At 34.6% G+C, this 115,343-nt stretch carries 107 protein-coding genes, 2 pseudogenes and 4 other annotated features (2 of these 113 cut by a window edge); of the genes and pseudogenes, 34 read left to right on the plus strand and 75 right to left on the minus strand.

What is annotated here, in order from left to right; translation table 11 throughout:
- The 5 genes from AC1Q8M_RS10885 to AC1Q8M_RS10905 form a co-directional block, all read right to left on the minus strand.
- Positions 1-221: the 5' portion of a nucleotidyltransferase domain-containing protein gene (locus tag AC1Q8M_RS10885; protein ID WP_075720276.1), read on the minus strand. Its footprint begins 481 nt before the window's first position; 221 of the gene's 702 nt are visible here — the first part of the coding sequence; it begins with the start codon at positions 219-221; its stop codon lies off the left edge, out of view.
- A gap of 21 nt (positions 222-242) precedes the next feature.
- Positions 243-920, minus strand: coding sequence for a DNA alkylation repair protein (locus AC1Q8M_RS10890; RefSeq protein ID WP_075720274.1), 678 nt, complete (start codon positions 918-920; stop codon positions 243-245).
- A 228-nt stretch (positions 921-1,148) separates the two neighbouring features.
- Entirely contained in the window at positions 1,149-2,105 is a 957-nt protein-coding gene (locus AC1Q8M_RS10895) for a pyridoxal-phosphate dependent enzyme (protein ID WP_098361024.1), read from the minus strand.
- 175 nt (positions 2,106-2,280) lie between these two features.
- The gene (locus tag AC1Q8M_RS10900; RefSeq protein ID WP_000800663.1) at positions 2,281-2,670 is read right to left on the minus strand and encodes a VOC family protein; all 390 of its coding nucleotides are present in this window, start codon (positions 2,668-2,670) and stop codon (positions 2,281-2,283) included.
- A 188-nt stretch (positions 2,671-2,858) separates the two neighbouring features.
- On the minus strand, positions 2,859-3,680 hold the full coding sequence (locus AC1Q8M_RS10905) for an MBL fold metallo-hydrolase (protein ID WP_000371021.1): 822 nt from the start codon (positions 3,678-3,680) through the stop codon (positions 2,859-2,861).
- A 417-nt stretch (positions 3,681-4,097) separates the two neighbouring features.
- On the opposite strand from AC1Q8M_RS10905, the gene AC1Q8M_RS10910 reads away from it, so the two are divergent.
- The 4 genes from AC1Q8M_RS10910 to AC1Q8M_RS10925 all read left to right on the plus strand — a co-directional run bounded on the left by AC1Q8M_RS10910 (position 4,098) and on the right by AC1Q8M_RS10925 (position 7,324).
- Positions 4,098-4,745 (plus strand): DJ-1/PfpI family protein, encoded by a 648-nt coding sequence (locus AC1Q8M_RS10910; RefSeq protein ID WP_000407025.1) that lies wholly within the window; start codon positions 4,098-4,100, stop codon positions 4,743-4,745.
- Between the two features lie 150 nt (positions 4,746-4,895).
- Complete coding sequence (locus AC1Q8M_RS10915; protein ID WP_000551446.1) at positions 4,896-5,723, plus strand: peptidoglycan-N-acetylglucosamine deacetylase; 828 nt, start codon at positions 4,896-4,898, stop codon at positions 5,721-5,723.
- Between the two features lie 157 nt (positions 5,724-5,880).
- A complete protein-coding gene (locus tag AC1Q8M_RS10920) occupies positions 5,881-6,543 on the plus strand; it encodes a DUF3841 domain-containing protein (protein WP_000637719.1) in 663 nt (220 codons plus the stop codon).
- 109 nt (positions 6,544-6,652) lie between these two features.
- Complete coding sequence (locus AC1Q8M_RS10925; RefSeq protein WP_000395169.1) at positions 6,653-7,324, plus strand: TerC family protein; 672 nt, start codon at positions 6,653-6,655, stop codon at positions 7,322-7,324.
- 59 nt (positions 7,325-7,383) lie between these two features.
- Here AC1Q8M_RS10925 and ltaS read toward each other — a convergent pair whose 3' ends face one another.
- The 11 genes from ltaS to AC1Q8M_RS10980 all read right to left on the minus strand — a co-directional run bounded on the left by ltaS (position 7,384) and on the right by AC1Q8M_RS10980 (position 27,620).
- Positions 7,384-9,357, minus strand: a complete 1,974-nt coding sequence (gene ltaS, locus AC1Q8M_RS10930; protein WP_098366110.1) for a lipoteichoic acid synthase — start codon at positions 9,355-9,357, stop codon at positions 7,384-7,386.
- Positions 9,358-9,874: 517 nt separating this feature from the next.
- Complete coding sequence (locus AC1Q8M_RS10935; protein WP_000633860.1) at positions 9,875-11,500, minus strand: ABC-F family ATP-binding cassette domain-containing protein; 1,626 nt, start codon at positions 11,498-11,500, stop codon at positions 9,875-9,877.
- Positions 11,501-11,808: 308 nt separating this feature from the next.
- Entirely contained in the window at positions 11,809-14,925 is a 3,117-nt protein-coding gene (locus tag AC1Q8M_RS10940) for an MMPL family transporter (protein ID WP_000040248.1), read from the minus strand.
- Between the two features lie 252 nt (positions 14,926-15,177).
- Complete coding sequence (locus tag AC1Q8M_RS10945) at positions 15,178-15,744, minus strand: TetR/AcrR family transcriptional regulator (protein WP_001107300.1); 567 nt, start codon at positions 15,742-15,744, stop codon at positions 15,178-15,180.
- A gap of 229 nt (positions 15,745-15,973) precedes the next feature.
- On the minus strand, positions 15,974-17,134 hold the full coding sequence (locus AC1Q8M_RS10950) for a GNAT family N-acetyltransferase (protein ID WP_141505315.1): 1,161 nt from the start codon (positions 17,132-17,134) through the stop codon (positions 15,974-15,976).
- 125 nt (positions 17,135-17,259) lie between these two features.
- A complete protein-coding gene (gene aroA / locus AC1Q8M_RS10955) occupies positions 17,260-18,549 on the minus strand; it encodes a 3-phosphoshikimate 1-carboxyvinyltransferase (RefSeq protein ID WP_098366109.1) in 1,290 nt (429 codons plus the stop codon).
- 17 nt (positions 18,550-18,566) lie between these two features.
- On the minus strand, positions 18,567-19,667 hold the full coding sequence (tyrA, locus tag AC1Q8M_RS10960) for a prephenate dehydrogenase (protein WP_001228148.1): 1,101 nt from the start codon (positions 19,665-19,667) through the stop codon (positions 18,567-18,569).
- Positions 19,660-20,760: a histidinol-phosphate transaminase gene (gene hisC, locus AC1Q8M_RS10965; protein ID WP_001197264.1), complete on the minus strand. Its 1,101-nt coding sequence runs from the start codon at positions 20,758-20,760 to the stop codon at positions 19,660-19,662. The genes tyrA and hisC overlap by 8 nt, the downstream gene beginning before the upstream one ends.
- Before the next feature lie 18 nt (positions 20,761-20,778).
- Positions 20,779-21,951, minus strand: a complete 1,173-nt coding sequence (aroC, locus tag AC1Q8M_RS10970) for a chorismate synthase (protein WP_001269431.1) — start codon at positions 21,949-21,951, stop codon at positions 20,779-20,781.
- 53 nt (positions 21,952-22,004) lie between these two features.
- Positions 22,005-22,224: a binding site (T-box leader), on the minus strand.
- Between the two features lie 9 nt (positions 22,225-22,233).
- Positions 22,234-23,310: a bifunctional 3-deoxy-7-phosphoheptulonate synthase/chorismate mutase gene (locus AC1Q8M_RS10975; RefSeq protein ID WP_001273575.1), complete on the minus strand. Its 1,077-nt coding sequence runs from the start codon at positions 23,308-23,310 to the stop codon at positions 22,234-22,236.
- A gap of 194 nt (positions 23,311-23,504) precedes the next feature.
- Positions 23,505-23,740, minus strand: a binding site (T-box leader).
- 54 nt (positions 23,741-23,794) lie between these two features.
- Positions 23,795-24,030 (minus strand) — a binding site (T-box leader).
- Positions 24,031-24,137: 107 nt separating this feature from the next.
- Positions 24,138-27,620 carry a DUF4020 domain-containing protein gene (locus AC1Q8M_RS10980; RefSeq protein ID WP_000265170.1) on the minus strand — a complete coding sequence of 1,161 codons (3,483 nt, stop codon included), beginning with the start codon at positions 27,618-27,620 and terminating at the stop codon, positions 24,138-24,140.
- A 181-nt stretch (positions 27,621-27,801) separates the two neighbouring features.
- Here AC1Q8M_RS10980 and AC1Q8M_RS10985 point away from each other — a divergent pair, with 181 nt between their 5' ends.
- Complete coding sequence (locus tag AC1Q8M_RS10985) at positions 27,802-28,239, plus strand: YndM family protein (RefSeq protein ID WP_000997702.1); 438 nt, start codon at positions 27,802-27,804, stop codon at positions 28,237-28,239.
- 150 nt (positions 28,240-28,389) lie between these two features.
- Here the strand turns inward: AC1Q8M_RS10985 and AC1Q8M_RS10990 are convergent, their stop codons facing one another.
- From AC1Q8M_RS10990 to AC1Q8M_RS11000, 3 genes are read right to left on the minus strand one after another with little or no spacing between them, the layout of a single operon-like run.
- Entirely contained in the window at positions 28,390-28,920 is a 531-nt protein-coding gene (locus AC1Q8M_RS10990; protein ID WP_000709530.1) for a cysteine hydrolase family protein, read from the minus strand.
- Positions 28,921-28,962: 42 nt separating this feature from the next.
- Positions 28,963-29,502 (minus strand): GNAT family N-acetyltransferase, encoded by a 540-nt coding sequence (locus tag AC1Q8M_RS10995; RefSeq protein ID WP_098587727.1) that lies wholly within the window; start codon positions 29,500-29,502, stop codon positions 28,963-28,965.
- A gap of 12 nt (positions 29,503-29,514) precedes the next feature.
- Complete coding sequence (locus tag AC1Q8M_RS11000; protein WP_000502337.1) at positions 29,515-29,820, minus strand: YfzA family protein; 306 nt, start codon at positions 29,818-29,820, stop codon at positions 29,515-29,517.
- A gap of 99 nt (positions 29,821-29,919) precedes the next feature.
- Here AC1Q8M_RS11000 and AC1Q8M_RS11005 point away from each other — a divergent pair, with 99 nt between their 5' ends.
- Complete coding sequence (locus tag AC1Q8M_RS11005) at positions 29,920-30,444, plus strand: kinase (RefSeq protein ID WP_000042586.1); 525 nt, start codon at positions 29,920-29,922, stop codon at positions 30,442-30,444.
- Positions 30,445-30,800: 356 nt separating this feature from the next.
- Here the strand turns inward: AC1Q8M_RS11005 and entB are convergent, their stop codons facing one another.
- Both entB and AC1Q8M_RS11015 read right to left on the minus strand, forming a co-directional pair.
- On the minus strand, positions 30,801-32,246 hold the full coding sequence (entB, locus tag AC1Q8M_RS11010) for a cell wall-binding protein EntB (RefSeq protein ID WP_492334144.1): 1,446 nt from the start codon (positions 32,244-32,246) through the stop codon (positions 30,801-30,803).
- A 213-nt stretch (positions 32,247-32,459) separates the two neighbouring features.
- On the minus strand, positions 32,460-32,951 hold the full coding sequence (locus AC1Q8M_RS11015; protein ID WP_001071236.1) for a hypothetical protein: 492 nt from the start codon (positions 32,949-32,951) through the stop codon (positions 32,460-32,462).
- A 97-nt stretch (positions 32,952-33,048) separates the two neighbouring features.
- On the opposite strand from AC1Q8M_RS11015, the pseudogene AC1Q8M_RS11020 reads away from it, so the two are divergent.
- Positions 33,049-33,201: pseudogene (locus AC1Q8M_RS11020) on the plus strand (GNAT family N-acetyltransferase); the annotation flags it as partial.
- Positions 33,202-33,356: 155 nt separating this feature from the next.
- Positions 33,357-34,694 carry an FAD-binding oxidoreductase gene (locus tag AC1Q8M_RS11025; protein WP_025117868.1) on the plus strand — a complete coding sequence of 446 codons (1,338 nt, stop codon included), beginning with the start codon at positions 33,357-33,359 and terminating at the stop codon, positions 34,692-34,694.
- Positions 34,695-34,804: 110 nt separating this feature from the next.
- Here AC1Q8M_RS11025 and AC1Q8M_RS11030 read toward each other — a convergent pair whose 3' ends face one another.
- Both AC1Q8M_RS11030 and AC1Q8M_RS11035 read right to left on the minus strand, forming a co-directional pair.
- Entirely contained in the window at positions 34,805-35,803 is a 999-nt protein-coding gene (locus AC1Q8M_RS11030) for a hypothetical protein (protein WP_000345239.1), read from the minus strand.
- Positions 35,793-36,371 carry a sigma-70 family RNA polymerase sigma factor gene (locus tag AC1Q8M_RS11035; RefSeq protein ID WP_098400293.1) on the minus strand — a complete coding sequence of 193 codons (579 nt, stop codon included), beginning with the start codon at positions 36,369-36,371 and terminating at the stop codon, positions 35,793-35,795. The genes AC1Q8M_RS11030 and AC1Q8M_RS11035 overlap by 11 nt, the downstream gene beginning before the upstream one ends.
- A 131-nt stretch (positions 36,372-36,502) precedes the next feature.
- Between AC1Q8M_RS11035 and AC1Q8M_RS11040 the strand changes: the two genes are divergently transcribed.
- Together AC1Q8M_RS11040 and AC1Q8M_RS11045 are read left to right on the plus strand one after the other, a co-directional pair.
- Positions 36,503-36,985 carry a hypothetical protein gene (locus AC1Q8M_RS11040; protein ID WP_141549496.1) on the plus strand — a complete coding sequence of 161 codons (483 nt, stop codon included), beginning with the start codon at positions 36,503-36,505 and terminating at the stop codon, positions 36,983-36,985.
- A 121-nt stretch (positions 36,986-37,106) separates the two neighbouring features.
- A complete protein-coding gene (locus AC1Q8M_RS11045; RefSeq protein WP_002094063.1) occupies positions 37,107-37,457 on the plus strand; it encodes a hypothetical protein in 351 nt (116 codons plus the stop codon).
- Between the two features lie 133 nt (positions 37,458-37,590).
- Here the strand turns inward: AC1Q8M_RS11045 and AC1Q8M_RS11050 are convergent, their stop codons facing one another.
- On the minus strand, positions 37,591-38,637 hold the full coding sequence (locus AC1Q8M_RS11050; protein ID WP_000337433.1) for a DUF2332 domain-containing protein: 1,047 nt from the start codon (positions 38,635-38,637) through the stop codon (positions 37,591-37,593).
- 380 nt (positions 38,638-39,017) lie between these two features.
- Between AC1Q8M_RS11050 and AC1Q8M_RS11055 the strand changes: the two genes are divergently transcribed.
- On the plus strand, positions 39,018-40,520 hold the full coding sequence (locus AC1Q8M_RS11055) for a malate:quinone oxidoreductase (RefSeq protein ID WP_000069145.1): 1,503 nt from the start codon (positions 39,018-39,020) through the stop codon (positions 40,518-40,520).
- Between the two features lie 47 nt (positions 40,521-40,567).
- Here the strand turns inward: AC1Q8M_RS11055 and lsrB are convergent, their stop codons facing one another.
- Genes lsrB through AC1Q8M_RS11075 form a run of 4 tightly spaced genes read right to left on the minus strand, consistent with a single transcriptional unit; the run spans position 40,568 to position 45,025 of the window.
- Positions 40,568-41,611, minus strand: a complete 1,044-nt coding sequence (gene lsrB, locus AC1Q8M_RS11060) for an autoinducer 2 ABC transporter substrate-binding protein LsrB (RefSeq protein ID WP_000823651.1) — start codon at positions 41,609-41,611, stop codon at positions 40,568-40,570.
- Positions 41,608-42,597, minus strand: coding sequence for an ABC transporter permease (locus AC1Q8M_RS11065; protein WP_000878499.1), 990 nt, complete (start codon positions 42,595-42,597; stop codon positions 41,608-41,610). The genes lsrB and AC1Q8M_RS11065 overlap by 4 nt, the downstream gene beginning before the upstream one ends.
- Positions 42,594-43,547: an ABC transporter permease subunit gene (locus AC1Q8M_RS11070; RefSeq protein ID WP_098366105.1), complete on the minus strand. Its 954-nt coding sequence runs from the start codon at positions 43,545-43,547 to the stop codon at positions 42,594-42,596. Before AC1Q8M_RS11070 ends, AC1Q8M_RS11065 begins: the two co-directional genes overlap by 4 nt.
- Positions 43,544-45,025 (minus strand): sugar ABC transporter ATP-binding protein, encoded by a 1,482-nt coding sequence (locus tag AC1Q8M_RS11075; protein WP_000432626.1) that lies wholly within the window; start codon positions 45,023-45,025, stop codon positions 43,544-43,546. Before AC1Q8M_RS11075 ends, AC1Q8M_RS11070 begins: the two co-directional genes overlap by 4 nt.
- Positions 45,026-45,204: 179 nt before the next feature.
- Between AC1Q8M_RS11075 and AC1Q8M_RS11080 the strand changes: the two genes are divergently transcribed.
- The 5 genes from AC1Q8M_RS11080 to AC1Q8M_RS11100 all read left to right on the plus strand — a co-directional run bounded on the left by AC1Q8M_RS11080 (position 45,205) and on the right by AC1Q8M_RS11100 (position 49,566).
- Entirely contained in the window at positions 45,205-46,155 is a 951-nt protein-coding gene (locus tag AC1Q8M_RS11080; protein ID WP_140337052.1) for a sugar-binding transcriptional regulator, read from the plus strand.
- Complete coding sequence (gene lsrK, locus AC1Q8M_RS11085; RefSeq protein ID WP_000105703.1) at positions 46,155-47,717, plus strand: autoinducer-2 kinase; 1,563 nt, start codon at positions 46,155-46,157, stop codon at positions 47,715-47,717. Before AC1Q8M_RS11080 ends, lsrK begins: the two co-directional genes overlap by 1 nt.
- Positions 47,718-47,743: 26 nt before the next feature.
- Positions 47,744-48,106: a cupin domain-containing protein gene (locus AC1Q8M_RS11090; RefSeq protein ID WP_000909986.1), complete on the plus strand. Its 363-nt coding sequence runs from the start codon at positions 47,744-47,746 to the stop codon at positions 48,104-48,106.
- Between the two features lie 6 nt (positions 48,107-48,112).
- On the plus strand, positions 48,113-48,895 hold the full coding sequence (lsrF, locus tag AC1Q8M_RS11095; protein WP_086387457.1) for a 3-hydroxy-5-phosphonooxypentane-2,4-dione thiolase: 783 nt from the start codon (positions 48,113-48,115) through the stop codon (positions 48,893-48,895).
- Positions 48,896-48,960: 65 nt separating this feature from the next.
- Positions 48,961-49,566 carry a hypothetical protein gene (locus AC1Q8M_RS11100; RefSeq protein WP_001253822.1) on the plus strand — a complete coding sequence of 202 codons (606 nt, stop codon included), beginning with the start codon at positions 48,961-48,963 and terminating at the stop codon, positions 49,564-49,566.
- A gap of 104 nt (positions 49,567-49,670) precedes the next feature.
- On the opposite strand, the gene AC1Q8M_RS11105 is transcribed toward AC1Q8M_RS11100, so the two are convergent.
- The 4 genes from AC1Q8M_RS11105 to AC1Q8M_RS11120 form a co-directional block, all read right to left on the minus strand.
- A complete protein-coding gene (locus AC1Q8M_RS11105) occupies positions 49,671-50,090 on the minus strand; it encodes a VOC family protein (RefSeq protein WP_000773089.1) in 420 nt (139 codons plus the stop codon).
- A gap of 234 nt (positions 50,091-50,324) precedes the next feature.
- The gene (gene hmoA / locus AC1Q8M_RS11110) at positions 50,325-50,651 is read right to left on the minus strand and encodes a heme-degrading monooxygenase HmoA (RefSeq protein WP_000469498.1); all 327 of its coding nucleotides are present in this window, start codon (positions 50,649-50,651) and stop codon (positions 50,325-50,327) included.
- A gap of 96 nt (positions 50,652-50,747) precedes the next feature.
- A complete protein-coding gene (locus AC1Q8M_RS11115) occupies positions 50,748-51,962 on the minus strand; it encodes an MFS transporter (protein WP_098855442.1) in 1,215 nt (404 codons plus the stop codon).
- 57 nt (positions 51,963-52,019) lie between these two features.
- The gene (locus AC1Q8M_RS11120; RefSeq protein WP_492334145.1) at positions 52,020-53,063 is read right to left on the minus strand and encodes an ArsR/SmtB family transcription factor; all 1,044 of its coding nucleotides are present in this window, start codon (positions 53,061-53,063) and stop codon (positions 52,020-52,022) included.
- Positions 53,064-53,228: 165 nt separating this feature from the next.
- Here AC1Q8M_RS11120 and AC1Q8M_RS11125 point away from each other — a divergent pair, with 165 nt between their 5' ends.
- Positions 53,229-54,422, plus strand: a complete 1,194-nt coding sequence (locus tag AC1Q8M_RS11125) for a NupC/NupG family nucleoside CNT transporter (protein ID WP_000545481.1) — start codon at positions 53,229-53,231, stop codon at positions 54,420-54,422.
- 49 nt (positions 54,423-54,471) lie between these two features.
- On the opposite strand, the gene proA is transcribed toward AC1Q8M_RS11125, so the two are convergent.
- Entirely contained in the window at positions 54,472-55,719 is a 1,248-nt protein-coding gene (gene proA / locus AC1Q8M_RS11130; protein WP_001006625.1) for a gamma-glutamyl phosphate reductase, read from the minus strand.
- Between the two features lie 16 nt (positions 55,720-55,735).
- A complete protein-coding gene (proB, locus tag AC1Q8M_RS11135) occupies positions 55,736-56,839 on the minus strand; it encodes a glutamate 5-kinase (RefSeq protein ID WP_000744798.1) in 1,104 nt (367 codons plus the stop codon).
- Positions 56,840-56,978: 139 nt separating this feature from the next.
- Positions 56,979-57,189, minus strand: a binding site (T-box leader).
- Between the two features lie 340 nt (positions 57,190-57,529).
- Here proB and proC point away from each other — a divergent pair.
- Positions 57,530-58,348, plus strand: coding sequence for a pyrroline-5-carboxylate reductase (proC, locus tag AC1Q8M_RS11140; protein WP_000360722.1), 819 nt, complete (start codon positions 57,530-57,532; stop codon positions 58,346-58,348).
- Positions 58,349-58,527: 179 nt separating this feature from the next.
- On the opposite strand, the gene AC1Q8M_RS11145 is transcribed toward proC, so the two are convergent.
- Together AC1Q8M_RS11145 and AC1Q8M_RS11150 are read right to left on the minus strand one after the other, a co-directional pair.
- The gene (locus AC1Q8M_RS11145; protein WP_115609908.1) at positions 58,528-60,192 is read right to left on the minus strand and encodes a M20/M25/M40 family metallo-hydrolase; all 1,665 of its coding nucleotides are present in this window, start codon (positions 60,190-60,192) and stop codon (positions 58,528-58,530) included.
- 52 nt (positions 60,193-60,244) lie between these two features.
- Positions 60,245-60,994 (minus strand): IclR family transcriptional regulator, encoded by a 750-nt coding sequence (locus tag AC1Q8M_RS11150; protein ID WP_000250751.1) that lies wholly within the window; start codon positions 60,992-60,994, stop codon positions 60,245-60,247.
- Between the two features lie 267 nt (positions 60,995-61,261).
- On the opposite strand from AC1Q8M_RS11150, the gene AC1Q8M_RS11155 reads away from it, so the two are divergent.
- The 3 genes from AC1Q8M_RS11155 (at position 61,262) to AC1Q8M_RS11165 (ending at position 64,280) form a co-directional block, all read left to right on the plus strand.
- Entirely contained in the window at positions 61,262-62,686 is a 1,425-nt protein-coding gene (locus AC1Q8M_RS11155; protein WP_000079995.1) for an amino acid permease, read from the plus strand.
- A 338-nt stretch (positions 62,687-63,024) separates the two neighbouring features.
- Entirely contained in the window at positions 63,025-63,372 is a 348-nt protein-coding gene (locus tag AC1Q8M_RS11160; RefSeq protein ID WP_000589590.1) for a VOC family protein, read from the plus strand.
- Positions 63,373-63,821: 449 nt separating this feature from the next.
- Positions 63,822-64,280 carry a VOC family protein gene (locus AC1Q8M_RS11165; protein WP_025117857.1) on the plus strand — a complete coding sequence of 153 codons (459 nt, stop codon included), beginning with the start codon at positions 63,822-63,824 and terminating at the stop codon, positions 64,278-64,280.
- Between the two features lie 247 nt (positions 64,281-64,527).
- Here the strand turns inward: AC1Q8M_RS11165 and desA are convergent, their stop codons facing one another.
- The 4 genes from desA to AC1Q8M_RS11185 form a co-directional block, all read right to left on the minus strand.
- Positions 64,528-65,559, minus strand: coding sequence for a Delta(5) desaturase DesA (desA, locus tag AC1Q8M_RS11170; protein WP_000171496.1), 1,032 nt, complete (start codon positions 65,557-65,559; stop codon positions 64,528-64,530).
- Between the two features lie 307 nt (positions 65,560-65,866).
- The gene (locus tag AC1Q8M_RS11175) at positions 65,867-68,254 is read right to left on the minus strand and encodes an immune inhibitor A domain-containing protein (RefSeq protein WP_098361017.1); all 2,388 of its coding nucleotides are present in this window, start codon (positions 68,252-68,254) and stop codon (positions 65,867-65,869) included.
- Positions 68,255-68,543: 289 nt separating this feature from the next.
- A complete protein-coding gene (locus tag AC1Q8M_RS11180) occupies positions 68,544-69,374 on the minus strand; it encodes a VanW family protein (protein ID WP_098855443.1) in 831 nt (276 codons plus the stop codon).
- 611 nt (positions 69,375-69,985) lie between these two features.
- Positions 69,986-71,659, minus strand: a complete 1,674-nt coding sequence (locus tag AC1Q8M_RS11185) for an alkaline phosphatase (RefSeq protein WP_000248720.1) — start codon at positions 71,657-71,659, stop codon at positions 69,986-69,988.
- 297 nt (positions 71,660-71,956) lie between these two features.
- Between AC1Q8M_RS11185 and AC1Q8M_RS11190 the strand changes: the two genes are divergently transcribed.
- Together AC1Q8M_RS11190 and AC1Q8M_RS11195 are read left to right on the plus strand one after the other, a co-directional pair.
- Positions 71,957-72,439, plus strand: coding sequence for a DUF2975 domain-containing protein (locus AC1Q8M_RS11190; protein ID WP_000809125.1), 483 nt, complete (start codon positions 71,957-71,959; stop codon positions 72,437-72,439).
- Between the two features lie 10 nt (positions 72,440-72,449).
- Positions 72,450-72,665, plus strand: a complete 216-nt coding sequence (locus AC1Q8M_RS11195; RefSeq protein ID WP_000974623.1) for a helix-turn-helix domain-containing protein — start codon at positions 72,450-72,452, stop codon at positions 72,663-72,665.
- Between the two features lie 146 nt (positions 72,666-72,811).
- Here the strand turns inward: AC1Q8M_RS11195 and AC1Q8M_RS11200 are convergent, their stop codons facing one another.
- The 6 genes from AC1Q8M_RS11200 to AC1Q8M_RS11225 all read right to left on the minus strand — a co-directional run bounded on the left by AC1Q8M_RS11200 (position 72,812) and on the right by AC1Q8M_RS11225 (position 76,716).
- Complete coding sequence (locus AC1Q8M_RS11200) at positions 72,812-73,660, minus strand: P-loop NTPase family protein (protein WP_001093199.1); 849 nt, start codon at positions 73,658-73,660, stop codon at positions 72,812-72,814.
- 364 nt (positions 73,661-74,024) lie between these two features.
- Positions 74,025-74,336 carry a hypothetical protein gene (locus AC1Q8M_RS11205; RefSeq protein ID WP_000845548.1) on the minus strand — a complete coding sequence of 104 codons (312 nt, stop codon included), beginning with the start codon at positions 74,334-74,336 and terminating at the stop codon, positions 74,025-74,027.
- Positions 74,337-74,592: 256 nt separating this feature from the next.
- Positions 74,593-75,171, minus strand: a complete 579-nt coding sequence (locus tag AC1Q8M_RS11210) for an HAD-IA family hydrolase (RefSeq protein ID WP_016512647.1) — start codon at positions 75,169-75,171, stop codon at positions 74,593-74,595.
- A gap of 23 nt (positions 75,172-75,194) precedes the next feature.
- The gene (locus AC1Q8M_RS11215; RefSeq protein WP_000106123.1) at positions 75,195-75,776 is read right to left on the minus strand and encodes a kinase; all 582 of its coding nucleotides are present in this window, start codon (positions 75,774-75,776) and stop codon (positions 75,195-75,197) included.
- A complete protein-coding gene (locus AC1Q8M_RS11220; protein WP_098284495.1) occupies positions 75,776-76,318 on the minus strand; it encodes a GNAT family N-acetyltransferase in 543 nt (180 codons plus the stop codon). The genes AC1Q8M_RS11215 and AC1Q8M_RS11220 overlap by 1 nt, the downstream gene beginning before the upstream one ends.
- Positions 76,319-76,332: 14 nt before the next feature.
- The gene (locus tag AC1Q8M_RS11225) at positions 76,333-76,716 is read right to left on the minus strand and encodes a VOC family protein (protein WP_000364497.1); all 384 of its coding nucleotides are present in this window, start codon (positions 76,714-76,716) and stop codon (positions 76,333-76,335) included.
- Positions 76,717-76,997: 281 nt separating this feature from the next.
- On the opposite strand from AC1Q8M_RS11225, the gene AC1Q8M_RS11230 reads away from it, so the two are divergent.
- Together AC1Q8M_RS11230 and AC1Q8M_RS11235 are read left to right on the plus strand one after the other, a co-directional pair.
- Complete coding sequence (locus AC1Q8M_RS11230) at positions 76,998-77,243, plus strand: hypothetical protein (protein WP_000433609.1); 246 nt, start codon at positions 76,998-77,000, stop codon at positions 77,241-77,243.
- A gap of 145 nt (positions 77,244-77,388) precedes the next feature.
- A complete protein-coding gene (locus tag AC1Q8M_RS11235; RefSeq protein ID WP_097914123.1) occupies positions 77,389-77,685 on the plus strand; it encodes a hypothetical protein in 297 nt (98 codons plus the stop codon).
- A 113-nt stretch (positions 77,686-77,798) separates the two neighbouring features.
- On the opposite strand, the gene AC1Q8M_RS11240 is transcribed toward AC1Q8M_RS11235, so the two are convergent.
- Together AC1Q8M_RS11240 and AC1Q8M_RS11245 are read right to left on the minus strand one after the other, a co-directional pair.
- On the minus strand, positions 77,799-78,335 hold the full coding sequence (locus AC1Q8M_RS11240) for a DUF2812 domain-containing protein (RefSeq protein WP_075719993.1): 537 nt from the start codon (positions 78,333-78,335) through the stop codon (positions 77,799-77,801).
- A gap of 7 nt (positions 78,336-78,342) precedes the next feature.
- Positions 78,343-78,660, minus strand: a complete 318-nt coding sequence (locus tag AC1Q8M_RS11245) for a PadR family transcriptional regulator (protein WP_000991893.1) — start codon at positions 78,658-78,660, stop codon at positions 78,343-78,345.
- A gap of 206 nt (positions 78,661-78,866) precedes the next feature.
- On the opposite strand from AC1Q8M_RS11245, the gene AC1Q8M_RS11250 reads away from it, so the two are divergent.
- Genes AC1Q8M_RS11250 through AC1Q8M_RS11260 form a run of 3 tightly spaced genes read left to right on the plus strand, consistent with a single transcriptional unit; the run spans position 78,867 to position 82,043 of the window.
- On the plus strand, positions 78,867-79,796 hold the full coding sequence (locus AC1Q8M_RS11250; RefSeq protein ID WP_098256230.1) for an AAA family ATPase: 930 nt from the start codon (positions 78,867-78,869) through the stop codon (positions 79,794-79,796).
- Entirely contained in the window at positions 79,793-80,956 is a 1,164-nt protein-coding gene (locus tag AC1Q8M_RS11255; protein WP_098366162.1) for a DUF58 domain-containing protein, read from the plus strand. Before AC1Q8M_RS11250 ends, AC1Q8M_RS11255 begins: the two co-directional genes overlap by 4 nt.
- Complete coding sequence (locus AC1Q8M_RS11260) at positions 80,931-82,043, plus strand: DUF4018 domain-containing protein (protein ID WP_023522311.1); 1,113 nt, start codon at positions 80,931-80,933, stop codon at positions 82,041-82,043. The genes AC1Q8M_RS11255 and AC1Q8M_RS11260 overlap by 26 nt, the downstream gene beginning before the upstream one ends.
- Before the next feature lie 56 nt (positions 82,044-82,099).
- Here AC1Q8M_RS11260 and AC1Q8M_RS11265 read toward each other — a convergent pair whose 3' ends face one another.
- Positions 82,100-83,557, minus strand: coding sequence for an MFS transporter (locus AC1Q8M_RS11265; RefSeq protein ID WP_098855445.1), 1,458 nt, complete (start codon positions 83,555-83,557; stop codon positions 82,100-82,102).
- 238 nt (positions 83,558-83,795) lie between these two features.
- The gene (locus AC1Q8M_RS11270) at positions 83,796-85,013 is read right to left on the minus strand and encodes an aspartate aminotransferase family protein (RefSeq protein WP_001286460.1); all 1,218 of its coding nucleotides are present in this window, start codon (positions 85,011-85,013) and stop codon (positions 83,796-83,798) included.
- Positions 85,014-85,314: 301 nt separating this feature from the next.
- Here AC1Q8M_RS11270 and AC1Q8M_RS11275 point away from each other — a divergent pair, with 301 nt between their 5' ends.
- Positions 85,315-86,694: a catalase gene (locus AC1Q8M_RS11275; protein WP_016512645.1), complete on the plus strand. Its 1,380-nt coding sequence runs from the start codon at positions 85,315-85,317 to the stop codon at positions 86,692-86,694.
- Positions 86,695-86,912: 218 nt separating this feature from the next.
- Here AC1Q8M_RS11275 and colA read toward each other — a convergent pair whose 3' ends face one another.
- From colA to AC1Q8M_RS11330, 11 genes are all read right to left on the minus strand, one after another.
- The gene (gene colA / locus AC1Q8M_RS11280) at positions 86,913-89,549 is read right to left on the minus strand and encodes a collagenase ColA (RefSeq protein WP_071714180.1); all 2,637 of its coding nucleotides are present in this window, start codon (positions 89,547-89,549) and stop codon (positions 86,913-86,915) included.
- Positions 89,550-90,053: 504 nt separating this feature from the next.
- The gene (locus tag AC1Q8M_RS11285; RefSeq protein WP_000719367.1) at positions 90,054-90,566 is read right to left on the minus strand and encodes a hypothetical protein; all 513 of its coding nucleotides are present in this window, start codon (positions 90,564-90,566) and stop codon (positions 90,054-90,056) included.
- A 112-nt stretch (positions 90,567-90,678) separates the two neighbouring features.
- A complete protein-coding gene (locus AC1Q8M_RS11290; protein ID WP_025117852.1) occupies positions 90,679-92,433 on the minus strand; it encodes an adenine deaminase C-terminal domain-containing protein in 1,755 nt (584 codons plus the stop codon).
- A gap of 286 nt (positions 92,434-92,719) precedes the next feature.
- Positions 92,720-93,886: a serine hydrolase domain-containing protein gene (locus tag AC1Q8M_RS11295; protein ID WP_000710680.1), complete on the minus strand. Its 1,167-nt coding sequence runs from the start codon at positions 93,884-93,886 to the stop codon at positions 92,720-92,722.
- A 232-nt stretch (positions 93,887-94,118) separates the two neighbouring features.
- Positions 94,119-94,625 (minus strand): DUF3902 family protein, encoded by a 507-nt coding sequence (locus AC1Q8M_RS11300; protein ID WP_000805743.1) that lies wholly within the window; start codon positions 94,623-94,625, stop codon positions 94,119-94,121.
- 258 nt (positions 94,626-94,883) lie between these two features.
- Entirely contained in the window at positions 94,884-95,612 is a 729-nt protein-coding gene (locus AC1Q8M_RS11305) for a hypothetical protein (RefSeq protein ID WP_001284442.1), read from the minus strand.
- A gap of 15 nt (positions 95,613-95,627) precedes the next feature.
- A complete protein-coding gene (locus tag AC1Q8M_RS11310) occupies positions 95,628-96,737 on the minus strand; it encodes a DUF58 domain-containing protein (protein WP_098855669.1) in 1,110 nt (369 codons plus the stop codon).
- Complete coding sequence (locus AC1Q8M_RS11315; protein ID WP_000105647.1) at positions 96,734-97,666, minus strand: AAA family ATPase; 933 nt, start codon at positions 97,664-97,666, stop codon at positions 96,734-96,736. The genes AC1Q8M_RS11310 and AC1Q8M_RS11315 overlap by 4 nt, the downstream gene beginning before the upstream one ends.
- Before the next feature lie 145 nt (positions 97,667-97,811).
- Positions 97,812-98,105 carry a putative quinol monooxygenase gene (locus tag AC1Q8M_RS11320; RefSeq protein WP_000583827.1) on the minus strand — a complete coding sequence of 98 codons (294 nt, stop codon included), beginning with the start codon at positions 98,103-98,105 and terminating at the stop codon, positions 97,812-97,814.
- Positions 98,106-98,149: 44 nt separating this feature from the next.
- Entirely contained in the window at positions 98,150-98,788 is a 639-nt protein-coding gene (locus AC1Q8M_RS11325; protein WP_000185403.1) for a nitroreductase family protein, read from the minus strand.
- Positions 98,789-98,805: 17 nt separating this feature from the next.
- The gene (locus tag AC1Q8M_RS11330; RefSeq protein WP_000204169.1) at positions 98,806-99,234 is read right to left on the minus strand and encodes a MarR family winged helix-turn-helix transcriptional regulator; all 429 of its coding nucleotides are present in this window, start codon (positions 99,232-99,234) and stop codon (positions 98,806-98,808) included.
- A gap of 264 nt (positions 99,235-99,498) precedes the next feature.
- Here AC1Q8M_RS11330 and AC1Q8M_RS11335 point away from each other — a divergent pair, with 264 nt between their 5' ends.
- The gene (locus AC1Q8M_RS11335; protein WP_097914093.1) at positions 99,499-101,442 is read left to right on the plus strand and encodes an elongation factor G; all 1,944 of its coding nucleotides are present in this window, start codon (positions 99,499-99,501) and stop codon (positions 101,440-101,442) included.
- Between the two features lie 47 nt (positions 101,443-101,489).
- On the opposite strand, the gene AC1Q8M_RS11340 is transcribed toward AC1Q8M_RS11335, so the two are convergent.
- A complete protein-coding gene (locus AC1Q8M_RS11340; RefSeq protein ID WP_141505655.1) occupies positions 101,490-102,155 on the minus strand; it encodes an alpha/beta hydrolase in 666 nt (221 codons plus the stop codon).
- Positions 102,156-102,623, minus strand: coding sequence for an NUDIX hydrolase (locus AC1Q8M_RS11345; protein ID WP_029442679.1), 468 nt, complete (start codon positions 102,621-102,623; stop codon positions 102,156-102,158). It lies immediately after the preceding gene.
- 193 nt (positions 102,624-102,816) lie between these two features.
- Here AC1Q8M_RS11345 and AC1Q8M_RS11350 point away from each other — a divergent pair, with 193 nt between their 5' ends.
- Positions 102,817-103,608: a DUF4240 domain-containing protein gene (locus AC1Q8M_RS11350; protein ID WP_098855668.1), complete on the plus strand. Its 792-nt coding sequence runs from the start codon at positions 102,817-102,819 to the stop codon at positions 103,606-103,608.
- 59 nt (positions 103,609-103,667) lie between these two features.
- Here AC1Q8M_RS11350 and AC1Q8M_RS11355 read toward each other — a convergent pair whose 3' ends face one another.
- The 5 genes from AC1Q8M_RS11355 to AC1Q8M_RS11375 all read right to left on the minus strand — a co-directional run bounded on the left by AC1Q8M_RS11355 (position 103,668) and on the right by AC1Q8M_RS11375 (position 107,600).
- Positions 103,668-104,705 carry an SDR family oxidoreductase gene (locus AC1Q8M_RS11355; RefSeq protein ID WP_098360734.1) on the minus strand — a complete coding sequence of 346 codons (1,038 nt, stop codon included), beginning with the start codon at positions 104,703-104,705 and terminating at the stop codon, positions 103,668-103,670.
- Between the two features lie 100 nt (positions 104,706-104,805).
- Positions 104,806-105,741: a serine hydrolase domain-containing protein gene (locus AC1Q8M_RS11360; RefSeq protein WP_098360733.1), complete on the minus strand. Its 936-nt coding sequence runs from the start codon at positions 105,739-105,741 to the stop codon at positions 104,806-104,808.
- A gap of 24 nt (positions 105,742-105,765) precedes the next feature.
- Positions 105,766-106,656, minus strand: coding sequence for an AraC family transcriptional regulator (locus tag AC1Q8M_RS11365; protein WP_098855667.1), 891 nt, complete (start codon positions 106,654-106,656; stop codon positions 105,766-105,768).
- 48 nt (positions 106,657-106,704) lie between these two features.
- On the minus strand, positions 106,705-107,175 hold the full coding sequence (locus AC1Q8M_RS11370) for a GNAT family N-acetyltransferase (protein WP_098855666.1): 471 nt from the start codon (positions 107,173-107,175) through the stop codon (positions 106,705-106,707).
- A 17-nt stretch (positions 107,176-107,192) separates the two neighbouring features.
- Complete coding sequence (locus AC1Q8M_RS11375) at positions 107,193-107,600, minus strand: DUF3980 domain-containing protein (RefSeq protein ID WP_000610492.1); 408 nt, start codon at positions 107,598-107,600, stop codon at positions 107,193-107,195.
- A gap of 96 nt (positions 107,601-107,696) precedes the next feature.
- On the opposite strand from AC1Q8M_RS11375, the pseudogene AC1Q8M_RS11380 reads away from it, so the two are divergent.
- Positions 107,697-108,163 (plus strand): annotated as a pseudogene (locus tag AC1Q8M_RS11380) (NUDIX hydrolase).
- Positions 108,164-108,181: 18 nt separating this feature from the next.
- Here the strand turns inward: AC1Q8M_RS11380 and AC1Q8M_RS11385 are convergent.
- Complete coding sequence (locus AC1Q8M_RS11385) at positions 108,182-109,093, minus strand: DMT family transporter (protein WP_000832981.1); 912 nt, start codon at positions 109,091-109,093, stop codon at positions 108,182-108,184.
- A 126-nt stretch (positions 109,094-109,219) separates the two neighbouring features.
- Between AC1Q8M_RS11385 and pdxR the strand changes: the two genes are divergently transcribed.
- Together pdxR and AC1Q8M_RS11395 are read left to right on the plus strand one after the other, a co-directional pair.
- A complete protein-coding gene (pdxR, locus tag AC1Q8M_RS11390) occupies positions 109,220-110,671 on the plus strand; it encodes a MocR-like pyridoxine biosynthesis transcription factor PdxR (protein ID WP_000454932.1) in 1,452 nt (483 codons plus the stop codon).
- A 70-nt stretch (positions 110,672-110,741) separates the two neighbouring features.
- Complete coding sequence (locus AC1Q8M_RS11395; protein ID WP_000708772.1) at positions 110,742-111,182, plus strand: YaiI/YqxD family protein; 441 nt, start codon at positions 110,742-110,744, stop codon at positions 111,180-111,182.
- A gap of 86 nt (positions 111,183-111,268) precedes the next feature.
- Here the strand turns inward: AC1Q8M_RS11395 and AC1Q8M_RS11400 are convergent, their stop codons facing one another.
- The 6 genes from AC1Q8M_RS11400 to AC1Q8M_RS11425 form a co-directional block, all read right to left on the minus strand.
- Positions 111,269-111,583: a DUF3892 domain-containing protein gene (locus tag AC1Q8M_RS11400; protein WP_000358159.1), complete on the minus strand. Its 315-nt coding sequence runs from the start codon at positions 111,581-111,583 to the stop codon at positions 111,269-111,271.
- An 80-nt stretch (positions 111,584-111,663) separates the two neighbouring features.
- Positions 111,664-112,488 carry a DUF2785 domain-containing protein gene (locus AC1Q8M_RS11405; RefSeq protein ID WP_061660003.1) on the minus strand — a complete coding sequence of 275 codons (825 nt, stop codon included), beginning with the start codon at positions 112,486-112,488 and terminating at the stop codon, positions 111,664-111,666.
- A 117-nt stretch (positions 112,489-112,605) separates the two neighbouring features.
- Positions 112,606-113,277 (minus strand): nucleoside/nucleotide kinase family protein, encoded by a 672-nt coding sequence (locus AC1Q8M_RS11410; protein WP_001079968.1) that lies wholly within the window; start codon positions 113,275-113,277, stop codon positions 112,606-112,608.
- Between the two features lie 150 nt (positions 113,278-113,427).
- The gene (locus tag AC1Q8M_RS11415) at positions 113,428-114,171 is read right to left on the minus strand and encodes a metallophosphoesterase family protein (protein WP_000357655.1); all 744 of its coding nucleotides are present in this window, start codon (positions 114,169-114,171) and stop codon (positions 113,428-113,430) included.
- Between the two features lie 13 nt (positions 114,172-114,184).
- A complete protein-coding gene (locus AC1Q8M_RS11420) occupies positions 114,185-115,105 on the minus strand; it encodes an aminoglycoside phosphotransferase family protein (RefSeq protein WP_098855665.1) in 921 nt (306 codons plus the stop codon).
- A gap of 14 nt (positions 115,106-115,119) precedes the next feature.
- Positions 115,120-115,343, minus strand: partial view of a VOC family protein gene (locus AC1Q8M_RS11425; RefSeq protein ID WP_061660000.1) — the 3' end only. 574 nt of this gene lie beyond the right edge of the window; 224 of the gene's 798 nt are visible here — the last part of the coding sequence; its start codon lies off the right edge, out of view; its stop codon occupies positions 115,120-115,122.

The raw sequence follows: 115,343 nt of genomic DNA on the forward strand, positions 1-115,343 counted from the left end.
GTTTTATATGTTGTAAAATTATGAACAAACACCTCAACAGGCCATCCATTACTATAGAAAGATTCTCTATAACAAGAAGTTAAACTTTGGTCAACTATTACAATATCAAGGTCAGATGTTTTCGTCGCTTCTCCTCGTGCAACGCTTCCGCCGAGTAAAGCTACATCACAATTCGGAAATTGTGATGTAATTATGCCTTGTGCTGCTTCAATGGGTTTCATAGCCGTTCCTCTTTTCTTATTTCATTTTCTTTTTTCAGCTCTTTCTCTCGCTTTTTTTATATAGCTTTCTGCATCTGGTGTTTTACATGATGTTGTACCGTGATCAACCTCTACTTTTCCAATTTCACGTGCGATTTCAATCGCTTGTCGCTCTAAGTCTTCATTACGAATTCCTATTGCGATTAAAGCACTATTCATCGCTTCTTTTTTTCTATTTTTTTCATTATGTATATTTTCTTTAATCTCTTCTAAGTATGGAGAGAAGAAATCATCATGTAACGCTTTATTTTTAATCGATATATTTGCTAATAAAGACCAGCCAGCTCTTCCAATCCATTCATCATTAGACTTTGTCCACTCTTCCATTCTTTCTATTGCAATTGGCGAAGTACATATAGATGTCATAAAAACATCCATTAAACAGTAATAATCAACATCCTGAACCCAACTATTAAGCTGTTCTGCTGTTATATTCTTCGGGTCTAAAATATAAGTTGCTAATGTCATCGCGTCCATATTTTTTGTTTCCCACAGTTCAACTGCTAAATCGTGATCTTTTTTTATTTTCTTTTTTAACAATTTTAGATTCGCAAAACTAACTCCGAATAATGGCTCTTTCGCTCCGTGGTTTTTATACGTTTTTCGATTTTGTTCTGTTCCATATTCCTCTAGTTGCTGCATTACTTCCTCAAGTAACATATACCCACCTCTTTATCTTTTATGTTGACTGTATATATGTATGTACGATATATTCTACATTACTTTTTGTTTTTCCTATATTTATTTTTAAAATACGGTATGTGAAATTTCTAAACATTGCACAGCTATACCATTAAAAAACTGTACATGTTAAACATACAGTTTTTTGATGGTATCAATTTTGCGTAGAATAAGATATAAACTACGAAAGAACTTTTAATGGTCCTCTCAATCACCTATTTTTTCAACTAAATTTTTTACATCTGACCACTCTTCTATTGACCCTGCGTCCGGAAAAACTGTAACTACATTAAAATTCGCACCTTTTTCTTTCCCAATTTGTTTAGCTGCTAATAAATTCGCTGCCGCAGAAGTTCCTATTTTTATACCAGTATCTTTGTAAAAACGTGCCATTTCATACAGGGTATCTTCATATGAATAAGTCCATTGTTTTTCTATCAAATTTTCTTCCTGTTCTATGAAATGTTGTTTCCTTCCTAAGCCGAACCCACCTGATCCAGCATATTTCTTTAAATCATTTGGTGGTTGTTCCGAACCATAAGGCAATTCAGCAGGCATTACTAAATGTAGTTCAACATTTTTTGTATAATTCTTTATTGCTGTATAGACTCCCATTAGAGTCCCACCAGTACCAGCAGATGCTACCCATGCATGTATTGGTTTTCCATTCATTTGTGCAATAATTTCTCGCCCTGTACCTTCTATATGACTTACTAGATTTGCATTATTATAATGTTGGAATAAAAAGTATAATTCTGTCTTTTGTTTGCTAATCTCTATTGTTTTCTCAATTACTGCGTAGAACCCTTTACATTTATCAACTAAGATTACGTTAGCACCATAACGATCAAGTTCATTTAATAGAGATTTACCGGTTCCAGAACTTAAAACTAACGTGCATTGAATCCCTAAATAATTACAAATACACCCAATTGACCTCGCTAAGCTTCCACCACTATACTCTAAAATATTTTGTTTTTTGTCCGCTTCTTGTAAATATTTATTAATCATTCCAAGTGCTGCCCTATCCTTAATTGACCCTGTAGGGTTATGCCATTCACATTTAGCATAGATAGAAAGATCCTTCGTTTCTTCGCATTTTAATTTCATGAGAAGTGTATTTCCAACATGTTTAGAAAACTCTTCAAAATGGTTTACTATCATACTTTTATACCTCCTTCATAAATTATGTTTATTACATTTGTTCTTAGCCAAAATACTTTCTACATTTTAATAACTCTCTCAATAAGATCTTCTTATATAAAAATCCCTACAAACACTGTAGGGATTTATGTCTAAATCATTTTGTTACACTCTATTTCATATGAAAATAGTTTCTTTATTCAGATGCATTCATAAGCACAATTCTCCAACCATCTGGATCCTCTATTGTGGTTCCTTTCTCTATCCAATACGGGTTTTCTGGTTCCACCTCATGATAGCCCATATTACTTAATCGATTCACTATCTTTTCAATTTCATCTTTATTAGGCATATAAAAAACTAGTAAATTATCTTTTGTCGGTGCCGGACATGGACTTCCATTAACATGTGTAGTAAACTCCAAATGATACTCTTCATCTGGTAAGCCAAACATAACCCCATCATATCCTTCATGATTGTGAAATTCCCCTATACGTTTTAAACCTAATCCTGTTTCATAAAAATTTATCACTTCTTCAAATTTATCTGTTGGTCTTGCAATTCTAAATTGAACCCAATTCTTCATGCAAATCTCCTCCTTTTCATTTTCCAAAGCTTTATAGTAATTAGTATAGGTTACATATATTCCCTTTAACATCCCTCATTAGTGTGAACTTCCTAAGTTGAAAGACCTATTAGTTAATAAACAATAGGACTTTAGTATAAAATTCATATAAAGTTAGTTATATAAATGTAGAGATGAATTACAAGCTATTACGTATGAAATAGTTCTCCTTGCAGGGCCTTTATATACCGATCAGCAGATCTTTGTACAGCTTTATTCGCATCTTCCACCACACCATGAAATGCATTATATAGTCGACTAAATTGGATATCTTTTACCTTCTCTGCCATATCTCTAACTTTATTCGCTGGTAATGGAATGAGATTGGGATAACTATACATAAAACTTACCCATTTTCGATCCGAAACTACTTGTATAATATCACCTGATAACAAAATGCCTTTCCCTTCATTACCGTCTTTCCAATGTATAACAGTTCCCCCCTTAAAATGGCCTCCTAAGCGATGCAATGTAAGTTCTTCCGATAATATCAGATGCTCCCCAGACCAAAATTTAATTTGCTTACTCGGACGAACCACCCACTCTTTATCATCTTCATGAATATAAATAGGTACATTGAATGTTTCCGCCCATTTAACTTGTGTAGAGTAATAATGTGGATGAGAAAGTGCTATTGCTTGAATACCACCTAAATCATATATACGTTGTATCGTTTTATCATCTAAATAACTAATGCAATCCCACATAACATTTAGAGTTTTACTTTGTATTAAAAATGCTGTTTGTCCAATCGCAAATTTAGGTTTAGTAGTAATGCTATACAAACCGCTTTCTTCTTTTATTATTTCGTTTTTGTATAAATTGCTATTTTGCATCGTTTCTAATGTTGTCCATGACTGCCCAATTGGATTAACATATTGTCTTTCCTCATTACAAATTTTACAGCGAGAAGGTGCTTCTTCATTTTCGGGATACTGTACTCCACATGTAGTGCAAATATAATTATCCATATTCCCACTCCTTTTTTCATGTAATTGTTTCTTTACCAATATTTTAATAAAAAACAAAAATATTCGAATCAATAATTGGAACGAAAATGAAATGATACGAAAGTATGATTAGTCTCCTTTCGTTTTAAGACTTTAGCCTAAGTACTATATTTTTCATTTCTTCTTTCTGTGAAAGTTGCATATCGTTTTTAATAGAAATTCCAAGTAAATTAAACTTTTACCCATTAAATAAGTGAATACATCTTTTCAAAATAAATGAACCTATTCATAGATTTCGTCACACCTTTGACACAGTTGCACTAAGCGATACACATTAGGGGTATAGTATATTTAAAGTAACGATAAAAGAATATTCAATAATTTTATCTTCCTTATCGTTACTAGATTCAATTCGTAACAAATAAAGGAGAGGTTTTAATGGAAATCGTTATTATGCTCTATGATGGAATTACTGCATTAGATGCTATTGGTCCATACGAAGTATTTGCTGCAGAAAGCAACAACAACATAAAATTTGTTGCTAAAACGAAGGGATTAATAAAATTAGATTCGAAAATGGGCTATTTACATGCTGATTACAATTTTAATGAAATTACTTCAGCAGATATTCTTATTATTCCCGGATGTCGTCCACCAAACTTTACACAACTTATGAAGGATGAAGAAACTCTTAATTGGATTCTCCAAATACATAAAACGACAAAGTGGACTACAACTGTATGTACGGGCTCCTTAATCTTAGGTGCTACTGGTCTACTAAATGGTGTTAATGCTACTAGTCATTGGAGCTGTTTTAACTTACTTCGTTCTCTCGGAGCTATTCCAACTGAAGAGAGATTCGTGCGCCATGAAAAAATTATAACAGCTGCTGGTGTATCTGCAGGTATTGATATGGCCCTTCAGTTAATAGCTTGGGAATTTGGAGATGAAAAAAGCAAAGCAGTTCAACTCATGTTAGAATACGACCCTCAGCCTCCCTTTGATACAGGTTCTCCTAAAAAAGCGCATGCATCCTTATTAGAAGATTTAAATTTGATGATTGAAAGTTTAAATAATAAAGTTTAAATTCATCCTATTTTTCAAAACTGCAATTGATATAAAATCTTGCATACTTTTGAATAAACTTTTTTACACTTGTAAAAAAGTTTTTTTGCATTTCCCTACCTATAATTGCTAATATAGTAGAGTAGAACTTTTATAGAGAGAAGGAAAATTATGCACAATGGAATTCGAATGACAACTTTAGTAAAAAGGGCTATGTTAGTTTGTGCGGGGGTATTATTCACATACGAAGCGGCTTTGGGATCAATACATACTGCTCTAGCTAGTACAGAGGATGAAGCAAAATCTGTTCAACTTGTAAGTGAGATTCAAACATCTCTTGCTCCGAAAGAAGCTCCTAAACATTATAACGGGCAAGTTAGAAAAGTCGCTTATTTAACATTTGATGATGGTCCTGGAAAATACACAGCTGAGCTTTTAGATATGTTAAAGAAAGAAAATGCAAAAGCAACATTCTTCCTAATTGGTTCAAACGTAAAAGCTTTCCCTGATCTTGTAAAACGCGAAGATGCTGAAGGCCACTACGTTGGGATGCACAGTATGACTCATAACTACAAGAAACTTTACACAGAAGGTCATTACGTAGATGAAATGAAGGAAGACCAAGGCTTAATCGCTGGTGTTTTAGGTAAATCACCAGTATTAACTCGTCCATCTTACGGCTCTATGCCAGGATTAAACGAAGCTCTTCGCAACAAAGTTGTAGAAAATGGCTTAAAAGTTTGGGATTGGACAATTGATTCTTTAGACTGGAAATACAACAAAATGCAAGTTGATGCTGCATCTGCTAAAATTGTAGAGAACGTGTTACATGGTGCTACAAATCCAACAGAAGTTATCCTTATGCATGATATTCATCCACAATCAGTAAAAGCAGTACCTGGAATTATTAAAGGACTGAAAGAAAAAGGATATGAATTAGAAGCATATAATGAGAACGAACATTTCCCATTAAACTTCTGGCATGATAATCGTATGTAATGAAAAGACTTGATTCCCTTTAGCTGGGAATCAAGTCTTTTTGTCGTTTTGGGAATTACTCCTCGTATATTCGACTCAAATTCCCCCTTCTCTAATATCAATAAAAATTCAAAATCACATGTTATACTAAAATTTAGTTTAAATAAGTAGGTGCCATATGATCGTATATACAGTACAAACTGAAGAAGCTTGGAAACAATTTAAGAAACTTGGTTATTTAGAAAGTAATAAAGAATTCATCGATCCAGACGATTTATATTCATATGACTGGATGGTGCGCGTTGCTAAAACAAGATTGCCTCATTACGAAGGTAACTATCCTATTTGGGTCTGGGAAGCAAATAATTACCCAAATCGAAATCATAAAGCTTGGGGTAGAACAAATTCAAAAATGGTAATTTTAACACTAGATGTACCGAAAGAATGGGTACTATGGAGCTATTTTGACTATTGGTGCTGCGCTATGACTGATGGATCAATATATTTACATACAAAAAATAAGTGTACTTTAGATGAATGGTATACATATATGGATAAAAAATACGAGATAATATTTGATTTCGATTATTTATTATCTCATCCTGATTGGTGTCTAGGTAAAGAGGATTCGTTAGAAAAACAAGGTGTTATCGGCAACATCCCCCTTTCCTTCGTAAAAAAAGTAAGGCGTTTTCGCGCTAAGGAAGATACATCTATTAATGAAATCAGAAGTGATAACTGGGATAGTAGAAAAGAAAACCGTATTAAAAAGATGAATCGAAAATTAAGAAAAAGAATCGAAAAACAAAAAAGATTGCAAAAGCGACTTATACGAAATTAAAACAGATTTATCAAAATATAGTAAGAAATTATGGATTGAATATAAAATTTCAACCCTTTTTATATTATCAACACTTTAGCACATATTAACCATAAGGAGTGATATGTATATGGAGTTTCTCTCATCTGAATATTTGTCTGCCTTGCTTGCCATCATTGTAATCGATTTAGTGTTAGCCGGAGATAATGCCATCGTAATTGGATTAGCAGCAAGAAGATTACCGAAAGACCAACAAAAAAAAGTTATTATATGGGGTACTGTCGGGGCAATCGCTATTAGAGCCCTCGCTACCTTAGTTGTCGTTTGGTTATTAAAAATACCTGGTTTACTCCTAATTGGCGGTATACTTCTTATATGGATCGCTTACAAGTTGATTGCTGAGGGCAAAAATCATGATATTAAAGCCGAAGAAGGATTTTGGTCTGCTATTAAAACCATTATTATCGCTGATGCGTTAATGGGCATTGATAATGTACTCGCTGTTGCAGGAGCTGCCCATGGTAACTTTTCTTTAGTAATCATTGGTCTATTAGTTTCTATTCCTGTAGTCGTATGGGGCAGTACATTGATTTTAAAATGGGTGGATCGTTTTCCTGTCATCATTACGATTGGAGCAGCCGTTTTAGCTTATACTGCTGCAAAAATGATTGTAGATGAGAAATGGTTTGCTGGATTTTTCGAAAGTAACCCTTTCATTAAATGGGCATTTATCATTATTATCATCGTCGGTGTAGTTTTCTTCGGAAAGGCAAAACAAAAAGCAACAGCTAGTTCTGTCTAATAATGATGGTATATTTACAAATAAAAAGCGCTATTCATATGAATAACGCTTTTTATTATTTATTTAGCTTCCCCTTCCGGAGTCGTTTTTACCTTCGTTTTGTTTTTATCACGATTGTTATAGTTATACTTCGAACGATCTACTGGAGTGAATCCTTCCGGTGTGTAGAATCGTAATAAGTCACCATTTACGACTTGGTCAGAGTATTTTAGTGAGTTTTGAACCATTTGTTCATTTTTCTTTATTTCATCTGTAAATTCTACAGGTTTTCCAGTTGTTGTATCATAGTATTTGCCGTTCAGTGCAGTAACAGTTGGGCTTACGTAGTTACCGTTACGGAACGCAACGACTTGTTTATGCTCTGGTGATAATAAATCTGAACCGAATTGAACATAGTTTTTCGTATCTGTACCTAGTAAGTGTAATAACGTAGGAAGAACGTCAATTTCACCGCCATATTGATGTTGTACGCCACCGTTCACTCCTGGTACACGAACGATTAAAGGCACACGTTGTAACTGTGCATTTTCAAATGAGTTCATTTCTTTACCCATTACTTTTGACATTGCTGCGTTATGATTATCTGAAATACCGTAATGGTCTCCGTACATAACGATAATTGAGTTATCATATAAACCAGATTGTTTCAAGTAATCGATGAAACCTTTTACAGATTCATCTAAATAGCGTGCTGTTTGGAAGTACGTATCTACTGATGAATCGCCTGTTGTCGCTGGTTCAATCGTTGCTTCTGCCTTATCGATTGGATAAGGGAAATGGTTCGATAACGTAATAAACTTCGTATAGAACGGTTGTTTCAACGTTTGTAATAACGGAATAGATTCATTAAAGAACGGTTTATCTTTTAATCCGTAGTTTACTACATCTTTTTCATTCATATCATAGTATGACGCATCAAAGAATTTATTAAAACCAAATGATTTATAAATATCGTCACGGTTCCAGAATGTTTTGTAGTTACCGTGGAATACTGCTGATGTGTATCCTTGTTGTCCTAAAATAGCTGGTGCTGATTGATACGTATTATGAGATTTCGTTGTAAAGACAGAACCTTGCGGTAAACCAAACATTGAATTCTCTAACATAAACTCCGCATCAGATGTTTTCCCTTGTCCTGTTTGATGGAAGAAGTTATCAAAGTATAGTGTATTCGCATCTTTTGTAAATGAGTTTAAGAACGGTGTAACTTCTTGACCATTTAATTTGTAATCGATTAAGAAGTTTTGGAATGACTCTAAATGAATATAAATTACGTTCATTCCCTTTCCTTTACCGAAATACTCAGGATTTGGACTTGCATAAGTTGATGTTAAATAATTTCTTACTTCTGTCATATTATCCCCATCAGCTAATGCTCGTTCTGTTGATGCTTTCGCACTTTGAATACCATCGTAAATTGTATAGTTGTATGCCCCTAAATATTTCACAATATAATTTCTATCGAATGTTCTTGTTAATAATTCAGGACGGTCGGATTCTGCAAGACCTAAGTTAACACTGAATAATAAAATACCTGCTACAAATACTAGAGATAATTTATGCTTCGCAACACGAATTGGTTTTGGATTTACGAATTTTGTTGCGACTAACACAATTAATATAATCGTGTCTAAGAAGTATAGTGGATCATAAAGATGTAGCAACGCAAGAATACTACCACCTAAATCTCCAAAGTTATTCGTTTGTGTTAATGTCGGGAACGTAATAAAGTCACTGAAAAAGCGATAGTAAACTACGTTTGCGTATAAAAGAATCGACAATAACAAGTTGATAACGATTAACCAAATATAAGATCGTTTCCCTTTTGCAAATAATGCAAGTCCTAAAAATAGAACTGCTGAACTAAGCGGGTTGAAAAACAGCAAGAATTTTTGGATTGTGTTTGAAATTCCTAAATTAAATTCCGTTACATAGGCTGCATACGTTTTGAGCCACAATAAAATAACGGCAAACAGAAAGAATCCAAAATGATTGCTTAACACACTTTTGCTCTTTAATAAGAACTGTTTCATTTCTCCACCTCTTTTAATCATCCAAGGCTTATTTTTTATAAGTCTGTCTCTCTATTCAAATTTTCTTCTTCAAATAGATTATCTTTATTTAACTATATGAAGAATATTAGTAATTATAATTTGAAGCTAGTATTTATTCAACTATTTCTTTTTAAACATTTTGACCTTGGTTTCTATTTAACAAAATAAATTTGTAACATTTCCTGTTTTCTCCCAAGATTCATCCACTAATTATGACATCCCATACTATATACCTTTATAAACTCATTCGCAAACTATTCTATCTCCAATTTTGGTACATATTTCACATGACAAAATAATGTTATTTAATTATATTGCTCACCTTACATTCCCCTGCTTCAACTAAATCTTAAAGTCATTACATCTCTTCCGTACATGAAAAATCCTCATGTTCATTAATATTATATTTGAATAATTATTCATTTGCCCCACCAGTGGTGTTATGTTTTCTCGACAAAAAAACTCGCTCTAAAAAGAGCGAGTTTTTCATGATATATTATTGACCTTTGTACATTGCATCTACTTGTTTTTGAAGCTCTTCATTTTCTAAGTACTCATCGTAAGTTGCCTCTTTATCGATTACACCGTTTGGTGTTACTTCGATAATGCGGTTTGCAATTGTTTGTACGAACTGATGGTCATGAGATGTGAATAACATTGTACCTTTGAAAGCAATTAAACCGTTGTTTAATGCAGTGATAGACTCAAGGTCTAAGTGGTTCGTTGGATCGTCAAGTGTGATTACGTTCGCACCACTTAACATCATTTTAGATAACATACAACGAACTTTTTCGCCTCCAGATAATACAGAAACGTTCTTCTTAACTTCTTCACCTGAGAATAACATACGGCCTAAGAAACCACGTAAGAAGCTTTCTGACTCATCTTGTGGAGAGAATTGGCGTAACCAATCAACTAAGTTATAGTCACTGTTCTCAAAGTATTTAGAGTTATCTCTTGGGAAGTAAGATTGAGATGTTGTAACACCCCATTTGAATGAACCGCTATCTGGCTCCATTTCACCCATAAGGATTTTAAATAATGTTGTCATCGCGATATCGTTACGACCGATAAATGCAACTTTATCACCTTTATTTAAAGTGAAGTACACATTATCTAACACTTTTTCGCCATCAATTGTTTTAGAAAGGCCTTCAACAGTTAATAAGTCATTTCCTATTTCACGCTCAGGTGTGAAGCCAACGAATGGGTAACGACGTGATGATGGTCTAATATCATCTAATGTAATTTTATCTAATAATTTTTTACGAGAAGTTGCTTGTTTCGCTTTAGATGCGTTTGAGCTAAAGCGTGCAATGAAGTTTTGTAACTCTTTTACTTTCTCTTCTTTTTTCTTATTAGCATCTTGTGTTAATTTTAAAGCTAATTGGCTTGACTCATACCAGAAGTCATAGTTACCAACATAAAGTTGAATTTTACCGAAATCAAGATCAGCCATGTGCGTACATACTTTATTTAAGAAGTGACGGTCATGGGATACAACGATTACTGTATTTTCAAAGTTCATTAAGAAGTTTTCTAACCATTGAATCGCTTTTAAGTCCAAGTGGTTGGTAGGCTCATCTAGTAATAGAATATCAGGTTTACCGAATAATGCTTGAGCAAGTAATACTTTTACTTTCTCTGCACCAGTCAATTCTGATAATTTTTTGTCATGAAGATCTTCACCAATACCAAGACCTTTTAGAAGGATTGCAGCTTCTGACTCAGCTTCCCAACCGTTAAGCTCAGCGAACTCACCTTCAAGTTCTGCAGCACGCATTCCATCTTCATCACTAAAGTCTTCTTTCATGTAAATAGCATTTTTCTCTTGCATTACTTTGTAAAGTTGCGTGTGACCCATAATTACTGTTTCTAATACTGGGAACTCTTCATATTCGAAGTGGTTCTGTTTTAATACTGCTAGACGCTCACCTGGCGTAATATGTATATCACCTGTTGATGGTTCAATTTCTCCAGATAAAATCTTTAGAAATGTTGATTTACCAGCACCGTTTGCTCCGATTAAACCGTAGCAGTTACCTGGCGTGAATTTTATGTTAACATCTTCAAATAATTTGCGATCCGCGAAACGCAAACTAACGTTACTTACTGTAATCATTTGTGTCCTCCTACTAATACCGCTTATTTCAGCGTTTTCTCACCGATTGTCTTAAAAAATCGCATATTACGACTCAATTATTGTAGACTATAGCTATTATATAGTAGAAGCTGGATGAATAGCAACGGTTGATTACTATTCATCCCTTTTCTATCTTGAATAAAATGTACGTTTTTAACGAAATAATATTATATAGAAGCATATTTCATAATGAACAGAGATATGAAAGATGAAAAATTCGCAAAATATAAAGATGTGATGGACAAATTTATTAAATAAGAAGAATCCCCTTTTAAAAGGGGATTCTTTTACTTTCTTTTACTTAATTTTTTCGTATAATTCTTCATTTTATTCGTTAACCCTATTAACGCAGGTATCAATATTGGCATCACAATAATAGCTAATAATAACAGTGCAACACCAACAACAGATGCTACTTGTATAAGCGTCAATACACCTGAAGGGATTAATGCAGCAAATGTACCACCTAAAATAAGTGCCGCTGATAATACGACTCCTCCTATGTGACGAGATGCATTTACAATTTTCGTTGCTGGGTCCCCCTCTAGCTCATTGTATCTCATCATTACGAAAATGCTATAATCCACACCTAAAGCGACTATCATTATAAAACTAAAGAATGGTACATTCCAGCTCAATGACTCTACGTTTAGTATGTGTGTACTAATTTGTTCACTTATACCAAGTGATGCAAAATAAGCTAATATTAAAGATCCAATAATGAAGATTGTATTTAAAAATGACCGTGTAATAACGAGTAATACAACCGCAATTCCAATTAACATAATTGTAGCTGTACGTAAGAAATCTTGGCCCGTTACTTCTTTTAAATCAACGTTTCTTGCTGTTGTACCGCCGATCGCTTTTTTTGTTGATTTTAATTCTGTACCATTTAATGTACCGTCTATCGTTTTATTAATTTCTTCAATGATTGGCATCGCTTCTTTTGAATACGGATTTACGTCTAAAATGATTGTCATTTTAGCAGTCTTTCTATCATGTGACATGTACGTATTCAATGCTTTTTGGAAATCTTCTCCCTCTAAAACTTCTTTTGGAATATAAAATTTCTCAGAGCTTTTTGATTCATTCAATTCTCCTAAATATTTCTGAGCATCCCCTAGTCCGTTACTTACCTTTTCGAGCCCTTCTGTACTTTTAGATAATCCTGATTGTAATTGCCCCATCTGTTCTTGCAAGTCTTTCAGCCCGGTTAATAACTGGCCTTGCCCATCATTTATTTTTGTTAATCCGGTTTGTAACTCAGATGACTTGTTCGCAATTTGTTTAGAACCTGAAGCACCTTCATCTAATCCATTTTTAAGATCAGCTGCTCCTTTTTGTAATTTAGTAACTCCATTGTTCATTTCTTTTAAACCGTTATCCACTTTCAATAACGATTGATTCGCTTCTTTAAATGAGCCCATCGCCGCTTTATGATGCGTTGCTAATTGATTTAATTCATTTGAAAGCACACCTAATTGCTTCTGAGCCTCTTTAGCAATTCCTATCGTTTGTAGTATGTTCGGATCATTTGCTAATTCTGGTTTCGTTTGAATAAAATTGGTCATTAACACTTCAATTTGTTCATAACCTTTTTTCGCACCATCAATTGCTTGAGAAATACTTCCGAAGTATTGATCGTAAGAGCTTAAACCTTTTTCTAACTGTGCATAACCAGCATGAAGTTGTGAAGTTGCATTAGATAAAACATTTATATTTTCATTTACTGAAGTTAATCCACCCTCAATTTGTTGCGCACCTTGTGCTCCGTCATTTATACCACTTGATAGTTGATGTAAAGCTGTTCCTAATGCCGTTACACCGTTTTTCGCTTCGTTTGTTCCATCAATTAACTTTTGAACGTTTGCAAGACTATTTGAGTCTTTACTACCCATTTTATCTTTCGCAGCAGTTAACCCATCATTAATGTCCTTTATACCACCATTGGCATCTCCTAACCCCGTATTTAGTTCTCCAGCTTGTTTATTTATATATAGTTCTTTTATCCTTTCCCCAGTTGGACGCGTCGGTGAATATACTTCTGACACACCTTTCACTTTCAAAATCTTATCAGTTAGTTCATCTAAAGTTTGAAGAGAACTCGCCTCGTCTAACTTGTTATCCGATTGAATGACTAACGTACTTGGTGAAGAAAAACCAGGTGGAAAATGTTCTTCTATTACGTTAATCCCCTTTTTCGATTCATATTTATTATCTACTTCAAATAAATCATTGTAATTTAGTGTGTTAGAATATTTCATTAGGAAAGGAATCGATATCACAAATACAATGATTAAAGCTGCGAATGGTCTTACTACTGAGTTTTTCGCAAGAAATCCCCATAAACGACTATCCTCATGACCTTTAAATGTTTTTACTGGATAAAACATTCCTTTTCCTAAAAGCACCATAAAAAATGGATTTAACGTAGTTAATACGAGTAATAATACTGCGACACCAATTGCTACGGCTGAAGTAGACTGATATAATTTAAAACTCGCTAAAGCAAGAGATGCAAAACCAATTAGTACTGCTATCCCACTATATAAAACGGTTTTCCCTGCCGATTTAAACGTTTCTTTCGTAGCTAAAAATGCATTTTCTTGTTTACTTAATTCTTCCTTAAACCTTGTATATAATAAAATGTTATAGTCTGTTCCAACCCCAAACAGGACAACAACTACAAACACTTGTGTAAAGTTAGAAAACGGAAAATTAAATTGATCTACTAGATGGGCAATAATCCCCATTGAAACTAAATATGATACACCCACTGTAAGCAGAGAAACGATTGGAACAATTGGTGAACGAAATACAATGATTAATACAACTAAAATGAAAATGATAGAAATAACTTCTGTCTTTTTCACTCCCTCTTGAGAGGATGTAAGAAAATCACCCGCTATTAAATCACTTCCTGTTAAGTACGTTTTAACTCCCTTCGGTTTAATTTTATTATGAAGCCCATTCGCAATTTTTGATATTTCACCATGTTTTTTATCTACAGAAATTTGCGTTAAAATGGTCGTATTGTCTTTAGATATCAATTGTTTTTCCAAGTCTTTATTATCTAAATGTGAAACAACTTCCTTAATTCCTAATTGCTCTTTTTCATTTTGTAAAGCGTTGATTGTTTTTATTATTTCATCTTTTTGCTCAGTTGTTAAAGCTGCTTTACTTCCACTATTAAAAACAGCTATAACATCATATTTTTCTGTCCCGTCTTTATCCATCTCTCTTATCATTTTGTCAGCGATACTACTTTGCTCTGTATTCGGAATCGTAATATGCCCTTTTTCTTTCACTAATTTATCCATATTAGGCATCGTTACGATCATTGTAATAGTAATAACTATCCATAATAGAAAAGATAAACTTCTCCAATTTTTTAGCTTACTCATTTTAATCATCTCCCGTTTTGAAAGTATAATGTTAGTTCCGGAATGAATATTCATTCCTATTATTTTGAAACTATTTTTAGGAATGAACGTTCATTCCTATCATTCTATTGATTTATTCTATAGACCCTATTAAACTAATCTTTTCCGGAATGAATGTTCATTCCTTTGGTTGCACAAATACCCTCTCCTACTTTCATTTTTTAAATCTATTTAGGAATGAATATTCATTCCTGTCCTTATAAAGCTATAGAATCAAATGATTCTAATAGCATTCCAAGAGCTTTCTTCCAATTCTTTTACTAACTCTTTCGAGTATTCTAATTGCCCTGTTGCAATTACTTTCGTTAATGCTTCTAGCGGCTGATATACAATAATAATTAAAGCAACTGGAGGCAATGGACGAAGAAAACCTTTTGCGATTCCATCTTCAATAATATTCATAAAGAAGCCTATAAAATCGTCAAATATTTTCTTACTTTGTTCATCAAGAAAATAACTGTCACAGTGAGAATTTGTAAATAAAAAAGCGTCCACATTGTTTCTCGCAAATTCAAATAAACGGTTGTACGTATGACTAAACTGTTCACGAATATTTGCTTCAACAGGAAAATCTGTTTTTATCATTTCAGAAAGCTCTAACATACTTTTTGAAAATAATGAGTTAACTAGTGCCTCTTTATTTTCAAAATAGCGATAAATAGTACCCGCACCGACTTTTGCCTTTTCAGCGATCATTGGAATTGTCGTACCATCGTAACCACGCTCTGCAAAAAGTTGCATCGCAGCATCAAAAATATCCTCTTGTTTGTTTTTAGCCATTTTTTCCACCTCTATTTTTAGGAATGAAAATTCATTCCGTTTTTAATTATAAATTACAAGGACTAAAAGTCAAGTGCGTAACTACGTATAGTTGCAATTTTAATCCCTTGTTTGTGAATCAATTTATATCAGCGGTTTTTAGAATACATCGACTTACCGACAAAAACGAGAACCAAAGAGAAAACCGTCCCAAATTTTGTTTGGGACAGCCCCATTTCCTATTTAAAGCTTAAAAGAAATCATAAATAAAAGCTTTACGTACTGGAACTATATTCTCAAATGCTTGTATTTCCTCTTCGCTTCCGCTAATGAATTCTAGTTCATTAAGTTCTAACGGACGCTTGTAGCCAAACATTATTGTAGATAATGCGTTAATATCCAGCTTAATTCCTTTATCTATTGTTTCCTCTTTCATAATTGTTATTTCATGATTCGCAAGCCTCACTGATACGTTGTTCCACGGAGCAAATGCGTCTGTAATGTGTAGAATCACTTCTTGCTGTACATTGTTCCAGCTCAACTCATATTGTTTTAAGAATTGCTCTACATCTACAATTCTTCCCATAAAATATGGTTTTATTTCTGTCTTCACGCGTGGCTCTTGCAATGAATATAGCAACGGTTCGTTTTCACTTACTGTCATTTCAAGTTCTTTAATCATAGAATCATGCTGGCAAATAAAGTTCCACAGACCATTTCGTGCTTCATTATGCAGTGGTACAAATTCTTCTACTGTCATTTTATAGTTTTCTATTTTGTATAACATGTAACCGGCTGCCTTTTTATTTTCATCATAGTAAATCGCTAATGTTAAATCATCATAAACCGCTTGAAACCACCAGTTCTTCTCTCGAACTAACATACCTGAAAAACGTTCTGCAAATGCTTCATAGAGCTTCTCGACTTCTTCTGGATGATTTTCTTTATTGAAACGTTTCACAGTGCCATTAACTTGTTTTTTCATCACTAAATCGCTCTTAGTCATATGACATGTGACTAAATTCGCACAAAGTTCCCATCCGTATTTACGGTAAAATGAAACCGCAAATGGATGTAACATAGAGACTGTATAGCCATCTTTTTTCATCGTTTGAAGTGAATATCGAAGTAGCTCTTTTACATACCCACTTCTTCTATACTCAGGATACGTCGCTACCCCTGCAACGCCACCCATTTTAAATTTTTCTTTACCTATGTAAATATGAAACGGAATAAGATGTAGTTTTGCTGCTAAGTCTTCCCCTTCCATAATGCCGTATATTTCATGACTTTCCTTCATCTTTGTAAGTTGCTGCTGTAATCGTTCCTCATCTACTTTATATTGAAAAGCGTATTCTGATAAACATAATGCTTCTCTGAACTTATCTTCTTTTAATTGTATGACATTCATATAATTCTCCTCCATTCCCTGTTTGAATTGTATCACAATTCTTTCTATTGTAGTTCGGTAAGTGAAATTAGAAAGACGTTTTAACAAAAAAAGCAGATACATCACGTATCTGCTTTCCATCCTTATTATTTAGCTAACTTTTGAAGTTCATCAAAGAATGTAGGATATGATACACCTACTGCTTCTGCATCTTCAATAATTGTTTTTCCTTCTGCCAGGCAGCCAGCAATCGCAAGCATCATTCCGATGCGATGATCACCATAACTATTTACTGTATTGCCTTTTAGAGCTGATTTTCCGTAAATGATCATGCCGTCATCAGTTGCTTCTATGCGAGCTCCTAGTTTCGTTAACTCAGCAACGACTGTATCAATACGATTTGTTTCTTTTACTTTTAATTCGTGTGCATCTTTAATTACTGTAATTCCTTCCGCTTGCGTTGCCGCTAATGCGATTACAGGAATCTCATCGATTAATCTAGGGATAATATCTCCGCCAATTTCAATTCCTTTTAATGAAGATGTTTCAATTGTAATATTTGCAGCTGGTTCTGATGCCCCTTCGTTAATTAGATCTACAGTGAACGTAGCACCCATTTTCTCTAAAACATCAATAATACCTGTACGAGTTGGATTCATTCCTACATTTTGTAATACTAGTTTACTATTTGGGATGATTGCACCTGCTACTAAGAAAAATGCTGCTGATGATACGTCACCTGGCACTTGAATGTCTGCTGCTGTTAATTTTTGTCCACCTGATAACTTCACTGTTTTCCCTTCGCGAGTTACTTTAACACCAAATGCTTCAAGCATTCTTTCCGTATGGTCGCGTGAAATATGTGGTTCTGTAACAGCTGTTACACCTTCTGCACGAAGACCTGCAAGTAAAATAGCTGACTTTACTTGTGCACTTGCAACAGGAGAAATATATTCAATTGCTTTTAAATCTCCGCCACGTATTGTTAGCGGTGTAAATGTTCCTTCTTCTCTGCCGTCAATGTTTGCACCCATTTGTTTTAATGGGTTTGTTACACGCTTCATCGGTCTTTTTGCGATAGACTCATCACCTTGTACGCAAGAGAAAAATGGTGTGTTAGCTAATATACCTGACATTAATCGAATTGTTGTACCAGAATTACCAACATCTAATACAGCTTTCGGTTCTTGTAAACCTTCTAATCCTTTACCAACTACAATAACTTCATCACCGTTTTGCGTAATTTCTACTCCCATTTCTTTAAAACATGAAATAGTACTTAAACAGTCTGCACCGGGCAAGAAACCTTTAATTGTTGTTTTCCCTTCTGCAATCGAACCGAACATAACAGCACGGTGTGAAATGGATTTATCACCTGGGATTGTAATATTGCCATTCAATCCGTTATTAACAGGTTGTATTGTTCTTTCTTTCACGTTTTTCACCTTCTCATTTAAATTGTTTCATAAGTTTGGTATTCTTCTTCTCCAAGCGCTAGCTTTGCTTTCATACGATCTTCTTCCCTTTGGAAACTAATACGTAATACCCCAAGCAGTCCTTCACGCGCTTCTAATATTTGCAAGTTCGTAATACTAATTTCCTCGCGCGCTAAAATACTCGTAATATGAGCCAATGCCCCCACCTTATCTAATACATCAACGTATAAGTCGTGATAGGCAGGAATTGCACCACTCTTTCTTACTGGTAAAGAATCACGGTATTCTTTCGCATCTGCAAAATAGTTTTGAATCTCGCCTGCATCTCCGGTAGAAACTGTCTTATATAAACCTTCCATTTCAGAGATCCACTCTTTTAATAATACCATTAAATGCTCTCGATTTTGCTTTACAATATCACTCCACATTTTAGGACTACTAGATGCGATACGTGTAATGTCTTTGAAACCTCCAGCAGCGAGTTGATGAATGAGCGGATTATCTCCTGCATGTTTCTCAACTTGCTTTACTAAACCTGCTGCGATAAGATGCGGGAAATGACTAACAATCCCTGTTACATAATCATGTTCTTCTGTATTTAAAACAAGAAAATGAGATCCTGTTCCTTTTAACCATACTTTAAGGTCTTCCACTTGTTCATTTGGTATATGATTCATCGGTGTTAAAATGTAAAATGCATTTTCAAATAAATGCGCCTTTGCGCTTTCAACTCCCGTTTTATGAGAACCCGCCATCGGATGTCCCCCAATGAAAGAAACTTCCTTTGAAAATAAAGCTTCCGCTTCGTTCATAATAGACCCTTTTGTACTACCAACATCAGTCACTATAACATCTTCTCGTAAACGGAATGACGCAAGTTTATGTAATAGCTTCTTCGTTTCTTCAACTGGAGAAGCAAAAATAATTAAATGTGCCTCTTCACATGCATGCTGTAAATCAACTGCTACTTCATCTACTACGTGTAATTCTTTTGCACGCTCTACTTGCTCTTTAAATATATCGTAACCTGTTAGCGTTACATCGTGCTCTTTCTTAATCGCTAATGCGAGAGAGCCTCCGATTAAACCAGTTCCAATTAAAACTACCTTTTTACGCATTTGCCTCATCTCGAGACTTTCTTTTTTTATTTTCAAAGTGTTGTTTTAACACTGAAATCACTCCTTCATTTTGCTCCCTTGTTCCGACTGTAATACGGACACCATTCGGGAACGGACGAATAATAAATCCTGCATGTGCACAAGCTTCATAAATCTCTCCTGCATTCTCAACTGGCAAGAAGATGAAATTTGTTTGTGATGGATAAAATGGAATTTCATTTTCCTTACAAAAGCTTTCGTATTGTTGTAATCCCTCTGTATTCACACGAACTATTTCCTCAATAAACTCATCGTCACCAAAAGCAATCGTCGCTGCTTTTTGCGCTAATGAAGATACGTTAAATGGCAAACGTACGACATTTAATTTCTCAATTAGCTCTTCCTGTCCGATCGCATATCCAACGCGGAAAGAAGCTAATCCGTATGCTTTAGAAAACGTTCTAAGTACAAGAATGTTTTTATGTTTTTCTAAAAGCGGTAATGTCTCAGGGAAATCTTTTGCTGTTACGTATTCATAGTACGCTTCATCAATGACAATTAACGTATTTTCACTAATGCCTTCAATAAATTGAGTTAATTTTTGCTCATTCACATATGTGCCCGTCGGGTTGTTCGGATTACAAATCCATACGATTTTCGTATTATTATTTACCGCTGACGAAATTTCGTCTAAATCGTATACACCGTTATTTAAAGGAATTTCTTTCACTTCACTGCCTTCAATAATTGCATGATGACGGTACTGCGGGAATGTTGCACCAGCCGTTACGATATTATCTCCTGCTTTAAGTACTGCACGGCTTATCATTTGAATGACTTCATCTAAACCACTACCACAAAGTACTTGTTCCATTTGCACATGCAACTTATCCGCGATTGTTTGACGGAGCGTCGTAGCACCTCCGTCAGGATATAAAGCATGTTCCAACCAAGATTTTTGCAACTCTTCTAAAACTCTCGGTGAACAACCGAATGGATTTTCATTCGATGCTAATTTCACAAACGAATGATCTCCGTACACTTCTTTCATTTGTTCTGGTGATTTACCTGGTTTATATGGTTGTAATGATGATAGTTGATCTTTTACTTGCACGTTAAACCCACCTTTTTATTAAAATTCTTTTGCGTAGTTATTGTGTTGCATAATGTTTTGTTTTAATAATTCCATACGATCTTTTCCGAATTGTTCGACTAGTGCATCTGCAAGTTCCCATGCTACAACAGATTCAGCTACTACACCCGCCGCTGGTACTGCGCAACTATCAGATCTTTCAATACTCGCTTGGAATGCTTCCTTCGTATCAATATCAACGCTTGCTAACGGTTTGTATAATGTAGGAATTGGCTTCATAACGCCTCTTACGACAATTGGCATACCTGTTGTCATACCGCCTTCTAAACCGCCGGCATTATTCGTTTTTCTCGTGTATCCTTTTTCTTCATCCCACAGAATTTCATCATGCACTTTACTTCCTGGTTGTCTTGCCGCTTCAAAACCTACGCCAATTTCAGCACCTTTAAATGCATTTATACTCATAATTGCACCAGCAAGTTTTGCATCTAATTTACGATCGTAATGAACGTAACTACCAACGCCAATTGGCATACCTTCTGCAATAACTTCCACAATACCACCGATTGAATCTCCGCTACTTTTTGCGTTGTCAATCGCATCCATCATTTCTTGCTCTACTTCTTTATCTAAACATCGAACTGGTGAGTTTTCAGTTATCGTTTGAATTTCTTCAATCGGTAAGTTTGAAATATGTTTTGCTTTTACTCCACCAATTTCAAGAACATGTCCTGCAATTTTTACGCCTAATTCGCTTAAAATTTGTTTTGCAACTGCACCAGCAGCTACACGAACTGTCGTTTCTCTTGCAGATGAGCGCTCTAATACGTTTCTTATATCACGATGACCATATTTAATTGCTCCATTTAAATCCGCATGTCCTGGACGTGGTTTTGTAATTGTACGTTTCATGTCTTTACTTTCTTTTTCAGAAATTGGCTCAGCACCCATTACTTTCGTCCAATGTTTGAAATCATCATTTTTTACGATTAACGTAATCGGTGATCCAAGTGTCATCCCGTGACGAACACCACTTACAATTTCAACTGTATCTGTTTCAATTTGCATGCGTCTTCCGCGTCCATGACCTTTTTGTCTTCTTAATAATTCTTTATTAATATGTTCCGCCGTAAGTGTCAAACCTGCTGGTACACCTTCTAAAATAACTGTTAACTGCGGTCCATGTGATTCTCCAGCTGTAATGTATCTCATTTCTCTTGCCCCTTTACTATTTTTTTGTACAAAAAAGTCCCTACTGAGCGCTCAGTAGGGACGATGTTTATCGCGGTACCACCCTAGTTGTAGACAACTGTCGTCTACCTCTCTTCTTCTTTAACGATCGTTTGACCGTCTTCCCCTCCATAAGTTGTCGAGAAAGATGCTCCAAGGCTGTAATTCATGCTTACCTTTGTACTGATTCACACCAGCCATCAGCTCTCTTTAACAGTGAGATAAGCACTACTGTTTCCTCTTCAACGCATATATGATATGGAATTAAGATAATTTATTTTTGAAACCTTTTAACTCATCCATGAATCTATGGAATTCTGGAATGTCCATTTGTTGTGCAGAATCTGACAATGCAACTGCTGGATCTGGATGAACTTCAGCCATTACTGCATCTGCGCCAATTGCAAGTGCCGCTTTCGCTGTTGGTAATAATAAATCTCTGCGTCCAGTTGAATGTGTTACATCAACGATAACTGGTAAATGTGTTTCTTTCTTTAAAATTGGTACTGCAGAAATGTCTAATGTGTTACGTGTTGCTCTTTCGTATGTGCGGATACCGCGCTCACAAAGAATAATTTGATCGTTACCTTGCGCAATGATGTATTCCGCTGCGTTAATGAACTCATCAATTGTTGCTGCTAATCCACGTTTTAATAATACTGGTTTGTTAACTTTACCTACAGCTCGTAATAAATCGAAGTTTTGCATGTTACGTGCGCCAACTTGAATTACATCAACGTAGTCTAATGCCATTTCAACATCGTTTGGATTTAAAATTTCACTAATAATTGCTAAGTCGAACTCGTCTGCTACTTGACGTAAAATTTGAAGTCCTTCTACTCCTAAACCTTGGAAATCGTATGGAGATGTTCTCGGTTTGAATGCACCACCGCGCATTAATTTTAAGCCTTGGTCTTTCATCGCTTGCCCTACTTGACGAACTTGCTCTAAGCTTTCTACTGCACAAGGTCCCATGATGAACGTTTGTGTTCCGTTTCCAATCAATTCACCTTTTACATCAACGATTGTATTTTCTTGTTTCTTTTTACGTGATACTAGTAACGCTTTACGGTTATCATCTTCTTGTAACTCTAAGCTTGCTTTGAAAATCGTTTTGAAAATATGTTGAACTGTTGATGTTTCGAATGGTCCTTCGTTATGCTCTGCAATCATATCAAGTACTTCACGCTCACGTACTGGATCAAAGCGTTTCGTGCCTTGTACTTGCTTTTGCTCTCCAATTTTTTGAACAATTTCACCACGTTTGTTTAAAAGGTGTAATAGTTGTAAGTTAATTTCATCTACCTGTTTACGTAATTGATCTAATTCATGATTTGCCATTTGGAAATCCTCCTCTAATGTTTTAAAAGTATAGTAAGAGAATAAAAAATTCTCTATTTTCTGAACTGACTAATTATACAAATTTATAGTGGAATCGATACCTCTTCTTATTTTAAACTAATAATTTGTACAAAGACATGAACTACTAGTTAAAAACCCACTTTTTTGTACAAAAAAGCCCTACTGATTCAATCAGTAGGGACGATATTTATCGCGGTACCACCCTAGTTGTAGACTTCTTTCGTCTACCTCTCTTCATTGTTAACGATCATCTGACCGTCTTTCCCTTCATAAAGACAATACTATCTTTACTACGAAAAAGATGCTCCAGGACTGTAATTCGCTCTTGTTTTTGTACTGGTTCGCACCAACCACCAGCTCTCTGTTACAGGGAAACAACAACTACTGCTTTTCCTTTCAATGCATGACTATTTTATTTTCAAGTTGGACCACTAAAATACAAAAAGTCCCTACTGAATAAATCAGTAGGGACGATATTTATCGCGGTACCACCCTAGTTGTAGACTAACTTTCCGTCTACCTCTCTTCACTGTTAACGATCAATTGACCGCTTTTTCCTCATAAAGACAAACTATCTTTATTACGAAAAAGATGCTCCAAGACTGTAATTCATGATTATCCCTGTACTGGTTCACACCAACCACCAGCTCTCTGTTACAGTAAGACTAACCACTACTGTGATCTCTTCATTGCACTTTGTTTATTCAAATGTTTTTGAAATTGAATAAGTATGATTCGTATTATAGAACGCTTTTCAAAACACTGTCAACAACTTTTTATATATTTTTTAATTTTCCACTTTCGTCCTATAGTTCTTCTTGTAAATCACCCATTACAATTCCTATGCGAATTATTTCGTTTTCTAGTAAATGTAAAACACATTCCTCTACTTCATACTGAACTAATAATTCTTTTATTTGTATGATTTCTTTTTCAAATAAAACGGCTTCTTGACATGTTTGTAGTAAAATAAAAAACACATTTGCAAACATTTCTTTATGCGCTTTCATACTTTCTTTTTTATGAAGCATTTCAATCAATAACTGCTTCATTTCCTCACCTGTACATTTACCATTTACACTTGAAAATGCACGAGACATAATATATAATCCTTTTTCTAATATTTCATCCATGTATAAAATAATACGTAAAAGCATTACATATTCTCTCGCTGTTATCTCACCCATTTTTGGTCGTTCTCGCAAAAATACACTGAGCCAAGCTGTCCAAAATTTTTGTTGTTCTTTTACACTTAATGTTTTGACGTAATAGCATAAAAACTGCATAAATTTAATTTTATTTTCTTCATTTTCTAGTATGAGTAAAGGGTATAACCAATCTGTTTTTTGCTCCCAATATAGTACACATTTAATAAATACAAAGCTAAGCCACTTCAAGAAAGCTTCCCTCGTATGCGGATGTAATACTTCCAAATGTTCTATCGCATACTTAATAAAACGCTTCATTTCTGTAAATAAAGGTAAATTTATTTGCGTGTAACATAAACCAGCCCATGCATATTCCGTAATTTCATTTTGTTTTTTTAAATCTAAGTATGGTAACAAATATTTTCGGCACCATTGCTTTTCAATATGATATAGAAATGTAATATCTGCTATTAAACGAGCAAACATAAAGTTTGTTCGTACTGAATTAACTCTTACTTGTTCTTCAAATAAAAATAAATATTCATATACATTACGATCGTATAAATGATCATATGATAACAACTTTAATAATACAGCCGTCATTTTTCCAACAGGATGCTGAATTGATTCATTGTAAAAATCTTGTTTTCCAAGCTTAAAATCCGTATCACTCTTCATAACTTGAGGAAACACTGAAAAAGCAAAGCGTTTTACAACACGTATACTATTCTCTTCTAACTCTTCTAGTCGATTACTAATTTCATATAGAAAACTACTAATTAACCAATGAAAAGCAGTATTTCTAACAAATTTCTGCAATAACGGAATAATTTTTTGGATTTGATCATTTGTCAATCCTCTGTTATTTCTCCATTCTCTAATACAAACAAACCATACTTCATTACTTATTTCTTGCACTCCTACTAATTGATATGCGAATGAAATACTCCACTCTGTATTCAATTTACATGCTTTTGATAACATCTCTAAAAAATGGCGTTGTTCAAAAACACCATCTTGCGAAAATTGCCGAACTTGCTTCATAATTTCAACATCTTTCAGCTGCAATAATCCGTCAGCTGTTACATTACAAGTAATACTTTGCGCTGCATCCTCTTTCTTTTGTACACTGTATCGTTCAGAATGAAAATGAGGATGCTTTTGCTTCATTAACTCATACCCATTTGCCGTAGATGGGCTATTTGAATCACACTTGAATAATAAGTCTAATACGAGACATGCATCAAATACCCTCTCTTCTGTAAGACGCTTTATTACAGTTCGAGTGACTTCTTCTTTTGTTTTTTCTAAACAATGTGAATAATGACTTTTTAAAAGTTGGAAAACTTCATGTTTATAAGTGAAATCTAAAAGAAGTCCTTCCTGTAACAACCATTTCATTTTGTCATCTACACGAACAAAAATATTTTTATTCATCGCATCAATTGCAATTCGCTTTTGAAGTACACTATTTGCTTCTATCATTTCTGTAATATAATAATCCGCTTTTTTCTCATTGTTTTCACATAAATAAGTTAGACACTCTTTTACAATTTGTATTAAAAATGCAAGATCATTTTGATGAAATTCTTTTTCTACATCTTCTTTATTTCTTTTTTTCAGTGCCGTTTGTCTTAACGACAACATTCTCAATTTTTCTAATCCAATCATCATAATTGGAACAGCATAATAGGCGATATATGGCCTCATCTTTTCATTCCAAATTTGCTCCACATGAGAAAATGTTGATACTGGTAAGCGACTCGATTCCTCGAGTTCTATTGCTTCTTGCGTATCATTTCCCCATTTTCTTACACGTTTCAACTTCAGCTTTCCGTCTAAAATAAAAGTTAGTAACAATAACGCAATTTCCTTATGCTCAGGAAAAGAACATTTTTGCAGTAACTTAGAAATCTTTTCTATAGAGCTACTATCTTTTTCAGCAGTTTCTAATAAAAGGAGTGTCCACCTGGCAAACAACAATGGGTCCATCTTACTCTTCGTTTCGTTTAAGTAGTTACAAATTGTTTTCCACAATAACGGTGATATTTTAGAATAGTTTTTATAAATTAATTGAAATAATTCTATCTGATGACTAAAAAGAAATTGTTCCACTAACCATTCTGCAAGTAATTCATCTACTTCATTATAGTTTGGCGTAAGCATAAACAAATTTTGTAATTTACCTTCTGCTTCTAACCATTCGACCCATTCATAATCGTGAGCAAATTCCACAAAGTAACGAACTGTTTCAATTTTTTTAATTGATTGCTTTATGTATGATAATTGTTCCTGTTCTACTGACGGGGGAACCGTTACAATATCCCGAATACGCATTCTTTTCGTAATATAATTATCACCCATTAATTCCGCCCAGCGTTTTACCGCTTTTACGAGAGATTGATGATTATTCACTTTATTCGGATACACAATCGGTCTTATCCCTAAATGTTCCCAGTGGTACGTATTTTCTCCTTGTGCGACAAAAGCAAATCGTCTTGTACTTGGTGGTAAACCAGTTGCTAAATATTTCATTACTGGGTCATTATGACTATATCCAACGAATAAAACGGTGTAATTTGAGAATAGATCGACTAAAAATCTTCTCGCCCAACCTTCTGTTAAATAAGCCCTTCCAAAATCACCGTCTGTTAAAATTAAAGCCTCTTTCTCCTGTTCTACATTACCATGTATATAAGCAAGACCTTTAAAAGCTCTCCCAGTCGGTAAAGCTGGAGCGTAATAAACATTGATATCTCTATTTATTTCTTTAATTGCAGTTGTAAAATGTTGATCAAAATTTGTTGTTACAATGCGGATATCTGTATCTAAAGGAAATAACCTTGGAATTGCATAATGCAATGGATTCGGTTTTGATTTCTCTATATGAACAAGATCTCTTGCGACTTGATGTACATCTTTTGTTTTCGCAATTTTACCAAGATAATAATCATGTGGTTCTGTTATTTCACGCTTTTCGACATATAACGTTTTTGCAATTTCATCAACTAAATCATCAAAATTCGGTAAGTTTGATTTCCCTTTCATAGAAACTCCCGCTCCAACAAATAACACTAATTTTCCTTGCTCAATGTGATCAATTAACTCATCTGGAATTTCTACTTCTGAAGTAATCCACATCCTGGATTCCCCCTTACCTAAAAATGTCATACACTCTCATTTTACTATAACATTTTTTCATTATTTTTATAATATTTAGACTAAATTCTAAACATGAAAAAGTTTTATGTAAATAAATCCGTTACAATGTATGAACTACAGAATTTATTGAAAAACTATGTATAAATCGGAGGTGTAAATTTTGAATGATTTCACAGTAGTGCTTATCAAGTTTATATCGTGCATTATCGCATTTAGCATTGGGCTTGCTTTATTTTTCCCTGCAACGTTTGTTCAAATTATTTCATTCAGTCTCTTTGTTACAATCGTATCCTACATGTTCGTTGATAAAATTATTTTAAATCGAATTGGCAATACTGGTGCCATTATGTCGGATTTCTTATTAACATATTTAAGCGTATGGATTTTCGGTAATATTTTATTAGACAACTATATGCAAATTGCATGGGGGAGTATCCTTTCTGCCATCGTCTTCACTTTATCTGAAGTAATCGTTCATCGCTTCTCTAACTCTCATACAAGGCACAACAATGATAACATTCGTATTAATCGCCGCTTTGCATATGGTACGGAGTTTGCTGAAGAACAAAATATATTGGATAAAGACAAGAAGAAGTAACATTTTAATGCAGGAGCGCCCTTTTTAATTATGTGGTGCTCCTTTATTGTATATTTTTATTATGGTACGTGAAATTATATAAACGATTATTTCAAAATATCGACTTACCAACAATATTTGACGCTATTTTTCTAATAAAAAAACTGCCTCTTATTTAGAGGCAGCCACTTTCAAGTCTTTTAATGCAACAACATCCGCAAACGCTCCCAATACTGCGTTATGATGTTTCACAATATCTTCAGCACGTAACACTTCTGCATCAAATGTACTATGCGCATCACTAACTAACGTTACTTTATATCCTTCACTACATGCTCTGCGCGTTGTCGTATCTACACAATACTCTGTTTGCATTCCCGAAAGAATAACGTGTTCAATTCCTTTCTCTTGTAACACTTCGCTTAAGTTTGTCTTATGGAATGAATCTGGCGTCGTCTTTTCAACAATATCATCCCCTTCTTGCGGAGCGATGGTCGGATGGATTCGCCATCCATCCGTACCTTTTTCTAACGGATTGTCTTTAGGACCATTATGTTGGACATAAATAACTGGAATATCATTTGAACGACATTCCCCAATAAGCTCTTGCAATGTTTGTAAAAATTTTTCCCCATTATGTACTGGCATTCCAGCTGTATACATACCCGCTTGTACATCAATTACGATTAATGCTTTTTTCATTTTCCACAGCTACCTTCGTTTATATAAGCCATTTCATATTCATTATAATTGTTTATATTCCATCATCCAACAATCTTCTAGTTTCCCCTCATGCAGCTCATGTTCCTTTAAAATCTTTACTTTTTTAAATCCGCATTTTTCATAACACTTTATCGCTCGTTCATTATTTACTTTCGGATCCATTGCGATTGCTTCTGCTCCCATTTCACCCATAATGTATGTAATTGCTGCCTGAACGAGTTTTTGTCCAATTCCTTTTCCCCAATAGGCTGGTTCACCGATAAATTGATCCATTCCCCATACATTTTGTGATTCTTTATAGCCATATATCGCTTTCCACTCTGAATCAACTGGGTACATTTGTATGTAACCAATCGGAACGGTATCAAATTCTATTAAACATCTTTTTTCATTATTGTTTGGATTATGTATAAAATGATCAAGCACCTTTTCTACAGATTGCGGATTATCTCGTCCTTCGTAATACTGCGGGACTTCTGGGTCCGTTAACCATTTAGAAATAATAGATACATCATCTTCCATTACGTATCTAATCAATAACCCTTCTTTTTGAAATAGCATATTATACCTCTATTATTCTTTTATATTTTTTCTTGATATTATATCTTTCATTGCACCTACTAATGCATATGGTAGTAATGTAATCGCAAAAAATGCTGTAAATACGTTAAATTGCGGGATTGTATAGAGTGTGAACCATTCAGTGAAAAATTGAGAATTTAATATTCTATTAAAAAACTCTCCGCCTGGCCTAAAGTTTGGTGCCCACGCAGTTATTTCACACAAAATAAACAGTAACTGAACAATAAAAAATGCCCCTAGATAACGAAACCAAGTCCGTTTCCATATAGGTTGTGCATTTTTTAATATATCCCCCATCTAATCCCCTCCTTAAATATCCATCATATTAATTATACACTTTCCTCACTTTATTTGTTAAAATTTTCTATATAATTAATACCGTTGGGGGAATACATTATGTCTAAACCTATACTTACATCCACTTTAATCATTCTTAGAGGAAACTCCGCAAGTGGTAAAACAACGATTGCAAAGCAACTACAAGAACATTTCGGACAAGGTACACTTTTAGTATCACAGGATGTTGTGCGTAGAGATATGCTTAGAGTACACGACACAATGGGTAATTTATCACATGATTTACTATTTGAAATTACAAAGTACGGAAAAGGAAAATGTGAATTTATTATTTTAGAAGGTATATTGGACAGTCGTAGGTATGGTGAGATGTTAAAAGAATTAATTCGTTATTTTGATGAAAATGCATTTACATATTATTTTGATTTATCATTAGAGGAAACTATTAGACGACATAACACAAGGGACAAACGATATGAATTTGGTGAAGATTCCCTCCAAAAATGGTATAATCCGCACGATACAATTGAGGTTTCCAGAGAAACTATTTTTACAGATAACTTTACGCAAAAAGATATATTTGATGCGATTCTTAATGATGTTGCGATACAAAAACAAGACTAATATAATATGTTAGTCTTGTTATGTACTTTGTGTTTCCGTTTTTATAATTGAACAATCTTTACATAAATAATAGTATATATTCATTTCCCCAAACTGGAAATCAACTACTGAAATAAGTCCGCGTTCCTCGATATCTTGTGTAATTGTAGCAACATACTATTCTTCTCTACTTCTCAATAACCTTCTGTTCTACTTCCTTACCTCATTCTTAATAGTTTTTCTAAACATGAGACAATTTTTATGTTTTATTACAGGTTTATTAATAAGTCATTTAAAAATCCTATTATACTTCCACTAAAAAAATAAAAGCCAGCCTCAATAAAGAGAACTGACTTCTATTTAGATCATTATAGTTACTATAAAATTTTTACTTTAACAGTTTTTCTTCCCCAATTCATAGCTTTACTTTTTGACCCCATTAATACATCAATACGATTACCTTTAATTGCGCTTCCAGTATCACCAGCGATAGCTTCTCCATAACCTTCTACCCATACTTTAGATCCTAATGGGATTACTTTCGGGTCAACTGCGATAATTCTCATATTCGGATTTGCCGTTAAATCATGCCCCATCGCAGTTAAAACGCGTCCACCATATGTACCATTTTCACTTGGATCAGCAGTATACGCTGTCGCTACTACCGTTAATTCACGTTTAGCAGACTGTATATTGTTTTTTGATACTTCTTTCGCTCTCTCTTCTTCTTTTGCTTTTGCTATTTCTCTTGCTCTCTCTTCTTCTTTTGCTTTTGCTATTTCTTTTGCTTTCTCTTCTTCTTTAGCTCTTGCTATTTCTCTTGCTTTCTCTTCTTCTTTAGCTCTTGCTATTTCTCTTGCTTTCTCTTCTTCTTTTGCTTTTGCTATTTCTCTTGCTCTCTCTTCTTCTTTTGCTTTTGCTATTTCTCTTGCTTTCTCTTCTTCTTTAGCTTTTGCTATTTCTTGTGCTTTTTCTTCTTTAGCTTTTGCTATTTCTTGCACTTTTTCTTCTTCTTTAGCTTTTACTTCTTCTTTAACTTTTGCCTCTTCTTTAGGCTTTACTATTTCTTGCGCTTTCGGTTCTTCTTTAACTTTTACTTCTTCTTTAACTTTTGCCTCTTCTTTAGGCTTTACCATTTCTTGCGCTTTCGGTTCTTCTTTAACTTTTACTTCTTCTTTGACTTTTGCCTCTTCTTTAGGCTTTACTATTTCTTGCGCTTTCGGTTCTTCTTTAACTTTTACTTCTTCTTTAGGCTTTACTATTTCTTGTGCTTTCGTTGTTTCTTTCACTTTTGCTACTTTCTGCGTCTTTACTTCTTTCTTTTCTTTAACTGATTTTTGTACTTTCGTTACTTGCTTTGCTTTCTCTTCAGTTTTCTTTTCAGTTGGTGCTGTACTTGATAGGAAAGAAACGTTGGCATAAGCAGTTTTTCCTTTATACTCAAATTGCAGCCATCCGTCTTTTACTTGATGCGTTGATTCAATTACATCATCTTTTTTTAGTCTGCCAAGAATTTCTGAATCTGTGTTTGCTTCGGTACGTACATTTAACAAATTCGCAGTTACATGATACACATCTTTTGTAAACTCCGAACTTACAAACACTTCTTTACCGTTCAATTCAATTTTTGACCAGCCATCTTCGGTATTTATGACTTTTAACTCTTGCCCATTCTTTACTTTTTCGACCACTTTTGATTCTGTAGTCGGTTTTTCACGTACGTTAAGTACATCTGCTGTTACGATTGTTTCTGCGGTAGCGGTTGTGGTAAACGCCCCCAATCCAAAAATAGTTGCTGTTGCTGCGCCAATTACTTTTTTCATATTAGCCTCCATTATATTTTTTTGAATTTTATCAAATGTCTCTGTAAAATTGTATAATTTTACATAATATCAAAACATTTGCAACAGTATATTAATACGGCTTAATATACTGTTATTAAAACTCCTCACTTCAATACTAACAAATTCTTATTTCTAATTCTATATATTATAAATCTCCTTATCTTTTATAAAAGCCTCATGCCCTTCTTCACACTAAATAGTTGTTGCAATTCCCGCCAAAAATAAACTTACGATTGCTAAAATTTGAGTAGCGACTATAGCCCCTCTTAAATGAAACTTATAATCTTTATATCCTTTCATACCTGCCGTACTAGGAATCACAACAAACCTTGGAGTAATCCAGCAAAAAATTAGCCAATCAATTATAAGTAAATCTACTAAATTGAAAATCATTAAAATACCAAAAGTGTGTAAATAAGCATCCATATACATTAATTTTTCATGCTTATGTAATATATATGTAGAAACGAAAGGACAACCGAAAAGAATAGCATTGTATACAATATTAAAGTAAATGGTTTGCTTTTTTTCATGAATCGATTTTGGAAAAACTACTTTTTGAATATCTTTCGGATAATCAGTTAATGAAAGTCGAGGATTATAATATAAGGACCCTAAAATCATTACGGATAGTACAATAGACATGATGACACCAACGTACATCATTTGCTCAAATTGATTCATATGCTTCATTCACCCTTTTCTGTAATTACTATGTTAATCATTCACTTAATTACACATTGTATGTACGTACATAATCAAAAATTAACATCTAGCTTTAATAGTGAAGCAAACAGATGTAAACCTACTAAAAGCAATGATCGATCCAAATAATATCCCTTCTCGCAAAATTTTACTAAGCGTAGGTTTTACATCGGAGAAAGTTTGTGAGATTGATGGATTACCTGGGGAAATTTTGAGCACATACATATAATTACAAAAAGGCAGTGCTACTTAAGTAGCACTGCCTTTTTCTTTATTGGAATAATCCTTTTCCTTTATTCATTTACTTATAAAGTATTGTCAGTTCTTCTTTATGTTCTGTATTTCCACATTATAAATATTTCACGTCAAGGAGAGATGACTGAAATGAATAATCAAAAAATTGAACTTACTGGTCGTATCGTTACACCTAATGATCCTGATTATAATTCAGCGCGTGAAGAATTCAATACATTCTTCAACAAATTTCCGTTAATCATTATTTTTGCTCAAAATACGCAGGATGTAGTAAACGCTGTTCGCTGGTCAAGGCTACATAACGTTCCTATACGCATGCGCTCTGGACGTCATAATTATGAGGCATTATCCGTCAGTAATGCTGGTCTTGTAATTGATGTAAGTGAAATGAAGCAATTAGAAATAGATCACAATAATGGAACTGTAACTATCGGGACTGGATGGAGAAATATTTCTTTAATTGAAACACTTGCAGCTGAAGGATTAGTTGTGCCGAGTGGTGTTTGTCCTACTCCCGGGATTGCAGGTGTTACTTTAGGTGGCGGACATAGTATTCTCTCTCGTCCGTTTGGATTAACTCTCGATCATTTACTTGAATTAGAAATGGTAGACGCGAATGGTTGTATAATACGCGCTAACGCCAAGTGTAACTCCGATCTCTATTGGGCTTCGCGCGGTGCTGGTGGTGGTAACTTTGGAATATGTACTTCGTTTAAGTTTCGAACACATAAAATTAATACGGTAGGATTTGCAGAAATAAGCTGGGGGATATCAGATTTAAAACCTGTATTAACCTCTTGGCAAGAATATACGCTACCTTGCGCTAATAAACGACTTACAACTACTCTTTTTATGTCTGCAGGATTAGAACCATCATTATTAATGCAAGGTGTATTTCTCGGTTCTGTACAAGAATTGCAGTCGCTACTACAGCCATTACTAGAAGCCGGTTCACCACTGCAAGTAACTATCGAAGAAATACCATGGGCAGAAGCAGCAGCGAAAATAGCTGAGAAGCAACCTGCAACACCTTTACCATTTAAAAGTGTTGGTCCATATGTATATGAACTATTACCAGAAGAAGGACTATCCATTATCGATCACTTTATTAATAATGCACCTCCCTTTTCCACCACCTCCGTATTTTTCCACGGATTAGGCGGTGCTGTTGCTGAGGTGCCAAATGAGGCGACTGCTTACTTTTACCGAAAAGCACTATCAAACATGTCAATATTCGCTACTTGGGGGCAACCAGAAGGTGCTGGTGGAAGTATTCGATGGGTTGAAGATTTCCGTTTGGCAATGCTCCCCTTTACAAAAGGTGTCTACGTTAATACGCCTGACCTTTCCATTAAAAATTGGCCAGATGCATACTTCAGTTGCAACTTTGACCGATTAATGGAAGTAAAAGCGAAATATGATCCGAAAAATGTCTTTAACTTTCCGCAAAGTATTCCGCTTTTTTAAACTATATACTCCACCTAATCTATCTAAATGCAAAACATCCATTTAAAAAAATGGATGTTTTGTAAAAGTAAATTTACATAATATAATTATCGATCACTTATACCAAATAACTATTCAATCACCGAAAGTAAAACTTTCTCAAGCTCTTTTTTAGACAACATACTATCATTTATATACACTTGATATGCATTTCTTCCTTCCCTTGCTGGCACAACTATTTTCATAGCCCGTACATGCGATTCTTTATACTCACCGAATGTAACGTTATAGCCATTTAATTTATATTTCTTTATATCTCCAGTAAAATTAGGTCCTCTTTCAGATGGTTTATCAAATGGTCTATCAATAAAGTAATCTTTATATTCTTCTTCAACAATTTCTAATTGATGAATTGTAAAACCTAATTCTGCATCTGAAGTATGTGGCTGTTTTTTTACATTTTGATTTTCATATCTCATCGTAATAAGCGGCATAGGTTTTCCTAGTGTTGCTTCAGCTTTTACCTCTTCAAATACTAATTGATGTCCAACCGGAATATATGTTGGATGCTTGATTGGAAAACCAGTTATTTGTTCAGCTTGTTCAAATGTATAGGTAAAATGTTGATCTATTCTTTCTTCATATGTATGTAATTGTTCCATTACCGCTCTTTCTCTCATTTCTTCATCAGCATTTAGACGATTTGTAGCTGTATATTGTCTCTCACCATTCTCTACGACACTTACTTTTTTATAAAAATAGTACGATTCCTGTAATAAAGTTACATACTTATCAAAATCCTTTTCTGTAAATATACTTTTAGCAATTTCTATACGTTCCATTACACCATTATAACCATCCTCAGTCATTCCCATATCTTGTCTTGCTTTTTCTGGTGTCCCTACAATTTTATCCATTAATGTTGTACCTGCAAAAGTACCGGTCGGTATTAAAATTGCCGCAGCTACAAATCCAAGCAATAATTTTTTCTTCATAGAAATCTTCCTTTTTATTTTCGACAGTTGGTATTTATAAAAAGAGTTTTTCACTTGATTATCTAGATTTGGAGACGGGTCTAGACTCTCTGCTTTTCTTTTTAGTTCATTCGTTACATATCTCTCAAAATCCATTTACTTCTTCCTCCCTTTCGTTTGGCATTTGTTCCATTTCCATTCTTAATCGTTTTAGTGCTGTGTGTAGTCGAGATTTCACTGTACCAATAGGGATTTGAAGAAGTGTAGCAATTTCATCCAAGCTATATTCATGGAAGTAACGCATAATAACTACTTCACGATGTTTATAAGATAAGTTTTGTACAACTTCTACTAATTCACTTCGTGTTTCTTTATGTAAAATAGCTTCATCCATTATGTAAGACCGATCTTGTTCATACATTTTCTTCTTTTCAAAGATTCGAAATCGTCGCCACGATTTACGACGCCAATCCTGTACTTCCTTGACAACTAGTCCATGTAACCAAAAACGAAATGAACGATTTATATCATAGTTTGTTATGGACTTCCACATATTGATGTACACTTCATTAACTATATCGTCTACATCTTGGTTTTGACTTCCTACTAAAAATACTACTGTTCTATAAATATCTTTACATGTATATTCATAAATAATCTGAAAGGCTTCTTGGTCCCCAGACCCCATTTTATATAGCCATTCCTTTAATTGTACTTCATCCAAAGCTCCATTCCCCTCTCATGATCTTTCACACTATATTCGCTCGTTTTTCACAAAAGGTTCATTTTACATGAAAATTTATTTATTACAATAAAAATATAAGGTATATTTTTATGAAAAGGAGGAATTCAAGAATGAATACAGAGGATAAAATTTACGCTGAAAAAGTGTTAAAAAATCTCTTTATCGGATCACAAGTTGATGGATTACAATTTGGTATTTCTTCAGGCGCTATAAAGATTCATTTCACAAACTTTCACGACTCCGTTGATTATGACGAGCAATTATATATCAATATCGAATCAAAATGGTGTTTATTTAATAAACCTCAAAAAAGATACCCAATAAATGAAGATGAATTTGAAGATTCTTCTGTGGAAGAAGAATATGAGAGAATATTTAAGATAAGAAGACAAAAAGTTACCGATATACAACTCGGCTTAGAAAGCCCTCATTTAATTATTAATTTGGAGAGCGGACAAATTATTTTTGTAAATGGTTTTCATGATTATTATGAATGTTGGCAAGCTGGTGTCCTATGTGAGCAATGGCTTGTAGTCGCTGCACCTGGGAATGAAATCGTCACTTGGACTCCTGATGAGTTTATCGATAAATAAACTGTTTTCACGAAGAAAAACCGAAAATATTTTATGAACTACATAACTATTTCTATTACACTTAAACGAATAGACATTTTACTTTAATAGAAATCATTTTATTAAATTTGAAAGGATAATAATGATGGCATGTGTCCATGATTTTGGAATAATTGACGAATTTAATTCTCAAAAAAGTTACAATGATTATACACCAGAGAAATATCATTGTATTTCTGTTAATGATGATATTATCAGTAGTTTAAATCAAAATTTATCAATTATGAAAACTTACTTTCATACAGTCAAAAATCAGGAATACGGTTTAGCTTATTGTGGTATTACAATTATCCCTCCTGAATCTTTAGCAATTTTCTATGAAACAGTTACATCTTCAAAGTTCCTCAGAAAATCTGATGAGCTGAATGAGTTAGCTTCAAAAATTGTACAAGCTGCAGCAGAACAGAAGTACATGATCCATTATGGGGTTTAAATGTAATTCAAAAAATGCTTAGGATTTCTCCGAAGCATTTTTTGTATGTTACTAATACATTTATTCCTTAACCATTTAGTCAATGCTTGAGCCTATGGTCCCTTCTTTTACAAGTGAGGGCGCCCCTATTAATCTAAATAAGCGTCTCATTTCCAATCTTCCAGCTAAACCATTTCCCGTGTCCTTCTGTTTCTCCAACCGTTTCACGATATTCGTTTCCGTTAATATAATAATCAATATGAAGGTCACGATCCCACATGTTGTTATACAGGTGGAATACATCACGTTTTGCGCCGATTTCTTGTATTTGTTTTTCTAATTTATGTTTAACTTGTTCTGGTATTTGATTTGCGACGTGTGTATGGAAAATACAAATAACAGCTTCTTCACTTATTTGTTCAATAATAGATGATAATAGCTCTACACCGTCTCCTTCTATTAATTGGACAGATTCATTTTTCACTAAAGATGCAGCTTGATCAAACATCTCAAGCCTTTCTTTATGTTCTGGCCAAATTAAAGCACGTAACCATAAATAATCTTCCTCATTATGTAAATCATTCACATGTAAGTCCAGTCCGATTCTTTCTACGACAGATGGGCTTTCTTTTAGAAAATGCGGTACATTCTCCCCTCTTATTTCAGAAGTTACATGCACATTTGAATTTATATTTCCGTACATTTCATCCGTCCCGTACGAATAACGATATTGGTCCCAGAACAGTTGCAACCCAGAACTTGTCCCAATTTCAATTAACGCTAACGGCTTCTTCACTTTGTTAAATATGTAGCAGAAACTTGGGTATAAATATGCGCACCGTCTTACTTCATTCGTTTGAACGAGTTTCGTTTGTAACAATGTAATGATTTCTTCTCGGTACTCTTTACAGAAATCTTTAAAATGCTCAAAAGCTTTATCTAAATTTGTATCGGCATTTTCAACTAAACTACTATAATACGTTTTTAAATGATGTTCTTTCCCTGCTAACAATAAATAATGTACTGCACCTAATAGTAAGTTTGGGACTGGTTGACCTACCTGAGCATAGGACGATAGTGTAAGTACTTCCTCATCTTCAGCAATTTTCATTGATAAATATTCATATAAATCACTTGACCCTTTACATTCCTTTATTGAAAAGTTTCGAAATAAGTTTGAAATTTGTTCTTTTGTACACATTAGAGTCCCTCCTTTTTATTTTTCAGAATAATCTTACCATTACAGAAAGAATAATCCCATAAAAAGGTACTCGATTTAGTCACTTAAGGATACGTAAGCTTTTTCGAGATAATTTCAAACTGTAATTTTTTTCTATTTATCACCTTAAAAGAGCTTGTTAAATAAGATTTTTAGCGAATAAAACGTTAAATAGTTTAAAATTATCAGATAACACTAGATATTTTAGTCTATTAATTATTATAATAGAGTATGAGATGGTTATATAATTGAGACAAAAAAGGTATACACCTAGGTGGGGCCTAGGCGGTGTTTCTCTTTTACGGCTTAGACATAGAAAACACCTACACTTTTTTGCCAATATAGGGGATGGAGAGATTATCATGAGCAACATGCAGCAAAAAACAGACGTTATCTTAATTGGTGCAGGAATTATGAGTGCAACGTTAGGCTCATTACTAAAAGAATTAGCACCAGAATGGGAAATTAAAGTTTTTGAAAAACTCGCAAGTGCCGGGGAAGAAAGCTCTAACGAATGGAATAATGCAGGTACAGGGCATTCTGCGCTATGCGAACTGAACTATACTTCCGAAAAACCTGACGGATCTATAGATATTAGTAAGGCTGTAAAAGTGAATGAGCAATTCCAGCTTTCAAGACAATTTTGGGCATATCTTGTAAAGAGCAAATTAATTCGTAATCCACAAGATTTTATTATGCCACTACCTCATATGAGTTTAGTACAAGGGGAAAGAAATGTTGAGTTTCTAAAAAACCGTTTTGAAGCGCTTTCAAAAAATCCACTGTTTCAAGGAATGGAATTTTCTGATGCTCCTGAAACATTAAAAAAATGGCTTCCACTCATTATGGAAGGCCGCACATCTAATGAACCGATGGCGGCAACGAAGATTGACTCTGGAACAGATGTTAACTTCGGTGCATTAACACGTATGTTGTTTGATTACTTAAAAACAAAAAATGTCGAGCTAAACTACAAGCATAGTGTCGAAAATATTAAGCGCACGAAAAATGGTTTGTGGGAAGTAAAAGTACACGATATGAATAGTGGTAAAATTGAGCATCATACTGCTAAATTCGTCTTTATTGGCGGCGGTGGCGGTAGTCTACCTCTACTTCAAAAGACTGGTATCCCTGAATCAAAGCATATCGGTGGCTTCCCAGTAAGTGGACTATTTATGGTATGTAAAAACCAAAAAGTTGTAGAGCAGCATCATGCGAAAGTGTACGGTAAAGCTAAAGTTGGCGCTCCGCCAATGTCTGTACCTCATCTAGATACGAGATATATAGACAATAAAAAAGCTTTACTGTTTGGACCATTCGCAGGCTTCTCACCTAAATTCTTAAAAACTGGCTCAAATCTTGACTTAATCGGTTCTGTAAAACCGAATAATGTCTTAACGATGTTAGCCGCTGGTGTAAAAGAAATGGGACTTACAAAATACTTAATTCAGCAAGTTATGTTATCACATGAAAAACGTATGGAAGAATTACGCGAATTCATTCCGAACGCGAAAAGTGAAGATTGGGATATTGTAGTTGCTGGACAACGTGTACAAGTAATTAAAGATACTGATGCTGGCGGTAAAGGAACACTTCAATTTGGTACAGAAGTAGTAAGTGCAGCTGACGGCTCAATCGCCGCATTACTAGGCGCATCACCAGGTGCTTCTACTGCTGTTCACGTCATGCTTGAAGTATTAGAAAAATGTTTCCCAAGCCGCATGGTAGAATGGGAAGAAAAAATAAAAGAAATGATTCCTTCATACGGCATTTCACTAACTGAAAATCCAAGATTGTTCCAAGATCTTCACACTTCGACTGGTCGTACACTTGGATTAAACGAAAAAGAAACTGTTCATAATTAATGAAGAAATAAAAAAACGTCCGATATATTTGGACGTTTTTTTGTCTACTAAAAATTATACTTATCAATATTATCTTTCGTAAATACAACTCGTTCTGGCAATACGATAATTCCGTTTCCTTCTGCCTCATAATCATATCCTTGAATGGAGTTTGGCTCTACTTTCACTTTTCCGATTCCTTTTACTTCAAAGCTATCCCCTACTTTTAACTTCTTTCCTTTTACAACAATTTCATTTGCTACATAAGTTGCCAACGCACCTTGCTGTTTGACATCCCATAAACCAAATTGTGCTACTGTTCCTCGTTTTACGTAATCACGCATAACGTTTGGTGTAGAGAAGCCAGTTACGACAACCTTTTTATCCATTTTTAAATTTTCAGCTGCTTGTGCCATTGCCGGAAGTGCCGTTGCATCTGGACAAATGACTGCATTAATATCAGGATACGTTTTTAAAATATTCTCTCCTACTGACAAAGACTTTTGCGCATTATTTTCACCATACTGCGTCGTTACAATTTCCCAGTTCGGATATTTCTTTTTAATAATTTCTTTCGCTTTCGTTACCCATTGGTTTTGATCCGTTACTGTTGGACTAGAATAAAAGAACGCTACTTTCCCTTTATCTCCAATTTGCTTGGAAGTCATTTCAATTAATAAGTTAGCAAGTTGGTCTGGTGTCCCTTGACTTATATAAAAAGAACGGTCTTTCGGATTCACATCAGAATCCCACGTTAAGACAGTCATTCCTTTTTTCTTAGCACGTTGCAATGATTGCGATAAACCATCAACTGATGTAGAGGAAACCATAAGTGCATCATAATTTTGGTTAATAAAATTATTTATATACTTTACTTGCCCTGATACACTCGCTTCAGACGGCCCATCATATTTCACTTGTACGCCTAGCTTATCTCCCATCTCCTTTGCTCCTTCACCGCCCGATGTAAAGAAGCCAACTCCAGTTAATTTCGGGATAAATGCAAATTTCACATCATCCGCTTTTTTCTTATCTGCCGTTTGACTGGAACAAGCGATTAAACCTATTAAACAAATACATACAATCAATACAATCCCTAGTTTTCTCTTCATGACATTTCCCCCTTATGCAAATTCTTTCTTTTCTCCGGTATGAATTGATGTAATTTGAAATGTCTCATAATAACTGAAAGAATTAGAATCATACCAATTACTACGTTGGATTGTTCATTTGTTAAACCCGTCATTTGCAAACCATACTGCATGAGCCCAATAAAAATACTCGCTAGTACAGTACCGAAAATACTTCCTTTTCCGCCTGTAATAAGTGTCCCGCCTAATACGACTGCTGTAATGATTGGTAAAATTGTTTCATTTCCCATATCAGCACGTGCGGAACCAAAATATGCGGTTAAGAAAGCACCTCCTAATCCACCTCCTAACCCAGAAAGTATGTAAGCGATAATGACTACTTTTTTCGTTTTAATCCCGGTGTATTTTGCTGTATTTTCGTTCGCACCTGTTAATTTTACATGGCGCCCGTATATAGTTCGGTGAAATAATACAGTATATAAAACTGTTAATACGATCAGTAGCCATAATAAATTCGGTATTCCTATAAAACTACCGTTTGCCAGTTGTACAAATGTGTCAGGTAAACCGCTTATTCCTTCATACCCAGAAGCACCTGCTCCTCCTGAAATGACGAGTGCAATTCCTCCATATAAAAACATCGTTCCGAGTGTAACGACGAGTGGTTCTACATCTGTCATTTTTATAATGAGTCCGTTTAAAGCGCCTGCTAAACAACTAATTATTAGGGCGATTATGACAGCAAACAAAATAGGTATTCCGTTCATCCAAAGTACACCAATCAAGATCGAAGTGAGCCCCATTATTGATCCGACCGATACATCAATTCCTCCTGTTACAATAACGAAAGTCATTGGTATCGCCGCAATTGCGATAAATAGGAAATCATTTGTACTAAAAAGGAGATTACTAATATTTAAGAAATCACTATTTATAAAACTAAAAAGGATGAATTCTATAAGAAGTAATACAATTAGAACCCCTTCCCATCTATATACATACTTCATAGATTTATCCTCCTTTCTGCCTTCCACTTTTTCATAACACTATCTAATATGATGATAAGTAATAATAAAAAACCTGAAATAGCATTATTCCAAAATGCTGGTATTTTTAAAAAGACGAGTGAGCTACTTATTGTTTCTAAAAATAACGCTCCTAATGCAGCTCCAAATAAAGATCCTGTTCCTCCTTTTAAATGAATTCCTCCTAGTACAGCGGCTGCGATTACTTGTAATTCTAATCCTGTACCTGTTTGATTTGGGACGAACCCGATATTCATAACAAATATGCAACCAGCGAGCGCAGCGCTTATGCCTGAAATCATAAACGCATATATCTTCACTTTATTAACAGGTATACCAATAAGCCTCGCGCCATCTTCATTATCACCTATCGCATAAAAGTATCTTCCCAATGGCACTTTTCTTAAAAAGAAGTATAGTAGTAGTAAAATAATAAAAACGAACCATACAGTTATAGGTAAACCAAGAATGATGATAGATGACAGCTGCTTAAAATCGTTTGGAATATCTTCAATCCACTTCCCGCCTGTGAAAATTAACATTGCACCTCTAATAATTCCTAACATGCCTAATGTCATAATAATGGCTGGTACCCGAAACTTCGCAACTCCAATACCATTTACGAAACCGATAATGGCCCCAAGTATAATAGCTACAAATATCGACAAGAATGCACTATCCCCATTCGTTAACATCATTCCGCAAACTGCTGCACTTAACCCCATGCTTGAACCAACTGATACATCTATATTTTTCGTAAATAAGACGAACGATTGACCGATTGCTAGCACGACTAAAATAACGCTTGATTTCATCAGTAAAGATAACGAGTTAAATTGAATAAAACTAGGGTTTATCATTCCTACAATAGCTATATAAATTAGTAGTAACAGTATGATAGACGTTTCATGCATTTTTAACATATGTTTCATTCCGCTACACCTCCGTATGCAAGGCGTGTAACTTCATTCACACTCAGTTGTTCTTTTTCCATATGAGAAACAAATCGCCCATTTCTCATTACATATACACGGTTTACTAATTGGACAATTTCTTCAACATCTGAAGAGATTAATAAAATTGCGAGTCCTTCCCTTTTCATTTTTTTTATCGTCTCATACACTTCAAGCCTTGCTTTCGCATCAATTCCGCGAGTCGGCTCATCAAGAATAATAATTTTAGGATTACATGCAAGATACTTCGCAAGCACGACCTTCTGCTGATTACCTCCTGATAAAGATGCCAGTTCTTTATTCATATTCTGTACAACAATTCGGAACTGTTCTATAAACGAATTAACTAAAGCGCTTTCTTTTTCTTGATTTATAAAAAAGCGATTATTTTGATATAAACTTGCTGCTGCAATATTTTCTTTAACAGAAGCAATTGAGAAAATTCCATTCCTCGCCCTATCCTCTGGCACATAAACTAGTCCTTCGTCTAGCCTTTTATGCAAAGAACACGTATCAATTGATTTTCCACCCAATAAGATAGACCCTGATTTTATAGTTTTCAATCCAAATATCGCTTCTGCTAATTCCGTTCTGCCAGATCCTATAATGCCAGCAACACCTACAACCTCACCCGCATGTACAGTGAATGATATATTTTCGAATCCGTGACCATTTATATCAACCACTTCTAATATTTTTTTCGTCTTTGCTGTCTCTTGAACTACTTCTATTTTCTCTTTCTGTTTATATCCTTTTGGCAATAGTCCTTCCATCAGCATGTCATATGTATAGTCACATACATCACCTTGGCTTACAACCATTCCATCACGTAGTATTGCTACTTTGTTTGCAATTTCAAAGATTTCTGGAAAACGATGCGTAATATAAATCATCCCAATTCCTTTTTCTTGCAAGCTTTTCATCAGCACAAAAAGACTCTTAATTTCATGAGTTGTTAATGTCGATGTTGGCTCATCTAAAATAAGAATCTCAGCGTCTCGTATTAATCCTCTAATGATTTCTACTAACTGTTGCTGCGCAATGGATAACGATCCTCCCTGTTCATTAAGGTCAATATCCCAACTTAAACTGTTAATTAATTGCTGAACTTTTACTTTTAGTTTCTTTCTATTCCCCTCTAATCCAATACATATATTTTCTTCAATGGTCATATGAGGAAAAATGAGCGGTTCTTGTGGTATTAAATAAATCCCTTCTTGGTGTGCTTCTTTTGGATTTGCAAACTGCTGTCTCTTTCCTTTCACATACATTTCTCCACTATCATACGAATATAACCCCGTTAATATTTTCATTAATGTCGATTTCCCGGCGCCATTTCCACCAACTAAAGCGTATATATCACCATGCTCTACTTGTAAGTTCACTTCCTTTAGCACAAGTTGATTCGAAAACGCCTTACTCATTTTCTTCACTTGTAATAAGGGCACATTCTCCACATGATGTCACCTGCCTTTACCCAGAACATTTTTTGAGAAAATGATTATTTGTTCTACTTGTTTTGTAGCATTGTATATTCCTTTTTTCATATCTAGAACACTTTTTTCAATGTACTATTAATCGTTTCAACTGGAATAAACAAAATATGTGACACATATGTTTAAGCATTGGTCAATTGTTGAAAGGGATGAAGAGTATGTCACAGCTGAACTTTGAAGAAAATTTATTAACTAAAGTAGCCTGGTACTATTATAAAGATCAATTAACACAACAAGAGATTGCTTCACTTCTTCATATTTCAAGAAATAAAGTCGTCCGGTTATTAGATAAGGCACGCAGTGAAGGTATCGTTACATTTCACGTAAAAGGAACCGGTTTGCATTGCTTGAGCATTGAACGTGACTTAATGAAAAAGTTCCACTTAAAAGATACTTTCATTATCCCTACTCCAATAAACAATTATGCTACTTCTCTCGGAAAAGCCGCTGCACAATATTTAGAGACTCATCTCCAACAAGGTGATTTACTCGGCATCGGCTGGGGTGAAACGATAAGTAAAATGCTAGAAAACATTCATTTTGAAAGTTCTATTAATCTTTCATTCGTAACGCTAACAGGCGGAGTAAACCACTATCTTTCAAGAAAACAAAACTATTTACACTACATGCAAGGTGATCTTCATATTATTCCTACTCCTTTTCTAGCATCTTCTACTGAAATGGCACGAAGTATTTTATCAGAACCAAGTGTGAAAGATATGCTTCATGTCGCTTCACTTGCACATACAGCAGTTGTCGGTATTGGCGGGTTATCTCAAGACGCTACAATTGTAAAAGAAGAAAAATTAACGCTACGTGAAATGACATATATTCGAAGTCAAAACGGGGCGGGCGATATTTTAGGACAGTTTTATAATACGAATGGTGAGTTATTAGAGCTCTCGCATCATAATCGTCTAATTGGCACACCACTTATGATTCTTCGCAACATGAAGCATGTCATTGGTGTGGCTGGAGGTACACAAAAGATAGATGCCATTTATGGGGCTTTAAAAGGGAAATTTATTCATACATTAATTACTGATGAAGAAACTGCGCTCTCCTTATTAAGAAAGGAAGGTGATTCTTAATGTCTACTTTATTAGCTTTCGATGCTGGTACAGGAAGCATTCGAGCTGTTCTTTTTGATTTACATGGCAATCAAATTGCAGTAAGCCAAAAGGAATGGGTTCATAAAACTGATCCTCGTTACCCCGGTTCTATGAATTTTGATGTAAAAGAAAACTGGCAACTTGTACAACAGTGTACGAAAGAAGTTCTGCAAAAAAGTAATATACTTCCCTCTTCTATTCAAGCTATTAGCGCTACAAGTATGCGAGAAGGTTTTGTTTTATATGATAAAAATGGGCAAGAAATATGGGCATGTGCAAATGTTGATGGCCGTGCATCCGCTGAAGTTAGTGAGCTAAAAGAAATCCGCTCACATCTTGAAGAAGATTTATACAGAAAATCTGGGCAAACTTTTTCATTGGGTGCTTTACCACGTCTACTTTGGATTAAAAAACATGAACCAGACGTCTACAACAATATTCACTCCTTTACGATGTTAAATGATTGGATTTTGTATAAATTAAGCGGCGTACTGCAAATCGATCCTTCCAACGGTTGTACGTCTGGAATCTTTGATTTACAAAATAGAAATTGGGATAACAATGTCGCTAAAGAGTGTGGTATATCTTTGCCATTTTCACCAAAAGTAAATGAAGCTGGCACTGTGATTGGTAATGTTACAAAAGAGTGTGCAGCACTAACTGGTTTACTTGAAGGAATTCCTGTCGTCGCTGGCGGCGGTGATGCTCAAATGGCAGCACTCGGGACTGGAGTCGTAAAACCAAATCAAACTTTAATATGCGGCGGCAGCTTTTGGCAACAGGAAGTGAATATTACAGAGTCAACAACGGATCCAAATGCGGAAATTCGAGTAAATTGTCACGTCGTTCCGAACCTTTGGCAATATGAAACGATTGCCTTTTTCCCTGGCCTCGTTATGCGTTGGTTTCGAGACGCTTTTTGCCAAGAAGAAAAAAAGCTCGCTGAAAAACTCGGTTTAGACGCTTATGAATTATTAGAAGAACAAGCGAAAGACGTACCTGTCGGTTCATATGGTATTATCCCTACTTTTTCAAACGTTATGAACTACATTTCTTGGCGTCATGCCGCACCTTCATTCTTAAATTTAAGTTTAGACGCTGACAAATGCGGAAAAAAAGAAATGTTCCGTGCTATTGAAGAAAATGCGGCCTTTGTTACACTTGGAAACTTAAAACTAATTGAAAATCTTACTGGTACATTCCCTTCTGAAGTCATTTTTGCTGGCGGTGCCGCTAAAGGGAAACTATGGCCACAAATTCTATCAGACGTACTCGGCATTCCTATAAAAGTACCCGTTGTGAAAGAAGCAGCTGCTTTAGGAACTGCAATTGCTGCTGGAGTTGGCGCTGGCATATATACATCTATGGAAGAGACTGCCGAACAATTTGTACAGTGGGAAAATATATTTGAACCAATCACTGAAAATCACGAGCTATACAAGGAATTCTATGAAACATGGAAAACCGTGTATAGCAGTCAGCTCGCTTTAGCTGATAAAGGACTTACAACACATATGTGGATTGCGCCAGGTGCACTGTAACTCATTTACATAAAGGAGTGAACTGTATGTTAAAAGCGAATGAAAATGATTTCTCCTATCGCTTCGGTGATAACGGGCCGAAATATTTAATACAAGGCCCGAATATTGATCTTGGTCTTGTTGTCATTCAGCCTGGGCAAGAGTTTCAAAATCATTACCATACAACGTGTGAAGAAGTTTTTTATGCGTTAGAAGGTGAAATAGACTTCTATGTAAATAACGAAAGAGTTCCAATTAAACAAGGTGATGTCCTGCAAGTTCGCCCTCATGAATCTCACTATCTAATTAACCATTCTGACAAACCTTTTAAAGCTGTTTTTATAAAGTCACCACATTTACCAAATAAAGATACGGTACAAACGGAAAATCCAACATTAACGAAGGAGTGATTTTGAATGACTTGGGGATTTAAAAATCGATTAAATACAATTTTACCTGATGGTAGAGCGGTTATGTTAGCAATAGATCACGGCTACTTTTTAGGGCCAATTCACGGGCTAGAACAACCACTTGAAACAGTTAAAAACTTACTTCCTTATACAGACTCCCTCTTTTTAACACGCGGTGTACTTAGCTCCTGCATTCCTGAAAACTGCAGCACACCGATGGTTATGCGTGTATCCGGTGGCGCTACTGTCGTCGGTAAAGATTTAGCGAATGAAACAATTGTTACACCTGTGAAGGAAGCAGTGAAGCAAAACGCAATTGGCGTTGGCGTTTCTGTTTTTGTCGGATCAGACTATGAAACACAAACTGTTACAAATCTCGCAAATGTAGTTTCTGAAGCTCATGATTACGGCCTACCAGTACTAGGCATTACCGCAGTCGCAAAGGAATTACAAAAACGTGAAGCTCGCTTTCTAGCACTTGCTTCCCGCGTATGTGTTGAAATGGGTGCTGATATTATTAAAACGTATTACTGCGAAGGATTCGAAAAAATAACGAGCACATGCCCTGCCCCAGTCGTCATCGCGGGCGGCCCAAAACTAGATTCAATTGAAGACGCATTAAACATTACGTACAATGCATTGCAAGAAGGAGCAATTGGAGTAGACATGGGCCGAAACATATGGCAATCCGAGCACCCAGCTGCGATGATCCAAGCAATACATGGCATTGTGAAAAATGGATTGAATGTGAAAGAGGCACTTGAACTTTATGATGATGTGAATAATTAATGTGAAAAGACAGACTATTTATTAGTCTGTCTTTTTTGTTAAAATAAAGTAAAGGAGGAATGATTATGCGAAGAATGACTTTCGAACGTCCTACCGATCATTACGATGAACGCTTATACTCTATTGATGAAAAAATTTGCGCCCTATTAAAAGAACGAAAAGAACTTTCAGGTGATGACCCAGGTTTTCCACATGATGAAGCGATTTATAAATGGGCTAAGCAATACGAATTTTATCCAGACTATCTAAACTCATTATTCTCTTCCATGATGGATGAAGAAGAATTTAAACCTCGCGTTGAACCAACTGGCTTCAAAAAACATGTACCTGTTTTTAAAACTTATGAACATAATGGCGTCATGTATACTGTAACTTTTATTCGGCAATATGCAAATGCTAGTGTAGTTTATTTATATAGCGATTGGGATTCCACGGATGAAGATTTTATTGAAAATAAGCCTCATAGTTTCTTCCAATTATCAATAGATGATACATACGATTGCTGGTCAGAAGGTGGTGGCGGCACCGATGGACATATGAATCATCAATTCGTTATATCTCCTGTCCTTCCTGATAATTTGTCTGGAATAAGCTTACGATTTAAAGAACTCAGTATGCCGTTTAGGAAAGATCAAGCTGTGCTTGAATTTGAAATTCAGATAGACAAATAAGGTGAGACTATAATCAATCCACAAATAGTAAGATAAATAAGGTAATAAAATAAACAAGCCCCTTTCCAAACTGGATAAGGGGCTAAATATACACCTTCAAATGATTACTCTTGGTGATTACTATTAAGCTTTGAAATTTTCTTACCTTCTCTATAATCAAGACAAGACACTTCAATTAATAAGCCATTAAATACTGTAAAATAAAAACCATAACTACTACCTCGCATCGAATAAGGTTCCTTATCTATTTCAATGCCGCCTGCTACTAAACGATTATACGCTTGATCCACTTCATTTGTAGTTTCCACTAAAAAACCAATATGAAAAGCTTCCGGATACGTAACTTCCTTATTCCCTTTAAATGCTTTTGGATCACTTAGCACAAGTATAAATCCACTCTCATCACTCATAACTACAAGTGCTTTCCCTTTTTGTTCCAAAAATTGAAAATCAAAAAATGTTTCAAAGAAATGTCTCGCTTCTGATAAGTCATCAACACATAAATTTAAATGATTCAGCTTCATGTACTCATCTCCTTTTAAACAGAAGGGATATAGACTCATTTTCATAACCCTTAAATATGTAAGGCAAGATATTCAAGCGTTCCATCTAAGACTATGCTTTATAAGTCTAATATTTTTTTCTATATCCTAGAACATTTTTTTAATGAATGAAAGATTTCCTATCATTTACATCCCCCCAGTAATAAAAAAGAGGATACATGATTGCTTCTACAACATGTATCCTCTGCTTGTATATTACGACTGTTGATAAGCCGATTTCGATGATTTCACATAATAAACTGCATGATCCACATTAATAATATGATCTGGCTTTGGTTTACCACGGCCCGCTCTATGTCCAGCTAAGTGTTCTTCACTTGTTTCCCAGTTTTTCCATGCTTCTTCAGATTCCCAGCGAATCATTACGACAACTTCTTCGTCGCCGCGTCTTACTTTTTTCACGAGAACACTTAAATCGATGAAGCCTTCAAATTTTTCAATAATACCTTCTCCAGTGAAACGTTCTACAACTATATTTGATGTACCTTCTTTTACTGTAAATGTTTTCGTTTCGATAAACATATATCCCACTCCCTCTTTGTTATACGAATACTAGTATTCTTCTATTATAATTGATTATGATAATTATTTTCAATTGTAAAGTTTTAATTTTTTGAATTATGCTGATTTCTTTTCTATCGCCTCATCTAAAAATTTGAAATATGGAAGTAACATCCCTATTAAAGATGTAACACATATAATTGCACCGATGATTACATATAGCACTCTTACTCCCCACATTTCACTCAATATTCCCCCTACTAACACCCCTAATGGCATAGCGGATCGTATAAAAAATAAACGCACTGAAAATACTTGTCCTATCATATTATTTGGGATGGTTTGTTGGCATATTGTCGTGTTATGAACATTGAAAAATGCAATACAAATCCCTGCTATTACTTCAATTATTATTGCAATGATAATACTATGATTGAATCCTAATGAAATGTATGTGAGTCCCCCTATAAACAATCCTCCGAGCATAAGTATACGCCGGCTTTTATATGTTACTTTTCCGACTAATACTGAGCCAATTACGTAGCCAAGTGGAAAACCTGCCATGAAATAACCGTACTCTGCATATCCCGCTGACAGCTCGTCTTTTATATATGGAAGATTTGTAACCATCGTTACCCCTACTCCAAACTGTACGAAAGTAAGAAATATACCGAGCCAAACGATGATTGGTTTTCTAAAAAAATATGTAAAACCTTGAAGAAATTGTTCTAACCACGTTTTCCGAATAGGTTGCAACGTTCTATTTTCTTTTATATAAAATAAGAAAGTGCCACTAACAAATAAACATATGCATACGAAAGATAATGTAAGTTCTGTTCCAATCAAATGAATGACTACTCCGCCTAATACTGGCGCAAGAAACATCATAAGGCGAGTCATCCCATCAATATACGCATTTGCATCTTGAAGTTGTTCTTTCCCTACAATGCTCGGTGTAATCGCTTGACTTGCAGGTGTATAAAGTGGTGTAATAAGTCCCACTACAATTTGAACAACATAAATGTGCCAAACTTCTATACTACCCGACACTAGCATCACCAAAGGTAATAAAAATATGGACGCTCGTATCCATTGTGAAAATATCATAATCCACTTCCGGCTCCATTTATCAATAAATGGGCCACTTATTAATTGCAATATGAGTGATGGGATGAAATATAATAGCCACATACTACTTAAAGCCATTTCCGATCCTGTTAATTCATATACTAGAATTGAATTACATAACGTTCCGAAAGCCCCTCCTAATTCTGAGATTGCACTACCAATCCACATAAAAAAGAAAGAACGACTTTTCAATACACTCTTCACTATAGCTCACCAACTTTTCTCTTAAATTCCTCCCTTTATGTACATTCTTGTTGCATATTATCTATTCAAAAACGCTTCTAATTCTTTTGCTAACGACTGTACTGCTTTCTTCCTTAATACATATTTTCCGTCATGTATATCAACTAACTTCGCTGCACGTAACAATTTCAAATGATGGTGTACTGTCGATTTACCAAGCTGCAATCTTTCCGTTATTTCCTGTAAAGTACGTTCTTTTTCAAACAACATTTTTACAATTCGCAATCTCGCTTCATCCCCAAGAGCCTTATGTTTTTGAACTAAAAAATAATTCGGTTCATACGAATCTTCAGGATGAATGCTTTCATTCGCAACTGGATAATGAAATACTTTCGTATCTTCAATATCTGCTTCAATATTCCACGGTCTGTACGTCATTTGCGGAATAAGAAGTACGTGATGAACACTTGGCTCTGGCATATAGTTCACTCCGCCAGTCGCCCATTCGACAAACTCTTCCGGCTTCATCTTTTTATTCATTTCATTTTTTGCTTCATAATCTCGTTTTAATATAGAAAGTATTTCTTCTTCCTCTTTCTTAATTACACTCTCATACCAACCTGTCATAACAGCAATTAAATGAGATTTCAGCACTTGGACATCAACATCACATATAAAACGAATATACGTAGAGAAAAACTGATGTTCTTGTGTCAGTTCCATTAGTTCATGTATTGCAGTTACGTTTCCACTTGCCGCTAAAGTTCTTTTTTCTTGGTACTTCTCTCCTAAAAACGGTAAACATATATACTTCAAACCTTCTTCTGAAAGTAAATCAATTTTAAAATTAAACTGCGATAAATCTTGAAAATCCTCTTCATACAATAACTGAAGCAATGCTTTCCACGTATTATGTTCTTCTATAAACTGTAAGTGTTCTTCCATCTCATCTGTTAATGATTGTCTAATTCCTTTCCATTCACTTTCAGTCTTTTCAAGAGTATCAATTAACCTTTTATGAGTAATTGCTGCAATGCCAAGTGCACATTCGAAAAGTATCGAATATTTCACCTGAACGTTGTATGTTTCCCTCTTTTTACTCTTTATGTGATAGACCTCCATTTTTATCCCCTCCTTGTTTGCTATGTATTAAATTCTATCTTTATCGAATTTTACCTTCTATTCTTTTAGAATTTACAAAAATATAAATTAAACCACATTCATTCTAAATTAAGAAGAATAAGAGCTTTTTTATATACAAATAATAAAGCTCAAGGAGTGGTTGACATGCATTTCATATTAAATATGTTAGGGATTTTCGTTGTCATATTAATCGTTTTCTTATGTTCGCCTAATAAAAAACATATAAAATGGAGACCAATTGTAATCCTCATCATATTGGAGCTTTTTATTACGTGGTTTATGTTGGGCACAAAGCTAGGCAGTATTATCATTAATAAAATTGCGTCATTTTTCAGTTGGCTACTGGCATGTGCGAATGAAGGAATTCGATTTGCATTTCCTTCCGCTATGGACAGTCCACACATTGATTTCTTCTTTAGCGCGTTACTTCCTATCATTTTTGTTATCACGTTCTTTGATATTCTTTCTTATTTTGGAATCTTAACTTGGATTATTGATAAAGTAGGTGCAGTTATTTCAAAGATTTCTCGTTTACCAAAGTTAGAAAGTTTCTTTTCGATTCAAATGATGTTTTTAGGAAACACCGAAGCACTTGCGGTTGTTCGTGATCAATTATCTGTTTTAAAAGAAAATCGATTATTAACTTTTGGAATTATGAGTATGAGTAGCGTTAGCGGATCCATTCTTGGTGCTTATTTATCAATGGTTCCAGCAACATATATTTTCAGCGCAATCCCATTAAACTGTATTAACGCATTAATTTTAGCCAATGTATTAAATCCTGTGGAAGTTTCGAAAGAAGAAGACGTTGTTTACACACCTTCAAAACATGAAAAAAAGGATTTCTTTTCTACTATTTCAAACAGTATGTTAGTTGGGATGAATATGGTTATCGTTATTTTAGCTATGGTAATTGGTTATGTAGCTTTAACAGCATGTTTAAATGGGATTTTAGGATTTTTTGTAACGGGGTTAACAATTCAAAAAATCTTCTCCATTATCTTTAGTCCTTTTGCATTTTTACTCGGTTTATCAGGCAGTGATGCTATGTATGTAGCTGAATTAATGGGGATCAAAATAACGACGAATGAATTTGTTGCAATGATGGATTTAAAATCAAACTTAAAGTCGCTACAACCGCATACGGTTGCGGTTGCAACGACATTTCTAGCTTCTTTTGCTAACTTTAGTACAGTAGGTATGATTTACGGAACTTACAATTCATTATTTGGCGGAGAAAAATCATCAATCATCGGTAAAAATGTTTGGAAGCTTCTTGTTAGCGGGATGGCTGTTTCTTTATTAAGCGCTATGCTCGTTGGGCTATTTGTATGGTAAATAATTTTTATAATAAAAGACACCCAAGCCAATTGAGTGTCTTTTATTATTATTTTCGAATTTGTCCATTTCCACGAATCACATATTTTGTAGAAGTTAATGCTGGAAGCCCCATTGGGCCTCTTACGTGTAACTTTTGTGTACTGATACCAATTTCCGCTCCGAATCCAAATTCGGATCCATCTGTAAAACGAGTCGATGCATTATGATAAAGTGCCGCGGCATCTACAGAAGTAAAAAACTTGCTGACGTTTTCCTCGTTTTCAGTAATAATTGCTTCAGAATGCATAGATCCATACGTATTTATATGATGAATCGCTTCTTCAACAGTGGAAACCACTTTCACTGCTAGTGTAAGAGATAAAAATTCTGTCCCCCAGTCTTCTTCTGAAGCAAGTACAATTGAAGAATCCATTGCAAATGCTTTTTGATCACCACGTAGCTCCACACCTCTATCCTTCAAAGAAGAAAACAACTCGCTACCATATTTCTCTGCCCACTTCTCATGAAGAACAATCGTTTCAATCGCATTACATACAGATGGACGCTGCGTTTTTGCATTTATAATAATATCCAATGCCATTTGTTTATCCGCTGTTTCATCAATGAATATATGACAATTTCCCGCACCTGTTTCAAGTACTGGAACAGACGCTTCTCTCACAACAGTATCGATTAATTGTTTGCCACCTCTTGGAATAAGAACGTCTAGATAATCCTTCATTGTAAACAACTGCTTTGCGCTATCTCGCGTTGTATCTTCTATAAGCTGGACGCTTTCTTGAGGTAAGCTTGTTTGTTTGAGCGCCCTGTGAATAACGGCAACGATCGCTTTATTAGAATGAATAGCAGAAGAACTACCACGTAATATGACTGCGTTTCCTGTTTTCAAACAAATTGTAGCAGCATCCACTGTTACATTCGGTCTTGCCTCATAAATCATCCCAACAACACCAAGTGGTACGCGCATTTCCTGAATAGATAGTCCATTTGGCCTTTCCCATGCACTTACACATTCTCCTACAGGATCACGTAATTCAATTAGCTGCTTAATCCCTTCTGTCATATCAACAATACGCTGTTCATTCAGCATAAGGCGATCAAGGAGAGAATCAGAAAACCCTTTTGCCTTACCTTCTTCTATATCCCGTTTGTTTTCCTCTAAAATATAAGCTGTTTCACTTATTAATTGATTTGCAATTGCAGCAAGTGCTTCGTTTTTTTGATTTGTAGATTTTAGTACAAGTTCCCTAACAACCTCTTTTGCTTTTATCCCCTTTGCCAACACTTCATTCATTTTTATTTCCTCCTTTTTAAAGTGAAACCCAATGATCCCTATGGATGACTTCATAACTATGTCTCTCGCCTCTTACTTGAATATCTTGGCTTTGCATACCTTTTACATCTCTTAGTTCCTCTGCACTATATGTGCATTGTCCTTTTCCTATTACGCGCCCTTGTTGCGTTACAACCTCTACAACTTCACCCACTTGGAAAAATCCTGATACATTCGTAACACCAGCTGGAAGTAAACTCTTACCATGCTGAATGATGGCAGTAGCTGCCCCAGCATCTACTTCAATTTGTCCGCTAACAAGCGAATGCAAGGCAATCCATTGCTTGTTCATCTTCATTTCTTTTTGAGGAGCATTACCGACATACGTTCCATCACCCTTACCCTTCAAAACATCTACAAACTTTTCCTGTCCACGTCCTGTTCCGATAAATACACTCACACCAAGAGAGAGTGCTGTCTTTGCAGCATCGATTTTTGATTTCATACCGCCAGTCCCAAGTTTTGAGCCAGCATCTCCTGCAAGAGAAGAAATTTCTTCCGTAACTTCAGGAAGAAAATAATATTTTTTTGCATCCGCATTTTTCTGAGGATTTTTGTCATATAACCCGTTCACATCTGTAAAGATCATAAGCATATCCGCCGAAACAAGTCCGCTTACTAAAGCTGACAGCATATCATTATCACCGAACGTCAGCTCCTCTAAAGAGATGGAATCATTTTCATTAATAATTGGAAGAGCGGAACGGTTTAATAATTCTCCTAACGTAGCGTAAGCATTACTATACTGTTCTTTTCTAGAAAAATCACTTCTCGTCAACAAAAGTTGCGCAGTAACGATGCCATATTTACGGAATTCCTCCGTGTACGCCTGCATTAACAAACTTTGTCCGACAGCTGCTGCAGCCTGTTTCCCTTTAATCGTTACAGGTCTGCTAGGATATCCTAGCGCTGAAAAACCTGCAGCGACGGCTCCAGATGTAATTAACACAACCTCGTGCCCATCAGCTTTCAACCGAGCCAATGCGGCAACGTGATCTGAAAGCTGTTCTGTAGAGATGCCTCCGTGACTATCTGCCAAGGAACTACTCCCAATCTTTACAACAACTCGTTGTTTTTTCACTTTTTTATCCCCCAAGTCTAAAATCAAAGTTTTTTATAAATTACACTTCATTCACTTTGTAACTATATCTATTCTCATCAATGCTGCACTGAAGTATTTAAGAGCAAAATAAAAATGACCGCTTCGCCCTTAATAAAATAAAAAGGACGAAACGGTCATTGTTCCGCGGTACCACCTTAATTGATATACATAGATATCCACTTGGTGCCTATAACGCAGGCGAACGCCTAAACTTTCATTTAAGACTCAGGGATAGGTTCGATATATTCTATACGAGGAATCTTTCAGCCGGTGAATTCCACTCTCTTTCGCAAGAAGACATATGTACTAATTCCCTTCAACGATTTTCAATCTAATTTTTTTATATTATGCGATATAGTTCGATTCGGTGTCAAGAGGTATTTTTAAAAATAAATAGAGCCACAAGTTATTTGTATGAAATTATCACCCTACTGAATGAAAATACAAAATGATATAAGTTTAACTCATATTCATAAACATAAAATCTTAAATTATAGTGTATATATTTACATAATGTCGAATATAATTAATTTTTATCTTTTAGTGTTGCAAAAAGGAATATATTCTCTTAGAATGTTTCTTTATATTGCACAGGGATGTTATTCTTATTCTAAGAAAATAATATCAAACCGATATAATTGATTATAAAAGGAGCAAGATTGAGTTATTATGGATAAACAAATTGGATTCATCGGTTGCGGAAATATGGGAATGGCTATGATTGGCGGAATGATAAACAAAAATATAGTGTCTTCAAATCATATTATTTGTTCAGATTTAAACACTGCTAATTTAAAAAATGCTAGTGAAAAATATGGGCTAACTACAACTACCGACAACAATAAAGTAGCTAAAAATGCTGATATTTTAATTTTATCAATCAAACCAGACCTATACGCATCAATAATTAATGAAATAAAAGAAGTAATCAAAAACGATGCTATCATCATTACGATCGCTGCTGGGAAAAGTATTGAAAGTACTGAAAATGCCTTTAATAAAAAATTAAAGGTTGTAAGAGTAATGCCTAATACTCCTGCTCTTGTTGGAGAAGGAATGTCTGCATTATGCCCTAATGAAATGGTGACAGAAAAAGATTTAGAAGATGTACTAAACATTTTCAATAGTTTTGGTCAAACAGAGATCGTAAGTGAAAAATTAATGGATGTTGTAACATCTGTAAGTGGTTCTTCACCAGCTTATGTATATATGATTATAGAAGCGATGGCAGATGCTGCTGTACTAGATGGTATGCCAAGAAATCAAGCATATAAATTCGCTGCTCAAGCTGTGTTAGGCTCTGCAAAAATGGTACTAGAAACAGGAATACATCCAGGTGAATTGAAAGATATGGTTTGTTCTCCTGGTGGAACGACAATAGAAGCTGTAGCAACATTAGAGGAAAAAGGATTACGAACAGCGATTATTTCAGCTATGCAACGTTGTACGCAAAAGTCTGTTGAACTATCTGGTCAAACTAAAAAATAAAACTATAAAAGAGATTACGTTAGCTATGAATTCACATAATTTTAATTAAAAATTCACTACATGATAAACGGCCAAACTCATATAAAATTGAGCTTGGCCGTTCCGCTTTTTAATTATATTAAAATAATTTCATTCGAATCTTCTTTAAAGGTTCTGTTTTATCCCTTACCTATTCCCTACTATGATTGTGTAATTTTATTAGAAACTAATAATTTTTCAATGCATTTCGGTAACATATCTATTAGTGTTTCAAATGCGTAGTTTACATCTAGACGTTCTGTCCATTGATGTGCATCTTTTCCTACCGGCCCCATATTTAATACTGGAACATCAAACTCTTCTAATTCCTGAAGTGGAATTGAATAACCTTTATCCCATAATGGCATATTGTCTACAAGAGAACTCATTGAATCCAGTGGATACTGCAAGCCTACATAGCTTAAATCTGAAATCCCCCCAAAATAATTTTGGTTTTCAAATGTAATCTTATGATTGTAGTGTGCATACTTTTCCATTTCTACAACTACCTCTTTTATTAAAGGATTGTTGCGCGAACTCACAGCTGGATAGTACGGCGGAGCGAAGAAAAGTACAATCATCGGTGCCTTTTCTTTACATAAAATCGCTAATTTATCTACTAAATCAATCGTTACCGCACGATCATCTTTATCTTCTCTATTTTTTATAATATTAGATTGAATATGATTTATTTTTTCTTGTCCATGTTGCTCAATTGCATATGTGATAAGCTCTTCATAAGTTAATACATTTACTTTAAGATTAGGTGGTATAAATGGATTATATTTAGAAAAACGATATGCATGTTTTTCATACGACTCTTCTATTTTCTCTGCTACTTTCGTTACTTTTTGACGTAACAATGAAACTACATCTGTCATTGATTTTTCTAATAAAAACAAATTAAATAATGTAACTGCACGATGCGGAATTTGTACAGAATAATCCTCCTTTAAGTCCCTTTGAAGTAAGTTAGTTGGCGGAGGACTCGCTTCCCCTTCTACAATATCACAAAGGTCTGTGTTTAACTCTAATTCTGCTGTTATTAATGAAGCCATATAACTCCCATTTAAGCCTGCAAAAGGTTCACCTACATGTGTCTCTTTTCCATAGCAAAGAAAACCAGGTAACACTTTACCAATAGAGCCAGTGTAAATATACTTATTTTGGTCACCAGGATGTCTTGAAAACATAGGCTCTGAGTTTAAGACCGTTTTATAATCTAAGTTATGCTCTCTAGCTAAATCTAACAGTCTTGGAACAGCGGCCCTCATCCCTACAGAATTCACTTCTTCATCTGGTACAGCCAATAAAAGAACATTCCCATCGAATCTTCCTTCACATGCTTGTTCAATCATTGCCATTTGTAATGCTAGACCGCATTTCATATCCATTGTTCCTCTACCAAACAGCCATTCCCCATGTTCTATATCTTCACGTACATGGTCTGGAAGTTCATCTTTATGAGAATAAAACATAGATGTTAACTTTTTAGGATTAAATGCATCTTCTTTCCACACTCCGTAATCTTGTACATCTACAACATCAAAGTGACTTACTAGAATTACAGTATTTTTTATACTATCGCTTTTCTTTACTAGTGCTGTAACAAAATATCGTCCGTCCCCTGTCGGATTTTTTTGTAAATGATGCGGGTTTTCTTTGAAGTACTGTAAATCAGATAACTGTTCCACAACAAAGTCTGGCAATATTACTTCAGCTTCTGAACCGGTAATACTAGGAATTTCAACAAGACCGCTTAATAATTGAATCAATTGTTCTTTTGATTGCCACTTTGACATATAAATCCCCCTATTTTTCCACATTATGAAAACTAATTCCATTATATGAATAAAAAAATGACGACAGCTATCAAAATTATAGTTCTGATGTACTGCCGATTTTTATTGATATTTCATGAGCCGCTTGTTTTACCTTGCTAATAAGAAAAGATAGTCGATCATCATTAATACGATGACTAATTAACCCAACACTTAATGCTCCTACTACTTTATGATTAAATCCGATAATAGGTGCAGCTACTGAAGCTGTCCCTTCTGTTTTTTCACCATAACTGACAGCATATCCTTCATTTTTTATTTGCTTTATTTGATTAAGAAGAATTTGCTTTTGTTCTGGTAATGAAGAAAGTAAATTTTCTACAATATGTTCCATTTCATTCGTTTTCATATTGGCAAGCATCGTTTTATTTGCGGCACCAATTGAAAGTGGAATTTGTTCCCCTAGATTATCGATAACTCGAATTTTTAAAGGACTATCAATTCTTTCAATGATAATAGAATGTGTTCCGTTTGGAATATTTAAATAGACACTTTCCTCCACTTCAGCAGCTAAACGTTTCATCACTTCTCTTGCAACAGATCTGTAGTCTACCTTCTCCAATTGACGTAACCCTATTTCCATCCACATTGGTCCAATTTTGTACTGTTTTGTCTCTGAAATTTGTGTAACTAACCCATGCTCCATTAAAGAGTTAAGTAATCTATGTACTGTACTAACCGGGAGATGTGTTCCATCAGCTATATCAGAAATAGCCCAATACTCTTTTTCATTTGTAGAATTCAATAATTTAATAATACTTATCGCTCGATCAATGGACTGTACCATAACTCGCCTCAACTTTACTCGTAATATGTTAGTATGCTTAATTAACTATCAATTTAGCAAACATTCGAAATGAAATCAATCTATTTATTTAATTTTCTAACAATAAAAACATATCACTAACAAAGAATTGAAAACGCAAACAAAAAAATATTGACTTTTCTTTTTAATTATCTGAAAATTATAACAAGATTTCACATCACGGAATACATTCCATAATACGGAAAAACATCAAACTTTATTCTATCAACTATGAAAGTGAGGAAAACAATGGCGCAAGTAAGCAATACAAACAATGAATTAAAACGGACGATGAAAAGTAGACACTTATTCATGATTGCACTCGGTGGTGTGATTGGAACGGGGTTATTTAACGGATCTGGCTTTATTATAAGTCAAGCTGGACCTGGCGGATCCGTACTTGCTTTTATGGCCGGTGGATTATTAATGTATTTCGTTATGCTATGTCTTGGTGAACTTGCTGTAGCCATGCCTGTTTCAGGTTCTTTCCAAGAATATGCCACTAAGTTCATCAATCCTGCAACTGGCTTTACAATCGGATGGTTGTATTGGTTAAGCTGGGCGAATACGACCGGTCTTGAATTTACAACTGCCGGCATTACAATGCAGCGCTGGTTTCCTGATATTCCTGTTTGGGTTTGGTGTTTAATATTTGGCGTTACAATCTTCACTATTAACGCATTATCTGCTCGTAGTTATGCAGAAACAGAATTTTGGTTTTCAAGTATAAAAGTATCTGCCATTATCGCTTTCATTATTCTTGGCGGCGCCGCTATGTTCGGTTTTATTGATTTAAAAGGTGACGAACCCGCTCCGCTATTATCAAATTTCGTAAATCATGGTGGTTTATTCCCAAATGGACTTGCCGCTATTCTTTTAACAATGGTTACAGTCAACTATTCCTTCCAAGGTACAGAACTTGTTGGAATCGCAGCAGGTGAAAGTGAAGATCCAGCAAAAACTTTACCTCGTTCTATTAGAAATATTATATGGCGCACGATGTTTTTCTTCGTCTTAGCAATCTTTGTTCTTGTTGCTTTAATTCCTTGGGAAGAAGCTGGATTAACAAAGAGCCCATTCGTTGCTGTTTTTGATAATATCGGTATTCCATATGCAGCTGATATTATGAACTTTGTTATTCTTACTGCTGTTCTTTCTGTTGCAAACTCAGGACTATACGCTGCTACTCGAATGCTTTGGTCTTTATCAAAAAACGAAATGGCTCCAGCCTTTTTAAAGAAATTATCATCACGTGGGATTCCTCTCAACGCTTTAATCATGACGATAGCTATTTCTGCTTTTTCTCTTTTGACAAGCGTAGTAGCTGCTGAAACTGTTTACTTGTGGCTCATTTCAATTTCCGGAGTCATTACCATTATTGTTTGGATGTCAATTTGTGTTTCTCAATTCTTTTTCCGCAAACATTATTTAGCAGACGGCGGAAAATTAGAAGACTTAAAATTTAAAACGCCACTTTATCCACTCGTACCAATTCTTGGTTTTGGATTGTATGGCATTATATTAATCAGTCTTATTTTTATCCCAGAACAACGACTTGGAATCTATTGCACTGTCCCATTTATCATCTTTTGCTACACTTACTATCACTTTAAAGTTAAGAAAAGAAATTCTACTAACACTCATAGTGAAACTAAAATTAGCGAGACTTCGTAATATTTGACGATACATAAAAGACCACACATGGCGTTTCACTTCATGTGTGGTCTTTTATCGTTCCTTCTCTCATTTCCCCCTACTATTGAAAGAATTATTTATAACACTTTAAGTTCTGGATTGCTCAGGTGAACTTTGGGTTGAAAAATGAGCATTTCTATACCTTTCCCGAAATTTCAAGTTCTGCTAATGATGTTGTAGAAAGTGTTAATGTAGTAAATACTATAATACTAACAATTACTATTTTTACTATTCATAAGTTGATGATTCTGCTTACTATTACTGTTTTGTTTTGATATATTTAATATATATTTAAAGATAGACAGGAGTTAGATACGATGATAAAAGGTTTTGGAGGAATATTTTGGAGAACTAAGAATCTTGAAGTTATAAAAAAATGGTACAGTGAAGTGTTGAAACTTGATATAGAAGATTGGAATGGAACTGTGATTAAACCCCAGTTAGGAAATGAGACCATCTTTTCTTTCTTTACAGAGAATGACAATTATTTTCCAAAAGAACAACAAGTGATGTTAAATTTCGAAGTACATAATCTAAACGAGACTATAAAGCATCTTGAGAATATTGGTGTACCTCTTGAGAAGAAAGAAGAAATCAGTGAATTTGGAAAGTTTATTTGGATTAAGGATCCTGAAGGTCGATTGATCGAACTTTGGGAGAAATAGTGGATTATACTTATTTACTATTAAGTTAATAGCTGCGTTAATATATCAAGGTAAATAAAAAAGTCGATTCCTTTAACTCCACAGGAAATCGATTTTTTTGTGGAGTCAAATTTCTTAGCTTTGTAAATCCTCATTTTTCAAATTCTACCCTATGGCCACCAACTTAAAAACATAAAAAAACTCTATTCTTACGAAAAGAATAGCGTTTTTCATTATTTAAATATGATTTCATCTGAATTTAATAGATATATCCCCTCTCCTACAAAAGTAGTAGAGTGTTCATTTAAACACTTACTACCTCAGTGGGATTTATCACATTCCAATTTCAATATAATAGTAACTAGGTATATCGGATATAGATGTACATTACTAGGCTTATACATATTTCAACTTTAAAATTACATTCACTATTTAATTGGTAGTTACCAATAAAGAAAGGAATGATCATAATAATACAGAACATATACGAAACTCATTTACATGTAAGAAATTTAGAAAACGCAATAAATTTCTATCAAAACAAGCTAGGATTAACGTTAGCAAGAAAACTCTCCAAAAGAAGAGTGGCTTTCTTTTGGGTCGGAGAAAATAAACAACAAATGCTTGGACTATGGGAAGTACATAACATTGAAGACTTTGAGCCGAGACATTTTGCTTTTGGTGTAAATTTAGAGTTTTTAATGACTTCTAAAGCGTGGTTAGAGGAACGTCGAATAGCAGTGATAGGAAGTCAAGGAAAAGGAAATCAAGAGCCAATTGTCCAAAGGTGGATGCCTGCTGCAAGTGTATACTTTCTAGATTGTGATGGAAATAAATTAGAATTCATTTCTATGTTACATAAGAATCCAGATGAATTAGAATATGCGTCCTATTTAAGTGTATGGAATGAGGAACACCAAGAAAAATGAATGGAATTTCCGTTCAAGTCTTTTCTTATTTTTGGATATAATGTTGTACGATTCCCCATTTACTATAAATTTGTTAACATAATGCATTTACTGTCATCTTATATTTGTACTTACGTACGAGCTATTCCTAATCTGCTTCAATTACAATTTGAATTATGTAAATTTTCTTCTTATCTGGCATCTACTCTTTAAACACAAACTCCCCTTAAATCGAAAATGATTAAGGGGAGTATTATATACGATGCAATTATAGTTCAGATTTCACTCGAACAGAAACATTATTTTTAATTATATTTTTGACATCTTTAAAGCTAACAAAATTGTTACTTTTCTCATCCCAAAGACGGAAACGTAGTGATTGTAAGCTTGTAGCAAGCGTAATCGTTGGTACATTTTTTAACGGAAGCGTATTATTGTGTGCCTCTTCTAGTTTATAGTTAGGTACTCTTGGGCTTAAATGGTGAACATGATGGAATCCAATATTACCAGTTAAGAATTGCAAAATTTTAGGAAGCTTATAAAAAGAACTTCCTTCCACTGCCGCTTTCACATATTCCCAATCTTTATCCTCTTCAAAATAAGAATCCTCAAATGTGTGCTGTACGTAAAACAACCAAATACCTATTGAACCTGCTATTAAAAATATAGAACCATGTACTAAAAGAAACGATTGCCATCCAATTGCCCAGCAAAGCATTCCTATAATAGCAACGATTAAAATATTTGTTAAATAAGTGTTCATACGTTCTTTTTTTCTAGCACCTTTTCGGTTAAATCTATTTTTAAGCAGGAAAACATAAATCGGGCCTAACCCAAACATAACGAATGGATTGCGATATAAACGATATGCTAAACGGAGTCTAAATGGTGCTGCTACATATTCATCTACTGTAAGCGTCCAAATATCCCCTGTACCCCTCTTATCCAAATTACCACTTGTAGCGTGGTGAATAGAATGTTCATGCCCCCACTGATCAAATGGGAATAATGTTAAAACACCCATACACGTTCCAACTATTCTATTTGCACGTCGACTTTTAAAGAACGAATAATGGGTGCAATCATGAAAAATAATGAAAATCCTTGTCATAAATCCAGCGGCTAACAGTGCTGGAACTAATGTTAACCAATAAGAAACTGACAAACTTTTATAAGCAAGGTACCATAAAATAATAAATGGCACGATTGTGTTGATCAGTTGCCAAACACTTTTTTTAATCGTTGATTTTTCAAAAGGAGCAACTTGTTTTTTTAAATTTTTAGTATTTTCTAAGGTCATTGTTCTAATTCCTTTCCTTTTTGTTGCTAATTCATATTATAGCACACTATTAGTATCAGGTGTTAAAAGTAGCTATAATAAATATTTTATACTATGAAAATCTCTTTTTTCTTACTCATTACTTACAAATTTCTTACGTCCAAAATAGCTTCTATAATTGGACAGACGGAGCATTTTATGTATCAAAGAAACTTCGAATTTTTCCAATAAGTACATAAAAAAACAGAGAGTTTTTTCACAAGAAGAAAAGAGCTGTCATAAGTCAGTTTCACCGACTTGTGGCAGCTCCTCTTCGTTTTACCTTATTTTATCGATGAAGCCAAACCGCACCTGCAGACTTGTCTTCAGCTTGGCCTACTACTTCAAACTTCAGTCCTAGTTTCGGCAACTTACGTCCTGCATCAGGAATGATGCTGTTGATATATTGCTTAGAATCATCAAATTTTGCCACTCCTGGTAATCCTTTATAATCAAAGATACCGCGAGTTGGTGAATTTACTTTCCATGCTGGTGTTTGATCAAATGAGAATGCCGCATCGGCAATTTGATAACGCGTACTGCTCTTCACAGTAGGTTGTCCGTTTAATGTCCCTACAATTGCCTCTGGATGGGAATCTACTACTCCTAAGAACCCTTCACCTGGATGAACGCCTACCCAGTTATCTGTAAAGCTTTGATCCGCATACCATACAACCATTCCTGTATTAAATACTGGGCCACGTGCATGTTGTAACGCAGTGTCAGAACCAGCGTAATTTCTCCACTCTACATAGTAATTATGTTTTTTCTGTTCAAATCCGTTAGACACAGTAAAGCCTTTTAACGTCATTGCTGGCTGACCTTCTGCATCATCAGAGAAAACAACTTTTCCATCTACAGTTAATGCTGCATTATCTAACGCAAATCCTTTATAAGCTACTGCAATATCTGTTAAGTACTCAAATTGCAGTTTTACTTTTTTTCCTTTGAATTGGCTTAAATCGTATGATTTATCAACCCACTTACCATCAGTTGTATCCGCGCCGCCTTTTACATCTTTTTCGCCCATTCTATCAATGCGTGTCTTCGTTCCATCTTCTGCAATCGCATATACGTCAAGGAAATCATACTTCGCTTCAAGTTCGTAAAATGCCTTATAATCGAACTTAGCATCCTTTGCATTTGTTAAGTCAAATATTGGTGTCTCAAGTGTTGTATGAATGTCATTTCCTTTTGTACTATAATAGAACTTCTTACCAAACGCCGATTCGATATTTTTTATATCTTTGTCCGGCAAGTTAACACGAACGATTCCAGGTCGTTTAGATTTTGTAGTACTTTGATCTACATATGTCGCAACACCGATGCCTTTGCTAAGTTTGTCATAATCTACTTCAAGGATATTCGCCCAATTCCCCTTCATATTCTTTTGGAAAAACTCTTTATTTTGTGGTGAGAAACTCGTTGGCTCTGTTCCTGCAATTTTTCCAGCCCAGCTACCACCACTCATAATAGACCATGACTCAACAGGTTCACCTTGTCCTGAGTACTTTGTATCATATTCATCTGGTAAGCCTAAATCATGGCCATACTCATGTGCAAACACACCAACCGCTCCGTCTTCAGGCTCGATTGTATAATCGTATGCAGCCATCTTTCCGCCCCAGTTCGAAACAGAAGATTTCGTGCCATCAATTGCATATGGTTTTGAACCTAGTTTTGAACGATGTGACCAAATCGCATCATCTTTCAATTTACCGCCGCCAGCTTCTTGACCAACGCCAGCATGTACAACCATTAAATGATCAATAATTCCATCTGGCTCATTTTTATTTCCATCACCATCTTGATCGTATTGATCAAATTGGTCATAGTCTGCTAAATTGATTCCTTTTGCTACCGCTGCTTTTAATGCTTCTTTCACAAAATCTTTTGGTCCTAAAGGCCCCTTGTTATCATGCCCAGTACCCGCATCAGCACCATAATCTGATGCTTTTCCTGGAACAGTAAGCCATTCTGTTACAGTCCCATCAACTGTATAGCTACCACCAGATTGTTCTTCATAATATTGCTTAAATGTGTTAATCTTCGATCCATCAAATAAAGTGAATGGTTCATCACCAAATAACATTTTTTGATAATGTTCACGATTAAAGTCCTTAGAATACATGTATCCTGGCTCTTGATCAATATTGTTATGCTTAAAATCGCTAAATTCTACAAGTAAAACAAGTACTTTATCTTTTCGAACAGCTCCATTGTATTCTTCTTGCTTCGCTGATGTAGTAGGTACTTTTCCATTTAATTTCCCTGGATTTAATGCTGCACCTTGTCCAGCTACTGGACCTATTTCAGGCTGCTGTGCCTGTTCATTTTCCTTCATTTTTGCATCTTTTACTTTTTTCATAAAATCAGAAGCTTCTTGTGTAAGACTATCTCCTGTTAAGATTTCTTTCCCAGGGTTTTCCCCTTTCTTTTTCTCAACATATTTTTCGACAGCTTTTGACGTCTCAGCTTGTGATGCAGATTGATCAATTACCCCCCGTTGTTTTAGCGCTTCTGCCAAACGCTCCTCCGGTATTAAGTGCTCATCTATTGGTAGAGATGATGTTGGTGTCTCAGCATACGCTGCGTGACCTCCAAAAGCAAACGTACTACTTAGTACCGCTGCTGTTGTTAATACCGCTAATGGTTTTAATTTCTTTTTCTTTTTCAATGTATTTCCTCCCCAGTGTCTGCAAATTATCGTTTTTTGCCGATAACAACATAATATTCGTTATAATACGAATATTCAATCTTTTTCAACAAATAAAATGTTGAGAAATATTTTTTTATGCAGAGTGAAATACAAAAGATAGAAAAACAAACAGGCTCTCCTATAAATAACAGTGAACTTTTATATGTTCTTAGTTACAATCAAAATCCAGTAAATCTGAGATTTATATTTTTTTAATAAAAATAAGAATTAAATATTTTCTATACTATTTAATCTATGGATTACCACATTACTCACTATTCTCATTATTACAAGCTAATAGTGGTTCGTACATCATTATAGCGTGATTCTCCGTTACATATTGATCTTCTATTAACTGTTTCTGTTGATTATATACTTTACGTTGAATCACATTATGTCGTATATAACCGCCCCAGTATGCAGGTTGAATTGAGTGTTCTTTCTCATACACTTCATATTGATAAAGTTGCGGATAGACTGTTCTCCATTCACCAACTAAATATTCATCTGTCATATAAAGGTGAAGTTGATACGGTTGGTCCGTTTCATTTTTAATTTGTAAATCCAAATAGTTATAGGAACAAGTCGCTCCACTCCCAAACGGTTGAGTTCGCCTAGAATCAGGAAAGACATCAAAGCTATGACGATATCGTTCTGTTACTGTCAGTGGTGTATGTAAAGTCATCCAATATATTAAATTCGAAAGCTGACAAAGACCTCCTCCAATACCTGTTTGAAAAGATCCGTAGTGTAATACCATACCTTCTACATACCCTTTTTTCCTCGTAGGCTTACCTATTAAACGCCAGTAAGAAAATGTTTCTCCTGGTCTAATGACGATACCATTTAGTTTTTTAACAGCAATTTTCAAATTAACAACCTTATTCTGTTGATACCACATATCTACATCTTTGAGCTTACGAAGTAATATCGTTCGGTGCTGAATTGCTGTACAAGGTAGCTTTTCTTGTTGGAGCCTTTTTGCATATGTTTTTCCGTCTACTAACCACTGAATGTATCTCTTTGTAGAGTAATACCACGTCCCTAGCATAATGCGATACTTAGACCGCTGTTTAGGACGTAAGTGCATTATATTCATTTTATTCCCTCTCTCTTTCTTCAACTAAATTCTAATATACCTCTAATTCAATGAACTACAGTTTTCTTAGCTGCATAATAATTTTCGTAAATAAAGTGAAACTTTAATCAGCCCTCACCAATCGGGCTTTTACAGGCAGCCCGATCCCCACCTAACTTCTTTGCTTTCGCTGAATTTTGAGGTGGGGGTCTTACTGCCCAGCAAATAGCGGGATAAAAAAGACGCAAAAAAATAATAAATTTACTCTAGTGGAGATTTTATTTTGATGCTTGCTTTATAATTATATGAAACTGCGCTACAATACGATAAATTGAAATAAACATATTATAAATATAACGAATAATATTAAATAAGAAATAATGAAAATTAAAGAAACTCTAAAGTATTAATATATTTTTCATAAATATTAATTGATAATACATTAAGACTTTACTATATGTATAAATTCTCTATTCTACAAAACGAAATTTTTTAATGTAAGAAAAAAATATAATTCCCCTTTAACATTTATACAAGTCTCATCTGGAAAACTTTCCAAAACAATCCGAACCCTTATATTTAGAATAAACGCAAAAAATTGCCACCAGTTAGCTTAACTGGTTAGCAATTTTTTAACGAGAATGCTTTACAAATAGTTGAATTGCTTCTTCTGGTACATAGCACTTTCCATTACTCTCTACAATAATACTTCCTAATTCATACCCTTTACCATTGATACGAATTATATTTTTGTTACCAAATAGTTGTGCTTCTACTTTATTATGTTTTACCACGAGTAACGAGTTTGCTCCTTCGGTTTTGTCAGCTGTTACAGTTGCACCGACTTTCTTAAAGGCTTGTTCACTCTCTAAAAATATTTTATTCGTTACTTCTTCTAAGTTAAAGCCCATCGCTTTCGCCATCGTCTTCGCAATGTCTGTATTTTGGATTAAGCCTTCTGGTTTTTGAGGTCCATAAGAATGTAAAAATACATCCTCACCTGTATGTCCTCCTGTCGTAAAGCCGATATTTGCACGATTAGCCAATAATATAGTAAGAATTCGTCCTACATCCATTTTCTTTTTTGCCGCTTTTAATTTTTCTTTTTCATCATGAGTTAGATTATCCAAACCGTATAGTTTAGCTACATCTTCTACATTTGATAAATCAGATTTCAGTTTATTTATAGTTCCTTCAAGTGTCATTTTCGCCTTTTTCAATGAATCAATGTATGCAGAAACCGGTGTAGTATTGTATCCTTTTGTCGTATTTCTATTCCCTATAGAGATACCGCTGTTACCATGATCAGTTAAAGCTATGAGCATCGTATCCCCATCTTTCTTCGCAAATTGTAATGCCTTTGCTACCGCTTCATCAAATGCCAATACATCACTAATCATCCCAATTGGATCATTAGCATGCGCTGCCCAATCAGGCTTACTACCTTCTACGAATAAAAAGAAACCATCTTTGTCTTTTGATAATGTTTGAATTGCTTTTTCTGTCATTTGAGAAAGTGTTGGTTGTTCTGGATTTGTTGCTATACGATCTATATCAAACGCAAGAGCATGATTTGAGAAAGAGCCCCAAATTTTATTAGATTTGGAGTTCAATAACGCATCTTTCGTTTCAACAAAATCGTATCCTTTGTCTTGAATCACCTTTACTAAATTTTCACCATCTTTTCGGATTCCATTACTTTTCATAGGTAGCAGCGCCGCTTTTCCCCCGCCTAATACGACATCTATATTTTGATATACTTGCTGCTTCGCAATTACGTCAAATTGCTTGCGATTGACATGGTGAGCCGAGAATCCCGCCGGAGTAGCATGCTGAATTTCAGATGTAGCAACAATTCCAGTTGCACGGCCAGTACGTTTTGCACCTTCCAATACGTTTGCGACCGGCCGTAACTTGTCCTCTTCTTTTATTGGCTTTAAGTTAGGTGAATTTACAATAGAAGGTAGTACGCCTACATATCCTGAATTCGATTTATTTCCAGTTGCTAATGCTGTTGCTGCTGGCGCTGAGTCTGTAATAGCTGATTCCGCCGAAAACGTACGAACACCTCCTGTTACAATTTGATCTAACGTAAGCGGTGCCCCTTTATACCAGCGAGCCAATGTTGTCGCCGTTGAACTCGTTCCGTCCATAACCATCATAATTATATTTTTAGGCTGGTGTTCTACTTTTTTCACCTTAGCTTTGGCCGCATGATAATTCATCATACTTTCCGTACTTAATACGCTTACTATTATAGCTCCCACTAATAGTAATTTTTTCATCTTCACACCATAATTAACCATGATTGTTCCTCCATAAACTTTGCATTCATTTCAATACACCTTATTTCCTTTTTCATTCCACAACCTACATATGTTTTATTAGTTCCCAATTCTTATAAAGCTAACAATAGTTACTTTCTCTTTCTTTCCTTAATTAAATACCGGTATGTGTCATCTATCTTATAAAAAAGATTTAGCATCCTTTTCATTAATTACTTGTGTAACAATAAATCCTCGATTAAAAGGAATAAAAATTTATTGTTAAACAATAAATTTCATGTTAAATTAATAAGATAATAAATAAATGAGGTGCTTTTTATGAAACAAGGATCCACACTCTTTTTAAAGACCGTTGTGATTCTGATCGGAATCCCCGTTCTTGCTATGTGCATTTTTTTAGTCCCTAAAATAGGAAATTTCGCCGCAGAATTATATCCAGATATTTCATATATTAAATATCTTGTATTTATCAATTTATACGCAACAGCAATACCTTATTACTTCGCACTGTACCAAACATTTAAGCTTTTAAACTATATTGATAAAAACAACGCATTCTCAGAGTTATCTGTTCAAGCTTTAAAAAATATTAAGTACAGCGCATTGGCAATTAGTGTATTATATGTATTAGGTATGCCACTTTTCTATCTCGTGGCAGAGAGAGATGATGCCCCTGGCATTATTATTATCGGAATGATTATGATTTTTGCTTCAATGGTAATCGCGGTCTTTGCTGCCGTTCTCCAAAGACTATTAAAAGATGCTATAGATATAAAATCAGAAAATGATTTAACGGTCTGAGGTGAATAATATGGCAATTATTATTAATATTGATGTAATGTTAGCAAAAAGAAAAATGAGTGTAACAGAACTTTCGGAGAAGGTTGGAATTACAATGGCTAACCTTTCTATCTTGAAAAATGGAAAAGCAAAAGCAGTCCGTTTTTCAACTTTAGAAGCAATATGTAAAGCATTAGAATGCCAACCGGGGGATATTTTAGAATATCAACCTAAAGATACCGAATAAAAAGAGTCCTTCATACGAGTAATGGGTTCAGTTTAGGAAGAGAAAAATGCTAATAAACATTAGAAATAACAAACTAAAACGCTCAGAAAATATTCTGAGCGTTTTTTATTTCCTTCTTCAACTAAAGCACCAGTTAGTGTAAAAAGCTATTTCACCATTTGTATGGCTAACTTATCTTTTAACATTGACCTATATGAGTCAATTTCATATTTTGTATTATTGATTGTTTCTTTTTTCATTTTTAACATATCGAATATTTCTAATTCTAAATTCCTTCTAGCTTCAAGAACTTTTATCGCTCCTTCTACACCTGAATGGTGATGTTCTTTCCCATAGCCTTGGTTAGTGTAATAGTCGATAATTCCTGTGGACCATTCTGGAGTTCTTTCTTTTAATGCCTTCCTAAATGAAAATTCAAGATTATCTTGTTCTACATACAATAACATTGGGTTTAAATTCTCTATGATTTTTGCAACTTTCATTACATAATTTATTATTTTTTCTTTTTGTTCACCATATTTAATCATCCCAATAGTTAATGGATTTTGTATGAAACAACATTCAAAGATATAAACCTTATTGTCTTCTAGAGCGATTTCAGTAAAGTCATTCCATTTGTCAGCAATTAATTCAACATTTTTATCGAATGGTAATTCGTATATATCATTTTTTAAAATAATGTTAAATAATTCGTCCGAAAACTGGTCACCAAACTCATTTTTCATCTTTCTGTATGGTAATAAATAATTGCTTCCTTTTTTTAGAACTTTCTTAAGGAGCACTTCTTTAAAATCTCCACTGTTAGATAATAATCTATTGAACTCAAATTTATTAAAACAAGATACACCATCATAGTCGGCTGGGTGGTTCAAATTTCCCTCTAAAAATAGTTCAACTTCAATTTTATTTTGGCTTAGAATTTCATTTATTAGCTTTGCAGTGGTTGATTTTCCAAATCCAGGTAACCCTTCTACTATTATTAATTTTGTATTCATAGTTATAAACCCCTATCTTCAAAGTATTTAACCAAGATTAAAAAAATCACTTAATCCACTACAATCACCCCTTCAAAATATGATATTTACCATTTCCTTTGAAAAAACCTTCTTAAAGTAATCTGAACGCTAGTTTAAGAACATTTTTTCACAATCTCTATAATTATTTTAACATAAATTTTCCATTTATCTTATTATTTAGAACGCTATTTAACTATATAAAAGCGCTTAAACACTGAAATAACAATAAAAAAAGGGATGCTAAATCATAAGTGATTTACATCCCTAATTTGTATGTTATTTTATATTTTCACTCCCGTAACTATACCCGTTATCATACGAAAAGGACTCTTTTTATTTCACATTACGGCGCAAAACTAATTTGACCAGTAAACAATAGGATAATCGCTATGATCCAAAATATAAAAAATGATGAGGACAGTATTAATGAAAGGATAGCAATCCCCTTCTTCTCTGTTTTTTTCGTCATTGTGATTATTGAAAGCATGATACCTACACCTGTCAGGGCAATTGTAATATAATCTCCAACTATATTACCTGCATTCGCTATCCTTGTTGGCGTTATAAAAACGAATAGAAAACACAAAATGCCGATGAGTAAAGATATATAGCTTATTATACTGTACTTCTTTTTAGGAACTATTTCTGTTTTCATACTAATCCCACCCCTTCTATATAGCTATGAGTTTATATTAGCATGAATAACCATAATTTGGTTATGATAAAAAGCAGATAAAACGGACACTATCACTTTATCTGTCAGTTTATTTCTATCTAACAACTAACCTGACTATTTCTTTACTAAAGATATACAATCATTCTTTAATCCACGGCAATTGGTATATAATAGCTCTAAAAAATAAAGACTGTACCTTTAAAATGAAAGATACAGTCTTTATTAATAACTTTTTTTATAAAGAAAACTCTCTATCACTCACTACCTTAAAAAACTCCGAGTAATGTGATAAAGAATAATCCGCTACATCACAATTACCTTGAAACATACATGTTGAAATACCTAATTCTTTTGCAGGTAATAAATCTAATTCTCTATCTCCAATAGCTAAATCAATATTGTATTTTTTATGCAGATGATTATAAGCTAAAGAGTTTGGCTTTCGAGGAAAGCCATCGTCAATTGTAACCATATCTACGAAGTATTTTTCCCAGCCGTAATATTTTAAAATGCCCATAACCCCTTCCCTATGTTTATGGGTCATAATCACATTTTTATTTGCAAATTTCAAAACCTCTTCGACACCTGCAAAAGGTTTCATATCTTTTGACGTGAATTTTCCCTTCAAAACTTTAATCTTTTCTTCCTGCTCGCATGAAATATTATAATACTGAATTGCATGAGAGTATGATATTTTTAAGTTTTTGTATATTTCTTGTTTTTCTACTGAATCACCTAATATTTCAGAAAGCATCATTGTATATGCAGGATACGTATCAAATAACGTCCCATCAAAATCCCATAAAATATTCATTCTATTCACCTTCTATGTTCAAATCATTTAATGACTAAATCCGCCCTATCCCTCGGCGATTCCATTTCTAAGTAATAATCCTCTGCTTTCCAATACCTATTTTCAAACTTTGAAAGGTTTTTCTGTGTCTCCTCACTCTCACGTAGAAACCTTGTCTCTCTTGGACAGTCCAAATAGACCATATAATGAAAGAAATCTCTCCATTCTTTTCGCTGCAGAAAAACTCCTTCAATAACAATTACGCCTACAATAGGAATCTGTACTTTTTTCATTTCACATGAGTCTGTTTCCTCTTGATAAAAAGGCAAAGTTAATTTTGTCTCATGTTGTAACTTCTGAAAAAACTTCTGCCTCAAGTATGTAATATCCCACTGTAAACAATAATACTCATACCATTCTTCATGGTTTGTATAATAGCGTCGATTACGCTCCACTATATGATCATCAATATGGAAAATATGAAACGGAATGCCTTCTTGTTTCATATTTTCTTTTAAATTTGCTACGAATGTTGTTTTTCCTGAACGACTTAAACCATCTATACCTAAAATGAATCTATTTTCCCTATGATTCTTCATAATCGTTATAAGTTCGTTTGTACTCATTACTTCTTCCGCTCTTCTTTTAATAAAGAATATAAAATGGTATCATGAGCAACTCCATTTTGAATCATATGTTTTCGAAGTAATCCTTCTTCTTGAAATCCTGCTTTTATTAACAACTTTTGAGAAGCTTTATTTTCTACATATACAACCGCTGCGATTCTTATCAGTTGCAGCATTTCAAATCCGTAAGCTAAAATCGCTTGTAATGCTTCCGATGCATATCCTTGTCCCCAATACGTATCATCTAATTCATAACCAATTTCAGCTCGTTTATGATTATTATTAATTAAATGAAATCCGCACGTTCCGATTAATTGGCCCGTCCCTTTTTTCTCGATTCCCCAGCGAAATACACTGCCCTCTTCATAACGATTTTTAAACGTTTGAATCGTTGTTTTCGCTTGCTCAATATTTTCAAAAGAATCCATTCCGAAATAACGTATAACTGATTCTTTCGAAAAATATTGGAACAGCGTTTCTGCATCTAATAGTGTAAGTTCTCTTAGTCGTAAACGTTCTGTTTCTAGTTTCGGAAATCCCATCTCTCTTTCTCCCTCTATTCTAATGAACTGCAAATTTCAATATAATTTCCATCTGGATCAGCAATGTAGGCAATTGTTTGTCCCCACGGTTTTACAATCGGTTCAACTAAAATCTTGATTCCTTGTTCTCTAAATTGCTCAATCGTTTCTTGTACATTCTCAACAACGAATCCTAATTCGAAATGAGAAGACTTTAATTCACCTTCTGTAAGCGGTAGTCCTGTTAATTCTTTCACATCTTGCCGCGTATTCATCGCTAAAATGGTAGTTCCAGTATTAAATTCAATATATGTACCGTGCTCTGCTTTTATAGGTAACTGTAAAATATCTTTATAGAATTTTAAACATTCCTCAAACTTTTCTACATATAAAATGATGTACTTCATTTTCAAATCCATTTTACATCCCCCTTTATATCTACCCCTAAAATTTCGACAAAAGTCTCACAAAAACCTTGTTCCTTGTAGTAATGAGCAAAAAAAATGAGGCCGATTTCTCGGCCCCCCAGCTTATTGGCATAAAACAGGAGATTTGGTTTGGACATAACCAGTTCGTACTTTTATTATATTTTATTTTTTCTGAATTTTAAATACATTAAACACCTATTTATATTGAGAAAGTTTTTTGCTTGCATAAAATTAAATATTTTAAGAAATGATACAAATGGAGGTGTATACATATGGAACCAATGCTATGTCCAAGCTGTAAAACGAACCGTACTCGCTTTAATATTCTTGAACAACAAGTAAAACCAGTCAAATTAAATCCACAAACTGGTCAAGTAGAAGAAGAATACACAAATGAAACGATGAATGCTTTTCATATGGCCTATCAAGGACCTACATACCGTGTCCAGTGTGCTGTATGCGGACTTGTTGAAAACCCAGAACAATTTATTAAACCTGCGCAAAATCAGTCTTTCTAATAAAAACATTATTATCCCTTGTAGAAATAGATTTTTCTATAAGGGATTTTTCCATTTAATAAGTTAATTAAAGATGTATTTCTTCCTTATTATATATTAAAACCCATACCCTTTTGGTAATATTTACATAAGGGAGGTAAAACAAATGATTTTAAATAAAAAGATAATGCTTCCATCAACATTTATACTAGTAACTTGCCACATAGTCATCTTTTACTTTTGGATCTTCGATTTTGAAAAAATAACGACTCCTTACGGTCTAACAATATGGATTGTTTCTACTATTTGTGGTCTTTTACTTTATTACCATTTTAAAAATCAAAAATCTAATAAAGTGATATTTATTGCTAATTCTTTATTATTAATTATTTCTTCTTCATTTATGATTTTTTTAGGTATTGTTACTAGTATCATCTTTGTAACTGTTAGTTCTATGAATTAAATATATATTTTTATTATATAAAAAATAGTTAACAAAATAGAATTACATAAAAATTAAAGAAGAAGATAATGATGTCATTGTCATCATTATCTTCTTCTAGAGTCTAATCTTTATTATAATATTTCACTTTTCAATTTCTTGATTTTCCAAAAAATTCTCATGAAGAAATAAGCATACATACAACCTACAAGCCCTGTCATAACTTTCGCCCAAATTGGCACTCTTGATTCTGTTGAACTTAAAAATACGCTATACATTGAGGGTAATATAGTTATTGAAATTAATGCGAAAAATTGTAATAATTCCTTCATTTTTTGCACCTTCGTGTCCTTCTCTGAATATATGTCAGGTAACTCAATTCCCTTCTCTACTTCCTTACAAAAATAATTCCATCTTGTAAAACTTGTGACACGTTTCCAACCAGACATTTCATATATTTCAAAGTACTCCTGTTGTTTTTCTTTTGAATCCCAATAAACCAATCTAAAATCCGCTTTATATATTACATCTTTCGGTTCTGTTTTCTTAAACGTATACAACAAATTATACCTTTGTAACGCCCAACCTTTTTGATGCATTTTCCGTAAAAAAGCTTCTTCTTTTTCTAAACTCCATGCCATGAAAAATTTAAATACCTTCTTTGTCTCCATCTCTCATTCACTCCCCTAATATACTATTCCCATTCCTTACAGATCTCTGTAACCTGTTATACTCGAGCTCTAACACTTCTCTCCCAAACGTTGTTAACTCATAGCACTTCTTTCTATCTGTAGAGGCAACTTCAACAATTAATTTTTCTTTAAGTAATTTCGTCGTATTCCCGTATAACGTACCAGGACCGAGTTTTACTTCTCCATTTGTCATCTCTTCTACCATTTGCATAATTCCATAACCATGCATTGGCTTTACAAGTGACAATAATATGTAGTATGTCGCCTCAGTTAACGGAATATATTTTTGCGCCTTCGCATTCATTATAACTACCTCCGATACATCTCCTTATGATATATCGACTCACGATACATCGTATACCGATATTGCATAATCATATTCCAAAATATGCAAGCTTAATTTAATAATTAAATATCTATTTCTTTGAATTAAAAAATGATACCAATTTTCTGAATAATTTGTTAAAATATAGAAATATTAGCTCTTTTATACTGAAAGGAATGGTACATATGATAAATAAATTGAAAGAAAACATAGGATCTGTGTTTGTTGGTAAAGAAAATGTTATTGATCTACTGCTTGTTTCACTGCTTGCTGATGGACATGTACTACTCGAAGACGTGCCTGGTACTGGGAAAACGTTACTGGCGAAAACCATTTCAAAAAGTATTGGCGGTAGTTTTTCTCGTGTTCAATTTACCCCTGATGTACTTCCAAGTGATGTAACAGGTATTGAATACTTTAACCCAAAAACAAGTGAATTTGAGTTAAGAATTGGACCCGTTATGACAAACATTTTGCTAGCAGATGAAATTAACCGTGCAATGCCGAGAACACAATCTAGTTTGTTAGAAGCGATGGAAGAGCGACAAGTGACGCTTGAAAAACAGTCTACTCCTCTCCCAAAACCGTTCTTTGTTATTGCAACGCAAAACCCAATTGAATCACAAGGGACTTTCCCTCTTCCAGATGCACAGCTTGATCGCTTTTTAATGACGATTTCAATCGGTTATCCAACTCCTGAAGATGAGTTACAAATGATGCGACGTTTTCGTAACGATATACCGCTAGAACGTGTCACACCTGTTATCTCTTTAGAAGATATATTAGAATCACAGAAACGAATAAAAGAAATTTTCATATCAGAACCGTTAGAACATTACATAATTAAACTTGCACAAGCTACTCGAAATCACGATTACATCGCTAACGGTGTAAGCCCACGTGCCACACTTTCTTTAGTGCGCGCAGTTCAAGCATTAGCCTTCTTACGCAGGAGAGAATATTGCACCCCTGAAGATATACAATTTTTAACTCCTTCTGTTTGGAATCACCGTATTGTCTTATCAATGGAAGGTGCCCTGCGCACGACTAAAAATGATATAATGCAAAGTATTTTAAAAGAAGTTGACGTACCTGTGGAGATTGAGCAAGCATGAATGGACAGCGTGTTGTAACTGTACCTTTATTTTTTCAACTCCATATTATTCAACTAACTGTGCCAGGCGCTATACTATTTACGTTTTTTATGCCGCAACGAATTATAATGTTTCTCTTTTTCTCCTATTATTTATTTGCGATTTTCATTTATAAATATGTCGCTTACATAGAGAAAAAATTTGAAGTTATAAACGAGAGACAAACAACTCGGCTTTTCCCTGATGAATCTGGAAAGTTTTTTATTCATTTGAAAAACGGTGCACATATCCCTCTCGTTAATAGTGTTTGTTATTTTCATTTAGATGCGTCTCTTATACAGCATAAAGATCAAGGAATTGAACGAATATCAAAAACGTTATTCTCTTTTCCATTTTCACAACCTGCACATTCGGCGCAAAAATGGGATTTAACATTAACCGCAACGAAACGTGGTGTGTTTCAAATTGAACAGTTCGAATGTGTTTTAAAAGATCCTTTTCATTTATTAAATGTACACTTACCTGTTTTCGATAAGTTAAAAACTGAAATTATTGTGTATCCTTCTCCTAAAGAAGTAGCAGGTTTGCAAGAACTTCAGCAACTTCTAACTGGTTCTTATCGAACTAATTTTTCTTTTTACAATGATGAAACATCTATTATCGGTGTAAAGCGATATGAGCGTGAGTCTTTCCGCTCTATTCATTGGAAGGCATCTGCTAAAATGCAAGAATTACAAGCGAAGCAATTTGAACCTGTAAAAAATTATAGTTGGACGATTTGTCTTTCTTTAGCTGCCGATCGTGGATTTGGTTGGAAAGATAATGTTGAAGATTTAATTTCATTCACAACATACATTTGCCAATATGCAACGAAGCATCACATACCGTTTGAATTATTTATTAGTGTATTAGCAGAAGGTGGTGCATTACATTTATCGTTACATGAAGGGCAAACACAATATGCAAAAGCTTTAGAAGAATTAGCACGTATTTCAGATGATAGTACGTTACTTCCGAAACAAGGATTCCTTCATTATGTAACGAGAAAGAGAGAACGTTCGTCTACAATGATATACATTGGTTTACAGAAAAATGAACTCCCTCTTCTCTCGCAGCCAACGTTCCTCATTAATAGCGAAGGGATGGTGGAATTGGTTGAAAACTTGGCTCTATCACGTTAATGACTTTATTTTGCTTCTCCTCCTTTCATTATTAACAGAAAGGGATGACCTTGTTGCTATTGCCATATTTTTAGCAACAGGCTATATAGGCGTATTTCTTATTCATAAATTTATGAATAAAAAAACAACCGGATTTGTCATACTATTCATTACTCAAATAATTGGTTGTTCTTTCCTTCTCCCATTCTCTCTATTCGGCACAATTATGTTACCGCTTTTCTTCTTTATCGTACATGTAGTCGGACCAGGATATCCAGTTCAAAAATCGTTAGGCGGTATTGTTTGGTTTAGTATTTCAGCCATATTTTATGCGCCCTTTCCACCTTTGTGGAAGCTGTTACTATTAGTTATACACATTATGATTACATTTTGGTTAACTGGGGCAAATCGGAATCAACAGTTATTACGTTTCATTTCTATCATTACGATTGGTGTAATGAGTATAGTACTTGTTTTAGTTTTTCCTTTTATTCGTCTTATTTTTAGCTTTATCACAGAAGTAGTCGCGTTAGGAGTCGGTTATGTTATAAATCCATTTCTCATAGCAGCTGAATTGAAAGATACTGAAGGGGTTTGGGCAAGTAAAGGGCATCTCTTAAAACCTAAAATTGAAGACAATGGGGAAAAACTTCCTGATTTTGACCCCACACTCATAAATAGCATTACCATAATAGCATGTACAGCTATCGCTATTTACGTCGTTTGGAAAATAGTAAAAAAACGAAAACAATTCAGTTTACCAAATATGCCCGCCTTCGAATCTACTATTATTACTAATAAAGAAGGAACAAACCAAAATCGTTTTAAACGAAATAAACCGCCGCATAACGAAATTCGGAAGGAAATTTTCAAGCTAGAGAGTAAGTTAACCCCTCCTTTAAATAGAAAACGGGGAGAAACTGTTGAAGCTTGGCTAGAAAGAATAAATGATGAAGAAGATGTAAATATTCAAAGTGATATTATTATAGATGCTTATAATACGGTGCGTTATTCAAATGGTAAAAGCATTGTACTTCTGCATGAATTTAAGGAAGAGATTCATAAGCTTTATGCCTATCAGAAAAGTTTGAAGAAACGAAAGAAATAACGTAACAAAAAGACTCCTATATTCATAGGAGTCTTTTTATACTTCTACGTTGCTTTTTAAATGGAAGCATTCTTCCCTGCTTCAATTTCTAATGACTCTTCATGCCACCAAAGTGTTTCTTCAGGGTCTTCTTTAGCGATTAGGTGTGCTTCTTTTTTCGTTTCTACTGTAGGATATGAACCTTTTAGCGCACGCCCTGAAGTCGTAACAAATAATACACTAAATACAACTAATCCAATAATACTTACACCCGTCAAATAAAATGCTGGCGCAAGCGGGTTACCAGTTGCATGAACTAAGTATGAACATACAAGCGGTGTTGTTCCACCGAATATCGATACAGAAATATTAAATGAGATCGAAAGTGCTCGATAACGTACATCAGTGAAAAAGAGTGATGGTAATAATGAAGGTAATGTTCCTTCATATACACTTAAGAAGAAACCTAGTACGAAAATACCTGCAAATATAGCTGCAATATGTCCGTTACCTATTAGTAAAAATGCTGGAATTGCAAATACAGTTAAACCAAGTAAACCAATTTGCACGACGCGTTTATTACCAATTTTATCACTTAATTTACCAAAATATAGTGCTAGTGGAATCATAAGTACCATCGTAATAGAAATAATTAATAAGCCCGTTGTTTCTTTGACTTTAAGTACTTGAGTTAGATAAGAAGGAATATACGAAAGAATCATATAATTCGTAATATTAAAGAAGGCGACAATTACTGTGCTTAATAAGAAGTCTTTTTTGTGATATTTAATAATATCCATAAATGAAAATTGTTCATTGTCTTCAGATTCCTCTTGTGCTTTTTCCATCTCTTCAAAGATTGGAGATTCATCTAGATGACGGCGTAAGTATAAACCGACCAAACCAATTGGTGCAGCTACTAAGAACGGAATACGCCATCCCCAGCTGAGCATTTGCTCATCTGTTAACAATAACGTCAAAATGGTAACAATTACCGATGCAGCAATGTAACCTGAGAGTGTTCCAATTTCAAGACCACTACCGAGTATACCACGCTTTTTATCTGGAGAAGATTCTGCGATATAAACCATTGCTCCTGAATATTCGCCGCCTGTAGAGAAGCCTTGAATCATTCGGGCAACTAAAAGTAGTATTGGTGCCCATACACCAATTTGTTCATAGGTTGGTAGTAATGCGATGAATAATGTAGAAAGTGCCATTAAAATAATAGTAGTACTTAACACGATTTTTCGGCCGTACTTATCTCCTATTCTACCAAAGAATACACCTCCGATTGGTCGAACGAGAAAGGCTGCTGCAAATGTACCGAATGTAAGTACAAGTTGCAATCCACTATTATCAACACCTGAGAAGAATAATTGACTTAAGATAACCGCTAAATACGCGTATAATCCGAAGTCAAACCACTCCATTGCGTTCCCTATACCAGTAGCAATTACTGCTTTCCTGGCTTGTTTAGGATTGACAATATTAACGTCTTGAGGTTCAAAATTTAAATCATTATTTTGTTGCATATAATAAAACAGCTCCTTATTTAATTTAACTTCTTTAAGCACACCTTCTCTTATTGAATAAAATTAATTCGAAGCACTTAAGGAAAATTAACGTCTCCTTATCTGTTATTATTGTTTCACATAATTAATTATTTGTCCAATGAGATGCTCTCTATGTTAAGTAATTTACTATTTTAAAAAGCTGAAGAAGCCGCTAAAATAGCGGCTTCTTCAGCTTTTTATATTTTTTTATATTTTTTTAAATACTTGCTGTAGCAGCTATGTTATGAACACAGGAAATAAACTCATAAGTGAATGCGTCAATTTCCTCTTTCGTAATAATATACGGCGGAAGTAATCGAATAATATTCCCTTGTGTTACATCGACTAACATCCCTTTATTCATTAACTCAATCTGTAATTTCTTTACATTTTCATTCGTGTCATTCACACTTATCCCAAACATCATCCCCGCATGACGTACTTCCTGAATATAATAAGCATTTTCTTTCTGAATATCTTGCAGTTTGTCATTCAAATATAGTGACGTTTCATAAGCTTCTTGCATTAACCCATCATCAAGTAATGTATTTAATACAGTTAAACCTAAAGCTGTTCCCATTGATGAATGAGCAAATGTTGTCCCGTGATCTCCTGGTGAAAATACATCACATAACCTTTCACCTACAATAATTCCTCCTAGCGGTATCCCGCCTCCTGCTCCTTTACCAATTTGAATAATATCTGGTGTAATATTAAAATTTTGATAAGCAAATAATTTTCCCGTTCGCCCCATACCACTTTGAACTTCATCAACGACAAGAAGTACATTATATTTTTCACATAAATTTTGAACACCATGTAAATATTCACTTGATAAAGGATAAATCCCCCCGCTACCTAAAACAGGCTCTAGCATAATCGCAATTGGATTTTCTTTAATAATGGTTTCTTCTAATTGGTCTATATTCTCGCGCTCTACTTCATATACAGGAATAGATGTTTTAGGGAAATTTTGATATACCTTTTCTTGTCTCGTAAAATGCAGTGCCCCTAACGTCCTCCCGTGAAAACTATCTTTTAACACAACTACTCCATCACGCTCTTCATTCGCAATAAATCTATATTTATCAATTAATTTTAATGTTGTTTCTGTCGCTTCCGTACCAGAGTTTGTAAAAAAGACTTTTCCGCTTTTTAAAGTACAATCTACTAATTTCTTTGCATACTCAATTGCAACTGGGTTTAAAAAATGAAACGGTAAATGCAACGATTTCGCAACTTGCTCCATTGTCATTTGTACAATTTTAGGATGATTGTATCCTAATACATTTACTCCTACGCCAGAAAATAAATCTAAATACTCTTTACCATCTACATCATACAGTTTACACCCTTCTCCTCTTTCCATTGCAACCTCTGTACGACAATATGTAGACATCATATATTCTTTATCTAATTGAAACCAATCCGACATGTTAAATTCCTCCTAGTTATTTTTCCTTTTTTAACGTTCATTCTCTATATAATCGTTTATAAATTAAGTTTTAAGATTGAAATTTTAATAGTGGTTTTCTTCCACATTTTTAGTAAAACGCGTGCTTTCTCTTCCCGATATTCATTTTTCCATAATTTCTTCTATTTCAACAGGTCCACTACATATGTGTTTTTTTCATCTAGCGGTATGTTACTGCTTTGAACTGTGCGTGTCATACATAATTAAGGCTATAGAATCATATTTAGTAACATTGGACAAAAAAGATTTGGAGGCTATATCGATGGATGAAAACTATGATAAACAGGGGCAATCTATACTAGGGAAAGACTTTAATGAAAATGACGAACGTAATGAACAAGCTAAACTTCACTCTCAAACAGTTGGTTCACGTGGACCCGTACTAGAGCAAGATAGTGTACTGCATGAGTCATTACAAGAATTTATTCATGAAAAAATTTTAGAAAGACCTGTTCATGTAAAAGGATTTGGTGCGTTCGGTTATTTTCAAACGATATATTCGATGTCTGAACATACTAAATTAAGTTTTTTACAAAATTCTAATGAGAAAGTTCCTGTTATGGTGCGATTTTCGTTAGCTGTTAGTACGAAAGGAACACCGGATACTGCTAGAAATGTACGCGGTTTTTCTACAAAATTTTATACAAAAGAAGGCATTTTTGACCTTTTATGTAATCACATTCCTGTTTTTTCTGTTCGTGACCCAATGCGTTTCCCTGAAACGATTCAAGCATTATTGCCTTCACCTAAAAATAACTTAATAGATCCTAATAGATTTTGGAGTTTTGTCGCTAAAGCACCTGAATCTATTCATTTTGTTGTCCGTTTATACTCTAATAATGGTACGGCCAAAAGTCTTCGCCACATTCCAGGACATAGTGTTAATACATATGTATGGAGAAATGCGGAAGGTAATCGAAAGTATGTAAAGTATCATTGGTACCCATTTGAAGGTGTACAGTACATTACTAGTAAAGAAGCAATTAAACTAGCTGCTGAAAACCCTGATTATAGCGGGAAAGATTTATATGATGCTATTGAAAATGGTAAACCAGTGGAGTATGGTTTATACGTCCAGCTCATGGATCCGAAAGATGAAGCTTACCTATCTTATGATCCTTTAGATGACACAAAAGTATGGGATGAACAGACGTATCCTCTCATACCAGTCGGGAAAATGGTATTAAATAAAAATCCTGAAAATTTTATGGAACAAGTAGAGAAAGTCGCATTCTCCCCTTCTAATTTACTGGATGGTGCAGAACTATCAGATGATAAAATGTTGCAAGGGCGCGCTAACATTTACAGTGATTCACAAAGAAGAAGAATTGGTCCCGAATTTCGCAAATTAACGATTAACCAACAGCAAGATTGGACACCCGCTAATCAAATTACAAGCGGTGACGGAAGGTACGTTGAAGGTAAACTTGAAAGAACTTCTATAACAAAACAGAATGACTTTACGCAGGCTGGTGAATTTTATACGAAGTTAAAACCGATAGAAAAAGAACATCTCGCTGAGAACTTAGCTAGTGATTTGAAAGTTATATCCGATGATATTAGGGAGATCGTTTTGGGGTATTTCAATCAAGTATCAACTGATTTGAAAACAAGCATTGAGACAAAAATGAAAGAGCATTAAGAAGATTAAAGTATTCTTTACGAATGAGAATTCAAATCTATATTAATTATTTTCTTGTCAAAATCCAATGAGATTATTTAATTTAAAAATATAAAGCCAATATATCCCTGTTCTATAATTAGAACAGGGATATATTGATATAGTTTAATTTTTAACATTACATACTTTATTTTGCTAAAAAATGCAATAAGTTTCCTTTCAAAATAAATTATAGTAAACTATTTTACTTGTACCGTATAATTCCCTGTTTCACCACCATACTTATATACACTTAAGTAATATTTCCCTGGCTTTGCATTATAATTTCCAAGCAATTTGTTTCCATCACGTTTTGTTGCATAAGCTACATAATTATTTAGATCTGATTCAGAATATAATACCCAGTTCAGTCCAAGATTTTGTTCGTTCGTAACAGAAATTTGTAAATCTTTTTGATCCTTTACATCAATAACAAATTTATCCCCCTGATCTTGATCGCTCAAGGTTCCTCTTAACAAAATATTCAAAGATAGTGGGTTTGCTGTTTCAAATGAATTATTTGGTTCTTTTTCTACAGCCGTACCTTCTTCCGTATTCACTCCGCTAAACACAACATCATATTCATATTGCCCAGCATTATTTACACGGTAATTTACAAAATAAGCAGTCAATGTTTTATATCCAGTCCACTCTTTTCCTGAAAGACGTTTCAACATATCATTTGTTGCTTCATTCATCACTTTCCAGTCCTCAACTTCTCCTTTAGCCGCACTTCCTGTATATGTTCCCTGTAGTGTAAATGTATTAAAGAATTGTGATTTATTCTTTGTTACTTTCACATCTTTTAATTTCGCTTCATTCGTAATATCTGAAGTAATGTCCGAAAGCGATTTTGGATCATGCTGAGTTAAATACTCATCTGATACTTGTGGAATTGTATACTTATCGCGATTATCAATAAGCATTTGCATATAAGATTGATATTCTTCATTTAACTTATTATCTTTGCTTAATGTAGCACGGTATGCATCGTAACTTGAAACATCATTTGCGCGAATCAAATCATGCACTTTATCGAACATTTCAGGGCGCTTATTATACATATATGATTGCAGCGCAAACGAATAATTATAAAAATCCCACGTTCCATATTTCGCATTTAATGTTTGTGATGCTGTATAACGTTTTGCAGGATCATTAGATAACCCACCAATTATACTTTTTCGCGGTACTACACTATCTAATCGCGTTGCACCTGCAAAGAACTCTGCGTTTCCTTCTTCAAACCATGTTAAACGTTCATTTTGATACATTTCTCCTTGTCCCCATAATCCCTGAACTTCGTACCTTCCCTGTAAGTAGTGCGTAAATTCATGGCGGAATAATTCTTCCAAACTATAAATACTTTGCTCTGGTGTACGTTCATATGTAAAGAAAGTCCCTGTCCCTTCAATATAAATCCCACCATTATTCGTTTCATATCCGTACAGTTGACGATTAAATTGATACTCATCTGGGCTATTATAAATAACCATCGTTAACACATCATCAGCATGTCCACTTTCAAGTGGTTTATCGCTACCAACTGTACGATAAAATTGAGAACGCACTTCTTTTGCCGCCCAGTATAGACGTTTAATTTTCTCTTCGCTAACTTTATCCCCAGCTTTAAAGACAATTGCTCCATCATCAAACGTATACGTTTTCGGTAAATATTTCTTTTTACCCTCTTCTCGAATTTGATCTAAATTTACAGTTTTTCCGTTCGCATCTATTCCTCCATAATTTGTAGTAATTTGTTCTGCCGCAACAAAGTATTGCTCTCCTAAATATGGATAAATTCGCATTGCATCTGTAACAACTTGTTGTCCTTTTGTCGGCGTGCTATGAAGCTTGCCCAATCGTCCAGCATAGTAAATTCCATTATTAATTAACCATCCGTTTTTATTTGTTACTGTACCAAGTAGTGCAAAACGATTTACTTCATTAATAAAGTTATCAATATTTCGAAACCACATCGTATCTTTTGGCTCTTTTCCAGTCGTGTACATATCCGTCTGAATATCAAAGTCAATTCCCTTCATCAACTCATATATAGCGTCTCCTTTTGTTCGGTCTTCAATGAAAGTTGCAAGATTATCATTATATTGTTTAAAAATTTCACCTGCATATAAAACCGTTTCAACATCTGCTGATGCATTTCCAATTAATTTTCCATATGATGCAATTACTTTATTTTGTTCTGATGTACCAAGTTTGAAATTTGGATTTTTTGCAATTGTTTTTAAAGCTGGTAAACATTTATCATGGTAGCTACGCTCATTTAGTTTGCTTAATTCATCATGGTAAAAACCTAAATAAAATGCTGCACGTAGAGCTTCTACTAATGTTTCAATCCCTTTTGAATCATCTTTCGTATAAGCTTGTCCTTGTTCTGCTAGTTTATTAATAATTGCTTGCATTCGACTATCATCTTGATAGAATTTAAGACTATCACTATTAAACTGAAATAAATCTGGAATTTGATACCATTTAATTGTCACAAGAAGATCAGTTAATTGTTTATTATTTAATTGATTTAACTCAGCCATTGAATACTTTTTTTCTTCAGCTAACGGTTTAATATTATCGTTTGGTGCTAGTGGACGCTGCGATAAATCCGCTAATTTTAACCGTTTTGTAAAAGATGCATTTTCTTGTACTTTTGAAGGGTGCGCCAATTCATCAACAGATTTCTGTATTCCTACCGGCTCCATTTGTAATACGTTCTTCACATTTTTCTCTTTTGTCTCTGCTTGAATTTGCAAACCATTACATGTTATTGTCACTAGTCCAACACCAAGAATCCACTTAGAAATTTTCGAATATTTAACCATACCATTGCCCCCTAATAATTTAAAAGAAAATTCAGAATTTTTAAACCGAAAACCTACTTATTTGTATGTATTTACAGTTCCGCTATAAATACAACTATGATTAATAATGCAATAGTAGCTTGTTTTATACTATTACGAGTACAGATTCCTTACATACAATCTCCCTTCCTTACATTTAATACAAGCAAAAACTGTGCCAATCATATTTCTTATGCATGGCCAATATTCTTTTATAAATACTGTAGAATAAAATATACATAGGTGGTTCGGCAATGTATAAATCATTTGACACAAAATCTAATGTTTATGAAGAACAAATTCATTGAATGTTATAAGTTCATTAGCCAGTACATAATTTCCAACTAAAAACATCCCCAATTTTTAAATCTCTCAAAAAAAGGTAAACAAACATATTCCATAAAGCTAATATGTTCGTTTACCTTTTTCTATTTCAAATCAACAGCAAAATATCATTGAATAAAAACAGCATGAATACGTATTTTGTTATTCATTTCTCTTTTTCATATAATCTTTTTCACATTGCAAAGGCTTGAATTTCACTTTTTTCCCTTTCTTCTTTTTCGTTTTTATAACGAGCCATTCCCCTTTTTCAACGTCTAGTTTTAGGCGTTTCATTACATTGATATTATCTTTTTCTTTATAAAGTAAAAATGCTTCTTGCGCCCTCACAAATAAGCTGGGCTGTTCGCTAAATCCACCACTATCATAAATTTTAGTTAGCGAATTATAATAAGAATCATTTTCCTTTCCACCATACATCAAATGGGCAGCCTCCAGATCTCTTTTACTTACTTCCCAAAAACTATGTTCATCAATATTTAAATTAAATGTGGATTTAATGTCCTGTATTATATTCTTCACATACTTTTCATCTCGAACTTTTCTTTCTTCGAGACAATCCGAAGATAACCTTGGTGCATCTGATTGGGAATGTACAACGTGTTGTATCGATACACACAGAATAAATATGCTTAAAATGTAAAATATTTTTTTCATATTTACATATCACCTCAAATGATTTAGATACTATATCATTTGAGGCTTACAATATTCTTATACTAATAATGTAAAAGGCCCTATAATTTAGACTATTATAGGGCCTTTCCTTTTAATATTGCTTTATTAAATTTACCGGTGAGTCCAGTACCTTACTATTTTTCACATCATATAGTCCTATAGGTGTTATCCGTATAAAAGGCAAGTGCGTCGCAGAAAAGAACAAAATGGTAAATGCCGGATCGTCATACGCGTAACCACGCTCTTGTAGTAATTTCACCATCTGTTTCTCTTCCTGTATTAATTCATTCATTTTCAAATTAGACATAATCCCAAGCAATGGTAATGCGATTTCGTGTAATACTTCATTCTTTTCAGCTATTACCATTCCCCCGCCAAGCTCTTTTACTCTATGAAAAGCTGTAAGCATCTCTTCTTTATTCTTCCCAATAAGAATGATGTCGCCGGTACCAGAATAAGAGCTAGCAAGCCCACCAAGTTCTTTTGCAAAACCTTTCACAACTGTATTCACTCGCCACGCACCGTCACGAGCAATCATCATTAGAAAACACTCATCATGATCTAGTGAAAGTTCATCACGGTTTAAATCAATTTCAGTCGTGTATGTTTTTGTTATAACATTATTCAATAATTGTATACCCATTTTATGCGGGAAAATCATATCTTCTTTTTCTATGGACCAGTCTAATAATAATGGAGTTACTTTGAATTTACTCCAGTCTATTTGTACTGATTCATTTTTATTTACTCCGTCGCGCTTCACCCATTTCCCCTTTGCAATTACACTTATTGGAACCGGGTTTTCTTTACTTTCTAAAATATTTATATTAGCAATTCTACCTGTCGCAATTGAACCATGTAGATGCTCCATATTATAATAACGGGCGATATTATAGCTTGCCATATGATAAGCATCTATAACTGGCACTCCTTGTTTTATCGCGGTAGATATCATTACGTTTGTCATTCCATTTTCATAAAATGAAGGATGTGAGCCGTCTGTAGTAAGAATGAATCTATCAAACTGTTTTACTCCTAGTTCCAACAATTCTTTCAATAACACTTCTAAATCTGGGCGGATTGAAGAATTTCTTAAGGAAACCGTGTAACCTTGCATAAGACGAGCGAAAGCTTCCTGCCCTGTCATCGCCTCATGATCACAATCTGTACCTAACAGTTTTAACTTTGCTAAAGTCGTTTCAGATGCACCTGGAAAATGTCCTTCTACTTTTTTATGTAATCGTTTCGTTTCCTGCACCCAATGTAACATTTCATCATCGCCATGTAATAACTTTGGCCACGCTGTTAGCTCACCGCCTTGAAGAACTGCTTTATGCTTTAGCCACTCTATTATTTCTTCACGATTAAATAAAGATTCCCCGTTTTGCAATTCAGTCTGTCCATCAAAACGACACCACCAATACATACTTGCTGAAATCTTTTCAAATTCATCTAATAAACGAAATGCTTCTTCACGTTGTAATGTGAAAAATAAAGTTAAATTATCATTAATAAAAGTCGCCGTCCCAAACTGCATCGCATAATTTGCTAACGTTTCAGGATTATATAATTGATATGGATGTGCATGTGGTTCTATGTAGCCAGGAACTACATACTTTTCATCACAATCAATGACTTCGCATTCTTGTAGTTGCGCTGGTAGTTTTTCTCCTACATAAATAATGCGATCATCATAGATCCAAATATTTGCTTGTACCCACTCGCGCATATAGGAATTTAAATATGTTGCATTCTTCAATAAAATGTGCGGACTTCTTTTACCATCTATTACTTCAACATGTTCTCTTAATTGCTTGTTACTCCATCTAAACTGATTTTCTCCCAATGAATTTCACTCCACATCAATTTACTTTTATTTATTAAAATAAAAACAATTAACTAACTAAAGTATTCTCCATTCATAACTCCCCTGTATAACCCCTCTACCCTTCATTATATGGAACAATTGCAAAAATAACAATTTTCAAAATTCAAAACATACTTCTTTGATTCTCAATAAAAAAGGATGTCGTGTAACTGACATCCTTTTTTATTGTTGAATTACTCTTGATGTTCTACTATGAATGTTAATACTGTCCTTTAAAGCAGGATTCCATTCACATTCTTTCCATCTATTTCTGAAATTCAACTTGCATCATTTTATCAAACTGTGTAAGAATATCAACCGGACCTAAAGAATTAACATTGACAGCAAATGTATGCTTGCCTCCCATTACTCCGCCTGCAAAAGTCATAAACCCAGGAATTGATCCTCCGTGACCCCATACTGAGACACCATTTGGAAGTTTAGTCTCATAGATTCCAAGACCATATCCATCACCAACCCCTTTTCCTTCTACAGGAACTGTAGTAAGCATTTCTTTTAGCTCGCGTTCCTTCAATAACTTACCACCGAGTAAAGATGAAAAGAACTTATTTAAATCGTCTGCATCTGAAATCATATCTCCCGCTGAATTAGCTAAACTCGGATTATAATACGTCATGTCTTTCAATTCACTTGTTTCGTCAATTTTCATATACCCTCGAGCATGATTCTTACCTGGAATAACGGGTGAATTCCCTGGTAAAAACGTATTTGATAGATCCAAAGGTTCAATAATGCGCTTTTCGATTTCTTCTGCGTAACTATTACCCGTTATTTTTTCAATAAGCATTCCTAGTATTACGTATCCTGTGTTTGAATACGACCAACCTTTACCTGGCGAAAAATCTGGGGGTAGAGCAAGTCCTATCTTTACTATTTCTTCTGCTGTATACGTTTTTTTCGAATTCATAATATCAGCGTCTTTTGACTTTAAATAATTAGCTATACCACTCGTATGATTCAAAAGTTGACGTATCGTAATTTGATTGCCATCATAACCATTTCCTTGAATGAGGCCGGGCAGCCACTTTTCAATCGAATCGTCAAGCTGCACACGATTTTCTCCTACTAATTGAAGAACAGTCGTAGCAGTAAAAGTCTTCGTCACACTTCCAATCCGAAAACGATAATCCGATTTCATTGGTTTCTTACTATTTAAATCCGCCAAACCAGCATTATAACTACTAATTTTACCGTTATTATACGTCTTAGCTAATACCCCTGGCGCTCCAATTTGGATTGTTTCCTGCATGACTTGTTTCCAACCATTCCGATTCTTTTGGTCATGTGCTTCTGATGAATTAGAAATATTTTGAATAGACTCTGCTTTCACAGTAAAACCGGGTGTGAATAAAGTAGTACCCGCTAATAAAACTGCCAAACTCGCTAACTTAATGGAATAACATTTTTTCATAAGGCTTTCTCTCCTCTATTCATATCGTATTGATTCAAGCTATACTTTCATCCTAAATGATAAAACTCTCTTTTTTCTTATCCATTCCTTACGAAATACTTACTTTCAAAATTAGACGCCCAGATGAGAAAAAGTAATGTATGAAAATAAAAAAAGAACGTGTTTTCAATTTTTGAAAACTCGTTCTTTTACATATTTAAAACCCTATATCAACTTTTTAGTTCATTTACTTTTACCATCCTGCACTAGCGTTCATGCCATTCCCGATAATAGTAAGTATTAATGGCCACAGCACTGGTGCTAACGTAAGAAATAGATTAAGCAGTATAAGTATTCTATATCTCCCAGGAATATTATAATTTTTACGATTAACAAATAATACAAAAACTAATAATATTATGGTCGTTACAAATAAAAGTAACACTAACAACCAATACCAAACCATTAAACTGAGACTCCATGGCTGTAATAGCTCGTGTACAATACCAAAGGTGATTCCCAATACTGCAAAACTAAAGGTAGTAACTGTTGCTTTGATAAACAATTTACTCCATTTTTTATCGTATGTATACTTACAATATAAATCTATTAACGTGTATAAAGATAAAAAGGCCATGAATACACCTACCCAAGACAATAACCAGTCTCCGCCTCCTCTAACTAACATAAACAGAAACCAACACATCCCTGCTGCAGAAAAAATAAAGGAAAGGAGTATGTTTTTCAATACAGGTTTCATTCTATTTTCACACCCTTATAAAAATTTAAAAATAAATTATAATTTTTTATTTACATGCTACCCGTAATCAATTCATCTCTTTTTCATTCTATACTGATGAAGCGAAGATAAACTCATAAAAAATGTAACGAGCAATACTCTACTAAGGCAACTTTTTTCCATTGGTAGAGATATAAAAAAGTAAGTATACATTACCATGTAATTAAATATAAGTAAATGAAATTAATTTACAGTTAATTTCATTTACTTATATTAATGTCACGCTTTCCCGTCTCGCTCTATCCATCGTACAGTCTTCTCTACATCTAACTCCGTATACGTCTTTTCTCCATAACGGACAGACTCATATATCGGAATAATATCTCGCGTTCTACAAATTCTACTTAACCATTGTTGCATCGTTTCATATGACCTTCTCTGTTCGTGAAATGGTAAAGTTCTTTCCCATTCCACTAACGTTTGCCTTATCTTATCTTTAGGTAACGGCTGTTCAAACTGATGCTTCACTTTCTTGTTCTTTTCGGTTCTATCCGTATTTTCTTTTGTTATCGATTGTTTATCCTGTTCTATTTCTGAATTCATTACCTTTTTCCTCATTAATTTATAAAAAGCATATAGAATGACCACTGCAATAATTACATAAAAAACGACACTAATCCATGAATTTGAAAGAACAGAAAACACATCAGTCCATGAATTTTTTCGTACAAAAAGTGGAATTTTCCTATCTATTTTTGTTCTTGTATCTACAACTCCTGTTTCTTCATCTATAATTCTTTCAGGTTCATCAAACTGTTCGTCTAAACTAGTAAAATCATAATTTCTTTCCGATATTGTCTCCGTCTTACTAGAAAAAAGCCCTTTTACTATGTCTTGTACATGCACAACACCTTGTGATAACGTTATCGCACTAACCGTAAAGAAAAGTATCATGAAAACTCTAATACTCCAAATCTTCACCTTCATATGTCGCTCTTTATTAGCCATAACATAAACCCCTTCTTATTCTTTAATTACGACCCATTTATTCGTTCTACTGTATTTCTTTGGGGAAGTACCAAGAATTAAAGGAACTGCATCCAATTCTTTTCGCCGAAAGCCTGCTGTGTAAAAATAAGTAGACGATACAGGAGTATCTTGGTCCGATATTGAGGCAAGTACTTTTAATACATTTTGCAAATGTTTTCGGTTATGACCGTTCTTTATATGTAGCAAACCGTTATCTTTTACGCTATTGATCCATACTTCAAATGAACAGTTTTGCATAAGCAGTTGTTTACATATGCCTGCCGTTAATTCAATGAGTTCCTCTGTATCATTTCGCAAAGAAATACCGCTTTTATTTTGCAAGTTGAGATATATCGCATATTTATCTGATTTTGTTCGCTCGTACTTTTTCGCGGTTATCGTCCCTGTTTTCGCTGTTGCACTCCAGTGGATAGAACGAAAATCTTCATTTTCATACGACTTCACTCCCATTACTTTCGTTTCATCATATAAGGGGGATGACATCGCTTTTCGAAACCCTCGTGACCATTCTTGCAATTCAGGAACTTGGATTTTCGGAACAGCTGGTAAAACTAAATAAGACGGCGTTTCAACTTGTTTATACGTTATATGGTTCGTTATGAATCCAAAGGGATCCGTAATGACAATTTCAACTTCTTCCCATTTCGCAATTCCTCTTTTTACAGCTACAGCTTGCAAATCAAATGAAACTGATTCTCTTCCTTTTATATTAAAATTTATATAATAATTTGAACCTGTACTATGATTTTTGTTTATTTCATCATGATTCCAAGTTAACTTATTTTCACATTTAAATCGAAATACGATATTGAAAATAGGGAATAACGACTTGTTTGAAATTTTCATTTTGCACACATTCGCTTCACCTATAAAAACGTTTGAATTCCCTTGACTGTATTCCCATTCAACACGAGATACTTTACGTATGTATACATGCATCGCACCTATTAAAATTACATACAAAAATACGAGAGATAAAAACAATAGATTACTTGAAAATACACATAAAATAACGGCTACACCTGACATAACTCCCATTACTAAAGGCTCCGCTAAAGGTGTATACACAAGTTGTTGATTCATTGTACATTCTCCACTGGCACATTAATCGTATGAAGAATTTCTTTCATGATTTGTTCTCTCGTTGTTTTCATCTCCCCCTCAATCGTTAACGTTAAACGATGAGCGCAAACAGATGCTGCGAGCGTCTTAATATCATCTGGCGTACAATAATCTCTTTCATTTAATATTGCCCTTGCTTGAATCGCTCTCATAAATGCCAACGTCCCCCGCGGGCTTACTCCAATTTCAATTAACTCATGTTTACGCGTTGCCTCAATAATCTCAAGTAGATAATCTTGCACATCATTCCCTACTAACACTTCTCTTGCTCGTTTTTGCACTGTAATAATTTCTTCAGTTGAAATAATTGAATGTAACGTTTCTAACGGATCATTCATTTGAAAACGATTCATCATCTCCTTTTCTGCTTCTCTCGTAGGATAGCCTTGACGTATAGTTAGTAAAAAACGGTCTAGTTGTGCATCAGGTAAAGGAAATGTACCGGCCGATTCAAGAGGATTTTGCGTTGCAATAACTAAAAAAGGTTCTGGTAATGAATGTGTCTGTTTCGCAATCGTAACAGTACGTTCTTCCATCACTTCCAATAACGAAGATTGCGTTCTTGGTACAGCTCGATTAATTTCATCCACTACTACTATATTTGCAAAAATAGGACCTAACCTCGTTTTAAATTCCGATTCCTTCACATCAAAATATTCGAGACCAATAACATCTCCAGGCAAAGTATCCGCTGTGAATTGAATTCTTTGAAATTTAGCATCTATACTTTTAGCCAAACTTTTCGCTAATGTTGTTTTCCCCGTCCCAGGTACATCCTCCAATAAAATATGCCCTCTTGCTATAAGTGCTATAGCTGCAAGTTCAATCGCTTCATCTTTTCCTATAATAACCTTCGAAATATTGTCCGTAATTTTCTTTAATGTACTCATGTATATATCTCCTAACTTTATTTATTCTGAAAATTAAGAATTATTCATTTCCAAATTATAACACATCACAGTAGAAGTAAATATATTCCTATCAAAATAAAAAAAGATACCCATAGCAAACGCTAAGGATATCCTTTTCACCATATTATTTTACTAACGCTCCATTATAAGCTTTTATATCAAGAGGAGCAGTTAAAAACGATTTTACTTTGCTAACGAAAGATGTGAAGTGTTCACTCTTATTATGACTTGCAACTGCTGCTTCATCTTTCCATACTTCTACCATCGTATACACATTTTCTTTTTCCGTATCTTTATAAAGATCATAAGATACATTTCCACTTTCTTCTCTTGAACTATGAATTAGCGGACGAATTTCTTCTAAAAATGATTGTTGTTTTGCTGGATCTACTTGAAATATTGCGTGAATTATAATCATGATGTTTCCCCTCTCATATCTCACTTATTTCTGTATTTATAAAATTACTTCCATTCAGCAACTTTTTCAACTGGAAGGCGTACTGATTGGTAACCACTGTCAGCAGCTTTTCCGATTGAAATTAACATAACTGGTACGTGACGTTCTTTATCTAATCCGAATGCTTCTGCGATTTGGTCTTTTTCAAATCCACCAATTGGACAAGTATCATAACCGTGAGCACGAGCCGCTAACATAAATTGCATTGCTACAAGACCACCGTCAATTAGTACTGTATCTTTCATAACTTCTGGTGTAACCATTGAGAAGTAAGCTGAAAGTTTTTTCATTTGATCTTCTTTTACTTCTGCTGGCATTAAACCGCGCTCTACAGCTGTACCGTAAATTTCTTCCGCGTTATCAAAGTTGTTTAAATCACCAAATACAGCAATCATTGCTGAAGATGTTTCTACTTGAGATTGATTGAATTTCGCAAGTGGTGCAAGTGTCGCTTTCGCTTCGTCACTTTCAATCACTAAAAATCTCCATGGTTGCATGTTTACAGAAGATGGTGCAAGTGTTGCTTCTGTAAGAATTTCTGTCATTTCTTCTTTACTAATTTTCACTGAAGGATCGTATTTACGAATTGAACGGCGTCCTGTTAAAATTTCGTTAAAATTATTTGTTTTTACTGAGTTAGTCATAGTTGAATTCTCCCTTTTTATAGTTCTTTTATATTTTCTTGAATGTGATTTAACATAGTTAAAAGATTATCGCGCTGTTCTTCACTTAACCCTTTAAATGCTGAAGCTGCAAAACGTTCTTTTTCCTCTTGAAACGCCTGAATTTTATTTCGTCCCTCTTCAGTAAGAGAAACTAACGTAATTCTATTATCATCTGGATTTTTACGTCTTGTAATCATTTCATTTGCCTCAAGCTGCTTTAAATGCCTCGTTATCGCAGCATTATCAATATTCACTTCTTGTTGAAGTGCTTTTTGACTAATTTCACCTACTTCATATAACTGAAGTATAAGCTCTAATCGGGACTGGCTCATACCCGTACAACCTTCAAACTTCGAACTTACTTCTTTATTTAGAAAGTGTAATTTATATAAAATAATCGCTTCTTTTGAGCATGAACTTGTCAAACTATCCCTCCTTTATACACAAAATAAAAACATTTGATGTATCAATATTTGATATGTCAATTAATATAATCTATATCTATTTAGAATGCAAGCATTTTGTTTTCATTTATATTTTTCCAAATTAAGGCGCTTTGTCGCGTTACAAATAATGTTAATTGCACTATAATAGTACTAATTTAAATGACTGGAGAGTGATTGTAATGCGGCAATACACAAATAGAAATGAGGAATTAAAAATGGAAAATGAAATGAGGATATTCACATATGACAACAATAAATATAGGGATTGTCGCGCACGTAGACGCTGGCAAGACGAGTTTGACTGAGCGTATTCTTTATGAAACGAATGTGATTAAAGAAATTGGCCGAGTAGATAGTGGTAATACACAAACTGACTCAATGGAATTAGAAAGACAACGCGGAATTACCATTAAAGCATCTGTCGTTTCTTTCTTTATTGATGATGTAAAAGTAAATGTCATTGATACACCTGGACACGCTGATTTTATCGCTGAAGTGGAGCGATCATTCCGCGTTCTAGACGGTGCGATTTTAGTTATCTCTGCCGTTGAAGGTGTGCAAGCACAAACAAAAATTTTAATGCGAACATTACAGAAACTAAACATACCGACAATTTTATTCGTTAATAAAATTGATCGTAGTGGAGCAAACACTGAAAAAGTTATGAAACAAATAAAAGAGGTTCTTTCAAATGAAGCATTCCCCTTCTACTCTGTTCTAAACGAAGGAACGAAAGAAGCCCGGATCATTGAATATAAATCATATGACGATTGTATGGAACTGTTAGCACCATTTAATGAATCATTACTTGAGTCATATGTAAATAACGAAATAATACCGGACGCACTATTAAGAGAAAAACTAGAACAGCAAATACAGCAAGCAAGTGTGTATTCAATCTTTTTCGGTTCAGCAATGACAGGTATAGGAGTAACAGAACTACTTGAAAAACTTCCGGCCCTAATGCCAGCTCTTACATCGGCACAAGAGGAACCATTATCCGGTGTTGTTTTTAAAATTGAACGTGAACCTTCTGGAGAAAAGGTTGCTTATATAAGAGTTTTTTCAGGTAGCTTACATGTTAGAAAATATGTTGATATACAGCGCGATGAGTCTCTACCACATAAAGAAAAGATTAAAAAAATGTGTATGTTTCATAGCGGAAATGCTGTTCAATCTACTATCGTTCCTAGCGGAGAATTTTGCAAAGTGTGGGGACTGAATGATATAAAAATTGGTGATATTATTGGTGAACGTACGGATTATATAAAAGATATTCACTTTGCCGAACCACAAATGGAAGCTTCCATTGATGCAGTATCAAAAGAAAGAATTCATGATTTATACGCTGCACTTATGGAGCTATGTGAAGAAGATCCACTTATTAAAGTGTGGAAAGATGATGTTCATAATGAACTATACATTCGCCTTTTCGGTGAGGTACAAAAAGAAGTAATTGAAACAACACTTTATGAGAAATATAATTTGCAAGTTACTTTTTCAAATACGCGAGTTGTATGTATCGAGAAACCAATTGGCTTAGGCAATTCTGTTGAAGTAATGGGTGAAAAAGAGAATCCATTTTACGCAACAGTCGGATTCAAAGTTGAACGTGGTGAACTTAACTCTGGCGTAACATATCACTTAGGTGTTGAACTCGGATCACTACCTTTAGCATTCCATAAAGCGATTGAAGATACGGTATTTCAAACGTTAAAACAAGGATTATATGGATGGGAAGTTACAGATATTATCGTCACGTTAACACATACTGGTTATGCTAGTCCTGTTACAACAGCAAGTGACTTTAGAAATTTGACACCGATCGTATTAATGGATGCTTTAAAGCAAGCTGAAACATATGTATATGAACCAGTAAATGAGTTTGAATTAACTGTACCGGAGCACGCAATTAGTACTGCAATGTATAAACTCGCTGCCGTTCCAGCAACTTTTGCAGAGCCTATATTCAATTACAATTCTTATCAGTTAACAGGATCATTACCTGTTGCGAAAACAGAGAGTTTCAAACGAATACTACATTCATTTACAGAAGGAGAAGGCATATTTACAACGAAGCCAGCTGGTTTCACAAAGCTTATGGCTCCCTTCCCTACTCGAAAACGTGTTGATTATAATCCGCTGAACCGGAAAGATTATTTGCTTCATGTGTTGAAGGCTTATTAAAAGTAAAAGAGGTGCAATTCGCACCTCTTTTTGCATGTATTGATAAGTTATTTTTTCCTAACAACTTCTTTAAGCTTTTCTATTATATTTGCTATCGCTTCAATTGAATTCTTTGTTTCATATTCCCCAACATTTACAGAATGATTTGCGTTTTTAACAACATCAATCGTTAAAGTTGTTTTATATAACTGATCAATTTGATCTGCATTGTATTGGTGATCTTTATCCCCAATAACTAAAAGCCCTTCGTGTCGACTATGTAAGATAGAATCAAAAATTGTATCAAACGTCAGTAAAGGTGTAAGTAGCATCATTTTTGACTGCGCGAATTCTTCTCTCTTCATTAAATCATTTGCAATCGGAATTGTTCCGAGTGATTTCCCTAAAAACAAAGTCTCGTTGTATTGCTCATCTTTTAATACTTCTTTCATTATAGGATGAATATCATCCATCATTACTTTCGTTACTTCTTCCATCGGTTTATTCATTAATTGTCCATCAAAGGAATAATGAATATGTATAACATCTATTTTATGTTCAAGCATTAACATCGTTGCATAATAAAATAACGGTTTATCGTAATTGTATCCTGAACCTGAGAACATAAAGCAAATCCTACTAGAACCTTTTTCGATATGTGTGTAACGAATTACTTTATCATCTATATGTATTTCTTTTTTAGTCCCCTTCACCCTTTTCCCCTCCGAATACATTTAATTTTGTAAAACGATATGTTCTGTATGAACTGCTATATCCTTTACTTTCTCTTTTATAAATGCAGGCTGTAAGCTATATGCATCTAACTCTTCTACCGGCACCCACTTAAACAAATACGTTCTACCCTCTTCTTCCAAAATATATTGATCCGCTCCATTCGCAGGTAATTCATGTAGCTCTACTTCATAATAAAAACTAATCTCATGAAACTTTCGCTCAGAAAGTGTAAAGAAATTTTCTACTGTCCATATTAATCTCTTCTCTTTCATAGGAACAGCTAGTTCTTCTGCAAGTTCTCGTTTTAACGCAGCTTCACTATTTTCTAGCATTTTCACTCTTCCGCCTGGTACATACCAATAATCTTCCCCTTTGTTTTGAAGAATAAGTATTTTATTATTCTGTTTACAAATTGCTCCAACGCGGTAATTAAAACATGTTTCCTCAACTTTAAACGTAAGATCCATCCGTAATGCCCCCTCATATAAATATCGAATTATTACAAAACAATTATGTAATTACTGTACAAATAAGGTTACTAAATTTATTCACTCCATTCAATAATTTTCGAATTTTCTAAACTCTTATTTTTCATCATTACAAGTGTATATACATATGTTACAATCACATTGCACACTAGAAAACATTATGGGGGTACGGATGGAAACGTTATTAATCCAGCAAACTGAGAAATCAAATAAGTTTTGGAAAATCGTTGTGAAAGAAAAGAACTATGTTGTGTTTTACGGAAAAGTTGGCACAGCTGGCAGTGTGAAAGCGAAAGAGTTTGAAACAGAAGAAGAATGTATGAAAGAAACTAATAAACTAGTTGCTTCCAAACGTAAAAAAGGATATACAGACCCGTTGTCTGGGGAAGATTACATAAAAGAAAAAACGATAACCGAAGAAGAATTTTGGGAACTACTTCATCGTGCAAAAACGAAAGGTGAGGACCAAGAAGAACAAATAGAATGGCTTACTTCTCACCTTGCTAAACGTACAGTACATGAAATTGTAGCTTTTGATACGCATATGCATCGTCTTTTGAAAGACTCCTATACCTCCCGTTTATGGGCAGCAGCCTATATTATTATGGGTGGCTGTTCAGATGATACTTTCGATTACTTCCGTGGATGGTTATTATATCAAGGAAAAGAGACATACGAAGCTTGTATTGAAGATCCAGAACGATTAATTCCTGTATTAGAAAATTTGAGTGAATATGACGTCCCAGAGATTGAAGAACTTACTCTATATTTCGGGCAAGAAGTTTACATGGAGAAGACTGGGGATGAAGATGATACATACTTTACACTATACCATGTCTTAACAAATGAAGAGTTTGAGGAAGTTGATATCGAGTTAGATTGGAATGAAGATGACGAAGAAGATTTGAAGAAGATGTTTCCTAAGCTATGGGAGATGTATGGGGAAGAACCAATTGAGTGGTAGATTCATATTAGGACTCTGTTTAACCAATAAACAGAGTCCTTTTTTCACAAGATTCTTATTTAAACCCTCCTTATTCCATACCACTTATCCAATAACATCTTTTCTCTTTCCCTTGAAATCCCTGCTTTTAATTCCCAATTCTCCATACTCTTCATCCACTTATACATATCTGTAACTGTATGTTCTAAACTTCTAAAAGTAAGTCCTTCTTTAACAGCACTTGCAATACTAATAGAAAACCCGCCTCTCCACGGCTTCGTCTCACCATCTAATGGGAAAGTTTCTGGAATCCACAAAGGCATTTCTGTCCAAGGCTGCACATTGTGTTCACTCATAAACGATTCGTCTACCCAAACAAATTCAGCATCGCTATTCGTAACCTTTTTACACGTATTTAATAGCTCTTCCATCGTCAATTCATCATTCGGACCTGTTACATTGAATATACCTGCTTTATTGTTTTCTACCATGTTGAGTCCAAAGTTTGCGACGTCTTTTATATCAACTATCTGCACTGGACGGGTTTTTCTTCCTGGCACTAATACTTTTCCTCCCTTTGCTACACGCCCAATCCAGTATGGAAGTCGATCTGTATAATCGAACATTCCTGAAAGAAGTCCTGCTCTTACGTGTAAAACACGCCCCGGCCAATACTTCTCTGCTTCTTTTTCGCATAATACTTTCAGCGCACCATAATGCTCATAAGGAGATATTTCACCATTCTCTACAGCCTTTATTTGCCCTTCCGTCGGTTCAGGTTGTAATATATAGTCTTCTTTTATGTCATGCGGAATCCAATCTTTATATACGGAAAGGCTTGAGATGAATATATAGTGTTCAATATTATCTTTAAGCACTTCTCCAACATTCCTAATATGATGTGGAGAAAATCCACATGTGTCTATGACAACATCCCACGTTCGATTTTTTAAACTTGATACATCGTTATTTCTGTCACCGGTTAACTGCTCCACATTAGAAAAAATTTCTTTGTTTGTTCCTCGGTTAAATAACGTAATTTCATGCCCTCTCTGTAAAGCCTCATCTACAAATGCTCTTCCTAAAAATCGTGTACCGCCTAGAATTAGAATTTTCATGGTTCTCCCCCATTCGTGATTAATAACCCTTCCTAATGTTTAACGATTTTTTATTGAGGAAAGTTACGGGGAGCGTTTAAATTTTTCTACAAGTTCACCATTACTCTTTTAAAAGTATATACTCTTTGATTAATCTCCATCTATCCTTTGTTTCTGGCACAACTTCAGAAGCCATCACCACCACCAATTCCTTCTCTGGAATACAACAAATCATATTCCCACCATCACCCATTGCACAATACGAATAGACACCCTCTTCTTCTCGTAACCACCATAAGTAACCATATTGATTTGAATTCATCGCTATTGATTCTTTTATCCATGATTTTGATAGTATTTGTTTTCCATTATGAATACCTTCATTCAAATACATCTGTCCAAACTTAGCCATATCCCTAACCGTTAACGTTAGTCCCCAGCCGCCCGTCGAAATACCGTTTGGATCGTGAACCCATCCCTTTACAGCTTTTCCGAATAAGTCATCAAATCCAAATGCTTTCATATTGTAGTTTGAGATTTCGCTCATGCCGAGTGGTTGAAATAAGTATTCATTCGCAAACTCACGGGCACTTTTTCCTGTTACACTCGTAATAATCGCTGATAGTACATGTGCTCCTGCAGATGAATATTTAAAAGATCCAATTTCTCCGCCTTGTCCTATCCTATTTAACGTATACTGTACCCAATCTCGTTGCATACATAGTTCTTCTAACGGCTCCTGCCAGTCTACGAAAGGATGTGGAGCTGTCATTGTCAACAGATGTCGTACTGTTATTTCAGATGAATTAACGTTATATTCCGAGAAAAATTCTATTACTTTTTGATCAACGCTTTTTATATAGCCCTTATCTATACATATCCCAATTAGGGTAGAGATTACCGTTTTTGTGACTGACGCTATGTGAAATGCATCATCTGGACCGTAACCGTTATAATGTTTTTCAAAAATAACATTACCTTTCTGCACTACTAACATCCCATTCATATTTTCATATTCTTCTTTTATAATCAGATTTAACTTTTCAGCATTTTTCATCATTCATTCCCCTTTAACCTATAATTAAAAAGGTTCGATAGGTACATATATATCAACTATATGTTTCTTTTCCGGGTGCCGTCTTGGGTCATTTTTATACATTTCAAAAGGATACGAATCTCTCGGTTTATATCCGCTATTTGGAAGCCACTTACCGTATATAAAGTCCCATGCCCCTTTATATTCATCTTGGAATATTTCAAAATGTCCTACTGCATACTTTCCAGAAGGTATTACCATTATTCCTATGTCGTTCGTTTCTACTGCGGACGCATCCGGAATTGTTATACATAAACTTGTTCTTAAATGATAGTCCTCAGTAAATTCATGATGATCGTGGTAAATGGTTAATACTTTCGTATCATCAAATACATGATAGTTTTGTTTAGCTGCGTAATAAAATAATTTCTCTATCATTTTTGGAAAAGCTATAGTTAACTCTCCATATGTACCGATATGTCTTGTGTATGCAACGTTTATATCATCCGCTGTTACAATTTCAACATTCCCTCGAACCTTCTTACATTCATTGTATTGAGAAATTCCTCTTACGACTTTGCAATTCTTGCTATTGTGATTTCGATATTGAGACGGACTTACTCCGTAATAATTTTTAAATGTACGGGAGAAAACTGCTGAATCTGTGAAACCAAAATGGTAAGCGATATCCGTAATCGTCATATCCAATCGATATGTAAGAAGGTTTGTTGCCCTTTCTAACTTCAATCGATTTACATATCGTGATAACGGCTCGTCTACTATTCCTTTAAAAATTCGATGAAAATGAAACTTTGAAAATCCTGCTATATCCGCTAGCTCTTCAATGGATAGTAAACTGTCTATGTTTGATTCTATATAATCTTGAACTGTATGTATGCGTCTTACATACTCATTTCTGCTTTGTTTATTTTCCATACTAATACCTCCTCACAACAAAAAGGCTAACTTCACGCTAGCCTACTTTTACACATGTTTCAAAAATAAAACTCTACTACCGCCATTCCCATCATAATTTGTATGTACCGATACACCTTCTATCTCATCATCCCCAGCCTCAATTTGAAAGCCAATCTCCCTATGAAACTGTATCGATTTTTTATTAACTGGTGACGTGATTGCTTTTACAACTTTACGGTTATTTGCACGTGCGACATCAAAGAAATACGAATACAATGTCGATGCAATTCCTCTTCTTCTATACTTCGGATTGACACCGATAAAATGAACGTACGCTTCCTCTTTATGCGTTTGTGAGAAGAATCCGCATAAGAAACCTAACGTTTCTCCCTCTTCTTCAATAATAAAACTCGTTTCTTGAAAGTGAATGAAGAACAATTTTGGCAACATGGCAGCCATGTCTCTCCCGCCCCACCAATCATTTAAAACAGAATGAATCTTTACATAATCTTCCCCTTGGATGTTTCTTACTCGCATATGTTTCTCCCTCTCACTCACTTCATTTTTTCATAAATTTTAATGACTGTTTCTACTAATAGGATGAATACCCATATCCCGCAAAATACGAGAACTGACTGAAATATAGAACCTAGCATAACAATACTTATTAAACCTAATTCTGATCCTGAAATGGACATTTCATCAAACCCCAGGTTATGTATAAATGGACCAGTTGAAAAAGCCATTAAAATAGATCCTATTAAATAAATCACACTCATTATTTTTAATATTTTTATAGAAAGATACGAAGTTTGTTTTTCTTCCACTTGTGATAATTCGATTTCTCCACTCGCAATTCCTTTTTGCAAACAGTCCTCACATAGAAATTCTTCCTTAATTTTTTTACCCCCGTGCAATGTACCTGTAATTTCTTTACAGCGCGAACACTTTCGATTTATCATTTTGTTATCACTCCAATCTCGTAAGATTATACTTATACAATTCTATTTTTACCTTATTATTCCTTTTGTGTATTTTATAGAGAGGTGACGTGTTTTATGATATCTAAACTTATTTTTGGTTATAAAAAGCCTACTGAGCAATATGTATTACGGCCTAGTTGTTATGCAATTATTTTTAACTCAACTTCTTCAAACATTGCTATTATCCAAAAAGGAGACCGTTATTTTTTACCTGGTGGCGGTATGGAAGGTACCGAAACAAAAGATGAATGCTTACATCGTGAACTACTAGAGGAATTAGGATGGGTAATTGAAATTAATCAATATATCGGTAATGCAATGCGATATTTTTATGCGGAAAAAGAAGATACTTATTATTTAACGATGGGTTCTTTTATATTGCGAACATGGTGCAGACACAAACTGAAAACTGTGAGGAAGATCATGTTTTGCGGTGGATGTCTCCTTTACTTGCTGTAGAGCTTCTCATTCATGATCATCAAAAATGGGCTGTTGAACAAGCGCTTTTATTACAAAAACCAAAAGGATCTCCTTCTATATGAAAGAGATCCTTTTTATTGTTAACTTACTTTTTTCAAATTGAGAGCTGGCTTTTGAATTCCACCCTTTTTTACAACATATAAGCCGATAAAGATTATAAGTCCGCCAACGAGTTGCATCATGTTGATTTGCTCTCCGATAGTTACTGCCGCGAAGATAACTGCGAACAATGGTACAAGATACATATAAACCATTACTTTCGTTGAGCCTATTTTACTAATACCGACATACCACATTGCAAGTCCGAAGATTGTCGCGAAGACGATTGAATATGCTAGAGACCCCCAGCTTGGCATGTCTACTGGCCACGTTAATGTATTTACGTTGAATAAACAATATACAACGAGAGGTACAATTCCAATTAAAGTTGACCAAGATGTGACTCTCATTGCGGAATATTTTGTTATAAGAGGTTGCGCTAATATTGGATACCATCCCCACGCAATCGCTGCGACTAATCCAATTATGTTTCCGAGCCACGCATATTCGTAAGTAGCTCCTCCTGTATGTCCTGTTAATAAAACGAATGCTGCACCAATAAATGCTACTATTGAACCAATTTGTACTTTCATCGAAAAACGTTCTTGTTTGTGTAATACTGCTAATATCCCTGTAAATATAGGTGACATCGCAATTAATAATGAGGCGTTCGTTGCTGAAGTATATTTCACAGATAGCATAAACATCGTTTGATACATCGCCGTACCAACGATACCGACTGCTACTAATCGTAACCAATCTTTTCTTTCAATACGTAATGAGCGTTCCATCATAAATGTAATAAGTAATAATACCGGTGATGCTACTAAAAATCGTAAACTATTAAATTGAATGGATGACATATATGCCACGCCATACTTTCCTATTGTATAATTTGCTCCCCATACTAATGCAACTGATACTAGGAGCCATTCCATTTGCCATCGTTTCATCCGAATCTCCCCTTCCCTATTTAGCATAGTAAAATTGGCTGGATAAAACACCGTCCAATTGGCTGTTTTTTTACCCAGCCAATTTGCTATACTTGATGTAGTAAAAAGATACGGAGGCGTTTTTTTATGGAATGGAAGCTAGATAGTGACAGTAAAATCCCTATTTATCAGCAAGTGGTTGACTTTATTGAAAAACGTATTACATATGGAGAACTTCCTCCAGGAAGCTTCCTCCCTTCAGAACGGAAATTAGCTACGCAGTTAAATGTAAACAGAAGTACAGTAACGACTGCTTATAATGAACTTCGTGCTATGGGAATTGTAGAAAGTACGACTGGTAAAGGTACACGTGTAAGTACACATATGTGGGGTGTTTCTCCAACATTAACGCCGAACTGGAGAAATTTCGTAGAAGGTGGTACTTTTTTACCAAACTTACCGTTACTTCGTCATATTCGGGCAGAAGTACAACAAAATGAAAATATTATAGATTTCGCTAATGGAGAACTCGGTTGTAATCTTTATCCTCACGATCAACTACAAACGATTTTACGTGAACAACCGTTAACACATTCATTAAGTTACGATCATCCGCAAGGCTATCTCCCGCTAAGACAAGCGGTCGTAAAATATATGAAAGAATATTTAAAAGTTGAGGCGACCGAACAATCCATTATGATTACATCCGGCGCTCAACAAGCACTGCACCTTATCGTGCAATGTTTATTAAATCCCGGTGACGCCGTCGCTTTTGAAAGTCCATCGCACTGTTATTCCCTGCCGCTATTCCAATCAGCAGGTATTCGTATTTTCCCGTTACCTGTCGATGAACACGGCATTAATCCAGACGATGTACAAGAGCTATACAGAAAGCACCGCATTAAAATGATTTTTTTAAATCCAAATTTCCAAAACCCTACGGGAACGATGCTTCATCCAAATCGCCGAAAAAAACTATTATCACTTTGCGCAGACTTACGCATTGCGATTGTTGAAGATGATCCGTCTAGTCTACTTACGCTAGAAAAGAAACAACCTTGCCCTACTTTAAAATCGATTGATGAAAACGGAACAGTCATTTATGTACATTCCTTATCAAAAATGATCGCACCAGGTTTACGAGTCGGCTGGCTTGTCGCCCCGCAGTCTGTCGTAGAGCGATTGTCCGATGCCCGGCACCAAATGGAATTAGGAATGAGCATTTTCCCGCAGTGGCTTATACAACAATTTTTCGAAACTGTACCATTTCAGTCTCATATCGTTCCGTTACGAAAACAATTAGCAGAAAAAAGAGACGTTATCGTCCGTGCCCTAAACGAGCAACTTCACGATAAAATCTCTTTTTCAAACCCGACCGGCGGTATATACATTTGGGGGAAATTAAAAGAACCTATAAACGAAAAACAACTCATTATGCAAAGTTTAAAACAAGAAATTGCTTTTATGCCAGGTAGTATTTTCGGTGCGAAAGATGGTTATATACGTTTATCTTATGGAAAAGTGGATATTAATCAAATTGCGGAAGGTATTTCTCGTTTACGCGAGGCTATTTTGGTATGTGAAAATAACTTTAAATAAAGCTTTCTCGTTTGACAAAACCTAAATCTACCATTATTATCAACTCGAACCTATTTATAGGAGTGATAAAATGAAGATTTACGTTGATGCAGATGCTTGTCCTGTAAAAGATGTGATTATTTTTGAGGCTACGAATGTGGAAATTCCTGTTACCCTCGTTACTAGTTTTTCACATTATTCTAATGCAGAGCAGCCAAAAGGTGTCGAAACAATTTATGTTGATTCTGGAGCAGATGCTGCAGATTACCGAATTATGCAGTTAGCAAAAAAAGAAGATTTAATCGTAACACAAGATTACGGTCTTGCTTCGCTCGCTTTAGCAAAAGGCTGTATCGTTCTTCATCATAAAGGGTACAAGTATACGAATGATAACATTGAACAATTGTTACAAACACGATATTTAAGTGCAATGGTTCGAAAAAGTGGTAAACGTACAAAGGGACCGAAACCATTTACAGCAGAAGATAAAGAGAAATTTAGAGCACTCTTTAAAAGTATGATCTCACTTTAAAAATGAATCGTCTATTTGCTAGGAAAACTTCGCAAAACAAAGAAGAGAATATCGTAATGAACATTCTCTTCTTGAGGTTTACCCGTTTAAAATGAAGGTAAATTATCTAAGTTATTTTCTTTTATTCCATCCGGTTCACTACGTATAATATCTCTGCCATACTTATGAAATACGTCCACATGAGCTAACTTCCCTGATTTTGCTTCATTAAGAGCAGTCATATAATCTAACTCTCTCCCGCTACTTGTTTTAAACGCTATTAAATCTCCATCATCATTTTTACGAACGGCAACAATTTGTTCTGCTCCTGAAGTAACTTCCTGAGCTATTTCAAATTGAGCTTGCTCTTCTCCTTGATGTAAATAATCATTATACACTTTTTCAAAGTCTTTTTTGTCCATTAAACTCACCTCCAACACATTTTATTAGTATGGTTGGGATGTAGTGGTTTTATGTACTTTTCTCTTAGAAAAACTTATTTTTAATACCTACGCAACCCCTTCAAAGTCTCCAATATATCATCTGTAAAGGCTGTACTTCCTTCTGTCTCTAAAACTCTGAAATAAAAACTTCTTAGGAAAGTTCTAATATTTTGTACTAAAATAGCATGCTGCGGATGTCGGATATCTTCAACAGTTGCTATACTATGTAGCCAATTGCTCCACTCTTCTCCAGTTAATAGATTTTGATCGCGTAATGACATAATTGGCTTTACTAATCTCTCATCCTCAAAGTGTATGTACACGTAGTCATTTAAACGAACCTTCTGACGAACAGCAGCTAATATTGCATATGAAAACTCACGATTTTGTATTGTACGTGCTAACGCATCGAGCGCATCCGCTGCGTGTGCTGTAGAATGTGCCCATCCTTTCCCTTCTACGTAACCCCTTACATCTTCTTCTAAATATACATATTCCAGCACTTGTTCTGCTACACTGTACAATTGTTCTTCCGATAACAACGGTTCTCTTTCATGAACAGATAAAATAAGTGGCGGAATTAATACGGAGAACGCACGTTTAAATACAGAGTCTGTTCCCTTTTCACTAATTTTATAAAATAAATAATCAGGACTAATCGCTTGTAACATTAATCCTCGTAACTCTTTTTGTCTAAATACATCATTTGTAATCCATGTGTGAAGCGTACTATAAATTAAATCATCACGTAATTCAGCATCAGGTGATCCGATATAATCTAACATCCACTGCGCATATGGATATGCATCCACATCTTCTGGTACAGCATAATTATTATTTTTAATTTGTAGTAGTTCTTCTTTTAATTCTAGTACTTCATTCATTAAATTTCCTGTCCCCTTTTTGCGTTTTTTATTGTCTTATCCCCTTTTATTTGCTTCATAAAATTAATTTAATTATAACAATAAATAAAAGGCTATACATATATTTCTGATTATGTATTACGCTCTTTCATGAAATATAACTTCTGGATTTTCTAAATCACTATTCTGAAATACAACATCCGCACACTCTATCGGATTATGCTCATCTATATACATCTTACAGGCCGCATGATATCTGTTTAAAAACATCTTCTCTGCTTCTTCATAACTTCCAAAAGCTTCAGTTTCCCGCTTAGCACCACGTTTTATCGCAATCTCAAAATCTGTATCTACAAAGATTTTGTAATCAAATAAATGTGCAACGTCTTTTTTCAATAGAAACGTTCCATCTACTATTAATATCATATTTTGTGTGGCCAATAGCGGCTCATTATGTACAGGCATATCCGTTATTAAGTTATGAGAAATCGTTTCATACTGTAAATTCCCGTTAGGTCCTAAAGGCATTAATAATCTTTCTTTGAAAGCTGTATAATCGTGTGCATCTTCATAATACCCTCTTGCAGATTCTTTACCTTGTGCATAGCGAATCACTCTTGAATTATGAAAATCGTCGATGCTAGCGCGTGTTACTGGTAACCCTCGTTTTTTTATTTCTTCCGCTAGTTCGTTTGTAAATGTTGTTTTTCCTGATGCTGTAATACCACTTACTCCAACTCTTGTTGGATGAGTTAAGTTTAATTTTAAAATATGATCTACAATTTCTTTCATGCGTTGTATTCGGTTCATGATATTTCCTCCTACAATCAGTTTACATAACATAATTACAGGTAACATTTCATATCACTATTTGTCGGTAAATCGATATCCTTTGTCGAATCGTTGATATATTTTAAGTTATGATAGATATATTTGAAAAATCGTTGATATATTATTAGCTTACTTCCCCTTAAATCCTCGATACAGTGCAGTCCGTAACTCTTGTTTGTATTCTGCAATCTCTGGCATTTCGAGTTCTTCTGCTAGTCTGATAGCTAATTCAATATCATACGGTACTCGTACAAGTTGAATAGAAAAGCTCGCTGCTTCTTTTTCATTGTAAGTTCCTTCAAATATTAAATAGGAAGCTTGTGTTATTTCAAGTGGGTTTCCTACGCTACCGGCGTTACATAACGTTTTCCCTCTGAAATTTTGAACGAACGCTTGGTGAACGTCACCGTAACAAACGACATCTGGTTTTCTTTCCCCTTCTATATTTTCCGTCAGATCACTATTTTCGAACATACTAATACGTTCTTCTCTTGAAGCGTGTGGTTGAATTCTTTCATATAAACTTCTCGGTGAGGCGTGGAACATACGAATGAGTTTGCCGCTCATAAAAAATTCGATTGAAAATGGTAAACTTCTTAAATAGTCGTTTTGTTCTTCTGATAATTGTTTTTGATGCCATTTTAATGCTTCAAATTCAGTCGGTTTTGTAATAAAATCATCCCAGTTTCCCATTACGACTACTTCACATTCTTTACGAATGATTTCAATTGCTTCACTGGAATGAGGTCCTTTTCCTACTAAATCTCCAAGACAAATAATGCGCTCGATTCCTCTTAATTTAATATCATTTAACACGGATTCTAATGCTTGAATATTACCGTGAATATCTGAAATTACTGCTATTTTATCCATATAAATTACTCCTTTATTTATTAAATTCACTTGATTGATACCATTTTGGAATATAAGATGAAAAATGATTATGATCTTCTAAAATTCCATTTAATCTTTCCTTCATCTCATCTACTAAATGCGGCGTACTTCGATTCGTCCAAACTATATCCGCTGGGAATGTCATCGCGGCGTACAATGTATACAGTTTCCAGAAATGAAGCGATGGTTCGCCTCCGCAATAACCGTGAAATTGTCCAACCGCAAATGATTTACTTATTCTTGTAGTAAAAATCGCTACGTTATAAAAATCGTGTATTGGATCGCCAAAATCATATCCACCAAAATCAATAACGATAAACTCCTTATTATGAATCATACTATTTGCTGGATGGAAGTCATCATGTAAAAATCTTATTGGACGATTTTTCAATAAATCTTTATGATTTTCTACAAAGGTTAATACTGGCTTCAAATCCAGAAAATTCACCTCGTAATCTGCTAGTGCCTCTATGTATCTTTCGTATTTATTCCATCTAGATGTTTCCCATTTATTACTTTCTCTTTCAATTGAGTGAATTCTCTTTAATACTTCCCCTGCTTTTCTTCCTGCATTATACTGTTCTTCCACCGTTAGCTTCGTTAAACCTTCTTCACCATTTATACCTCGGGTCCATTCAAATACCTGAACACATTTATTTAATTTCTCAAGTATTATGAAATGAATTAACTTGGGTGTTGGAATATGTAATGACTCGAATTGTTGCATATACGTATATTCTTCTTGTTTACGTTCAAAATGAACAGCATCACATATTTTTACAAAATAAGTTTCTTGATTCTTTAATTCAATTTTATACTTCTCTTCATGTGAAAAACCTTTTGAAATAGCTGTACACTTTGCAATACGAGGCCATTCTAGTATTCTCTCTATCTCTCTGAGGATTTCTTCCACAACATTCACCTCTATTAATATATGTACAAACTACCTAGCACTTCATGCTCTCGTTTATTTCCACCTGTAAACTCTACTGCAAATGGATTTTCGCCATTCTTATTCAAATGTTCTAGCACTAGCCCTTCTTCAATCGGTTCACAAAACTGTACATGAATATCTCCAAACACTACACTTTGACACTCAGCATTCCATTTTTCATTTTTCACAACTGAGCTTGTAGATAGTCCCATTACTT

The organism is Bacillus sp. GW823-FHT06A10 (assembly GCF_058795375.1).

Bases quoted from the DNA above. Each gene is read 5' to 3' on its own strand.
- AC1Q8M_RS11235 (WP_097914123.1), top strand. From the start codon at position 77,389: ATGATTTTAAATAAAAAGATAATGCTTCCATCAACATTTATACTAGTA.
- AC1Q8M_RS11265 (WP_098855445.1), bottom strand. From the start codon at position 83,557: ATGCAACAAAATAATGATTTAAATTTTGAACCTCAAGACGTTAATATT.
- proA (WP_001006625.1), bottom strand. From the start codon at position 55,719: ATGAATGAAGTGTTGGCAAAGGGGATAAAAGCAAAAGAGGTTGTTAGG.
- AC1Q8M_RS11100 (WP_001253822.1), top strand. From the start codon at position 48,961: ATGCGAAGAATGACTTTCGAACGTCCTACCGATCATTACGATGAACGC.
- AC1Q8M_RS11145 (WP_115609908.1), bottom strand. From the start codon at position 60,192: ATGTGGAAAAATAGGGGGATTTATATGTCAAAGTGGCAATCAAAAGAA.
- AC1Q8M_RS10940 (WP_000040248.1), bottom strand. From the start codon at position 14,925: ATGAGTAAGCTAAAAAATTGGAGAAGTTTATCTTTTCTATTATGGATA.
- AC1Q8M_RS11160 (WP_000589590.1), top strand. From the start codon at position 63,025: ATGATAAAAGGTTTTGGAGGAATATTTTGGAGAACTAAGAATCTTGAA.
- AC1Q8M_RS11340 (WP_141505655.1), bottom strand. From the start codon at position 102,155: ATGTATTCGGAGGGGAAAAGGGTGAAGGGGACTAAAAAAGAAATACAT.
- AC1Q8M_RS11405 (WP_061660003.1), bottom strand. From the start codon at position 112,488: ATGAATGAAGTACTAGAATTAAAAGAAGAACTACTACAAATTAAAAAT.
- AC1Q8M_RS11325 (WP_000185403.1), bottom strand. From the start codon at position 98,788: ATGACTAACTCAGTAAAAACAAATAATTTTAACGAAATTTTAACAGGA.
- AC1Q8M_RS11015 (WP_001071236.1), bottom strand. From the start codon at position 32,951: ATGAATCAATTTGAGCAAATGATGTACGTTGGTGTCATCATGTCTATT.
- AC1Q8M_RS11385 (WP_000832981.1), bottom strand. From the start codon at position 109,093: ATGAAACGATGGCAAATGGAATGGCTCCTAGTATCAGTTGCATTAGTA.
- AC1Q8M_RS10890 (WP_075720274.1), bottom strand. From the start codon at position 920: ATGTTACTTGAGGAAGTAATGCAGCAACTAGAGGAATATGGAACAGAA.
- AC1Q8M_RS11400 (WP_000358159.1), bottom strand. From the start codon at position 111,583: ATGGACAAAAAAGACTTTGAAAAAGTGTATAATGATTATTTACATCAA.
- AC1Q8M_RS11040 (WP_141549496.1), top strand. From the start codon at position 36,503: ATGAATACAGAGGATAAAATTTACGCTGAAAAAGTGTTAAAAAATCTC.
- AC1Q8M_RS10905 (WP_000371021.1), bottom strand. From the start codon at position 3,680: ATGGATAATTATATTTGCACTACATGTGGAGTACAGTATCCCGAAAAT.
- AC1Q8M_RS11120 (WP_492334145.1), bottom strand. From the start codon at position 53,063: ATGGAGGTCTATCACATAAAGAGTAAAAAGAGGGAAACATACAACGTT.
- AC1Q8M_RS10895 (WP_098361024.1), bottom strand. From the start codon at position 2,105: ATGATAGTAAACCATTTTGAAGAGTTTTCTAAACATGTTGGAAATACA.
- AC1Q8M_RS11415 (WP_000357655.1), bottom strand. From the start codon at position 114,171: ATGGATAAAATAGCAGTAATTTCAGATATTCACGGTAATATTCAAGCA.
- AC1Q8M_RS11090 (WP_000909986.1), top strand. From the start codon at position 47,744: ATGTTAAAAGCGAATGAAAATGATTTCTCCTATCGCTTCGGTGATAAC.
- AC1Q8M_RS10925 (WP_000395169.1), top strand. From the start codon at position 6,653: ATGGAGTTTCTCTCATCTGAATATTTGTCTGCCTTGCTTGCCATCATT.
- AC1Q8M_RS11370 (WP_098855666.1), bottom strand. From the start codon at position 107,175: ATGCGAGTAAGAAACATCCAAGGGGAAGATTATGTAAAGATTCATTCT.
- AC1Q8M_RS10980 (WP_000265170.1), bottom strand. From the start codon at position 27,620: ATGTGGATTACTTCAGAAGTAGAAATTCCAGATGAGTTAATTGATCAC.
- lsrF (WP_086387457.1), top strand. From the start codon at position 48,113: ATGACTTGGGGATTTAAAAATCGATTAAATACAATTTTACCTGATGGT.
- AC1Q8M_RS11250 (WP_098256230.1), top strand. From the start codon at position 78,867: ATGATAAATAAATTGAAAGAAAACATAGGATCTGTGTTTGTTGGTAAA.
- AC1Q8M_RS11125 (WP_000545481.1), top strand. From the start codon at position 53,229: ATGCATTTCATATTAAATATGTTAGGGATTTTCGTTGTCATATTAATC.
- AC1Q8M_RS11180 (WP_098855443.1), bottom strand. From the start codon at position 69,374: ATGAATATAATGCACTTACGTCCTAAACAGCGGTCTAAGTATCGCATT.
- AC1Q8M_RS10990 (WP_000709530.1), bottom strand. From the start codon at position 28,920: ATGAAAAAAGCATTAATCGTAATTGATGTACAAGCGGGTATGTATACA.
- lsrB (WP_000823651.1), bottom strand. From the start codon at position 41,611: ATGAAGAGAAAACTAGGGATTGTATTGATTGTATGTATTTGTTTAATA.
- AC1Q8M_RS11395 (WP_000708772.1), top strand. From the start codon at position 110,742: ATGAAGATTTACGTTGATGCAGATGCTTGTCCTGTAAAAGATGTGATT.
- AC1Q8M_RS11070 (WP_098366105.1), bottom strand. From the start codon at position 43,547: ATGAAACATATGTTAAAAATGCATGAAACGTCTATCATACTGTTACTA.
- entB (WP_492334144.1), bottom strand. From the start codon at position 32,246: ATGAAAAAAGTAATTGGCGCAGCAACAGCAACTATTTTTGGATTGGGG.
- AC1Q8M_RS11245 (WP_000991893.1), bottom strand. From the start codon at position 78,660: ATGAATGCGAAGGCGCAAAAATATATTCCGTTAACTGAGGCGACATAC.
- AC1Q8M_RS11305 (WP_001284442.1), bottom strand. From the start codon at position 95,612: ATGGCTAATAAAGAGCGACATATGAAGGTGAAGATTTGGAGTATTAGA.
- AC1Q8M_RS11200 (WP_001093199.1), bottom strand. From the start codon at position 73,660: ATGAATACAAAATTAATAATAGTAGAAGGGTTACCTGGATTTGGAAAA.
- AC1Q8M_RS11295 (WP_000710680.1), bottom strand. From the start codon at position 93,886: ATGAAAAAATGTTATTCCATTAAGTTAGCGAGTTTGGCAGTTTTATTA.
- AC1Q8M_RS10950 (WP_141505315.1), bottom strand. From the start codon at position 17,134: ATGAATGTCATACAATTAAAAGAAGATAAGTTCAGAGAAGCATTATGT.
- AC1Q8M_RS11000 (WP_000502337.1), bottom strand. From the start codon at position 29,820: ATGGGGGATATATTAAAAAATGCACAACCTATATGGAAACGGACTTGG.
- AC1Q8M_RS11355 (WP_098360734.1), bottom strand. From the start codon at position 104,705: ATGAAAATTCTAATTCTAGGCGGTACACGATTTTTAGGAAGAGCATTT.
- AC1Q8M_RS11190 (WP_000809125.1), top strand. From the start codon at position 71,957: ATGAAACAAGGATCCACACTCTTTTTAAAGACCGTTGTGATTCTGATC.
- AC1Q8M_RS11025 (WP_025117868.1), top strand. From the start codon at position 33,357: ATGAATAATCAAAAAATTGAACTTACTGGTCGTATCGTTACACCTAAT.
- AC1Q8M_RS11410 (WP_001079968.1), bottom strand. From the start codon at position 113,277: ATGAACCGAATACAACGCATGAAAGAAATTGTAGATCATATTTTAAAA.
- AC1Q8M_RS10910 (WP_000407025.1), top strand. From the start codon at position 4,098: ATGGAAATCGTTATTATGCTCTATGATGGAATTACTGCATTAGATGCT.
- tyrA (WP_001228148.1), bottom strand. From the start codon at position 19,667: ATGCGTAAAAAGGTAGTTTTAATTGGAACTGGTTTAATCGGAGGCTCT.
- AC1Q8M_RS11255 (WP_098366162.1), top strand. From the start codon at position 79,793: ATGAATGGACAGCGTGTTGTAACTGTACCTTTATTTTTTCAACTCCAT.
- AC1Q8M_RS11315 (WP_000105647.1), bottom strand. From the start codon at position 97,666: ATGAGTACATTAAAGAAAATTACGGACAATATTTCGAAGGTTATTATA.
- AC1Q8M_RS11210 (WP_016512647.1), bottom strand. From the start codon at position 75,171: ATGAATATTTTATGGGATTTTGATGGGACGTTATTTGATACGTATCCT.
- AC1Q8M_RS11220 (WP_098284495.1), bottom strand. From the start codon at position 76,318: ATGGGATTTCCGAAACTAGAAACAGAACGTTTACGACTAAGAGAACTT.
- AC1Q8M_RS11320 (WP_000583827.1), bottom strand. From the start codon at position 98,105: ATGATTATAATTCACGCAATATTTCAAGTAGATCCAGCAAAACAACAA.
- AC1Q8M_RS11105 (WP_000773089.1), bottom strand. From the start codon at position 50,090: ATGAAGCTGAATCATTTAAATTTATGTGTTGATGACTTATCAGAAGCG.
- pdxR (WP_000454932.1), top strand. From the start codon at position 109,220: ATGGAATGGAAGCTAGATAGTGACAGTAAAATCCCTATTTATCAGCAA.
- AC1Q8M_RS11335 (WP_097914093.1), top strand. From the start codon at position 99,499: ATGACAACAATAAATATAGGGATTGTCGCGCACGTAGACGCTGGCAAG.
- AC1Q8M_RS11230 (WP_000433609.1), top strand. From the start codon at position 76,998: ATGGAACCAATGCTATGTCCAAGCTGTAAAACGAACCGTACTCGCTTT.
- hmoA (WP_000469498.1), bottom strand. From the start codon at position 50,651: ATGTTTATCGAAACGAAAACATTTACAGTAAAAGAAGGTACATCAAAT.
- AC1Q8M_RS10920 (WP_000637719.1), top strand. From the start codon at position 5,881: ATGATCGTATATACAGTACAAACTGAAGAAGCTTGGAAACAATTTAAG.
- AC1Q8M_RS11285 (WP_000719367.1), bottom strand. From the start codon at position 90,566: ATGAAAAAAATATTTTACATTTTAAGCATATTTATTCTGTGTGTATCG.
- AC1Q8M_RS11030 (WP_000345239.1), bottom strand. From the start codon at position 35,803: ATGGATTTTGAGAGATATGTAACGAATGAACTAAAAAGAAAAGCAGAG.
- AC1Q8M_RS11365 (WP_098855667.1), bottom strand. From the start codon at position 106,656: ATGGAAAATAAACAAAGCAGAAATGAGTATGTAAGACGCATACATACA.
- AC1Q8M_RS11065 (WP_000878499.1), bottom strand. From the start codon at position 42,597: ATGAAGTATGTATATAGATGGGAAGGGGTTCTAATTGTATTACTTCTT.
- AC1Q8M_RS11225 (WP_000364497.1), bottom strand. From the start codon at position 76,716: ATGGATTTGAAAATGAAGTACATCATTTTATATGTAGAAAAGTTTGAG.
- ltaS (WP_098366110.1), bottom strand. From the start codon at position 9,357: ATGAAACAGTTCTTATTAAAGAGCAAAAGTGTGTTAAGCAATCATTTT.
- AC1Q8M_RS11155 (WP_000079995.1), top strand. From the start codon at position 61,262: ATGGCGCAAGTAAGCAATACAAACAATGAATTAAAACGGACGATGAAA.
- AC1Q8M_RS11310 (WP_098855669.1), bottom strand. From the start codon at position 96,737: ATGAATCAACAACTTGTGTATACACCTTTAGCGGAGCCTTTAGTAATG.
- AC1Q8M_RS10945 (WP_001107300.1), bottom strand. From the start codon at position 15,744: ATGGCTAAAAACAAACAAGAGGATATTTTTGATGCTGCGATGCAACTT.
- AC1Q8M_RS11045 (WP_002094063.1), top strand. From the start codon at position 37,107: ATGATGGCATGTGTCCATGATTTTGGAATAATTGACGAATTTAATTCT.
- AC1Q8M_RS11240 (WP_075719993.1), bottom strand. From the start codon at position 78,335: ATGGAGACAAAGAAGGTATTTAAATTTTTCATGGCATGGAGTTTAGAA.
- desA (WP_000171496.1), bottom strand. From the start codon at position 65,559: ATGACCTTAGAAAATACTAAAAATTTAAAAAAACAAGTTGCTCCTTTT.
- AC1Q8M_RS10900 (WP_000800663.1), bottom strand. From the start codon at position 2,670: ATGAAGAATTGGGTTCAATTTAGAATTGCAAGACCAACAGATAAATTT.
- AC1Q8M_RS11185 (WP_000248720.1), bottom strand. From the start codon at position 71,659: ATGGTTAATTATGGTGTGAAGATGAAAAAATTACTATTAGTGGGAGCT.
- AC1Q8M_RS11360 (WP_098360733.1), bottom strand. From the start codon at position 105,741: ATGAAAAATGCTGAAAAGTTAAATCTGATTATAAAAGAAGAATATGAA.
- AC1Q8M_RS10975 (WP_001273575.1), bottom strand. From the start codon at position 23,310: ATGGCAAATCATGAATTAGATCAATTACGTAAACAGGTAGATGAAATT.
- aroC (WP_001269431.1), bottom strand. From the start codon at position 21,951: ATGAGATACATTACAGCTGGAGAATCACATGGACCGCAGTTAACAGTT.
- AC1Q8M_RS11375 (WP_000610492.1), bottom strand. From the start codon at position 107,600: ATGATAAATCGAAAGTGTTCGCGCTGTAAAGAAATTACAGGTACATTG.
- colA (WP_071714180.1), bottom strand. From the start codon at position 89,549: ATGGTTAAATATTCGAAAATTTCTAAGTGGATTCTTGGTGTTGGACTA.
- AC1Q8M_RS11050 (WP_000337433.1), bottom strand. From the start codon at position 38,637: ATGTGTACAAAAGAACAAATTTCAAACTTATTTCGAAACTTTTCAATA.
- AC1Q8M_RS11350 (WP_098855668.1), top strand. From the start codon at position 102,817: ATGGAAACGTTATTAATCCAGCAAACTGAGAAATCAAATAAGTTTTGG.
- AC1Q8M_RS11055 (WP_000069145.1), top strand. From the start codon at position 39,018: ATGAGCAACATGCAGCAAAAAACAGACGTTATCTTAATTGGTGCAGGA.
- AC1Q8M_RS11205 (WP_000845548.1), bottom strand. From the start codon at position 74,336: ATGAAAACAGAAATAGTTCCTAAAAAGAAGTACAGTATAATAAGCTAT.
- AC1Q8M_RS11270 (WP_001286460.1), bottom strand. From the start codon at position 85,013: ATGTCGGATTGGTTTCAATTAGATAAAGAATATATGATGTCTACATAT.
- AC1Q8M_RS10995 (WP_098587727.1), bottom strand. From the start codon at position 29,502: ATGCTATTTCAAAAAGAAGGGTTATTGATTAGATACGTAATGGAAGAT.
- lsrK (WP_000105703.1), top strand. From the start codon at position 46,155: ATGTCTACTTTATTAGCTTTCGATGCTGGTACAGGAAGCATTCGAGCT.
- AC1Q8M_RS11300 (WP_000805743.1), bottom strand. From the start codon at position 94,625: ATGAAACCTGTATTGAAAAACATACTCCTTTCCTTTATTTTTTCTGCA.
- AC1Q8M_RS11275 (WP_016512645.1), top strand. From the start codon at position 85,315: ATGGATGAAAACTATGATAAACAGGGGCAATCTATACTAGGGAAAGAC.
- AC1Q8M_RS11150 (WP_000250751.1), bottom strand. From the start codon at position 60,994: ATGGTACAGTCCATTGATCGAGCGATAAGTATTATTAAATTATTGAAT.
- AC1Q8M_RS11215 (WP_000106123.1), bottom strand. From the start codon at position 75,776: ATGAGTACAAACGAACTTATAACGATTATGAAGAATCATAGGGAAAAT.
- AC1Q8M_RS10915 (WP_000551446.1), top strand. From the start codon at position 4,896: ATGCACAATGGAATTCGAATGACAACTTTAGTAAAAAGGGCTATGTTA.
- AC1Q8M_RS10935 (WP_000633860.1), bottom strand. From the start codon at position 11,500: ATGATTACAGTAAGTAACGTTAGTTTGCGTTTCGCGGATCGCAAATTA.
- AC1Q8M_RS11345 (WP_029442679.1), bottom strand. From the start codon at position 102,623: ATGGATCTTACGTTTAAAGTTGAGGAAACATGTTTTAATTACCGCGTT.
- AC1Q8M_RS11195 (WP_000974623.1), top strand. From the start codon at position 72,450: ATGGCAATTATTATTAATATTGATGTAATGTTAGCAAAAAGAAAAATG.
- AC1Q8M_RS11005 (WP_000042586.1), top strand. From the start codon at position 29,920: ATGTCTAAACCTATACTTACATCCACTTTAATCATTCTTAGAGGAAAC.
- proC (WP_000360722.1), top strand. From the start codon at position 57,530: ATGGATAAACAAATTGGATTCATCGGTTGCGGAAATATGGGAATGGCT.